General features: G+C 44.7%; 111 protein-coding genes (1 of these 111 running past the window's edge). 53 read left to right on the top strand and 58 right to left on the bottom strand.

Annotated elements, in window-relative coordinates:
- Window positions 1-284: 284 nt before the first annotated feature.
- From AAAA78_RS16580 to AAAA78_RS16555, 6 genes are read left to right on the top strand one after another with little or no spacing between them, the layout of a single operon-like run.
- On the top strand, window positions 285-1,118 hold the full coding sequence (locus AAAA78_RS16580; RefSeq protein WP_340593218.1) for a hypothetical protein: 834 nt from the start codon (window positions 285-287) through the stop codon (window positions 1,116-1,118).
- A 37-nt stretch (window positions 1,119-1,155) separates the two neighbouring features.
- Entirely contained in the window at window positions 1,156-1,671 is a 516-nt protein-coding gene (locus tag AAAA78_RS16575; protein ID WP_340593217.1) for a hypothetical protein, read from the top strand.
- Window positions 1,668-3,287 (top strand): spermidine synthase, encoded by a 1,620-nt coding sequence (locus AAAA78_RS16570; protein WP_340593216.1) that lies wholly within the window; start codon window positions 1,668-1,670, stop codon window positions 3,285-3,287. Before AAAA78_RS16575 ends, AAAA78_RS16570 begins: the two co-directional genes overlap by 4 nt.
- Window positions 3,281-4,117: a hypothetical protein gene (locus tag AAAA78_RS16565; RefSeq protein WP_340593214.1), complete on the top strand. Its 837-nt coding sequence runs from the start codon at window positions 3,281-3,283 to the stop codon at window positions 4,115-4,117. The genes AAAA78_RS16570 and AAAA78_RS16565 overlap by 7 nt, the downstream gene beginning before the upstream one ends.
- On the top strand, window positions 4,114-5,193 hold the full coding sequence (locus AAAA78_RS16560; protein WP_340593213.1) for a hypothetical protein: 1,080 nt from the start codon (window positions 4,114-4,116) through the stop codon (window positions 5,191-5,193). The genes AAAA78_RS16565 and AAAA78_RS16560 overlap by 4 nt, the downstream gene beginning before the upstream one ends.
- Window positions 5,190-6,173, top strand: coding sequence for a hypothetical protein (locus AAAA78_RS16555; RefSeq protein ID WP_340593212.1), 984 nt, complete (start codon window positions 5,190-5,192; stop codon window positions 6,171-6,173). Before AAAA78_RS16560 ends, AAAA78_RS16555 begins: the two co-directional genes overlap by 4 nt.
- Here the strand turns inward: AAAA78_RS16555 and AAAA78_RS16550 are convergent.
- Window positions 6,149-6,649 carry a GAF domain-containing protein gene (locus AAAA78_RS16550; protein ID WP_340593211.1) on the bottom strand — a complete coding sequence of 167 codons (501 nt, stop codon included), beginning with the start codon at window positions 6,647-6,649 and terminating at the stop codon, window positions 6,149-6,151. The two genes, AAAA78_RS16555 and AAAA78_RS16550, sit on opposite strands and share 25 nt — an antisense overlap.
- Before the next feature lie 23 nt (window positions 6,650-6,672).
- Complete coding sequence (lexA, locus tag AAAA78_RS16545) at window positions 6,673-7,395, bottom strand: transcriptional repressor LexA (protein ID WP_340593210.1); 723 nt, start codon at window positions 7,393-7,395, stop codon at window positions 6,673-6,675.
- A gap of 150 nt (window positions 7,396-7,545) precedes the next feature.
- Between lexA and AAAA78_RS16540 the strand changes: the two genes are divergently transcribed.
- Window positions 7,546-7,908, top strand: a complete 363-nt coding sequence (locus AAAA78_RS16540) for a nuclear transport factor 2 family protein (RefSeq protein WP_340593209.1) — start codon at window positions 7,546-7,548, stop codon at window positions 7,906-7,908.
- An 18-nt stretch (window positions 7,909-7,926) separates the two neighbouring features.
- On the opposite strand, the gene AAAA78_RS16535 is transcribed toward AAAA78_RS16540, so the two are convergent.
- On the bottom strand, window positions 7,927-8,274 hold the full coding sequence (locus AAAA78_RS16535; RefSeq protein WP_340593208.1) for a hypothetical protein: 348 nt from the start codon (window positions 8,272-8,274) through the stop codon (window positions 7,927-7,929).
- Between the two features lie 111 nt (window positions 8,275-8,385).
- A complete protein-coding gene (locus tag AAAA78_RS16530) occupies window positions 8,386-8,610 on the bottom strand; it encodes a hypothetical protein (protein WP_295900675.1) in 225 nt (74 codons plus the stop codon).
- A gap of 177 nt (window positions 8,611-8,787) precedes the next feature.
- Between AAAA78_RS16530 and AAAA78_RS16525 the strand changes: the two genes are divergently transcribed.
- Window positions 8,788-9,666 carry a M14 family zinc carboxypeptidase gene (locus AAAA78_RS16525; RefSeq protein WP_340593206.1) on the top strand — a complete coding sequence of 293 codons (879 nt, stop codon included), beginning with the start codon at window positions 8,788-8,790 and terminating at the stop codon, window positions 9,664-9,666.
- A 326-nt stretch (window positions 9,667-9,992) separates the two neighbouring features.
- Here the strand turns inward: AAAA78_RS16525 and AAAA78_RS16520 are convergent, their stop codons facing one another.
- From AAAA78_RS16520 to AAAA78_RS16505, 4 genes are all read right to left on the bottom strand, one after another.
- The gene (locus tag AAAA78_RS16520; RefSeq protein ID WP_340593205.1) at window positions 9,993-11,318 is read right to left on the bottom strand and encodes a hypothetical protein; all 1,326 of its coding nucleotides are present in this window, start codon (window positions 11,316-11,318) and stop codon (window positions 9,993-9,995) included.
- Window positions 11,319-11,476: 158 nt separating this feature from the next.
- Window positions 11,477-12,316 (bottom strand): substrate-binding periplasmic protein, encoded by an 840-nt coding sequence (locus tag AAAA78_RS16515; RefSeq protein WP_340593204.1) that lies wholly within the window; start codon window positions 12,314-12,316, stop codon window positions 11,477-11,479.
- A 31-nt stretch (window positions 12,317-12,347) separates the two neighbouring features.
- Window positions 12,348-13,304 (bottom strand): aldo/keto reductase family protein, encoded by a 957-nt coding sequence (locus tag AAAA78_RS16510; RefSeq protein WP_295900664.1) that lies wholly within the window; start codon window positions 13,302-13,304, stop codon window positions 12,348-12,350.
- Window positions 13,305-13,336: 32 nt separating this feature from the next.
- Window positions 13,337-13,738, bottom strand: a complete 402-nt coding sequence (locus AAAA78_RS16505; RefSeq protein WP_340593203.1) for a hypothetical protein — start codon at window positions 13,736-13,738, stop codon at window positions 13,337-13,339.
- Between the two features lie 147 nt (window positions 13,739-13,885).
- Here AAAA78_RS16505 and ung point away from each other — a divergent pair, with 147 nt between their 5' ends.
- The gene (ung, locus tag AAAA78_RS16500) at window positions 13,886-14,575 is read left to right on the top strand and encodes a uracil-DNA glycosylase (protein WP_340593202.1); all 690 of its coding nucleotides are present in this window, start codon (window positions 13,886-13,888) and stop codon (window positions 14,573-14,575) included.
- On the opposite strand, the gene AAAA78_RS16495 is transcribed toward ung, so the two are convergent.
- Window positions 14,565-15,434: a LysR family transcriptional regulator gene (locus AAAA78_RS16495; protein WP_340593201.1), complete on the bottom strand. Its 870-nt coding sequence runs from the start codon at window positions 15,432-15,434 to the stop codon at window positions 14,565-14,567. The two genes, ung and AAAA78_RS16495, sit on opposite strands and share 11 nt — an antisense overlap.
- Window positions 15,435-15,536: 102 nt before the next feature.
- Here AAAA78_RS16495 and AAAA78_RS16490 point away from each other — a divergent pair, with 102 nt between their 5' ends.
- A complete protein-coding gene (locus AAAA78_RS16490; RefSeq protein WP_340593200.1) occupies window positions 15,537-16,679 on the top strand; it encodes an MFS transporter in 1,143 nt (380 codons plus the stop codon).
- Here the strand turns inward: AAAA78_RS16490 and AAAA78_RS16485 are convergent.
- A complete protein-coding gene (locus AAAA78_RS16485) occupies window positions 16,652-17,512 on the bottom strand; it encodes a LysR family transcriptional regulator (RefSeq protein ID WP_340593199.1) in 861 nt (286 codons plus the stop codon). The genes AAAA78_RS16490 and AAAA78_RS16485 overlap by 28 nt on opposite strands.
- Before the next feature lie 87 nt (window positions 17,513-17,599).
- Between AAAA78_RS16485 and AAAA78_RS16480 the strand changes: the two genes are divergently transcribed.
- The 10 genes from AAAA78_RS16480 to AAAA78_RS16435 all read left to right on the top strand — a co-directional run bounded on the left by AAAA78_RS16480 (window position 17,600) and on the right by AAAA78_RS16435 (window position 26,421).
- A complete protein-coding gene (locus tag AAAA78_RS16480) occupies window positions 17,600-17,905 on the top strand; it encodes a hypothetical protein (RefSeq protein ID WP_340593197.1) in 306 nt (101 codons plus the stop codon).
- Window positions 17,906-18,007: 102 nt separating this feature from the next.
- A complete protein-coding gene (locus AAAA78_RS16475) occupies window positions 18,008-18,325 on the top strand; it encodes a hypothetical protein (protein ID WP_340593196.1) in 318 nt (105 codons plus the stop codon).
- 38 nt (window positions 18,326-18,363) lie between these two features.
- Entirely contained in the window at window positions 18,364-18,780 is a 417-nt protein-coding gene (locus AAAA78_RS16470; protein WP_340593195.1) for a hypothetical protein, read from the top strand.
- A complete protein-coding gene (locus tag AAAA78_RS16465) occupies window positions 18,780-19,832 on the top strand; it encodes a 3-dehydroquinate synthase family protein (protein ID WP_340593194.1) in 1,053 nt (350 codons plus the stop codon). The genes AAAA78_RS16470 and AAAA78_RS16465 overlap by 1 nt, the downstream gene beginning before the upstream one ends.
- Entirely contained in the window at window positions 19,825-21,000 is a 1,176-nt protein-coding gene (locus tag AAAA78_RS16460; protein ID WP_340593192.1) for a 3-phosphoshikimate 1-carboxyvinyltransferase, read from the top strand. Before AAAA78_RS16465 ends, AAAA78_RS16460 begins: the two co-directional genes overlap by 8 nt.
- Window positions 20,997-22,823, top strand: a complete 1,827-nt coding sequence (locus AAAA78_RS16455) for a shikimate kinase (protein ID WP_340593191.1) — start codon at window positions 20,997-20,999, stop codon at window positions 22,821-22,823. Before AAAA78_RS16460 ends, AAAA78_RS16455 begins: the two co-directional genes overlap by 4 nt.
- Window positions 22,820-23,845 carry a chorismate synthase gene (gene aroC / locus AAAA78_RS16450; RefSeq protein WP_340593190.1) on the top strand — a complete coding sequence of 342 codons (1,026 nt, stop codon included), beginning with the start codon at window positions 22,820-22,822 and terminating at the stop codon, window positions 23,843-23,845. The genes AAAA78_RS16455 and aroC overlap by 4 nt, the downstream gene beginning before the upstream one ends.
- An 11-nt stretch (window positions 23,846-23,856) precedes the next feature.
- On the top strand, window positions 23,857-24,762 hold the full coding sequence (locus AAAA78_RS16445) for a 1,4-dihydroxy-2-naphthoyl-CoA synthase (RefSeq protein WP_295905219.1): 906 nt from the start codon (window positions 23,857-23,859) through the stop codon (window positions 24,760-24,762).
- Between the two features lie 122 nt (window positions 24,763-24,884).
- Window positions 24,885-26,099: a phospholipase D-like domain-containing protein gene (locus AAAA78_RS16440; RefSeq protein ID WP_340593189.1), complete on the top strand. Its 1,215-nt coding sequence runs from the start codon at window positions 24,885-24,887 to the stop codon at window positions 26,097-26,099.
- 121 nt (window positions 26,100-26,220) lie between these two features.
- On the top strand, window positions 26,221-26,421 hold the full coding sequence (locus AAAA78_RS16435) for a hypothetical protein (protein ID WP_340593188.1): 201 nt from the start codon (window positions 26,221-26,223) through the stop codon (window positions 26,419-26,421).
- A gap of 2 nt (window positions 26,422-26,423) precedes the next feature.
- Here AAAA78_RS16435 and ubiE read toward each other — a convergent pair whose 3' ends face one another.
- Window positions 26,424-27,137: a bifunctional demethylmenaquinone methyltransferase/2-methoxy-6-polyprenyl-1,4-benzoquinol methylase UbiE gene (gene ubiE, locus AAAA78_RS16430; protein ID WP_340593187.1), complete on the bottom strand. Its 714-nt coding sequence runs from the start codon at window positions 27,135-27,137 to the stop codon at window positions 26,424-26,426.
- Window positions 27,127-27,960 carry a 3-deoxy-7-phosphoheptulonate synthase gene (gene aroF, locus AAAA78_RS16425; RefSeq protein ID WP_295905227.1) on the bottom strand — a complete coding sequence of 278 codons (834 nt, stop codon included), beginning with the start codon at window positions 27,958-27,960 and terminating at the stop codon, window positions 27,127-27,129. Before aroF ends, ubiE begins: the two co-directional genes overlap by 11 nt.
- A gap of 78 nt (window positions 27,961-28,038) precedes the next feature.
- Here aroF and AAAA78_RS16420 point away from each other — a divergent pair, with 78 nt between their 5' ends.
- From AAAA78_RS16420 to AAAA78_RS16410, 3 genes are read left to right on the top strand one after another with little or no spacing between them, the layout of a single operon-like run.
- Window positions 28,039-29,061, top strand: coding sequence for a chorismate-binding protein (locus tag AAAA78_RS16420; protein WP_340593185.1), 1,023 nt, complete (start codon window positions 28,039-28,041; stop codon window positions 29,059-29,061).
- Window positions 29,058-30,629 (top strand): 2-succinyl-5-enolpyruvyl-6-hydroxy-3-cyclohexene-1-carboxylic-acid synthase, encoded by a 1,572-nt coding sequence (menD, locus tag AAAA78_RS16415; protein ID WP_340593184.1) that lies wholly within the window; start codon window positions 29,058-29,060, stop codon window positions 30,627-30,629. The genes AAAA78_RS16420 and menD overlap by 4 nt, the downstream gene beginning before the upstream one ends.
- On the top strand, window positions 30,617-31,384 hold the full coding sequence (locus AAAA78_RS16410) for an alpha/beta fold hydrolase (protein WP_340593183.1): 768 nt from the start codon (window positions 30,617-30,619) through the stop codon (window positions 31,382-31,384). Before menD ends, AAAA78_RS16410 begins: the two co-directional genes overlap by 13 nt.
- Here the strand turns inward: AAAA78_RS16410 and AAAA78_RS16405 are convergent.
- From AAAA78_RS16405 to AAAA78_RS16390, 4 genes are all read right to left on the bottom strand, one after another.
- Window positions 31,364-32,206: a S1 family peptidase gene (locus tag AAAA78_RS16405; RefSeq protein ID WP_340593181.1), complete on the bottom strand. Its 843-nt coding sequence runs from the start codon at window positions 32,204-32,206 to the stop codon at window positions 31,364-31,366. The genes AAAA78_RS16410 and AAAA78_RS16405 overlap by 21 nt on opposite strands.
- 97 nt (window positions 32,207-32,303) lie before the next feature.
- Window positions 32,304-33,134: a S1 family peptidase gene (locus AAAA78_RS16400; protein WP_340593180.1), complete on the bottom strand. Its 831-nt coding sequence runs from the start codon at window positions 33,132-33,134 to the stop codon at window positions 32,304-32,306.
- Between the two features lie 134 nt (window positions 33,135-33,268).
- Complete coding sequence (pip, locus tag AAAA78_RS16395) at window positions 33,269-34,216, bottom strand: prolyl aminopeptidase (RefSeq protein ID WP_340593179.1); 948 nt, start codon at window positions 34,214-34,216, stop codon at window positions 33,269-33,271.
- A gap of 85 nt (window positions 34,217-34,301) precedes the next feature.
- Window positions 34,302-35,141 carry a YihY/virulence factor BrkB family protein gene (locus AAAA78_RS16390; protein ID WP_340593178.1) on the bottom strand — a complete coding sequence of 280 codons (840 nt, stop codon included), beginning with the start codon at window positions 35,139-35,141 and terminating at the stop codon, window positions 34,302-34,304.
- A 151-nt stretch (window positions 35,142-35,292) separates the two neighbouring features.
- Between AAAA78_RS16390 and AAAA78_RS16385 the strand changes: the two genes are divergently transcribed.
- Window positions 35,293-36,912 carry a response regulator gene (locus tag AAAA78_RS16385; RefSeq protein ID WP_340593177.1) on the top strand — a complete coding sequence of 540 codons (1,620 nt, stop codon included), beginning with the start codon at window positions 35,293-35,295 and terminating at the stop codon, window positions 36,910-36,912.
- Between the two features lie 35 nt (window positions 36,913-36,947).
- Here the strand turns inward: AAAA78_RS16385 and hmgA are convergent, their stop codons facing one another.
- The 5 genes from hmgA to AAAA78_RS16360 all read right to left on the bottom strand — a co-directional run bounded on the left by hmgA (window position 36,948) and on the right by AAAA78_RS16360 (window position 41,864).
- The gene (hmgA, locus tag AAAA78_RS16380; RefSeq protein WP_340593176.1) at window positions 36,948-38,228 is read right to left on the bottom strand and encodes a homogentisate 1,2-dioxygenase; all 1,281 of its coding nucleotides are present in this window, start codon (window positions 38,226-38,228) and stop codon (window positions 36,948-36,950) included.
- A gap of 6 nt (window positions 38,229-38,234) precedes the next feature.
- Window positions 38,235-38,645 (bottom strand): CoA-binding protein, encoded by a 411-nt coding sequence (locus tag AAAA78_RS16375; RefSeq protein ID WP_340593175.1) that lies wholly within the window; start codon window positions 38,643-38,645, stop codon window positions 38,235-38,237.
- A gap of 22 nt (window positions 38,646-38,667) precedes the next feature.
- Window positions 38,668-39,624 (bottom strand): hypothetical protein, encoded by a 957-nt coding sequence (locus tag AAAA78_RS16370; RefSeq protein ID WP_340593173.1) that lies wholly within the window; start codon window positions 39,622-39,624, stop codon window positions 38,668-38,670.
- Between the two features lie 159 nt (window positions 39,625-39,783).
- Window positions 39,784-41,574, bottom strand: a complete 1,791-nt coding sequence (locus AAAA78_RS16365; protein WP_340593172.1) for an OmpA family protein — start codon at window positions 41,572-41,574, stop codon at window positions 39,784-39,786.
- Window positions 41,574-41,864 (bottom strand): GlsB/YeaQ/YmgE family stress response membrane protein, encoded by a 291-nt coding sequence (locus AAAA78_RS16360; protein WP_340593171.1) that lies wholly within the window; start codon window positions 41,862-41,864, stop codon window positions 41,574-41,576. Before AAAA78_RS16360 ends, AAAA78_RS16365 begins: the two co-directional genes overlap by 1 nt.
- Before the next feature lie 107 nt (window positions 41,865-41,971).
- Between AAAA78_RS16360 and AAAA78_RS16355 the strand changes: the two genes are divergently transcribed.
- Both AAAA78_RS16355 and AAAA78_RS16350 read left to right on the top strand, forming a co-directional pair.
- Window positions 41,972-42,622, top strand: a complete 651-nt coding sequence (locus AAAA78_RS16355) for a hypothetical protein (RefSeq protein WP_340593170.1) — start codon at window positions 41,972-41,974, stop codon at window positions 42,620-42,622.
- 21 nt (window positions 42,623-42,643) lie between these two features.
- Complete coding sequence (locus AAAA78_RS16350; RefSeq protein ID WP_340593169.1) at window positions 42,644-43,090, top strand: LEA type 2 family protein; 447 nt, start codon at window positions 42,644-42,646, stop codon at window positions 43,088-43,090.
- Here AAAA78_RS16350 and AAAA78_RS16345 read toward each other — a convergent pair.
- Window positions 43,087-43,668: a DUF6624 domain-containing protein gene (locus AAAA78_RS16345; RefSeq protein ID WP_340593168.1), complete on the bottom strand. Its 582-nt coding sequence runs from the start codon at window positions 43,666-43,668 to the stop codon at window positions 43,087-43,089. The genes AAAA78_RS16350 and AAAA78_RS16345 overlap by 4 nt on opposite strands.
- Window positions 43,665-44,690 (bottom strand): adenosine deaminase, encoded by a 1,026-nt coding sequence (gene add / locus AAAA78_RS16340; protein ID WP_340593166.1) that lies wholly within the window; start codon window positions 44,688-44,690, stop codon window positions 43,665-43,667. Before add ends, AAAA78_RS16345 begins: the two co-directional genes overlap by 4 nt.
- Before the next feature lie 65 nt (window positions 44,691-44,755).
- Here add and AAAA78_RS16335 point away from each other — a divergent pair, with 65 nt between their 5' ends.
- On the top strand, window positions 44,756-46,789 hold the full coding sequence (locus AAAA78_RS16335; protein ID WP_340593165.1) for a transketolase C-terminal domain-containing protein: 2,034 nt from the start codon (window positions 44,756-44,758) through the stop codon (window positions 46,787-46,789).
- Window positions 46,790-46,832: 43 nt separating this feature from the next.
- On the opposite strand, the gene AAAA78_RS16330 is transcribed toward AAAA78_RS16335, so the two are convergent.
- Window positions 46,833-47,471 carry a helix-turn-helix transcriptional regulator gene (locus AAAA78_RS16330; RefSeq protein ID WP_340593164.1) on the bottom strand — a complete coding sequence of 213 codons (639 nt, stop codon included), beginning with the start codon at window positions 47,469-47,471 and terminating at the stop codon, window positions 46,833-46,835.
- 98 nt (window positions 47,472-47,569) lie between these two features.
- Here AAAA78_RS16330 and AAAA78_RS16325 point away from each other — a divergent pair, with 98 nt between their 5' ends.
- Window positions 47,570-48,100 carry a hypothetical protein gene (locus tag AAAA78_RS16325; protein ID WP_340593163.1) on the top strand — a complete coding sequence of 177 codons (531 nt, stop codon included), beginning with the start codon at window positions 47,570-47,572 and terminating at the stop codon, window positions 48,098-48,100.
- Window positions 48,101-48,164: 64 nt separating this feature from the next.
- Here AAAA78_RS16325 and AAAA78_RS16320 read toward each other — a convergent pair whose 3' ends face one another.
- Window positions 48,165-48,653, bottom strand: coding sequence for a chemotaxis protein CheW (locus tag AAAA78_RS16320; RefSeq protein ID WP_295901077.1), 489 nt, complete (start codon window positions 48,651-48,653; stop codon window positions 48,165-48,167).
- Window positions 48,654-48,898: 245 nt separating this feature from the next.
- On the opposite strand from AAAA78_RS16320, the gene AAAA78_RS16315 reads away from it, so the two are divergent.
- From AAAA78_RS16315 to AAAA78_RS16285, 7 genes are all read left to right on the top strand, one after another.
- Window positions 48,899-50,929 (top strand): chemotaxis protein CheA, encoded by a 2,031-nt coding sequence (locus AAAA78_RS16315; protein WP_340593161.1) that lies wholly within the window; start codon window positions 48,899-48,901, stop codon window positions 50,927-50,929.
- Complete coding sequence (locus tag AAAA78_RS16310; protein ID WP_340593160.1) at window positions 50,926-51,795, top strand: CheR family methyltransferase; 870 nt, start codon at window positions 50,926-50,928, stop codon at window positions 51,793-51,795. The genes AAAA78_RS16315 and AAAA78_RS16310 overlap by 4 nt, the downstream gene beginning before the upstream one ends.
- A 12-nt stretch (window positions 51,796-51,807) precedes the next feature.
- A complete protein-coding gene (locus tag AAAA78_RS16305; RefSeq protein WP_340593159.1) occupies window positions 51,808-52,869 on the top strand; it encodes a protein-glutamate methylesterase/protein-glutamine glutaminase in 1,062 nt (353 codons plus the stop codon).
- 81 nt (window positions 52,870-52,950) lie between these two features.
- Window positions 52,951-53,169, top strand: a complete 219-nt coding sequence (locus tag AAAA78_RS16300) for an AbrB/MazE/SpoVT family DNA-binding domain-containing protein (protein ID WP_340593158.1) — start codon at window positions 52,951-52,953, stop codon at window positions 53,167-53,169.
- Window positions 53,169-53,531, top strand: a complete 363-nt coding sequence (locus AAAA78_RS16295) for a type II toxin-antitoxin system VapC family toxin (protein WP_340593157.1) — start codon at window positions 53,169-53,171, stop codon at window positions 53,529-53,531. The genes AAAA78_RS16300 and AAAA78_RS16295 overlap by 1 nt, the downstream gene beginning before the upstream one ends.
- A gap of 135 nt (window positions 53,532-53,666) precedes the next feature.
- Entirely contained in the window at window positions 53,667-55,337 is a 1,671-nt protein-coding gene (locus tag AAAA78_RS16290; RefSeq protein WP_340593155.1) for a PQQ-dependent sugar dehydrogenase, read from the top strand.
- 43 nt (window positions 55,338-55,380) lie between these two features.
- On the top strand, window positions 55,381-57,504 hold the full coding sequence (locus AAAA78_RS16285) for a prolyl oligopeptidase family serine peptidase (protein ID WP_340593154.1): 2,124 nt from the start codon (window positions 55,381-55,383) through the stop codon (window positions 57,502-57,504).
- Here the strand turns inward: AAAA78_RS16285 and AAAA78_RS16280 are convergent.
- Together AAAA78_RS16280 and AAAA78_RS16275 are read right to left on the bottom strand one after the other, a co-directional pair.
- A complete protein-coding gene (locus AAAA78_RS16280) occupies window positions 57,494-58,249 on the bottom strand; it encodes a cyclic nucleotide-binding domain-containing protein (protein WP_340593153.1) in 756 nt (251 codons plus the stop codon). The genes AAAA78_RS16285 and AAAA78_RS16280 overlap by 11 nt on opposite strands.
- Window positions 58,250-58,411: 162 nt before the next feature.
- Window positions 58,412-59,611, bottom strand: a complete 1,200-nt coding sequence (locus AAAA78_RS16275) for a CCA tRNA nucleotidyltransferase (protein ID WP_340593152.1) — start codon at window positions 59,609-59,611, stop codon at window positions 58,412-58,414.
- Window positions 59,612-59,686: 75 nt separating this feature from the next.
- Between AAAA78_RS16275 and AAAA78_RS16270 the strand changes: the two genes are divergently transcribed.
- From AAAA78_RS16270 to AAAA78_RS16260, 3 genes are all read left to right on the top strand, one after another.
- Window positions 59,687-60,502 (top strand): alpha/beta fold hydrolase, encoded by an 816-nt coding sequence (locus AAAA78_RS16270; protein ID WP_340593150.1) that lies wholly within the window; start codon window positions 59,687-59,689, stop codon window positions 60,500-60,502.
- Between the two features lie 65 nt (window positions 60,503-60,567).
- The gene (locus tag AAAA78_RS16265; protein ID WP_340593149.1) at window positions 60,568-62,181 is read left to right on the top strand and encodes a DEAD/DEAH box helicase; all 1,614 of its coding nucleotides are present in this window, start codon (window positions 60,568-60,570) and stop codon (window positions 62,179-62,181) included.
- A gap of 96 nt (window positions 62,182-62,277) precedes the next feature.
- Window positions 62,278-62,814: a superoxide dismutase family protein gene (locus AAAA78_RS16260; RefSeq protein ID WP_340593148.1), complete on the top strand. Its 537-nt coding sequence runs from the start codon at window positions 62,278-62,280 to the stop codon at window positions 62,812-62,814.
- A 29-nt stretch (window positions 62,815-62,843) separates the two neighbouring features.
- Here AAAA78_RS16260 and AAAA78_RS16255 read toward each other — a convergent pair whose 3' ends face one another.
- The 4 genes from AAAA78_RS16255 to AAAA78_RS16240 all read right to left on the bottom strand — a co-directional run bounded on the left by AAAA78_RS16255 (window position 62,844) and on the right by AAAA78_RS16240 (window position 67,486).
- A complete protein-coding gene (locus tag AAAA78_RS16255; RefSeq protein ID WP_340593146.1) occupies window positions 62,844-63,503 on the bottom strand; it encodes an ankyrin repeat domain-containing protein in 660 nt (219 codons plus the stop codon).
- A gap of 10 nt (window positions 63,504-63,513) precedes the next feature.
- The gene (locus AAAA78_RS16250) at window positions 63,514-64,899 is read right to left on the bottom strand and encodes a hypothetical protein (RefSeq protein ID WP_340593144.1); all 1,386 of its coding nucleotides are present in this window, start codon (window positions 64,897-64,899) and stop codon (window positions 63,514-63,516) included.
- Window positions 64,900-65,027: 128 nt separating this feature from the next.
- On the bottom strand, window positions 65,028-66,239 hold the full coding sequence (locus AAAA78_RS16245; RefSeq protein WP_340593143.1) for a hypothetical protein: 1,212 nt from the start codon (window positions 66,237-66,239) through the stop codon (window positions 65,028-65,030).
- Window positions 66,236-67,486, bottom strand: coding sequence for a hypothetical protein (locus AAAA78_RS16240; RefSeq protein WP_340593141.1), 1,251 nt, complete (start codon window positions 67,484-67,486; stop codon window positions 66,236-66,238). The genes AAAA78_RS16245 and AAAA78_RS16240 overlap by 4 nt, the downstream gene beginning before the upstream one ends.
- A gap of 178 nt (window positions 67,487-67,664) precedes the next feature.
- Here AAAA78_RS16240 and AAAA78_RS16235 point away from each other — a divergent pair, with 178 nt between their 5' ends.
- Both AAAA78_RS16235 and AAAA78_RS16230 read left to right on the top strand, forming a co-directional pair.
- Window positions 67,665-69,392, top strand: a complete 1,728-nt coding sequence (locus AAAA78_RS16235; protein WP_340593139.1) for a cytochrome c biogenesis protein DipZ — start codon at window positions 67,665-67,667, stop codon at window positions 69,390-69,392.
- A gap of 43 nt (window positions 69,393-69,435) precedes the next feature.
- On the top strand, window positions 69,436-69,624 hold the full coding sequence (locus AAAA78_RS16230; RefSeq protein ID WP_340593138.1) for an LrgB family protein: 189 nt from the start codon (window positions 69,436-69,438) through the stop codon (window positions 69,622-69,624).
- Here AAAA78_RS16230 and hemH read toward each other — a convergent pair.
- From hemH to AAAA78_RS16185, 9 genes are read right to left on the bottom strand one after another with little or no spacing between them, the layout of a single operon-like run.
- Entirely contained in the window at window positions 69,587-70,621 is a 1,035-nt protein-coding gene (hemH, locus tag AAAA78_RS16225; protein ID WP_340593136.1) for a ferrochelatase, read from the bottom strand. The genes AAAA78_RS16230 and hemH overlap by 38 nt on opposite strands.
- Window positions 70,614-71,825, bottom strand: coding sequence for a protoporphyrinogen/coproporphyrinogen oxidase (locus AAAA78_RS16220; RefSeq protein WP_340593135.1), 1,212 nt, complete (start codon window positions 71,823-71,825; stop codon window positions 70,614-70,616). Before AAAA78_RS16220 ends, hemH begins: the two co-directional genes overlap by 8 nt.
- Window positions 71,822-73,171, bottom strand: a complete 1,350-nt coding sequence (gene hemN / locus AAAA78_RS16215) for an oxygen-independent coproporphyrinogen III oxidase (protein WP_340593134.1) — start codon at window positions 73,169-73,171, stop codon at window positions 71,822-71,824. Before hemN ends, AAAA78_RS16220 begins: the two co-directional genes overlap by 4 nt.
- Window positions 73,168-74,187 (bottom strand): uroporphyrinogen decarboxylase family protein, encoded by a 1,020-nt coding sequence (locus AAAA78_RS16210; protein WP_340593133.1) that lies wholly within the window; start codon window positions 74,185-74,187, stop codon window positions 73,168-73,170. The genes hemN and AAAA78_RS16210 overlap by 4 nt, the downstream gene beginning before the upstream one ends.
- Window positions 74,184-74,858: a response regulator transcription factor gene (locus AAAA78_RS16205; protein WP_295903838.1), complete on the bottom strand. Its 675-nt coding sequence runs from the start codon at window positions 74,856-74,858 to the stop codon at window positions 74,184-74,186. The genes AAAA78_RS16210 and AAAA78_RS16205 overlap by 4 nt, the downstream gene beginning before the upstream one ends.
- On the bottom strand, window positions 74,855-75,733 hold the full coding sequence (locus AAAA78_RS16200) for a sensor histidine kinase (RefSeq protein ID WP_340593131.1): 879 nt from the start codon (window positions 75,731-75,733) through the stop codon (window positions 74,855-74,857). The genes AAAA78_RS16205 and AAAA78_RS16200 overlap by 4 nt, the downstream gene beginning before the upstream one ends.
- 2 nt (window positions 75,734-75,735) lie before the next feature.
- Window positions 75,736-77,016, bottom strand: coding sequence for a glutamate-1-semialdehyde 2,1-aminomutase (gene hemL, locus AAAA78_RS16195; protein WP_340593130.1), 1,281 nt, complete (start codon window positions 77,014-77,016; stop codon window positions 75,736-75,738).
- On the bottom strand, window positions 77,004-78,506 hold the full coding sequence (gene hemC / locus AAAA78_RS16190; protein WP_340593129.1) for a hydroxymethylbilane synthase: 1,503 nt from the start codon (window positions 78,504-78,506) through the stop codon (window positions 77,004-77,006). Before hemC ends, hemL begins: the two co-directional genes overlap by 13 nt.
- Window positions 78,497-79,396 (bottom strand): hypothetical protein, encoded by a 900-nt coding sequence (locus AAAA78_RS16185; protein WP_340593127.1) that lies wholly within the window; start codon window positions 79,394-79,396, stop codon window positions 78,497-78,499. Before AAAA78_RS16185 ends, hemC begins: the two co-directional genes overlap by 10 nt.
- A 102-nt stretch (window positions 79,397-79,498) precedes the next feature.
- Between AAAA78_RS16185 and hemB the strand changes: the two genes are divergently transcribed.
- Together hemB and AAAA78_RS16175 are read left to right on the top strand one after the other, a co-directional pair.
- On the top strand, window positions 79,499-80,482 hold the full coding sequence (gene hemB, locus AAAA78_RS16180; RefSeq protein WP_340593125.1) for a porphobilinogen synthase: 984 nt from the start codon (window positions 79,499-79,501) through the stop codon (window positions 80,480-80,482).
- 82 nt (window positions 80,483-80,564) lie between these two features.
- A complete protein-coding gene (locus AAAA78_RS16175) occupies window positions 80,565-81,758 on the top strand; it encodes an exo-beta-N-acetylmuramidase NamZ family protein (RefSeq protein ID WP_340593123.1) in 1,194 nt (397 codons plus the stop codon).
- A 15-nt stretch (window positions 81,759-81,773) separates the two neighbouring features.
- Here AAAA78_RS16175 and AAAA78_RS16170 read toward each other — a convergent pair whose 3' ends face one another.
- Genes AAAA78_RS16170 through AAAA78_RS16160 form a run of 3 tightly spaced genes read right to left on the bottom strand, consistent with a single transcriptional unit; the run spans window position 81,774 to window position 84,351 of the window.
- Window positions 81,774-82,352, bottom strand: a complete 579-nt coding sequence (locus AAAA78_RS16170; protein ID WP_340593122.1) for a hypothetical protein — start codon at window positions 82,350-82,352, stop codon at window positions 81,774-81,776.
- The gene (locus AAAA78_RS16165) at window positions 82,349-83,371 is read right to left on the bottom strand and encodes a TolB family protein (protein ID WP_340593121.1); all 1,023 of its coding nucleotides are present in this window, start codon (window positions 83,369-83,371) and stop codon (window positions 82,349-82,351) included. Before AAAA78_RS16165 ends, AAAA78_RS16170 begins: the two co-directional genes overlap by 4 nt.
- Window positions 83,368-84,351, bottom strand: a complete 984-nt coding sequence (locus AAAA78_RS16160; RefSeq protein ID WP_340593120.1) for an A/G-specific adenine glycosylase — start codon at window positions 84,349-84,351, stop codon at window positions 83,368-83,370. The genes AAAA78_RS16165 and AAAA78_RS16160 overlap by 4 nt, the downstream gene beginning before the upstream one ends.
- 38 nt (window positions 84,352-84,389) lie before the next feature.
- On the opposite strand from AAAA78_RS16160, the gene speB reads away from it, so the two are divergent.
- Window positions 84,390-85,322: an agmatinase gene (gene speB / locus AAAA78_RS16155; RefSeq protein ID WP_340593119.1), complete on the top strand. Its 933-nt coding sequence runs from the start codon at window positions 84,390-84,392 to the stop codon at window positions 85,320-85,322.
- 27 nt (window positions 85,323-85,349) lie between these two features.
- On the opposite strand, the gene AAAA78_RS16150 is transcribed toward speB, so the two are convergent.
- The 3 genes from AAAA78_RS16150 to AAAA78_RS16140 all read right to left on the bottom strand — a co-directional run bounded on the left by AAAA78_RS16150 (window position 85,350) and on the right by AAAA78_RS16140 (window position 86,480).
- On the bottom strand, window positions 85,350-85,658 hold the full coding sequence (locus tag AAAA78_RS16150; RefSeq protein ID WP_340593117.1) for a hypothetical protein: 309 nt from the start codon (window positions 85,656-85,658) through the stop codon (window positions 85,350-85,352).
- A complete protein-coding gene (locus AAAA78_RS16145) occupies window positions 85,594-85,887 on the bottom strand; it encodes a hypothetical protein (RefSeq protein ID WP_340593116.1) in 294 nt (97 codons plus the stop codon). Before AAAA78_RS16145 ends, AAAA78_RS16150 begins: the two co-directional genes overlap by 65 nt.
- A 92-nt stretch (window positions 85,888-85,979) precedes the next feature.
- The gene (locus tag AAAA78_RS16140; RefSeq protein ID WP_340593115.1) at window positions 85,980-86,480 is read right to left on the bottom strand and encodes a hypothetical protein; all 501 of its coding nucleotides are present in this window, start codon (window positions 86,478-86,480) and stop codon (window positions 85,980-85,982) included.
- A 236-nt stretch (window positions 86,481-86,716) separates the two neighbouring features.
- On the opposite strand from AAAA78_RS16140, the gene AAAA78_RS16135 reads away from it, so the two are divergent.
- Together AAAA78_RS16135 and AAAA78_RS16130 are read left to right on the top strand one after the other, a co-directional pair.
- Entirely contained in the window at window positions 86,717-87,076 is a 360-nt protein-coding gene (locus AAAA78_RS16135; RefSeq protein WP_340593114.1) for a BON domain-containing protein, read from the top strand.
- A gap of 104 nt (window positions 87,077-87,180) precedes the next feature.
- The gene (locus tag AAAA78_RS16130) at window positions 87,181-87,510 is read left to right on the top strand and encodes a hypothetical protein (RefSeq protein ID WP_340593113.1); all 330 of its coding nucleotides are present in this window, start codon (window positions 87,181-87,183) and stop codon (window positions 87,508-87,510) included.
- A gap of 38 nt (window positions 87,511-87,548) precedes the next feature.
- Here the strand turns inward: AAAA78_RS16130 and AAAA78_RS16125 are convergent, their stop codons facing one another.
- The 4 genes from AAAA78_RS16125 to AAAA78_RS16110 all read right to left on the bottom strand — a co-directional run bounded on the left by AAAA78_RS16125 (window position 87,549) and on the right by AAAA78_RS16110 (window position 92,277).
- Entirely contained in the window at window positions 87,549-88,952 is a 1,404-nt protein-coding gene (locus AAAA78_RS16125; protein WP_340593112.1) for a sigma-54-dependent transcriptional regulator, read from the bottom strand.
- A gap of 102 nt (window positions 88,953-89,054) precedes the next feature.
- Window positions 89,055-90,911 (bottom strand): PAS domain-containing sensor histidine kinase, encoded by a 1,857-nt coding sequence (locus AAAA78_RS16120; protein WP_340593111.1) that lies wholly within the window; start codon window positions 90,909-90,911, stop codon window positions 89,055-89,057.
- Entirely contained in the window at window positions 90,899-91,582 is a 684-nt protein-coding gene (locus AAAA78_RS16115; RefSeq protein ID WP_340593110.1) for an HAD hydrolase-like protein, read from the bottom strand. The genes AAAA78_RS16120 and AAAA78_RS16115 overlap by 13 nt, the downstream gene beginning before the upstream one ends.
- Entirely contained in the window at window positions 91,582-92,277 is a 696-nt protein-coding gene (locus AAAA78_RS16110) for a M14 family murein peptide amidase A (RefSeq protein WP_340593109.1), read from the bottom strand. Before AAAA78_RS16110 ends, AAAA78_RS16115 begins: the two co-directional genes overlap by 1 nt.
- Before the next feature lie 57 nt (window positions 92,278-92,334).
- On the opposite strand from AAAA78_RS16110, the gene glmU reads away from it, so the two are divergent.
- The 4 genes from glmU to AAAA78_RS16090 all read left to right on the top strand — a co-directional run bounded on the left by glmU (window position 92,335) and on the right by AAAA78_RS16090 (window position 98,355).
- Entirely contained in the window at window positions 92,335-93,729 is a 1,395-nt protein-coding gene (gene glmU, locus AAAA78_RS16105; protein WP_340593108.1) for a bifunctional UDP-N-acetylglucosamine diphosphorylase/glucosamine-1-phosphate N-acetyltransferase GlmU, read from the top strand.
- A 7-nt stretch (window positions 93,730-93,736) separates the two neighbouring features.
- Window positions 93,737-95,623 carry a glutamine--fructose-6-phosphate transaminase (isomerizing) gene (gene glmS / locus AAAA78_RS16100; protein ID WP_340593107.1) on the top strand — a complete coding sequence of 629 codons (1,887 nt, stop codon included), beginning with the start codon at window positions 93,737-93,739 and terminating at the stop codon, window positions 95,621-95,623.
- Complete coding sequence (dbpA, locus tag AAAA78_RS16095; protein ID WP_340593106.1) at window positions 95,616-97,004, top strand: ATP-dependent RNA helicase DbpA; 1,389 nt, start codon at window positions 95,616-95,618, stop codon at window positions 97,002-97,004. Before glmS ends, dbpA begins: the two co-directional genes overlap by 8 nt.
- Window positions 97,005-97,089: 85 nt before the next feature.
- Window positions 97,090-98,355: an APC family permease gene (locus AAAA78_RS16090; RefSeq protein WP_340593105.1), complete on the top strand. Its 1,266-nt coding sequence runs from the start codon at window positions 97,090-97,092 to the stop codon at window positions 98,353-98,355.
- Here AAAA78_RS16090 and mltF read toward each other — a convergent pair.
- The gene (gene mltF, locus AAAA78_RS16085) at window positions 98,336-99,715 is read right to left on the bottom strand and encodes a membrane-bound lytic murein transglycosylase MltF (protein WP_340593104.1); all 1,380 of its coding nucleotides are present in this window, start codon (window positions 99,713-99,715) and stop codon (window positions 98,336-98,338) included. The two genes, AAAA78_RS16090 and mltF, sit on opposite strands and share 20 nt — an antisense overlap.
- A gap of 268 nt (window positions 99,716-99,983) precedes the next feature.
- Between mltF and AAAA78_RS16080 the strand changes: the two genes are divergently transcribed.
- The 3 genes from AAAA78_RS16080 (at window position 99,984) to AAAA78_RS16070 (ending at window position 103,299) form a co-directional block, all read left to right on the top strand.
- Window positions 99,984-101,618: a hypothetical protein gene (locus AAAA78_RS16080; protein WP_340593102.1), complete on the top strand. Its 1,635-nt coding sequence runs from the start codon at window positions 99,984-99,986 to the stop codon at window positions 101,616-101,618.
- A 74-nt stretch (window positions 101,619-101,692) separates the two neighbouring features.
- Entirely contained in the window at window positions 101,693-102,307 is a 615-nt protein-coding gene (locus tag AAAA78_RS16075; protein ID WP_340593101.1) for a thymidine kinase, read from the top strand.
- A gap of 188 nt (window positions 102,308-102,495) precedes the next feature.
- A complete protein-coding gene (locus tag AAAA78_RS16070; protein WP_340593100.1) occupies window positions 102,496-103,299 on the top strand; it encodes a S1 family peptidase in 804 nt (267 codons plus the stop codon).
- A 28-nt stretch (window positions 103,300-103,327) separates the two neighbouring features.
- Here the strand turns inward: AAAA78_RS16070 and trmFO are convergent, their stop codons facing one another.
- Window positions 103,328-104,650, bottom strand: coding sequence for a methylenetetrahydrofolate--tRNA-(uracil(54)-C(5))-methyltransferase (FADH(2)-oxidizing) TrmFO (gene trmFO / locus AAAA78_RS16065; RefSeq protein ID WP_340593099.1), 1,323 nt, complete (start codon window positions 104,648-104,650; stop codon window positions 103,328-103,330).
- Window positions 104,651-104,672: 22 nt separating this feature from the next.
- Here trmFO and AAAA78_RS16060 point away from each other — a divergent pair, with 22 nt between their 5' ends.
- Entirely contained in the window at window positions 104,673-105,068 is a 396-nt protein-coding gene (locus AAAA78_RS16060) for a DUF721 domain-containing protein (protein ID WP_340593097.1), read from the top strand.
- Window positions 105,069-105,085: 17 nt separating this feature from the next.
- Here AAAA78_RS16060 and AAAA78_RS16055 read toward each other — a convergent pair whose 3' ends face one another.
- From AAAA78_RS16055 to AAAA78_RS16030, 6 genes are all read right to left on the bottom strand, one after another.
- Window positions 105,086-107,653 carry a hypothetical protein gene (locus tag AAAA78_RS16055; RefSeq protein ID WP_340593096.1) on the bottom strand — a complete coding sequence of 856 codons (2,568 nt, stop codon included), beginning with the start codon at window positions 107,651-107,653 and terminating at the stop codon, window positions 105,086-105,088.
- A 12-nt stretch (window positions 107,654-107,665) separates the two neighbouring features.
- On the bottom strand, window positions 107,666-108,883 hold the full coding sequence (locus AAAA78_RS16050; RefSeq protein WP_340593095.1) for a hypothetical protein: 1,218 nt from the start codon (window positions 108,881-108,883) through the stop codon (window positions 107,666-107,668).
- Window positions 108,884-109,003: 120 nt separating this feature from the next.
- On the bottom strand, window positions 109,004-109,837 hold the full coding sequence (locus AAAA78_RS16045; RefSeq protein ID WP_340593093.1) for a S1 family peptidase: 834 nt from the start codon (window positions 109,835-109,837) through the stop codon (window positions 109,004-109,006).
- A gap of 40 nt (window positions 109,838-109,877) precedes the next feature.
- Entirely contained in the window at window positions 109,878-110,039 is a 162-nt protein-coding gene (locus tag AAAA78_RS16040) for a hypothetical protein (protein WP_340593092.1), read from the bottom strand.
- A gap of 126 nt (window positions 110,040-110,165) precedes the next feature.
- Window positions 110,166-112,376 carry a fibrinogen-like YCDxxxxGGGW domain-containing protein gene (locus AAAA78_RS16035; protein WP_340593091.1) on the bottom strand — a complete coding sequence of 737 codons (2,211 nt, stop codon included), beginning with the start codon at window positions 112,374-112,376 and terminating at the stop codon, window positions 110,166-110,168.
- A gap of 91 nt (window positions 112,377-112,467) precedes the next feature.
- A protein-coding gene (locus tag AAAA78_RS16030) for an MlaD family protein (protein WP_340593090.1) crosses the window boundary here: on the bottom strand, window positions 112,468-112,531 show its 3' portion. The gene runs 749 nt beyond the window's last position; the window shows 64 of its 813 coding nt (coding positions 750-813); its start codon lies beyond the right edge, outside the window; it ends in the stop codon at window positions 112,468-112,470.

The raw sequence follows: 112,531 nt of genomic DNA, 5'->3' as shown, positions 1-112,531 counted from the left end.
CGAGCGACCGATATTTTCATCTACGTACTATCATTTCAGCACATGTTTGGTAAAATTAAAACGACATGAAACAAAAAACCTTTTTGTACGTTCTGTTGGGTTTAATAATCTTAGCGGGAATCGCTAGCTTCAAGAAGCATTCAATCTCATTTTCTCATTCTCAAAATGAGCGGAAAGAATCTGCATTCGATTTTCGCCGAGGAACACCTAGCGAACATAGCGACTCTTCATTCGAGAGTTCCTCCTCATGGTCTCCCTCCTCAACCTCATCTTCACGTTCACAAATGAGTTTCTTTGAAGCAGCTTATGCCCGTGTCGCAGATTTTCTTGGTTTTGAAAATGCATCGAAATCTTCTTCTCTTTCGTCGAGCTCTTCGTCTGCTGCTGATATTTCTGGAGGGGGAAGTGGACGCGGCGGTGCGGGCGGCGGTGGCGGAGGAGGAGCTGGTGCCGGCGGTGGCTCCGACGAGGGCGGAAAAAAATCTGGAAACAAAGGCGGCGGCGGTGGAGGAAGTTCTGCTTCAAAACCTAGTGGTGGCTCTGGCGGTGACACTCAAAAAGGTGATGACGATGAAGACGATGATGAGGACGATCCCTCTTCAATGCCTGGCAATCAGCCACTTCCGGATCCTATTCAAGTCGCGTCTGAACAAGCAAAAAATAATTTTACTTCAGAATCGCATCTTGCGGTTCCGTATCCCAACGATTTGAATTATCGTCCGTTGGACATTGAAGATGGTGTTGCTGCCATTCATGGGTACAACACACAAACACAAGTGAATCTCAGTTTAATGGCCAAAGCAGGAACCTACGGGCCCACAGAACTGCAAGGATTTTTGGAGGAGTATGGTTCCGCCATACCTGGATTTAAATCAGCTATTATAGATAATATTTCTGAGAGTTCGGCAGACCGTCCGCCCGCGCAGTCAGGAAGCGGGTTAAAGCCTCCTTATCTTTGGTCGATGCAACTGGGAAGCAATACTTTGACAGTGGCGCTTGTTCAAAGAGAGGATGGCCAAGGAACTTACCTTGCTGTTCTTTCTGGGCCGACTTCTTACATTGATAACAACGAAGACAAGTATGATGCCATCTACAACCAGATTAAAGCGAATCCTTAATTTTAATTATCTTGAACGACAGCTATTTTCTTTTTTGTTGGCATTCGTCGGTGTTGTCTATGAGCTCAGTTTTGCGCAAATGCTTTCGGCGACATTGGGTAATACAGCTCTTCGCTATGCCACGACGATCGGACTTTTCACCCTCACTCTCGGCGTGTCTTCTTTATTGTATGATCGTTGGAAGATCGCTCTTTCATATTTGCAAATCTCTCTTGTTGCCGTCGGAGTTGTAGGACCGTGGTGGATCATGGCGACAGATCCAAAGAATTTTCCGGAGTCTTTTTATTTTGCGGCTGAAATTTTAAGTTATCTTCCTATTATTGCCGCGGGATTGATCTCAGGTTTTGAGTTGCCTTATCTCATGGACAATGTGCCGTCCAACCGTAAATCTTTTATTCTCGCTTGGGATTATTTCGGAATGTTTATAGGGACTTTGATTTTTCCTTTAGTCCTTTTGCCAATGTGGGGTGTGGCAAACAGTCTTTATTTTTGCGCGATCTTAAACGCCATTGCGTTCTTCTATATATTTGCAAAGCCGGAGGTTAAGACGTGATCATCTACCTCCTTTCCTTTCTTCTTTCTTTTTGCAGTATCAGCTATCAATTTGTAATTGCTCGCGTGCTTATGCAGTTTTCCAATGATGAAATTTTAAGTCAGTCCATCACGTTGGGATTTTATTTAGTCGCGATGGGATTGGGATCTCAAGCGGCGGGGTTTTTAAAAAAGAAAAGTGAACGCCATACACTGTTTATGTTGGAAATGGCATTGGCATTGGTAGGACTTTTCCTCGTGCCTCTTCTTTATTTGTCTTACACATTTTTATCTGTGTTTTTGTATCACTATCTGCCTTTTTGGACGGGGTGGGGACAAGGGGCGGAAAAAGTTTTTCTTTTACAGGGCTGCACTTTGCTTGTCGGTTTTTTAACGGGCATGGAGTTGCCTTTGCTTATCAAGCTGCACGAAAAGAATACCGGTAAGAGTTCCTTCAATCGCATTTTAGGAATCAATTATCTGGGTGCTTTGGTCGGATCATTTGCCGTCTCGCTTTATCTTATTCCCCTTTTGGATTTAGCGCGAAGTTCAGTCCTAGTTGCTATTTTAAATTTTATCGCGACTGTTATTATCGCATTCGGAGCACGAAAAGCTCTCTGGCGATGGGGAGCCACGGTTGTGGCCTCAGCCCTGTTCTTTATAAGCGCTGCGCAGACATTGAAGTACACGGATGTTATTGAGCAGGCTTATATCAAAAGCTTTTATTCAGAAACTCGGGTGCCAGAAATTTCCGTGAGAGCTGTGAAAAACTTTTTTCTCTACATGGATGACTTTGCTGATGTCGACCGTTACGTCACCCCTTATCAGATTATAGATACGGTTCCTGATAAGTTTATGAAGTCTGGTGAGGATATAGGTGACTTCTCTCTTTATTTGAACATGCAACCGCAATTTAGTCGTCTTACGCAGCGAACTTATCACGAGTCTATGGTTGAAGGGGCTATTAATCTTTCTAACACTCATCCTAAAGAGGTGCTTGTTCTTGGTGCCGGTGATGGTCTGCTGGTCGCGGAATTATTAAAACATACCGACATCGAAAAAATCATTCTTGTCGAGTTAGATCCTTTTATGATTCGTCTGGCAAAAGAGCATAAGGATATCAAAGAACTCAATCGTGGATCTCTTTACGACCCGCGCGTGGAAGTAATTATTGGTGACGCCTTTAATTACATTCGTAGAACGAAAAAAGTCTTTGATGGCGTGTTCGTTGATTTTCCATTTCCGGTCAGCTATGAGTTGGGCAAACTTTTTAGCGTTGAATTTTATTCGGCCTTAAGTGCCGTGATTTCTCCTCAAGGTTTTTTTGTGGCTGATGTTCCGATTTGGCGAGGGATAAATGCCGCTGACCAAAGACCTCGTCCTGCTCCTCAAGATATTGTGCTGAGCTCTTTGCGCGCAGCGGGTTTTAATAACGCTGTAGTTTATGGGCCTATTGAAGCTTTTATGTTTGTTTCAAAGAAGTCTCAAAAGCCCGTGTTTAATTACGATTCATTGTCGCCGTGGTTATCAAATGCGACGCTGTTAAATTTGACGATCTTAACTTCTGTTACAGACAAAGCAGATGTTTCAGAGAAGAACGTGAACAGTATTTACCGTCCGAGGAGGTTCCGATGGTAAAATGTCTTCAGCGTCTTCTTATCGCATTTTGTCTATTGCTAAGCTCTCAGGTTGTGGCAGTGCCAATCTCTATGTACATGGACCCATCGACACCGGGCTATTACAAGCTTGTGCTCAGTCGCCTTTTGCAATGGTACGAACAAAAAACGGGGGCACCGATTGTCGAAAAGCTTTCACCTGAAGAACGCAAGTACGTCCAGTACTGTCTTGAGCATATGTCCGATTGGGGTTATCAAGTGTCGCCAAACTCCTCCTGGAATTATTTTCGTCTGACGGCATCTTCTGATAATGGCAAACTAAAAACCCGCCGACTTGCGATCGGTCCCACGGCTTGGAACAGTGAGGCCGAAAAAATGGCGGAAGCTATTTTTCGTAAAAGAAATATTCATCTCTTAAAAGGAAAAAAAGCATCTGATCTTTTGTGGCTGGAATGGAATCTCGATGAAAATGTCTTTGCAGTTTATTATAAAGAATCTCTTTCTGACATAAGGACATCTATTCCTCATCCTGAGCTTTATGAGGAAAAAGCTTTGCGTGGAGTTTTCTATCGCAACAATAAACAAACGGCTGAAAAGTTTTTTGTCTCTTACAAGAAGAATCCTGAAGAGCTGAAACATGAAGTGATCTTTTCTTCTCGGGTCATGCAAACAGTAGATGTTATTGCCGACGGCAAAAGGGAAGCGCGAATTTTAGAGCTTCGATCTTTTGATGATCGCTTTATGAAAGGACCCATTGCCGCTTTGGCTGACGCCATTTTAGGCGAGTTTAATATGCCAGCGGACTCAATGCTCTATCGGTCCTCCGAAGACATGGAGCTGTATTATCCATGAATAAACAACGGCTGCACCTTATTGATATTGTGAGATTGCTGTCGTTCATCCCGATTGTGCAGTATCACGCCATCAGCCAGGTCTACACGGATACTTATGCGGAGCCTTACAACGTAAGCCTTCATAAGGGCACCTTGTTTGATTTCATAGTTGAAATCTGCAAGCCGCTTTCGTTTTCAGGATTTAGTATCGTCATTTTGTCGTTCTTTCTTTTTGGTCGGCAAAATCTTTCGACAGAAAAAACGCGTCGACTGGGGCTTTTAATTGGCGTTGGAACGCTCTTTCTGCTCTTCACTGGTCTTGGAGGTTTTTTCTCCGGAATTTTTTGGGAGTGGGACATCTACGAATTTTTGCTTGTCTCGGTTGCTTCCGTTCTGGTGTTGCAGCGCTATCCGAAAGCTTTAAAAGCTCTCGGCATTTTCGGATTTTTTTTGACGTGGATTTCGTTTTTTCATTTAGCAGAAAATGAAAGCATTCCCCTTGTGATTCGTTCGATCCTTTTTGGAGTGTGCGATAACGAAGGGCGAGGCGGTTGGGCTTTGCTTCCTTGGATAGGCCTCACGTGGTTCTGCTTTTATCTTGGATCTTTATCGAAGTCGTCCCTGCAGCCCGAATTGAAGAAAGGTTTTTTGAAAAATGAAATCTTCTTTTGGTCGCCGACTTTAATTGGAAGTCTTTTTTGTTGGGGCGCTTTTTATTCTGTTCCTCTGAATCAAAATTTTTATTGTTTCGTCTTTAGGCAAGAACCCATCGTGTGGTGGTCTCACCTGATTTGGATTTTCTTCTTAATGCGGGTCTCTTTAATAGATGCACTTAACGACAGACTTCACAGTTTTTCTTTCGTGCGCTGGATAAGCGGTCTAAAACTTTCCACGCACTTTGGCCTTTGTTATTTGATTCAGCTCTTGTATTTATTTGTCGGATCGTATTTTTCTGACGATTTTACCGATCATCCTGTCATTTACACTGTGTTTACTTTGTCCATTCTACCAGTGACTGAAGGGGGGACACGCTTTTTCTTAAAAGCAGTTTCCGTCTTACGTCGTCAGCGGGAACTCAAAGGTGAAACAGCATGACGTGGATTTTGGGAACTTTCCGCAAGGATTTTTTGTGGCTTTATTTTCCGGGATTGGCGGCGCTGGTTTTAAGTTTCTTCGTCATTATGCCCTCTCCATCAACGGCATTTTGGATTTACACTTTCGTCGCTTTGCAGTTTTTTGATTCAGGACATGTCTACACGACTCTGTGGCGGACGTATTTAAATCCTGAAGAGCGCCGTCGTCGTCGTGCCTATATCTTTGCGCCCGTCTTTTTCTTTTTGCTATTTTGGGCTTGGGCCTACTTTCAGATGCCGGGCCTTGCGGCTTGTATAATTTATGCCACCATCTTTCACAATGTACGGCAGTTTTTTGGTATTCATAAATGGTATCAGCGTCTCAATGGAAATCACGTAAAGTGGGCGGATTATTTTTTGTACTTTAATTGTTTTATGCCGTTTGTAATCGCGCACTTTCGCACAGGGCCCGTATGGAATTATGATTATTCCGAGCAAGACATTTTCCGTTTCCCGAATGAAGTTATCTATAAAACTTTTTTGATTTTCTACTTTGTCGGCATCACATCCTGGTTGGTTTACGAAATTTTGTTATTTGCAAAACGCCGTGAAGGAAATCGTTTTCTATCTATAGCTTTTCCCACAGTTCTTTACGGTGTGTGTTTTATATGCGGCAGAACGGCTGCAGAGATTGTTTTTCCGCTCGTGATTGCGCACGGAGTATCTTATTTCGGACTGATGTCGCTAGCCCTTTCTAAGACGCAAAAACGTTTTAGCAATTTACAAATAGGAACAGCCGTCGTTTTGCTAACGGCGTTGGGGTTTGGGGCTATCGAAGGTGTATTTGAAGAGTATTATCTGGATTTATCAAATGCGACGCTGGCACCTTTGATTGCGCTCTATCTCACGCCTCTTTTTTGTCATTACTACTTTGATGCTTTTCTATGGAAGAAGACACATCCGGAGAGTATCAAGATTTACGCAAACGTCTCGGGCCATTGAGTTCCCTGAAGGACGATATCCACAATCTTTTCCAGACCTGTTTTATCGGCTTCGTCAAAACGATTTAAAATCGGTGCATCGATATCTAAGACGCCTAGCAATTTTCCGTTATGAATCAGTGGAATCACAATCTCTGAACGGGAAGCGCTGTCGCACGCAATGTGTCCTGGGAATTGATCAACATCAGGTACAAGCTGGGTTTGCAAAGTTTTTGCTGCCGTTCCGCAGACACCTTTACCTAAGGCAATGCGTGTGCACGCAGGAAGTCCTTGAAAAGAACTTAAAAGAAGTTCGTTCTTATGCAAAAGATAAAAACCCACCCAGTTGATGTCAGGAAGATGTTGATTGAGCAGTGCTGAAATATTCGCAAGATTCACAAACCATTCTTTTTCAAGAATGCCAGCAGCTTCCGAATGAAGTTCTTTGTAGAATTTAGATTTATCTTTATAGCTGATTCGCGCATGTGTCGTTTGCATGCGCTTAGAGGTATCACAAAATCTTAGAACTTGCGAATAAGTCCCACAACAATTCCACGAATGGAAACTTCTTCAGGAGAATACCACATGGATTTCATTGTTGAATTGGATGGGCGAAGCTCCACCATTTTTTCGTTAGAGCCACTGTCCGGACGTGCGCGCAAATATAAACGTTTTACCGTGGCTTCGTTATCAACGGTGGCCACAATAATATCGCCATTGCTTGCGGATTCTTGTTTTTGCACAAGAATAATATCTTCATCAAAAATGCCATCTTCAATCATGGAGTCCCCTTGCACTTTAAGTGCAAAAGACTTGGAAGGATTTCGAACCATGGAAGGAGGGACATCCACGAACTCATCGTGTTTTAAAGCCTCAATAGGTTGACCCGCCGCCACTTTCCCAAGAAGGGGAAGGGACAGGATCTCGTCACGAGCCTGGAGGAGCTGAGAGCGAGGAGACCCTGTCTTCGTCGAGACTGATTTTGATTGGAGCTGCTCTTGGATTGTTGAAGCCGAGTGCAACACCTGGATCGCTCTTTTCTGGCCCAAAGGATTTTCAATATATCCTTTGTTAGTTAACTGCTTCAGATAATTCTGAACCGAATTAAACGAAGCCAGACCGAAGTGATCCTTAATTTCTTGATATGACGGAGAAACTCCTGAACTTAAGATATGGTTCTCGATAAATTCGAGGACCGATTTTTCTTTAGGTGTCAGTGGTGGGAGGGGCTGTTTCTTTGTCATAACTTACATATGAACTTACAGTGTAAATAATATGTAAGTCAATAGCCTTTTTTAAAATATTTTAGCAGGTCCAGGTTCTCCGCTGTGGGAAGTCATACTGACATCCATTTTCCGAGCTTCGATAATCCTCTCATCTAAAAAGGAGGTCCCATGTCTACAACGGAAGTTGCAAAAAAGTTGGTTGAATTCTGTCGCCAAGGCAAAAACCTGGATGCTTTAGAAAAACTCTATTCAAAAGATATTCAGAGTATTGAGGCCGTCGATATGCCCGAGGCTCCTCGCGAAATCAAAGGCATCGAAGGCGTCCGCAAAAAAAATCAATGGTGGCTTGAGAATATGGAATACCACGGCGGCTCCGTCTCTGAACCTATGGTGCACGGGGATCGCTTTACGGTTCATTACAATTACGACGTCACACACAAGAAAACCGGCAAACGCTCTAAGATGGAAGAGATCGGTCTTTACACGGTTAAAGACGACAAGATCGTGAAGGAAGAGTTTTTCTACCAATAAAAAACTCTTCCTATAAAATTAAAGAACCTGGCTTACACAACGATCTAAAGAATCCTGAGTATAAGGCGACAAAGAGACAACAGTCTTTCCTGTCGCCTTGTCTACGTTCTCCGTATACAAATCTGCCACATCACTAATACGCTCGATCATGCAACCGGCACGGCGCTGGTGCGACCCTACTTCCATTTTGACTAAGCACATGCGATTGCGCAAAGAGCAGCGGACATTCTCTACATGCACTTGCGCGGGATTGATTTGGTTCATGGCTTCAACAAGAAGAGTTTCTTCTTGGGAAGAGATAAATGCATGAGCCGGAGAGCTTACCAAAGCTAGGATGGATGTAAGAGAAAGAATAAATGATTTCATAGAAGCCTCCTTGTTTCGAACTAACGCTTCGTTAAGTCAGTTCTAGCAAGGGACCCTATGATAAGTAAAAGGCATAGAAAGAATTCAGATATTCACAAGATGAATATCTAATTATTCCGCTTTAGCACATTCTTTTTTGTTCTCAGGGCAAGCGGGCTTTTCAACCTCTGCAACAACAGGCTTTGCCTCCGAGGCGATCTGTCTTGATACGACCGGACGTGGTGTTGTATTTTTCGCATAACTTACCGGGGTCATCGAGCAATTCTGATAAAACAGTATCACGATGGGATTTATCACTAGCATCGCTACGAAACTAAAACTACCACGGTTCATCATACATCCTCCCACTGAGTCCTATTGGTCACACCCTTTACATTACGGACGAAAGGCATTAAGACTTTAGTCAGTTTGTAAGGATTCTCAGCTTGGGGCAGAGAAAATGCAGGAATCGCTCTTTTCTCATCTTGAGAGTTGCAAAAGACCTGGGATAATAGGGATGTGAAGACGGGGTATATGAAAACATTAATATTAAGTCTGATGTTTTTGTCAGTCGTATCGGCGCGAGCCGATTTTTCTAATGTTCCACAAGACTGCTTGAACGATCTAAAAAAGTTTCCGGGTGTTTGGGATGACAAAATGCTCAAACAAGCTTGTGAAAAAGTAAAAGTCGATTCCATCTGTGTCAGTGCAGAGGGACGGCCTATTTATCACTACGATAAAATCTCTGCGACTCCAGGTGCGAAAAAAGTTTTGGTATTCAGCTTGATCCATGGAGATGAAACTCCAGCGGGAACTGTGGGGCGTTATTGGATGGAGCGTCTTGAGGGCATTGATCCACGCAACTCATGGCGCGTGATTCCGGTTTTAAATCCTGACGGTGTGAAATACAAAACTCGCACGAATGCGAACAAGATTGATATCAATCGCAACTTCCCAACAAAAGATTGGACGACAGGAGCGATTGAAAACTGGAAGCGCACAACAAAATCGAATCCACGTCGTTTCCCTGGTGCGGAAGCGGCGAGTGAACCTGAAACAAAATGCGCTCTTCACCATTTAGAAGATTTCCAACCGGATTTCGTAGTTTCAGTGCATACGCCTTTAAAGGTTTTGGATTTCGACGGACCGAAAGTGTCTCCGCCACCAAAATTTGATTATCTTCCATGGAAATCTTTGGGAAATTATCCGGGCAGCTTGGGACGCTACATGTGGCTTGAAAGAAAAACACCCGTGTTGACAATGGAGCTTAAAGAAAATCTTCCGCCGAATTTACAGCCGTTTGAAAAGTTGCAAGACATCATCGGTTCACTTGTGAAGTTGGAGACTGGAAAAGAGAAGGCGGCAACCGCTTCTTCTCCCACGAACTTTCTTCCTGTCGCATTAGAACATTAATCTAAAAATGGAAACGGGGCTCAATCATTCGATCAAGTCCCGTCTCGGACGACTCTCATAGAATCTAAACATTGCGAATCTAAGACTTCTCTTAAGCATCGCTTTCTATCTTCCTGAGAGCTCGTTTCTATCTTTCCGCTTTTTCTGAATCTCTTGTTTCTCTCTACGAACTCAGTATAACCCAAACTTCAAAAAAGAAACCACTGGGTGCCAAAAGGCATCAACATTTATATGAGAAAACTCTGTCTCAAATACCTTCTCTATAAAGGCATAAATTCAGCGTTTTCTCCCGGTCTTTGGTAAATACATTTGTCATTTGTCGCTGCTTATTTTCTATAAGCTTTGTGCAAACCAAAGCGATACGTGAACGTCAGATTGAATAAATTTGAGGTTAGAGGATAAGCGCCAGAAAGTTTTGTTCCTGGTGCGCTCTTTAATTCAACGTTTCCATATTCAAAACCGACATCCAAATTATCAACGCCCCAAAAGTTGCGGCAGCTCGTTCCCGCAGTCCAACCTTTCACGCCACGAACGTTGTCGTAAGTGAATTCTCCATCGGGATCTTGGCTGTTATTTTCAAAAATATGTTTGTTCAAATAAAAGTCCCAAGAGCAAAGACGTGACTCCAACCCACGATATGCAACTTCAACACCGTGAGCACTTGATTCCACTTGAGGGCCGTGGCGTCCGTCACCGTTGCCGGCTTTGTTGCGATTAAAGTCAGAACGGAAGACGCGAACTTCGGCTTGTCCATATTTGGAAGTGAACATGTAACCCAAATAAGTCGTAAGATCGTCTTGGGATCTTTTTTGGCCTGCATAGCTGCCCGTGTCTCCGTGACTTCCAGTCACGCCGATATAAAGATCGTGATTCTTTAAGTACGGCGATGATTTTTCAAAAACCTTGCGAAGTGCATTGGTGATTCGAAGTTCCATCGTACCTGCATAAGAAGGATATGAGTTGGCACGCGAGTCCGCAGGATCAATATTGGATTCGCCTTTAAGGCCATCACCATCAATCACACTGAAAGAGGCCAGGATCACGCGATCTAATTCTTCTTTCAATTGATAGTTCATTTGAATCCCTTTGTCGTAACGAACCATGATGCCGTAAGGGGCTGTCATATAGTAACGACTTGGTTTTCCTTTCAAAGGATCCAAGCCACTTGCCGGAAAACTTCCTGCAAGAACGGTGACGTCCTGAGAATTTGTGACAGCGATGTTGGCACCGATGTTAGCTAAGATCCACGGACGATCGACAAATCCATCCGCACGCAGTCGATTGGAGTTGTGATAATTCTGTTCATTCTTTTCGTTGTAGTTCAACACTTCATCGCGAGGAATGGCGCTGACAGAAATAAAGATTTCTCGAAAATGAGGATTGTCGTAAGCCTTTGTGACTTTGACATCTCCTTCAACGACAGTGTCTCCCACTGAGCTTTCATTGCCACCGCCTTTGCGAATGCCATTACTTAAAATAGCGGCCACGTGTGCAGAGGCTGAAGCATCAATACAAACGCCGTCCGAATAGATGCCATTGCGCGCATAGCAGCCGTAGGCATCTTGGTTGTTGAGATCCCAAGTTGTTGTGCTGGTGGCGTACGCGGCAGGGATAGAGGCGCATAAAATTAAAAATGCCGAAAGGGCTTTCATAATATCTCCTTGTGTGATGCGCAAGGCTAACAACTGTGAATTAACATAAACAGTTAAATAACAGACATAAAAGATATGCAATGACGAGGCCCACGGAACATGAATTTCAAAAAAGATAGAAAATGAATACTAACTATTTTAAGAGTGAGCGGCGTTTTTTATTTTTCCGCGAACAACGGATCGGTGACGAAAGATGTCTCCTCAGAGACAAGGGGAGGCGTGTATTTTTTAGGGTCTTTGAGGAAAGGATCTTGAACGCCATACTGAATTTTGAGTTTGTGAAAGAACGAACGCTCTTTTTTTAGAAACTCATCGAACTCTTCGAGCACCTTGGAATATTTGATTGTCGAGAAATAATAAGAGGAGTTGATGAAAGGTAATTTGTCGGCAAGAACAAGCATCTCATCGGACTTTACGTGGGTTTTCAAATAATAGGCGGCGACCAGAGGATTGAGATAAGCTCCTTGGACTCTTTTGTTGAGTACCATTTTTAGGAGTGCTACGACGTCACTGTGTTCGTACATTTTAATTTTCTTTTCTTTGACCAAATCTTTGTACTGAATAGGGTCAAAGCCTTTGATAATGCCAATGGATTTTAACTGAGCTAAAGAAATTTTTTTATTTTCGGGACGGACAACGATACCGTCGACATAAGTGACCACCGGTGAGCTGAAAAGAACTCCTTTTTTGCGTTGGTGTTCCGCATCCCAGTATTCATTATTGGGATACATAAAGTCGACTGTGGCATCTTCCAAAAAAACCTTAAACATGCGGGGAATAGAAACTGCTTTATATTCAAAGGTGTATCCCTTGGCTTTTGCAAAGGCGGTAAGGACAGCTTCGCCGAATCCGGCAAAGCGCCCTTTCACAAAGCCCGTGTGGGGAAGGTAATCGTATTCCCCGACGCCGATTACAAAATAATTTTCGCCGCGTTTGAGTTCCAAAGGAGTAGCTAGCGAAAAATTCGCAAATCCAAACAAAAACAACAAAACAGACAAAAAGCAATTCTTGATCAGCAAGCGGCTCTTCCTAATAAGCGAAAAGTTTTTTAAGTTCTTTATCAACCTCAGGCGTGATGTTCACCTTAATAGCGCCGAGATTTTCCTGCAATTGTTCAATGCTCGTGGCTCCAAGAATCACACTTGTCAGATTTTCTTGGGCCGCCAACCAAGCCAAAGCCAATTGTCCTCGCGTGCACTCTAAAGCATCGGCGATCTTTTTCATGTCGCGCACTCTTTGTACATTTTTGTCGGTATAAAAAGTGTCCTTCAACCAATCAATGCGGGAAAGACGCCCTTCGCTGACTCCCTCGTCATATTTTCCTGTCAACATTCCCGAAGCTAGCGGGGACCATGTCACAAGGCCCATGCCGTGTTCCTTCGCTTTAGGTCTAACATCTTTTTCAAATTTTTCACGAGCAAGAAGACTGTATTGAGGTTGTTCGATTTGCGGCTTGTAGTAGCCGCCCTTTTCACAGACGTCCATCGCTTCTTGAATTTGTTCTCCTGTCCATTCACTCGTGCCCCAGTACAGAATTTTTCCATGATGAATGAGGTCATCCATAATACGCACAGTTTCTTCAACAGGAGTTTCAGGGTCGTAGCGGTGGCAAAAATAAATATCTAAATAATCAGTGCCAATGCGCTGAAGACTTTTGTTTACGGATTCAAGAATATGTTTGCGAGAAAGGCCTTTGTCGTTGATGTCATCGCTCATGGGCCAAAAGACTTTGGACGACACAACCAGTTCGTGACGAGGAAAATCTTTGAGCGCGGCTCCCATGATTCTTTCGGATTCACCTTTGGCGTAAATGTCGGCGATATCGAAGAAATTAATTCCTGTTTCATAGGCCAGACGTAAAATGCTTCGCACAGATGTGAAGTCCTTCACAGTACCGCCGAAGGTCGTCCAACCTCCTAAAGAAAACGAGCTGAGTTTAAGTCCGCAGCGACCGGCGCTGCGGTAAGGCATATTTGGATTGAACATGAGGGCCTCCTTCAGGAAGAAGACCCATTATCTTAATGAAGAACTGGATGTTGCAAGTAATGATTGATCTCAATGATCCGATCTTGTTGGCTGATAACAGAATCCTGAATTGCAACAAGCTTCGTCAGAAGATTATCTTTCGCTGCTTTGATGGCCTCGAAGATGTCTTGGTGGACTCCCTCAGCTTCCACAGTCGTCCCACTTTCGTTCAGGACTATGGCTATGCGGTAGAGTTTTTTGAGACCTTCCCTTGTAAACTCCTTGCCATCTGTTTCATACTGAAGCGCAAGTTTCTTGGGGTCTCTTGCCACGACAGCCACGACAGTTTGTGGGGTAACAAAGGGTTCAAACTCGGAGATCTGCTGGTATATAAAAGACTTAACTTCCGGGTTTTGTTCAATAAGTTGTATGGTGGGATTTAGAAGAGTCGTCATAGGCGGCCTCCTTTTCCTCTAGTCTTATTGTAACAATGGGGTCTAAATTTGTCTGGTCAAGTTAGGGAAGAAGCAAAAAATAATTTGAAAACGAATAGGATTGCATTAGAATCCGTTCCCTGGACCTATGTCGTGTGTCAGGATGAGATGGAAACAAAACCCGAAGTAAAGTTAGATTTATCTTGGAAAGAGCGTCTTGAAAATGAGTTCGAAAGCGAACGCATGAAGAAGTTGCGCGCCTTTCTTGTGCAAGAATACAAGGCGGGAAAAACCATTTATCCTCGCGGCGAAGAATATTTCGCAGCGATGAATCTTACGCCTTTTGATAAAGTCAAAGTCGTGATTGTGGGACAAGATCCTTATCACGGTCCGGGGCAAGCTCATGGGCTTTGTTTCTCTGTGCGCGATGGAGTTCGTTTTCCTCCGTCTTTGCAAAATATTTTTAAAGAATTACAAGCCGACGTTGGCGCGCAAATTCCCAAAAGCGGTTCATTAACCAAGTGGGCAGAACAAGGTGTTTTGCTTTTGAATGCTGTTTTGACCGTAGAAGATGGTAAAGCAGCCGCCCATCAAGGCAAAGGATGGGAAGAATTCACGGATAAAATCATCCATGTTCTCAACGAGCAAAAAGAGAATCTGGTTTTTGTCCTGTGGGGCTCTTACGCACAAAAGAAAGCTTCGTTTGTAGATCGCAAAAAACATTTTGTGATCGAAGCTGTTCATCCGTCACCTTTGTCAGCTCACCGCGGGTTCTTCGGAACAAAACCTTTTTCCAAGGCCAATGCGTATCTGCGCTCTAAGGGAATTTCTGAGATCAATTGGGATCTCACGAAATAATCTCCATAAACGACTTCAAAGCGGGCGAAAGAAATGTATCCTTACGACGGATAAAATAAGTGGGCACAATCGCCGCTGATTTTTTTAATCCGTAGACTGCGATATTGTGCGACCAACGAGCTTTCCAAGTTTTTTCTTCGCTAAAAGCCTTTGGCAAAAGAGTGATCCCTAATCCCGCGCCGACACAAGCTAAGATGCCGTCAAAAGATCCCATCTCCATGACTTTCACTTGTGTGATGTTGTGTTCAGTCAGAATTTTTTCTAAACGGCGGCGGTAAGAACAGCCCGTGCAAAAGACATATACTTTGGCTTTTTGATTTCTCAAAAATGAAAACGGATCTTTGGCTGTTTTCGGTATATAGAAAACCATTTCTTCTTCAAAGACTGGAAAGGACGCTAAAAGCGGATCGTCGACATTGCCAGAAACAAACGCACCTTCCAGATTTCTTGCGAGAACGTTTTCAATGAGAAACTCTGTCGTTCCCGTGACCAATGACAAGTCTACGTCGTGATGTTTTTTTCCATAATCTGAAAGAATATTGGAAAGGCGAAGAGCCGCTGTCGTTTCTGGGGAGCCAATGCGCAAAGCTCCTTGAGGAGTGTCTGTCTGTGCGACGATTTCCTTGGCCTCGGCTAAGAGATCGTGGATCTTTTCTGCATAGGGTATAAGGCGTTCTCCAGCGGAGGTCAGGCGCACGCCTTTCTTGTCGCGATAGAAAAGAGGAACGCCAAGCTCTTCTTCCAGAATGCGGATGCGAGCGGTGATGTTGGACTGAACGGTATTAAGGACCTGGGCGGCTTTAGTCATGCCTCCCTCGTGGGCAACAACCTTAAAGACTTGAAGATCTGAAGCGTTCATAAAATCCTTTCATCATTAAAAATGATTAAGACCATATTTATAAATCATTTTACCAGATCAAAAAGAAGGTCCACAATAGGAAAATCTTTTGGAGGTTCTTTTATGAACAAGTGGAAGTGGCAGTTCTGGCTTGTCTTTGCAGCTGCGTTTTCAGTTTTCTTCGCTATTGCAGTTTTAATTCCGGTTCTTCCGCTGTTCATTCATGAAAAGCTTCGTTTGGGAGATGTCGCTGTCGGCGTTATTATGGGCTTGCAACCGACGGGAGCCGTGGGATCGCGACTTCTTGTGGGACGAGCGACGTCTAAATTTGGAATCTGGCGAACGCTGGCATTTGGAACAAGTCTTTGTGCTTTAGGCAGTCTTCTTTTTCTTCTTCCGGCTTCGGATGTGGTCTTTGGTGTCGCTCGTTTTCTGCAAGGCTTCGGCGAAGGTTTTACTTTTACCGCGGGAACGACCTGGGTGATTGCGACAGCACCTAAAGAGCAAAAAGGAAAACTGGTCAGCCTCTTCGGACTTTCTTTATGGTTGGGTGCAACGATAGGTCCTATGGTCGGCGGATTTATTAACAGTGTTCAGGGATTTTTAGCGGTGGTGGCTGCCGCCATTCTTCCGCCATCCATCTTCGGAGTTGTTGCATTCTTCCAGGAAAGCATTCCTCTTGGTTCTTCTGAAGATAAATCAGTGGAATGGATTCCTAAAGAATCTTTGGCTCCCGGATATACTTTGGCATTAGCTTCCACGGGCTTCGTCGCGGTTTCTACATTCGGTGCCTTGTATTTCTCTTCACGCTCTTGGAATTATGGCGCCTGGATGGTTGTGGCTTACGGTTTGGGATTTGTTCTGATGCGAGTTTTCGGAGGACATTGGATTGATCGCTACAGTAGTTCGCGTGTGGCTGCAAGTTCCGCGTCGTTAGCGGCATTAGGAATGCTCTGTGTGGTTGTGTCTCCATTTTGGCTCTTGACGGTGTTTGGATCTTTATTGGGAGGACTTGGTTTGGCGCTCATGTATCCTGCGCTAGCGATTGAATCTGTGCGCGGTGTGGAACCTGCTCGCCAAGGCAATGTACTTGGTTGGTACACGGCTTTCTGGGATCTCTCACTTTTAGGAAGTAATTTCCTTTTTGGTTGGCTCGCAGCTCAAAAAGGTTATCCGTCCGTATTTCTGGTAAGCTGTTTGGCTTCTGTTCTTTGCGTTGTTTTTGTTGCGACACGTTCTCAAACTAGAGTGCTTAAAAGCTTTTGATAAAAAACTTTTCCTTGGCGGGAGAGCTGCTGCTCTCCTTTGTGGATGAGGTAAGTTTTGTATTTTATTTTCTGACCGAGTTCCGCAAGGTGAGCGACCTCTTTGATATTTTGATGTTGTGATAATACCAAATCTGGAACGAAGCCCACGCCCAGACCTTGCTGAACCATACCAATAATGGCTTCCCAGCTTTCCACTTCCACCGCAATTTCAGGAAGCTTTGAAAATTTCTTTTTATAAATTTTCTTTAATTCCTCAACGCCGGGACTCTCGCGTGTTGCCATAAATGGAGCTTTGTCTGAATATTTCTGGCTGCTCGATTGAACACAGCAAAAAGCGCCTTCCTGAATAAGTTTTTTTTCGACACCGCGAACGTTTCCGTCATCAATCACAATGCCTAATTCGGCTCGGCCCTTTTTCACTTCATTTAGAATAAAAGCGACATCACCAATTTGAATGACAGGCTTAAGAAGGGGATGAGAGTCCTTTGCTTTCTTAATCACAGAAGGTAAAACAAATTGTGCAATGGTGGCTGAAGTTGCCAAAGTAACGTCGCCACTGATTTCATTCGCCGTACTTCGAAGGTGTTCTTTAAGTTCCGTGACCTGTAAAAACAGGCTTTCAGCTTTTGAAAGCAGAGCCTCTCCTTCTTGAGTCAGCTTAAAACGGTTTTTTTGATGAATAAGAAGATCGCAACCTAAGGCCTCCTCTAACTTACGAATCCCCTGGCTCACTGCAGATTGAGTCACGTGATTTTCTTTTGCGGAGGCAGCAAGGCTGCCGAGTTTTGCCGCTGAAACGAAGTAGCGAAGGTGAATCAGATTTAAATCCATAATTAATAATACTTACTTTTAAAGTTAAAATAATGAATTTTACTAATTTATCGAGGTGCATTATTTTGCGCGCCACAAGGAGACGGTATGAAATTTTTGTTGTTGGCATTTTTAATGGCGTTTTCAGTGCAAACATGGGCTTCAATCAACCCAGTTTGCGAAGTGAATGGAAGCAAAGTCGAGCTTTTACCGGTGGTCCATCCAAACGCTGATCTTGCAAGTTATGTATTTGATGAAGATGTAGAGAATTTTCACGTAAGAATTGTGATGGTGGAGTTTTCTTATTTTACGAGCATTAAAGCGGGAAGCTATAGCTTTACGCAAAATAATGAAGGTCCATTTTTCTTCACAATTGCACTTCCGCAAGGAAAACTAGAAATTCAGTGCCATTAGAATGATCTCACTTTGAACCGTTGAGGGTATGGACGAAGGTCGGGCTCTAGCTGAGCCTGGCGTCGCCGATAAGAATATATCTCAACCTTAAAGGAGTGAATCATGAAGTGGATTCTTGTAGCAGCAGTGACTTTGGCAGCCACCATGGGAATGAACTCAGCGGAGGCCCATTCAAAGGCCCGCAAACCAGCCAGCGCTGAACAACAGCGTACATCCGTGAATGATGTGGTTAAAAAATTGCGTGAAGACGACGAGGGGCTTGTGGTTCTTTTTGTGAAAACCTCAGGATCCTATTATTTGCGACGAGATGTGGCAGAGTTTGACGCCTATAAAAAGAAACTTGAAGAAAGTTTGAATGGTAAAAAGCCCGTGAGCGTCACGGTAGAGGCGACTCAGCTCAATATTCTTGAAGTAAAATAAGCCTCTTTGTAAACTGGTCTCCGTCAAAGGAGACCAGTATGAAATTCCTAGTTATTTCCCTTCTTGCTCTTTCATTTTCGTCTGTTTCACTAGCAACGACAAAAGAAGACGTTCAGCAAAAAACAACAGAAGCGGCTTCTGCGGCAGCTGATTATACTAAAGAGCAAAAAGAACAATTCCAAAAGGACATGGAAAACAAGTTGGCGGATTTGAAGAAAGAAATTTCTGAAATGAAGGCCAAGGCTTCAGAGAAAAGTGGCGAAGCTAAAAAAGAAATGAAAGCGCAAATCGCCGTTCTTGAAAAAAAGCAAGACGAGATGAAAAAAGATCTTTCTAAACTTAAAAAAAGCTCTGGCAAGGCTTGGTCCGAAATGAAATCTGGCATGAGTAAAGCTTGGGATTCGTTGTCAGAGTCTTACGAAAAAGCCAAAGCTGAATTCAAAGAATCTAAATAATGAAAAAAAGCTCTTTGCTCTTTTCTAACGAGCTTCCGCGAGTTTCTGAATTAGGTGAAGAACTTCTGTTGATTTACGACGAAGTTCTTCCCAAAAAATCACCTGCATTTAAAAAATGGATGAAGCAGTTTTCTTTGTCTTACGGTGTTCGCGCCGGAGAAGAATTGAAAGCTGTTGAAAAATTCCCGGCACACATTTTCAAAATCGTTCAGCTTTGCGAAAACACCTCCAGCCGTCGTTTGACCCTTGTGGTTGCTGGCGGAGGAAGTGTTGGGGATTTTGGTGGATTTGTTGCCAGCATTCTTAAGCGCGGCGTGAAGCTTGTGCAAATGCCTAGCACGTGGCTTTCAGCGATTGATTCTGCTCACGGCGGGAAAACGGCATTAAATGTCGGATCGGCTAAAAATCAAATTGGCACTTTCTATCCTGCGGATAAAATCGTATTGGTCCGTTCGCTTCTTATTGCGCAACCTGAAGCTCGTGCATTTGAAGGTTTCGGGGAGCTTTTGAAAATTTCCTGGATTGCCGGTGGCAAACTTTGGGCGGATCTTTCTAAAGAATATGAAATTACGTCAGCGACGGTTTGGAAATACTTGGCGGCATCCATAGATGCTAAAAACAAAGTCGTTTCTAAAGATCCTGAAGAAAAATCCGGTCATCGTCATATACTGAATCTGGGACATACGATGGGGCATGTCTTAGAGGCGTATTACAAACTTCCTCACGGTGTTGCTATAAATTACGGTTTGGACTTTGCGCTTCGATGGAGTGTAGAAAATAAAATCATGACCGTGAGCGAGTATGAAAAAATTCAGCGCTCACCGGTGGTGGGATATCTGCTTTCTCCGTTGCGTGACGAGCTTCTGCAAACAAAAGCTTCGCTTTTAAAAGATTTTAGAAAATTACTTCTTAGCGACAAGAAGAAAACAAGGTCTGAAACTTTGCGTTTTGTTTTTTTGAAAAAACCCGGTCACTGCGTGATTCGCGAAGTCACGGTCGATGAAGTGTTAATGGAAGTCTGCCGTCAAAAAGAGGAAGAGCTCAATGGCTAAGCTGCACTTTCAAGGTGAGATACCTGGATCGAAATCCGTTTTCAATCGCGCCTTGATTGTGCAAAGTTATTTTCCGTCTTTAAAGCTTCAGGGGTTTTCGGAATGTGATGACGTTCGTCATATGCGCGAAGGCTTAAAACACCTAAGTGATCAAAGTGTTATTGACTGTGGCGAGGGTGGGACGACATTTCGTTTTATGGCATTACGCGCGTCCCGTAATCAAGGTATGCACAACTTAGGGGCTACACGCCGTCTTTTGCAAAGACCGCAAAAAGGTTTGGTTCATCTTTTAAGTCAGCTTGGTGTTGAAGCCGAACTTTGTGAAGACACAATGACTGTAAAAGGAAAGGGCTGGAAAAAACCTTCTGCGCCTCTACGTGTGGATATGGCGGAATCCAGTCAGTATGCTTCGGCTTTAGTATTAAATTCCTGGAATTTGGATTTCGATTTGGAATTTGAATTAGTAGGCGGAAAAAATTCGGAATCTTATTTCTTGCTGACCTTAGAAATGGTGAAGTCTTTAGGAATGCAAATTCAGAAGACTTCGCAAGGTTATATTATTCCAGCTGGGCAGAAGATTCACAAAACGTCGTGGACGGTCGAAGCCGATGTCAGCTCGATGTTTACAATGGCCTCAGCGGGCGCTCTTGCGGGTGAAGTCGTGATCACCAACTTTTCAGAGAAAAGCACACAACCCGATATCGTGTTTTTAGATGTCTTTAAAAAAATGCATGTGAACTTTTCTGTGCAGGGTTCGACACTAACTGTGAAAGAAACGACGTCACTGGAACCTCTGGATTTCAATCTTTCTCAGTCACCAGATCTTTTCCCAGTTCTGGCTGTGCTATGCAGTTGGGCTCAAGGGACTTCAAAACTTTATGGCGCACCTCACTTAGTGAGTAAAGAATCCAATCGTATTGCCCGGGTTTCAGATCTTTTGAGTTTAGTGGGCGTAAGGCATGAGTCTTTGCCAGACGGCATGATTATCCACGGGAATACTCAGCAAAAGCCTGTGCAGGGTGTGAAGTTCAATCCCGATAAGGATCACCGTATGGTGATGGCGGCCGCTTTAATGAAATTAAAAGGCCACGATATCACCATTGAAGAACCTCAAGTTATCAATAAAAGTTTTCCTGAATTTTGGGACATGATAGGAATCAAACCATGATTACGGCTGTTGTTGGACATCGCGGAACGGGAAAAACGGAGTTGATGAAGCGTTTGATGCTTTACACTCGGGATTCGTCCGTGGACTTTATCGATCTGGATATTGAGATCGAAAAAAAGATCGGTAAATCCATTCGTGAATTATTTCTTGAGCACGGCGAAACCTATTTTCGAGAAATGGAAAGACAGCTTTTCTTAGAAATTCTGCAACGACCGAATCAAAATGCTTATTTGGTTCTTGGAGCCGGGTTCGATCTTTCCGTGATTCCAGAAACGGTCCGTGTGCTTTGGGTGAAAAGAAAAACAGATCTAGACGGAAGAATTTTTCTGAATCGGCCACGTTTAGAGCCCGATCTTTCACCGCTTGAAGAATTTCATAAGCGAGCAGAAGTGCGTGAGCAAAGATATCATGAGCGCGCCGACGAAGTTTATTTGATGCCTGAAGGTATGTTTGAAAATCGCCATCATGCCATGGCGATGGAAAAAATGGTTCTGACACACACGCTTGAAGACGTGGGTGGGGGATTCACGATTCTACCGGATTTTTTTGCAAGCGAAAAAAGATGGTCCCTTTTTAGAGCCCGTTATGCGAGCCGTGGGCTGGATTTTTTTGAATTGCGTGATGATCTTCTTTCGACAGAGCAAATTCAGCGTGCGCTTCAAGATTTGCCCAACGATAAATTTATTTATTCCTTCAGGAAGAACCAAGATTGGAATTCTTTTTGGAGTGATTCCGCAAATGTTGAAATAGTAAAAAAATCCACTTGGATCGATTGGCCGTGGGAACTGGGAACACCTGAAGATATTCTTCATCAGGTTCCTAAGGACAAACTGATTCTGTCATTGCACGACCGTACTCATTTTAATGGGTGGGGGCGTTTCGAAGACAACGTCGCGCATATGAAGTATGCCCCTGAAGTATCTAACTTTCAGGAGTTATCGCAAGGTGAAGAGTGGCAGAAAGCCTTTTCGACAAAACGCAGTTTTTTGCCACGTTCTTCTTCTGGTCGTTGGGAATGGTATCGCCGTTTTAAGAAAGGTCAGCAGCTTATTAATTTTTGGAAGGAAGACACCGGCAGTGCTGGAGATCAACCGTCTTTGTGGGCCTGGCTTATGACGCCTCAAAAATCGCAGAAATTTGCTGCTGTCCTTGGCGATCCCGTGGCGCACAGCTTTACTCCTATGGAGCATTCTGATTTCTTTCATAAAAAAAATCTTCCTGTCTTTGCTATTTCTATCCACAGAGATGAATGGAACGAAGCTTTGCCAATACTAAGAAAGCTCGGACTTTCATACGCAGCAGTGACATCTCCACATAAAGAAAATGCTGCGAAGCTCGTGCCGTCTTTAGAGCTAAAAGCACTCAACACGCTTTATTGGAATGAAAACGAAAAAATGTGGATGGGAACTTCTACGGACGATCAAGGTTTTGCCGAACTCATTGAAGGTGTTGGAATGATCGCGCCGCTGCAAAAAGAAATATTTGTTTGGGGTGGCGGCGGTGTTTTAGAAATGATCCAAAAAGCTTTACCTCACGCAAGTTATTTTTCCTCGCGCACAGGAAAACCTCGTGTTGGAAATGAAGATGCTGCAGATCTACAACCCAAGATTTTGATCTGGGCTGCTCCTCGTTCGTCAGAGACATTGATACCGCCAGCATCATGGAATCCAGCGATGGTATTCGATTTAAATTATAAAGAGGACTCTCTGGGGCGCGAGTACGCACAAAAGTGCGGAGCCAATTATCAGTCAGGACTTGTGATGTTCACAGGTCAAGCACAAGGCCAAAGAATTTTCTGGAAAAACTGTGAGGAGGCGCTATGAGCGCAAATCAAATCGGTTCCCGTTTTGTGATAACAAGTTTTGGTGAAAGTCATGGAACGGCTTTAGGAGTCGTGATTGACGGATGTCCTGCGGGTGTGAAGTTTGATGAGGCTCTTTTAAAAAAAGAGTTGGAGCGTCGCCGTCCTGGTCATCATGGTTCGGGACAAATTGTTTCAAGCCGCCAAGAGACAGATACGCCGGAAATTTTAAGCGGCGTTTTTGAAGGGCAAACTTTAGGAACTCCGATTGCCATGATCGTGCGCAATCAAGATGCACGCTCGCAAGATTATAAAGATATTAAAACAAGTCCTCGCGCAGGTCATGCCGATGACATGTGGAAAAATAAATTCGGTCACAGTGATCATCGTGGCGGTGGACGCTCTTCCGGTCGCGAAACCGTATCGCGTGTGATGGCCGGTTCCGTAGCACAAATGATGATGAAGCATGTAAGTGCACCAACAAAGGTCCTTGGTTATGCTTCACAAATTGGTCCTTTCACGTTGTCTCAAGAAGAGCGTGAACAAGTCACATCTAAAAACATTGATTCTTTCCAGGCGCGCTTTCCTTCAACACGCGATCATGAAGTTGATGCTTTGCTAAAGAAGGCGCAAGAGCAGGGAGACAGCTATGGTGGCGTCGCTGAAATTCTGATTCAGAATCCGCCCGGTTATTTAGGACAACCTGTATTTCATAAATTGAAATCTGATTTGGCGCAGGCCTTCTTAAGCGTAGGTGCCACGAATGGATTTGAGTTGGGTTTAGGTTTTGATGCGGTTGCAGTAAAGGGTACGGACTTCCACCAAGGCTCACAAACTGCCTATGGCGGTATTCGCGGTGGAATTTCAACGGGTGAAAGCATTTTATTGCGAGTTTCTTTTAAACCGACAAGTTCCATCTTAGATGTCGCTAAAAAAGGTCGTCATGACCCTTGTATTGTCACCAGAGCTATACCAGTTCTGGAATCTATGACATGGCTGGTGTTGGCAGATCACTACTTATGGTCTAAAACGGACCGTATCTAAAGAGGTATAAAATGGTTTCGGATATTTTTAATCCAGAGTGGTGGACAGAAGTTCAAATTCCTGGCGTGAAGTTTCAGGATATTACTTATCATCGTGCGAAAGATCAGGGAACTGTTCGTATTGCTTTTAATCGTCCTGAGGTTCGCAATGCTTTTCGTCCACAAACGGTGGATGAACTTTATACGGCTTTAGAACATGCGCGTATCACGGCAGACGTCGGTGTTGTTTTGATCACAGGCAATGGTCCTTCTCCTAAAGATGGTGGATGGGCTTTCTGTTCTGGCGGTGATCAACGTATTCGTGGAAAAGACGGATACAAATACGAAGATAAAGAAGCTGTTGGAAAAATGGATTTGGCTCGTTTGGGTCGTTTGCATATTTTGGAAGTTCAGCGCTTGATTCGTTTTATGCCTAAGATTGTGGTTGCCGTAGTTCCTGGTTGGGCTGTCGGTGGCGGTCACTCACTTCATGTGGTTTGTGATTTGACCCTTGCAAGTAAAGAGCACGCGGTCTTTAAACAAACAGATCCAGACGTCGCAAGTTTTGATAGCGGTTACGGTTCAGCTTACTTGGCCCGCATGGTTGGGCAAAAGCGTGCGCGTGAGATTTTCTTCTTAGGTCGCAATTACTCTGCTCAAGAGGCTTTTGAAATGGGCATGGTCAATGCTGTGATCCCTCACAAAGATCTTGAGAAAGTGGCGTTGGAGTGGGCTTACGAAATGAATTCAAAATCACCAACAGCGATGCGCATGTTGAAGTATGGATTCAATCTTTGCGACGACGGTTTGGTGGGTCAGCAATTGTTCGCCGGGGAAGCGACTCGCTTGGCTTACGGAACGGAAGAAGCTGTCGAAGGCAGAAATTCTTTCGTAGAAAAACGTCCTAAAGATTTCTCTAAGTTCCCTTGGCACTACTAAGTCTTTTAAAATGGGTTTGGGTTCGCCAAACCCATTATTCCTTATAAGAATAATAATCTCTTTACCATGCAGATGACATAAGATCCGAATGTCGGCTAGAAGTTCCTCGTCGAGGAGACTTTATGAAAACGATTCTTTTCTTTTGTTCCGTGTTTTTTGCGCTAAATTCCTATGCCAAAGTGGAAGTCCTTTTTCATCCACACGATCCAACTTTGGAAAAGATCGCTACTTGGATTGAAGAGGCACAAAGCACCGTTGATATTGCCATGTACAATATGGAAACTACATCGGCGTCCCCAGTGATTAAAGCTCTCCAATCGCCTTCAGTGCAGAAACGTATTCAAGAAGGAAGTCTTCAAATCCGTTTGATCTTTGAAGGGTACGCGACGCCAGAAGAAAATGAAAAGAAGATGGCAGCTCTAGAAAGCCTTGGCATTGACGTTCGTTATTTAGGAAAATCTGTAAAGGTTCATCACAAGTTTGCCGTTATCGACGCAGGTCTAAGCAATCACAAAGTGATTACTGGGAGTGCGAACTGGTCTCTGTCTTCTTACCGTAACTACAATGAAAACATCCTGTTCTTTACTCAAGAAAATGAAATCACAAGCCGCTATCTGCAAGAGTTCAATCGTCTATGGATGAACTCCAAAGAATTTGGTCAGCACTCAGATAATAACGAAACAAGTGAAGTGAGCTTCTTTGACCAGGGCGATGTGGAAGTGTTCTTTAATTCACCTCGCACATTGGATAAAAAATCAAACGAGCCATCGCGTCTTACCGATCAAGTGGTCCGTCTTATTAACGAAGCTCGAAGCGAAATCAAAATCGCAACAACGCGCGTGCGCTTAAAACCAGTGCTTGAGGCCCTGCAAGCGGCGGCCAACCGTGGTGTGAAAATCTATCTTGTGATTAGCCAAGACGACTTCATGGACATTGGAAAAAGAGCGCAATACCTGTTAAGCAATCGCAACCTGCAATTGCGAGTGAAGTTCTACAATTTGGAGGTTTCGGAATACATGGCCTTCCAAATGCACAATAAATTTATGATCGTCGATAATGCCAAAGTTCTTTCAGGATCTTTCAATTGGTCCGAGAGCAGTGAAAAGAGCCATATCGAAAATCTGGTAGAACTCAGTGGTCAGGCCGCAGATGATGTTCTTCCGTCTTACAACAAAGAGTTTAATGATCTTTGGAATATGAATCGCGAAAGCTTAAAGCCTCTCAGCGATTACTTGAAAACTTCCAGCAAAGTCTCCTGCGCAATCAAGCCGATGGCTCTGAGTGTTTCCGAAATTCGTCAGGTTTTGAAGCTCGTAAAAAATTGTTCTCAGGACTAAAGCTAAGATCCCTATTGCGAGAATTTAAAGAATAGGGATCTTTATCCATAACTCTTTGTGAGTTGTCTCACTTCAGTTAAAACCGCTTCCTGTGCGGACTTTACAGAGAGAAGATAGAGCCATGAAAAAGCTCTCTCTCTTCGTTCTTTTGGTTGTTATGATTGGATTGGCATTCTGGGGATGTCCGACCAAGAAGTACATTCCTGATCCGCATCCGCCTCAACCTCAAGTCTCCAACTACGAAGAACTTCTTAGCTTAGAAGGAAATGCTCCACCCGTCGGAGTTCGCGTCGAATTTCGTCGCATGTTAGCGATGCAATGATTTTACTTAACGATGCCTTTATAGATGTAAGCGATGCCGCCCGTAAGAGACACATACTCACAGTGAGAGTAAGCACCACTTTCTTTCATAAGGCCCAAGAACTCGTCACGGCAAGGGAAAGCCGCTGAAGACTTTTGCAAGTATTCGTAAGCTTCTTTTTGACCTGTTACGAGACCACCGATTTTAGGCAAGATATTCTGAGAATAGAAATTGTAAAGCGCACCAAAAACAGGAACGTTCACTTGTCCGAACTCAAGTACCATCACAGTACCACCTGATTTCGTCACACGTCCCATTTCGCGCAAAGCCTTCACCGGGTCACCGACGTTGCGAATACCAAAAGAGATACTGCAAACATCAAAACCTTTATCAGCGTATTGAAGTTGCGTGACATCGGCTTGTTCAAACTTGATCTCAAGACCGCGTTCTTTGGCTTTGCCAGGAGCAGGGATGAGCATTTCTGCGCAGAAGTCTGTTCCAACCACTTCGCCTGTTGTGCCTACAGTTTTTTTAAATTCAATCGCAAGATCGCCCGTGCCTGTCGCGCAATCCAAAACTTTATCGCCGGTTTTGGCGCCACTGTACTTAACTAACTTTTTTCTCCACAAGTGGTGAATGCCCATCGACAAAACGTTGTTCCCTTTGTCGTAATTCGCAGCCACTTTTGAAAACATCGAGCGGATGATTTCCGGATTTGGAGAATGTTTAGTTTGCATGAGGAGCCACCTTATGAAGAGGTCTGTCGATCGCCGTAAGAATCTTATCAAGCTTCGTCATCATGTTTTTAAAATCATCCAAAGTCAGAGCTTGCATGCCGTCAGAAAGGGCTTCTGCCGGGCGAGGATGAACTTCCACGATGATGCCGTCAGCTCCCACAGCCGCAGCAGCGTAAGCCAAATCAGGAACTAAGGCGCGAATGCCCACAGCGTGAGAAGGATCTACGATAACAGGTAAGTGAGAATTCTTTTTCGCAAACGCCACGGCATTAAGATCCAAAGTGTTGCGAGTCGAAGTTTCAAAAGTACGAATACCACGCTCACACAAAATCACGTTCGGATTTCCACCGACAGTCACGTACTCCGCCGCTTTAATCCATTCCGTGATCAAGGCTGCAAAACCGCGTTTTAACAACACAGGTTTTCTTTGCATGCCCAACTCTTTAAGCAAAGCATAGTTATGCATATTGCGAGAACCGACTTGGAAGCATTCAACGATGTCGTAAACCTCTTCGATTTGACGAGCGTCTGTCACTTCAGAAACAAGTTTCATGTTGGTCTCTTTGCAGACCGCTTTGATGAAGTCGAAAGAATTTTTACCCAAGCCTTGGAAGTCTTTTGAAGAAGTGCGCATCTTCCAAATACCGCCACGAAGAATGTGCGCGCCGGAAGCCTTCACACCTTTCGCTGTTTCCATGAACTGCTCGTAACTTTCGATAGAGCAAGGCCCAGCCATGACTGTGAAGTTAGATCCGCCGATATCATATCCACCGATATTGACGATTTGGGTTGAGGGAGTTGTTTGCATAGTTGGCATTTCCATAATACGACTTCTTAAATGGAACGGCAGAATAGCATAACGCTCTCGGGCATTACAAACTTTTTGGAGGCAGGGGCCCTCTTGCGCCATAGGGATCAATGGATTCTTATTGAGGGGCCTTTTCACCCTGTTTCCGACGCAAATCGTGACGAAATTACAGTGTTTTTCCCTGATTTCTACGATTTGGGCTCTTCTCCAGCACTCGCCGGAGCCAAAATCCATCGCCTTTCTACAGAGGAGCTGCGTAAGAATTGTGAGGCCTTCTTAGGTCAGAAACCTGCTGCGGCCCCCGTAGGAAAAGCACCTTGGAACGAACCTTTGAAAGAGCATTTCGCAACAGCCTTACATCGCACGCAAGATCTCATCAAAGAAGGTAGAATAAAAAAAACCGTTCCGGCGGTCTTTGCTCGCTCTGAGCAAACAGTGACTCCGCAAGAGCGCGCGCAGATGATTTTGACTCTTTTGGAAACGCCGAAAACTTTGTACGTCTATGGTTTATGGCAAAATGGCGAAGGCGTTTTAGGAGCCACTCCAGAACTTCTTTTTGATTATGCAAAAGGACATCTGCGAACGATGGCTTTGGCCGGCACATGTCCCAAGAGTGAATCCACACGTCGTGAATCTTTGCTTCGCGATGAAAAAGAAATGCAAGAGCACCTCTACGTTTTAGAAGACTTGATGTCGGTGCTGCACCCGTGGGGTGATGTGAAGACCGAAGGTCCGAAAATTGTGGAGCTCCCGACGCTGTACCATTTAAAAACCGATGTTGAAATTCAATGCAAAACAAAGCCTGAGTTTTTCTCATTGATTCAGCAAATGCATCCCACTCCTGCGCTGGGAGTAGCACCTCGTTCGGCAGGGTACAAATGGATGAAAGAGTTCCCCGGACAAGAGGGGCGCGGCGGTTTTGGCGGTCCCTTTGCCTTTATCGGTAAAGAGGAGGCTGTGTGTCTTGTCGCCATTCGAAATTTGCAGTGGAATAAGACGTCTTCTATGATTGGTTCCGGCTGCGGCGTTGTCGCTGCCAGTGAATTGGAGCGTGAGTGGAGAGAGCTTTATCAAAAACGCCTGTCCGTAAGAAAGATTTTGGGGCTTGATGTATGACAAATATGGAGTTAGCGGGAAAAGTCATTCAAGAGTTGGTGTACACCGGAGTGCGCGAGTTTGTTCTTTGCGCTGGTGCACGCAACAGTCCGCTAGTGTATATCCTTGAAGAGAACAAAGACCTCAAAGTGTATTCCTTCTTTGAAGAGCGTTCGGCGGCATTTTTTGCTTTAGGCCGTATCGCAAGCACACGTCGTCCGGTTGCGATCATCACCACATCGGGAACAGCCGTCGCAGAGCTTTTGCCTGCGGCTGTTGAAGGAACTTATTCTTCATTGCCACTGATTATGGTGACAGCAGATCGTCCGAAACACTATCGCGGCACAGGGGCTCCGCAGACGATTGAACAAGTGGGAATCTTTTCTTACTACAACGAAGTTGCTCTGGATATTGATGCAGAAAATTCTCACGTGTCTTTCAAATCTCTTTCTTGGAAAAAACCAATCCATGTGAATGTGTGTTTTGAAGAGCCGCTCATCGACGGTCCCGTTCCTAAGATTGATTTCCCAGGTCACTCCGAAAGAACAAAACTTCCAGGGCAGTTGCCACTCGGAACTTTGAAAGAGATGGAAAACTTCCTGAACTCTCACAAACCTCTGGTGATGGTGGGCATTTTGCCAGAGAAAGCTTACGGCACCGTGCTTGATTTCTTGAAGCAATACAAAGCTCCGGTTTACTGCGAAGGCATTTCAAGTCTGCGCGGTCATCCCGACATCAAAGACATTGAAATTCGCTCTGGCGAGCAGATGATTCATCGAGTTTTAAAATCGCAACTCTGTGACTCTATCTTGCGTATCGGTGGAGTTCCCACGACGCGCGTGTGGCGTGATCTTGAAGACAAGTACAAAGATATTCCGGTGTTCTCTGTGAGCTTTAATCACTACACAGGACTCAGTCGCCCTGTGCAGCACGTGAACTCTTTGGATTTGTTAAGCCAGGTGGAGTTTTCAAATCCTCAGCGTGAAAATATTAAATTGAACATCGAAGACAGCAGTCGCGCGGAAACCGTGCGCGGTCTTTTGATGAAATATCCTGATTCAGAACAAGGTATGATCTACGCACTTTCGCAAAAGATGAAAGGCGGCTCGATCTACCTTGGAAATTCACTCCCGATTCGTGAATGGGATTCGTGCTCTTCGCACGATGCTATTCCTTTGCGTGTTGCCGCCAATCGCGGAGCCAACGGCATTGATGGACAGCTTTCGACGTTCTTGGGATGGGCCCATCCTGAGGCAGAAAACTGGTGCCTTGTTGGGGATTTAACAGCGCTGTATGATTTATCGTCACTTTGGGCAACTTCTCAGCTCGATGCGCGTAAACTTCGTATTGTCGTCATCAACAACGGAGGAGGCCAAATCTTCTCTCGTATGTTCAAAAAAGAGATATTCGTAAACAAACACCAGATTTCTTTCGAATCGTGGGCAAAGATGTGGAATTGGTCTTACCAAAAGTGGCATAATATTCCTGTGAATACACAATTGGACGATCATCAAATCATCGAGCTCATCCCTAATTGGGAACAAACTCAAGAATTCTGGAAGGAGTACGAATCTCTGTGGAAAGAGTGAACCTCTTTTTCCTTCACGGATTTTTAGGAAGACCTTCGGATTGGGCGGTGGTGAAAGCACATCTCCCGCAGCACGATGGTCTTCGTATTTTTACTCCTGATTATTTCAAAGATGCCGCTTTAGGACCACAACACACGTTTGAAGAGTGGGCCGGCAATTTCATAAAACTTGTTGAAGCCCACGGTTGCGCAGGAGAACGCAACATCCTTATCGGATACTCTCTTGGCGGGCGCTTGGCTTTGCACGCTCTCGAAAAAAGGCCGGCGCTTTGGTATAAGACAATTCTAGTTTCCACAAATCCTGGCTTTAACGATCCTCACGAAAGTTTTGATCCGATCTCTGAAGAGCGCCGTCAACGTTGGATGAATGATTCCTACTGGGCCGAAGAGTTTTTAAAAGCTCCGTGGGAAACGGTTTTACGCAATTGGAATGCGCAGCCTATTTTTGGTGGAGGAGAAACGGAACCTTTGCGTATTGAAAAAGAATATTCTCGTGAGACTTTGAGTCTTGCCTTAACCCAATGGTCTTTGGCGCAACAAAAAAACATGCGTTCGGTGATTCAAAAGAATATTCAAAAAGTGATTTGGATGGTCGGGGAGCGCGACGAAAAATTTATGGAGATGTCTCGTCGTTTGCAGGAAGAGGTACAGGGGCTTCGTTTAGAAACCGTACCAGCCTCTTCCCATCGTGTTCTTTTTGATAGCCCCAAAGATTTGGGCGAAAGAATCCGTCAACTAATTCAGCAGCTTCTTTAAGCCGTCATCAATCCATGTGCGATATTGTTTAACATTCATGTAGATGGATTTTTCTGCGCAGACATCTTTGTTGTCGATGTACTGTTTCTTTTCGTCTTCGCGAATTTCGTCAGGAACGGTCCATGAAATCGCGGAAGCAATTCCCACAACGTAGTCTTTGCCTTGATAGCGCATCAAAGCCGGTCCGCCAGAGTCACCGCTGCAAATACCTTGTCCCGATTTTTGGTCCACGTAGAATTGGCTTTCGTTGGCACTCATGCTGTCGATTTTAAGATCGACGTTGCGAAGAAAGCCGGAGCCTTGCGTGTCGGTACTTGGAACTTTTTTGCCAGAAACACGGCCGTAGCCTGCGGCTGTGAAGGTATAACCAGCCTTTAAAGGAAAGCTGCTGTCGGGAAGAAGTAAAGTTTGATAACCGTCCGGAGCATTGCCCTTAATCAGAATCAAAGCGAGATCATTGCGATCGGCAGAATTGGATTTTTTGTATTTATCATGCACCCATGTTTTTGCAGCATAGCGCATGACATAGTCGCCAGACAGAGGCTTTAGGCCGAATGCCAAGGTAAGACCTTTGTAGTCGGCTCCCACGCAGTGAGCGGCCGTCAGGATCACGTCTTTTTTGATAAGAAGACCTGTGCAGTAGGTTTTTGTTGGATTGTCATAGATAAGCACAACGTATTTTGAAATCACATTGTCTTTCGTGGTGTCCTTTCCACCTACGATAGCGTCTGAATCCACCAGCGTGTCTATCGCGGATTGAGATCCTCCGCACGCCGTCAAAGCTAAAACGATTAATGAGCTGACGTACAACTTCGTTTTCATATTTCCCCAATTGAGCGTCCATTCAATAACAAAAGGGCTGCTATTTTCCTAGCAGCCCTTTGCAGTTTGAAAAAACTTTTTGGTTTCTTATCCGAGATTAATTTTGAATCTGAGGACTTACCAACGAAGTGGAAAGTTTGTTGGCCATTCTGTTCAACCATGTCTTGTAGTACAAAGCACTTGTGTAAGCAGAGTACTTCGTGCAGTCATTGGCAAGGTCGTCAACTCCGCGGCTTGTAACACCCCAAAGGTAGTATTTACCTTTGATTTCGATGTACGCCGGACCGCCAGAGTCACCGTGGCAAGCGCCTGTGCCTTCAGTTTGGTTCAACTTGATTTCAGAAGTGCTGAACTGAGGATCTTCGATCTTAACAGTCGTCATGCGCAAAGTTCCCGCGCCGTCTCCCGTCACACCGTTTGTGATTCCGTATCCAGCAAGAACGACAGAAGCACCTTTTTTAAGAAGTTTTTTATTACTATTGCTAAGGAAAGTCGCTGGTTTGTAACCGGCAGGAACTGTTCCTGTGAAATGGATCAAAGCGATGTCGCCAGTATCCTTCTTTTCGTTTTGACGAGATTCCCAGTATTGAGAAATTTCGATTTTATCAACTTGGCGACGCTCTGATTTAGGTCCCAAAGCCGTATCGAACATGACGTACATAGCGTCTTCGAATTGCCCGATACAGTGAGCTGCCGTGAGAACTAAGTTGTTTGGAAGAAGAGAACCTGTGCAAAGTTGGCCTTCGTAAGAGTCATAAACAGCCACGATACTTTCTAGAATTTTATCACCGGCTTTAACTTCTGTGCCGCCAATGATTCCGTCGCCTGTCGCCTGAACTTCGCCTGATGAATTGTTAGCTTGAGGTGCGCAGGCTGTAAGAGCCAGACTTGAAACGATCCCCGCCAAAAGCAATTTATTCAGTTTCACTTAATCCCCCCGGATTCACACCACAACCCTCTGTGATGCGTGAAAGCTAATAAACCCAATTTGGAACCACTTTACAAGTTGATAATATTTATGGCTTCCATAAGGGACCGCGAGATCCCTTATGGATGAAATTCTTACAGATGTTTGAAGCTCTCTGTAGCTTCAATAAGAGCTGAGCGTGTTCCAGGCTCCATAGCTGCATGGCCCGAGTCAGGAACGATTGTAAATTTTGCTTCAGGCCACGCCTTGTGAAGTTCCCACGCAGAGCGCGCCGGGCACACAACATCGTAACGACCTTGCACGATAGCGCCGGGAATGTGGCGGATCTTCGCAACGTTTTCCAAAAGCCAATTGTTGGTTTTAAAGAAAGCGTTGTTCGTGAAGTAGTGGCACTCAATGCGCGCAAAGCTCAAAGCATATTCGGGATCATCAAATTCATCGATGGCTTTAGGGTCCACAATCAAACGAGAAGTCGCCGCTTCCCACTTGCTCCACGCTTTAGCTGCCTGCAAGCGCACGTCTGAATTTTCGTGAGTCAGGCGTTTGTAGTAAGCGGCCACCATATCGTGGCGTTCGTTTTCTGGAATCGGTTTGAGATATTCGTCCCATACGTCAGGGAAAATTTGTGAAGCGCCTTCTTGATAGAACCATTGAATTTCAGAAGGACGGCACAAGAAAATTCCACGCAAGATAAGCGCTTTGGTGCGTTCCGGATGAGTGATCGCGTAAGACAGAGCCAAAGTAGAGCCCCAGCTGCCGCCGAAGACCACCCATTTGTCGATCTTAAGCATTTCGCGAATGGTTTCGATATCTTTCACCAAATCCCACGTCGTATTTTCGCGAAGTTCAGCGTTCGGAGTAGATTGTCCAGAACCGCGTTGATCAAAAAGAACAATGCGATAAGTTTTTGGATCAAAAAAACGACGATAATCAGGATGAACTCCACCACCTGGTCCGCCGTGCAAGAACACCACTGGTTTTCCCTGCGGATTTCCACACTCTTCCCAGTATAAAGTGTGAATATCTGAAACTTTCAGCATGCCTTTATTGAAGGGTTCAATCTCTGGAAAAAGCTCAAGCATGGAATACTCCTCATGGTTGAAGTGATGTCCCAGAATTTCTCTTAGCTTGGTGGCTTTGTCAAAGTGTGGAGCGGCTTATAAAGATCTAATGGGTTTTATTAATTTCATTGGCGATTTCAGCACTGATGAAAATGATGATCGAAGAGTAATACACCCACATCAGAAGAACGATGAAAGAGCCAGCCGCTCCATACAAAGAGGCTAAAGCACTTTGGCCCAAATAAAGGCCGATCAATGTTTTTCCAATAGAAAATAAAAACGCCGTGATCAGTCCAGCCGTGATGGCAACGACGGCGGGGATCGGTCGTTGAGGAATGAAAAAGTAAATCGCGCCAAAGAGAATGCTAAAAATAATCAGCGAAACTAAAAGGTTGATAGATTGCACGACGACAGCGGCCAGCCCATGAAGGGTCATGGAAATAAATGAAGAAACAACCAGTGACACCAAGGAAATAAAAACGAAAGCCAGCACCATTCCCATACTGAAGATTCGCCGCTTTACAAAGTCCATCGACGATTGAAGAAATCCCGGTTCACCTTCGGCAGGAGCCATGTCGACTTCGAAGATGGTATTGAGAGAGCGGCGCAATTGACTGAAGATCGCTCCTGCTGAAAAAAGCAAAGTGATAACCCCGATGATGCCGGCAAATCCGCGAGCCTCGGGCGTTTTATCCGCACTCAGCGCAATGGTTTTGATCGCTTGACTGGCTTGAGCACCGACTAAGCCTTCTACCTGGTGAATCAATTCATTCTTAAAATCAGCTCCTAAAAAAGAAACAAAGGTGATCAAAAGAATCATCAACGGAGCCAGTGAAAGTGCGGTGTAATAAGAAAGGGACGCTGAGAGATCCCAAATTTTATCTCTGTCGAGCTTATCTAGGAACTCATTACTAAGAATGCTTCGAAGGGAGGCCGAGAGTTTCATGGGTTTAAAGTAGCATAAACTGCGGATAGGCCCTAGTTGCCATTGAACACAAAGGATCCGGGTTTATTTTTCTTTGGTAATTCACAATCCCTGTGTTATGCAGTCCCCAACAGCACGTCAGCGGATATAATTTCATGGGTAGGGGAAATGCATGGAAAAAACCAAGCTGCTGGTTGTGGACGATCACATCGAAAATATTCTGTTCCTGTCGCACTTGATTTCAAATGCCGATGTCGAAATTATCACTGCCAGAAACGGTGAGCAGGCGTTGGCACATTTGATGGATCATGAATTCGGTTTGGCTTTGTTAGATGTGCAAATGCCGGGAATGAGCGGCTTTGAATTAGCCCGCCTTATCCGTGCTGCTAAAAAAACAAAACATCTTCCCATGATCTTAATGACCTCTGAGCAGCGCGAGCGTTCCATGCTTTTTGAAGGCTATGAAACCGGAGCTGTGGATTTTCTTTTTAAACCTCTAGATCCTCACATCGTTCGCAGCAAAGTGCGCACGTTTGTTTTGTTGGATCAACAACGTCGCTTAGCTCAAGCCCATGTGCAAGAAGTAGAAACGCTCAAACGAAAAGCTGAAGAGGCAAATACGGCCAAAAGCCATTTTCTTGCGAATATTTCCCATGAGATTCGAACTCCGCTGGGAGCTGTTCTGGGATTCGCTGACATTCTTTATCAAGACAAAGTTAACGAAGACGAGCGTAAAGTTTTTTTGGATGCGATTCGCAGAAACGGGGAACTTTTATCGCGTTTGATCGATGATCTTTTGGATCTTTCGAAAATCGAAGCGCAGCGCCTGGATTTTGAAAGAAAAGAAGTTTCTATTAAAGATGTGCTAACCGACGTTCAATCGGTTCTGGGCTTTCGTGCCAGTGAGAAAGGGATCGCTTTAAAGACATCAATACCCGAAGAAGATCTGATGATGATGGGTGATCCATTGCGCATCAAACAGATCTTGCTGAACGTGATTGGTAACGCCGTGAAATTCACTGATAAAGGGGAAGTCCGCGTTCAGGTGAAAGATCAGGAATGCAAATCTCCCGCAGAGGCAGGAAGACTTCGTAAGATCATTTTTACCGTTGAGGATACGGGACTTGGATTAACTCACGCCGAGGTCCAAAGACTGTTTCAGCCATTCAGTCAGGCCGATGTCTCAACAGCACGACGTTTTGGCGGAACAGGTTTGGGCCTTGTGATTTCAAGGCAGCTTGCGCGTTTGATGGGTGGAGATTTACAGCTTGTTTCTTCGCAAGTCGGTGTCGGTTCTGTTTTTGAAATTTCTTTGTTGTTAGAATTAAGTCCTTATGTGCAGCAGACTCTTTCAACGGTGAGCGGGAAAGATTCTTCTGCACAGGCATCTTCCATTGCAGGGAAAACAATTTTAATCGTTGATGACGTGAGCGACAATCGTCTGTTGATTGACCGATATTTGCGCTCGCAAAATATCACGCTTTTGCAAGCGGGAAGCGGGCAGGAAGCTTTGGACCTTTTGCAAACTTCACAGCCGGATTTAATTCTTATGGATATTCAAATGCCGGTGATGGATGGCTACGAAGCTGTTCACCGCATTCGTATGCGTGACTTTAAAGCGCCGATCATTGCGCTGACGGCTCATGCAATGAGTGAAGAGACGAGAAAATGTTTGAGTGCGGGATTCGATGGCGTTTTAACAAAACCAACTCGTCGAAATGAATTGATCCGTATTTTGCATGAATGGTTGACATCGCAGAATCAAAGCTATGATGTGACTTCGACCTTGTAAAAACAAAAAAGCCTGGTTTCTTACCAGGCTTTTTACTATTTAAAATTCTTTTTAAAACTTTGCCAGTAGTCTTGATAATCCTCTTGGATAAATCCTTTTTGCAAAGCAAAGTCTGTCACCATGTACGGCACACGTGATTCAAACATGAATGCCATGGTATTTTGGATTTTGTTTGGCTGCAAATCTGCTTTGCTCGCTTTTTCAAATGTTTCGGCATCGGGTCCGTGAGCCGAGAAGAAGTTGTGAAGACTTCCTCCACCTGGCATAAATCCACCGGCTGTCTTTGCATCGTATTCGCCGTAGATAAGGCCCATGTACTCGCTCATGATATTGCGATGGAAATATGGAGGACGGAATGTGTGTTCAGCGACCATCCAACGAGGGGGGAAGATCACAAAGTCCACGTTCGCCGTTCCTGGTGTGTCGCTAGCTGAAGTCAGAACCGTAAAGATAGAAGGATCTGGATGGTCGAAGCTCACGGTGTTGATTGTGTTGAATTTGCGAAGATCGTACTTGAATGGGCAGTAGTTCCCATGCCAAGCGACGACGTCTAGTGGAGCGTGATTCATTTCAGCACTCCAAAGTTCGCCGTTGAATTTTCCAATAAGTTCGAAAGCGCCTTCTTTATCTTCGAAGGCTGCGACCGGAGTTAGGAAGTGGCGACGATGAGCTAAGCCATTGGCACCAATCGGTCCAAGTTCTGGAAGGTGAAACGGATGACCGAAGTTTTCGCCGATGTATCCTGTGCAGCGAGGGCTGTTCAAAGGATTGACTTGGAATTTCATTCCGCGCGGAACAAGAACGATTTCTCCGGGTTCGGCTTCGATGAAGCCCAATTCTGTTTTCACTTGCAGAGAACCCGTTTGTGGAACGATCACAAAATCGCCATCGGCATTCATCATGTAACGGTTTTCCATTCCTTTGTTGAAGGAATAAAGATGAACGTGGATGCCTTTTTGTTCGTGGCTAGAGCCATTGCCGCAAACAGTGCGAATACCCTCAAGGAAATGCCCGTTGGTTTCAGGAAGAGCATTCCAGCGCATTTGATTAGGATTTGTGTGTTGCGGTTTAAAGAATGTTTTTTGTGTCAGCTCTTTCAAAGGCTTGAAAGCTTTGTGCATGACGGACGGACGCAGGCGATAAAGCCACGTGTACAAATTCTGCGCGCGGGGAGCTGTGAAAGCTGAACCGCTGAGCTGCTCTGGATAAAGGCCCAAAGGCGCCTTTTGTGGAGAGTTTTGGTCTTGAGGAAGCGCACCGGGGCGCGCTTCAGATGAAAAATGATTTCCAAAGCCAGAGAGATATTTGTTTTCCATAGGTAGCTAATACCATTTTTTGTGTTCGATGATCAAGCAGCGATTGGAAACGACCTTGATTCCTGCGTCTTCAGCGCGTTTCTCCGCCTCGGGGTTGGAGATTCCTAATTGCAGCCAAAGAACTTCAACCCCACCGGCTTCTAAAACTTCATCGACGACTTCGGGAATACGTTCGGAACTGCGAAACACATCCACGAATTTTCGGTATTCAGCGGGAACTTCTTTTAAAGTTTTATAGATTTGAAAACCGCCCACATCGTGGGCTTTTGGATAAGTTCCCACCATTTGCCAGCCGTGGTCACGCATGTAGACGGGAACATAGTGGCTGGCTTTTGTGGGATCGCCACTGAGGCCATAGACGGTGAATTTTTTGTATTTTTCTAGAAGGCTCTTAATTTCATTGTCTTTGACATTCATAGTGGCTCCTTCTTGAATCAAATCAATCTTGTGGAGGAATGGCAATAACTCCTGAACGATATTTCTCACTGCGAGTCCAACGCGGCGATCCTCCGGAAGCCAGAGGATTGAATTCTCCCACTTCCAGATTATCGATCGCATCAAGGCGTCGCATGCTGTGGGCTTCAATCACTTTTGAGAAGGCTCCCGGAAAAACGTGATAACCAGCGTGTGCCGTGCCGACGAAGAAAGGCACTTTCTTAAAACTTTCCGGAAGAACTTTATCAAAGCCCACCAAAGTAGATTTATCATCAACGCGAACGGTGTAGTACATGTCTCTTCTCATGACGGCGTCATAGCGCATTTGGTGCATGCCCCAAGCGGGATGATAAATGAATTGTCCAAAATCATTGCGCACGCCTGAATCCCAATTAACTGGTTTGCCAGCCATGATCAACGGATCTTCGGCATCCCATCGTGCATTGAGGTCAGGACGAGGATTCCAGTAAAGAACTTTCCATCCTAATTTTTGCAAATGCTGAATTAGGACAACGCCAGAGGTGCCATTGGCGATGGTGTTTCTGTCGATGCGTTCCCACAGATTTTTAAGCACAGGATTTTGAGTCGCTTCAAAGCCTTCTTTAAGACATTTGCGAGTCAGTCCTATGCAGCTAATGCCCTCAAGTTGATTGATGATTTCTGCAGGAGCACCAGCGCGACGAATGACTTCCAAGCGTTCTTCGCGGGTGTCAATCGCAGGATTGCGGTCGCCGTAGTATTTAGAAATTCCATATTTATTAAAAAAAGCGACGTGTGTGTCCCAAGTTCTTTTCAAGCACTGACTTGCTACCGTAGATACGATGTTTTTGTTTTGAAGATAAGTTTGGAGTTCTAATTTGCTTACAACCAGATCAGACGGTTTGTTTTGCGCAAAAGTAGTTGCTGATAAAGTTAAACCGATGAACAAGAACGACACGTTTTTTAGAAGAGAAACAGACATCGTAAACCTCGCTTGGAAAAAGCCATTTCTAGTCGAAGGCTTGTTTGATTTCCACTGATTTAGCGAGGGAAGACGGGCTTTGCAAATTTTTCTGATTTGATTCTAAGCAGGCGTTCTCTGCGCTGACAGAGAACGCTCCGTCAGCGCGCGAGGGAAGGTTTACTGATTGTAATAGAGTTTCAATTCCACGCGACGATTCGTAAGGCGGCCTTGTTCTGTTTCGTTGCTGGCAATGGGTTGAGTTTCTCCGTAACCCACGGCTTCAACTTGATCTTCGCTCAGATTGAACTTGCGACGAAGAATTTGCGCGACCGTTTCTGCGCGGTTTTGGCTGAGCTCTTGATTGTATTCGTCAGAACCAATGCTGTCTGTATGACCGACAACGATGATTTTTTTAATTTTGACCTGAGACATGCTTGAAAGATTTTTATCCAACTCTCTTTGAGAAGCTTTCGTCAGGTTGCTTGTATTGAAAATGAAGTTTAAGTTTTTAAGCAGAAGCGCTTTTGCTGGTTTTGGAATTGCCACGACATGCACAAGTGCTTTGGCTTTTTGTCCTTGTTCGTCTTTAACAATAACTTCCACGTCACCGGGATGTGTCGGTGCCATGTACTTCAAAGTGCGGCTGGAGATACTTCCAAAAAACTCAGGGCTTAAATCCGCTGTGTAGGGAGCAGTTCCACCTTTGGCTTTGATGTGAGCAACACCACCTGTATAGACCGTGATTTCAGATGGATTGATTTCTAGTGATTCTGCTGAAATGCTTGGGGAGGCATTGCTTTCGCGAACACGCACAGGAACTGTGACAACAGCACCTTCGGCATCTTTAACGATGATTTCATCGTCACCGATTTGATCGTAAGCTACGTATTCCATCGTCGTTTCGTCAAAATAACCTAGACCTTGAGAGAGTTCATACTGATAAGGAGCGACGCCGCCACTGACAGTGATTTTTTGCTTTTCATTTTGGGCGAGGTTGAGTTCGTAAGGAAGAACTGACAAGGTCGAGGTTTTTGCAACCGCCGTCGTTGTTGTCGTTTCTTTTGAACTGAAGCCAAAGAAATGATTGATACCGAGATACACACGATAATCCGGAGCCAGACCTTTCGGCATGACTTCGGCAGTTGCTCCAAAATGTCCCCAAAGATTTCTCGCCAGACGGTATTTTCCACCCAGAAGAACTTCGAGGGAACTAATGTACTTTTGATCAGGATGATCATCTTTTTTAAGACCGTAGGAACTAAAAAGCTCAGCATGGAAACGCCATTTTTTTGTAAGCCCCGTAACATAACCTGCAGAGGCGATCAGCTGATCACTCACTGGCAAGAAATAATCTGTAGCAGCAGGATCTCCGGGAGTTCTCTTTCTATAACCTAAGTTAAATCCATAACCGCTGTCGCGATCTCTTTTGTCGTAAATGAATTCAATATTCCAAATAGGAGCCGGAGAGTTTCCGATGTAAGGATTGTCGACGGAAGTAGTGAGATCCGCAGAACCAGCGACAGCGAAGCCGCCAGTTTTTTCTTGGGAGATATTGTATTTAAATCCCAATCGGTGCCCATTGATTCCCTCAGAGATAAAGTTCTGCTGGCTTTGGCCCGAGTCGGGCTCTTGACTGAAATATCCTGGCATTGAGTAAGTGAGTTCTAAATTGCGAGTCACGCCCCAAGCGAAAATCAAGTCGAACGTAAAAGCCTTATCCTTGTAATCGACAAAGTTTTTTTGCACGAGATTGTCATAAACACTCAGTTCGTTTCGCACGTAAGCGGCGAAGAAACCGATATTGAAATAATTTTTTTCCAAAGTTTGGGACGAATGAATGTTCTGAAATACCAGAGAATCTGGATTGGGTGCAAAGGTCTGCATGTTTCCCAAAACATTCGCCTGCGCTGGTGAAGTTATGGTGAGGGCGGCAAGAAAACAAATTAAAAACGCTCTAAAAATTTTCATTAAGACCTCGTGACCACACGGTTGATAAGAACAAGAATAACAGCTCCGGCAATGCCGATTAGAATTCCCTGCCAGCTAAAAGCAGTGTAGGTAGGCCAGTGAAACATACGAGGCGCCAGGAAGTTGCCCAGAAAAGATCCAGCTAGACCCAATAAGATCGTGCGAATCCAGCCCATGGCTTCACTGCCTGGAATGACCAACTTTGCGGCGACGCCCACTCCAAGTCCAAGAACGGTCCAAAGAACCATTTGATTAAAAAGGGGATGATGCAAAATGGAGTTGATATTCATAGTTGTGCCTCTCTTGTTTAGGTTAACGTGATTCATTTTGACTGAGTAGTAATTCTGCAATTCTCTCGACCTTGGCAGGTTGGCTTTTCTTAAGATAAGATGCAGATATGAAGTCTTTTTCTCGTTTTAAATATCTGCTTGTCGGTCTTGTTATTGGCGTCGTGGCTTTCGGCCTTTTTAACGCCTATCGCGGGAAAGAGGCGACCACCGTTGAAGATCTTTTTACGGAAAATATCGAACATCGTTTTTATTCGTATGCGACTCAAATCGTCGGGAAACAACGTTTGCAGGTGGCAAAACTTCAAGAGGTCGAAGCCTTTGAAAGAACGTCAAAACTGAAAGCTTTTTGGGTGGATCTTCCGGATGTGGTCGTAAAAGCCACGGTTCCAGTAGAATATAGTTTTTTCGTTGATATGAATCGAGGCTGGAAGTTTCAGTTGATGAATAACGAAATTCTTGTGGATGTGCCAGGACTCAGCAATAGCACTCCGGCCGTGGATATTGGCAAACTTCGTTTTGAGGTGGTGAAAGGCAGTCTTTTTCGTAGTGAAAAGGACTCTCTTGAAAAAATTCAGAAAGAGTTGATGGGTCTGCTTGTAGAAAAATCCATTGAGCATCGTAAAACTGTGCGTGAACAAGCGCGAACATCCATTGAGCAATTCATCAAAGGCTGGCTTTCCCAAGTGACGGGAGGAATTCCTTCTGAAAAAATCAAAATTCGTTTCGCAGATGAACCGAAAGCGGATAATTTGCAATAGTCAGTTGCAGTGAAGGAACCTATGAACAAGATCTCTTATTTTTTCGTGATAGTAATTCTAACGATGGCAACGGCTTGTTCGTCTTTCACAAAAGGCCTTTTAAAGGACCCGGAAGTTTCCGTTGTGGGACTTGATGTGTCCAATGTCACGGCCCAAGACGCCTTGGTGCATGTGAAACTCAATGTGAAAAATCCAAATCCTGTTCCGTTACGCGTGGGAAAAATAACTTACGCTTTGACGTTGTCAGGGAAAGACGTGACCGAAGGTGAATTTAAAGAGGGCGTTGATGTTCCCTCACAAGGTGAGAATACGGTCGTCGTCCCACTGAGATTTAAATACAACACCGTGGGCACTTTGGTTGACGGTCTTTTAAAAGGGACTTTGAGTAAAGAATACGAACTTAAAGGCTCTGCTCAGATGGGGCTTTTCTCTATTCCGTTTAATAAAAAAGGCGAACTGGAATTTTAAGTCGTTCGCCATCCTGTTTTCTTAGTCCATTCAAGAAATTCTTGCTGGCGCTTTGCCGGGTCCGGTGGATGATATTCGACATTCATAGGCGTGATGATCATACTTTCTAGAGGAGAAAGTCCGACTTCGGCGCGACGTTTGTTAAGACCGTCTGGATCTTCAACATCCGTGATTCTAAGAATTCCATTTTCATCCCAATCAGAATTTGTCCCGTAAACTTGTTTGAGTCCTTCATAAAAACGAATGCGATCCACCAGACAAGCCACATACAGTGCGGGAACTTCTTTTTTCTTCGCAAGATCCGTCAACACTTGTTCTTGAGCACGCATAAACTCCGGCCAACTGATGGCGTGTAATACAATTCTGAGTGCAGCGACACAGGCCTCTTCACCGACTTGGGCGATTGTTGGAAAACCTTTGTTTTCTTCGATGAGTTCTTTGAGGCGCTGAGCATTTCGCAAATGCACTTTTTCCATTTGTGGATTGTATCCTTGAAAAAGTTCTCCCGTGCTCGCAAGTGCTTCGCGAACGGCTTCGTCTTCACGCATCAAGTGGAGGAGTTCTTCTTTCAGTTTCATCCGAAAAAATCCGTCATAAATCTATTTTTTTCTACATCAGGAAAGAAGCTGGCGTCAAAAGCGACTTGATTGCAGCGATGAAAATCTTCTTTTGTAAAACCATGCACGCGGTGAAGAACTTCATAGTCGTCACTGAGTGTGGTTGCAAAAACTCCGGGATCGTCAGAGTTGATGGTGACAAGAACTCCTGCATTCATCAGTTGACGAATCGGATGGTCCTCATAAGTTTTAAAACTCTGGGTCAGGTAATTGCTGATCGGGCACACCTCTAAAGGAATACGGCGACTTTGTACAAAGTTGATCACTTTAGGATCATGTACAATTTGAATTCCGTGACCGATCCGTTCAGCGCCCAGAATTTCAATACTGTCTTGCACCCATTGTGCTGAGAGCGGCCCGGGTGCTTCGCCAGAGTGAACTGTAATACGCAAACCTGCTTTTTTCGCCTTTTGAAAAAGTGGCGCAAAAACTTTTGGATCGAAACCCTCTTCGTTATCGGCAAGATCCAATGCGATAAAACTATCTTTGTGGGCGATCGCAAAATCCACGACCTTCTCTGCCTCGGCGAAAGGTTTCACTCTTTGCACGATGCAGATCAGACCAATGAGCATGTGGTATTTTTTGCGGGCCATCTCAATGCCCTTGTGTAAAGATTTGTGGATTTTTTCGAAAGTCAGATTTTTATGACCTTCGGCAATGAACGTCGGGGCGTAACGAAGTTCGAGCAGACGAATGCCATCATTGTACGCGTCCTCACAGGCTTCAAATGCGATACGCGTGAGGATTTCTTCGCTTGCCAGGACTTTTTGAGCATTGAGAAATTTATTAAGAACAGAACTCAAATCCTTCATCGGGCTTGTAATTAAAAACTGTTCTTTCTGCGCTTGCGAGGTCGAGGCTAGGGGAATTCCGACTTGAGGGGCCAGTTCTACAAGCGTACTCCAACGCACCGAGCAGTCCAGGTGGCGATGTAATTCCACTTTCAGGATATCGCGAATGTTATGAGAGTAGAGTTTTTCCATTTAACGCTCCCGGTAAGCTTTTGTTCCCTTTACCCACTTCGTCTTCCAGAGTAAAACTTTATCCTATGACAGAACCCATCCAAATCAAAACAAAACTCGCGGGGAACCCTTCACAGGAACCCCAATTTAAAACTTTCGTTAAAAGCAAAGACGGACGTCAGATTCCAGTTGTGGACCCTCGTTCGACTCGTGCTCTTGTTTCTTTGATGGACATGAATGCGGTCCTTGGCGGAGCAGCGTCTCACTACGGTGGACCAGCGGCTTTGGCTGAGTTGATGTCAGCTTTGCATGGTCACGTTTTTGATGTTGCGGCTCGTGAAAAAAAGCAATGGTATGATTTGTTTCACTTAGTGAACGACGCTGGTCACTGCGAAAATGGTTTGTATGCTTTAAAAGCGAACTACCACATGGCAGGCTTGACGTTAGAGAGTCTTAAAAAATTCCGTTCTATTGAAAGCGGTCTAACAGGTCACGGTGAAGTTCACTGTTTCCCAGAAGGCGTTTTTATTTCTAATGGTCCTTTGGGTTCGGCCTTCCCGCAGACTCAAGGTCTTGCGATGGGAGAAGCGATTTCGGGTCGCAATCGTATCACTGTGACGACGATTTCTGATGGAGCCTGCATGGAAGGCGAGGCGAAAGAATCTTTCGCAGCGATTCCGGGTCTTGCACAAACTGGCAAGATGGGTCCTTATGTTTTGATCATCAGTGATAACAATACAAAACTTTCAGGTCGTATTGATGCGGAGTCTTTCTCAATGACTCCAACATTCAACTCTTTGAAAGATTTGGGTTGGAATGTGATCACGTTGGCTGAAGGCAACGACTTGCAAAAATGTTACGACACGATTGTGACAGCTATTGAGCAAGCCAAAGCTGATCCGAAGAAACCCGTTGTGATTCATGCAAAAACAATCAAGGGTATTGGCACAAAGAAAACAGCCGAGTCTGCTTCAGGTGGTCACGGTTTTCCTCTGAAAAGCCCTTCTGAATTGCCTGCGTTCTTAAGTGAAATTTACGGCGGTGAAACTTTGCCAGCCGTTTACAACACATGGATTGATGAACTTAATAAATGGGAAGCCGAGATTAAAGCGAAAGCTGTGAAAGACACGGGCGAAAAAATTCAAACGGGTGTTTCTGCGGCGATGGTGCGCGCTCGTAAAGCGGGTCTTCCTGTTTTGAGTGTGACTTCGGATCTTCCAGGTTCGACAGGTGTTGCTGGATTCCGCAAAGAATTCCCGCAAGATTCTTTTGATGTGGGTATTGCCGAAAGCAACATGGTTTCAACGGCAGCCGGTCTTTCTAAATTGGGATACATTCCTGTTGTAGATACTTTCGCTCAATTTGGTGTAACAAAAGGGGCGTTACCTTTGACGATGGGTGCTTTGTCTGAAGCTCCGATCATCGCCATCTTTTCGCACACAGGTTTCCAAGATGCTGCGGACGGAGCGTCTCACCAAGCGTTGAGTTACATGGCGATGGTGTCTTCGATTCCTCACGTGGATGTTTATTCTTTGTCGTGCAGTGAAGAAGCCGATGCTTTGGTTTACGCGGTGATTGAGAATTTTGCGAAGGCTCGTAAAGAGGGGCAAGTTCCAAATTCAGCGGTGTTCTTCTTGGGTCGTGAAAACTTTCCTAAGTCTTACGTGACTCCAAGTTCTTATGATTTGAAAAAAGCGCAGATCTTGGTGGATACAGCGAAAGACAAGACAAAATCTGTGACGATTGCAACAACAGGCTCTTTAGTTCCACAAGCCTTGCAAGCTGCAAAAAATTTGGAAACAAAAGGTGTGGGTGCGATTGTTGTGAACTGTGCGTGTGTGAATCACGTGGATCTTGCAACGATGAAGAGTGCTCTTGAAAAAACTCAAGGTCGCCTTGTGACTGTGGAAGATCATCAGTTAGTCGGTGGTTTTGGTCAGATGTTGACTCATGCACTTTTGCAGGCGGATACGACAATCTCTGTGAAGAGCTTGGGCGTTCACGCTGAGTTCGGCCAAAGCGCTTACACAGCTTTGGATCTTTATCGCAAACACAAAGTGGATGCTTCGGCGATTGTTGAAACTGTCGGCACGTTCTTTCAAAAAAGCGGCGCTTGGTAATATTGAAAATTGAAATCAGATTTCAAAGAACCCATGAAGAAATTCATGGGTTTTTTCTTATGCAGAATCGGCAGACAGAGCCACCTCGGGCTATACAGCTTTCCAGTTTAACGTTCAGTCCTCCTGAAGATTTTTCGATAAATTTCGTATCGAACTTGCAAAGTTCCGGATGGGCTTTAGCAACGGTGTGATAGACACAGTTTGTGGCTTCAATGACAGCACCTTTGCGAAGATCACGTTGTTTAAGGGTGGCGCGGTAACCGAGTTCGTTGAGAGCTTTCGCAATTTCACTTAAAAGTTCCGCTGTGGAATTGGCTTTTTCAAAACGGGGTTTCATGGATTCGGCGACACGAACAGCAAGTCGTTCCATCATTTTCGCGACGGAAGCAGCTCCCACATCTTCAGCAAGAAATTCTAAAATAATATTTGAAAGCCACGAGTACTGTCGGGGAAAAGCTTCGTGTCCTTCCTGCGAAAGAAGGTAATAGCGGCGAGGTCGTCCCACAGAGCCTTTGACATCTCGATAAGACAAAAATCCCAAACCATCCACTTTGATAAGATGTTCTTTGGCGGCTGTTTTTGTAATCTCCAAATGGTCCGCAATCTCATCCAAAGTGGCCCCATCCGGTTGAGTCAAAAGGTATTCTAAAATCTTCTTTTGATTGGTGTGCAGGCTTTGCATAGGGCCTCCGTATCCATTTAAACAATTTAAACAGTATTTACCATTTTTATTCCAAGGCTCATTATGAAGCCAGAAAGAATTTTATAAAAGGAGTAATTATGGAAAACACTGCAAAGCCTTTAACGGCTGTTTCGTCTCGAGACTCCGGAATGTCTCGCTCTTTGATTGCTGGTATTGTGACTGGACAAGTCGCGGGACTTATCATGGCAGTCGTGGTGATGATCGTTTTTGTCGTCTTCTTGGGAAAAAGTCCTCTTTATCCAGTGCAAGTGATTGGTTCGGTCCTGTTTGGTGAGTCCGCTCTGCAGGGGTTTCACTTTGGAGCATTGCTGGCGGGGCTTTTGTTGCATCAATTGGGGCCGTCGCTTCTTTGGGGTGTCCTTTACGGAGTTGTGGCTAGTAAACTTCAGCCTCACTCCAAGGGCGCGGCTTTGATGTTGGGTCTTGGGATAAGCGTGGTTTCGATGGCAGGACCTTATATCTTAATTCCGCTTGTGATGAATCTCATGCAAGGTGTGGATTACTGGAACCGCGAAGTTCCTATGTTCTGGGATTGGGCCGCACACGTTGTATTTGGAGCTTCATTCGCTCTTTATCCAATGATTGAAAAGAAATTGCAGAAGAACTAGAGGAACAAAAATAAAACCCCATGAATTTCGTCATGGGGTTTTATTTTTATAATTTAAGAAGATATTAAGCAGCTTTCGCTTCTTCCTGGTGAGAGAACTGAGCCATGTGGCCCATTTGTTCTGCGGAGAATGCAGAAACGATATCAACCAAGATCACAACTTTATTGTCGACTTTACCCATACCGCGAACGAAAGACATAGCGTGTTCGTTACCTAGTACTGGAGAAGGCTCGATTTGTGATTCTTGAAGATCTACAACTTCTTTCACTGAGTCTACGATCATACCTACTTGACCGATTTCAGTGTCGATCACGATGATGCATGTGTCGCGAGTTGTATCTTGTGGTTGCATACCGAATTTAATGCGAAGATTTACAACCGGAATAATTTTACCGCGCAAATTCATCACACCTTTAACATAATCAGGAGTACGCGGAACTGGAGTGATTTCACCGAACTGGTTGATCTCACGGACAGTCTCAATAGCAACTCCGTATTGTTCGGACATCAATTGGAACGTCAAATACTGACCTGGTTTTGCTTTATCGCTCATTGTAATCGCCTTTCAAAGTCGAAGATAAAATCTTACCCAAGACTCTTCGAGAAAAATTTAAGGGGACTTAAGAGAATTTCTCGACTCTTTCAAAAAATAATAAATTAGGATTACGGAGATCTCGGACTGAGACACTTAAAGACCAAGGTCCTGTTTCATCTCATTCTGGACCAATGATGTAAATAGTTAGCCCACCTATCATCCGATAATTTCTTGTGATTTTTTAATACTAATGGAGCACGCACATGAGCGGTGATAACGCCTTTTTTGAAGAACTGCAGATGGATTTCCTCAACGAGTCTGCGTTCATGCTGGAGCAGTATGAGGAATATATGATGAGACTGGAAAACAGTGAAGATCCTGCGAAGGATCTGACTGATATTTTCCGCGTAGCTCACTCTGTAAAAGGGGGTGCAGCGGCCGTCGGTCTCACAGATCTTTCGAAATTCGCCCATGTGATGGAAGACCTTTTGGATCTTTTACGCTCGCGCCCTGAGCTTGTGAACTCCAATGCGATTTCACTTTTGCTTCAATCCGGTGATGAACTTAAAAACCGTGTCTCTTCTTTGCAGCAAGGTAAAAATCTTCCTTGGGATACTACGGCATTAAGAGAACAACTTGTCGCTTTGACGGAAGAGCTTTCAGGAAAGCCATCTTCTCATAAAAAAGAAGCAGCTCCTGCACCTGCCGAAGAAATCAAAGAACAAGTACCTGATGATTTCTTTGCGGCAGCTTCTGCATCAGCGCCCGTGGCTGAAGCGACGGACGATGTCACAAATCATGACTTGCTTGCAGAACTTTTGGCGCAACTATCTCCTGAAGATCAAGCTGAGTTCTATGCAAAGGAAGAACAAGAGAAAAAAGCGGCGGCAGCACAGGCACCAGCTCCAACACCTGTTGCGGCACAACCGACTCCTGAAAAGCCTGCTTTGAAAGTGGTCGCTGAAAATCCAAAACCGGCTCCAGCAAAAGCAGCGTCGGCTGAACCTGCAGCCTCTTCAAACGGCAATGGTGGTTCTGGAAAAGCTCCGGCAAAACAAACAAGCGCTATCAAAGTTGATACGGGCCGTGTGGATTCCGTATTGGACGCCGTCGGCGAGCTTGTGGTTTTAAAGAATCAATTAGTTCATGATGAAACAGTTCGCAGTGGTGTGAATCTTCGTTTGGAAGCCATCGTTGATCAGTTAGATAAAGCTGTTCGTGAACTTTACGAAAAAACACTTAGCATTCGTATGACGCCGCTGAAATCCATGTTCATCAAAATTCAACGTATCGTTCGTGACGTGTCGTTGAGTTTGGATAAACCTGTGGATTTGCAACTTATCGGTGAAGAGACAGAGGTTGAAAGAACCGTCTTTGAATTATTAGGTGATCCTCTCGTGCACTTGGTTCGTAACTCCATGGATCATGGGGTTGAGAAAAAAGAAACACGCCTAGAAAGAGGCAAGCCTGTTACAGCAAAAGTGGTCGTTTCCGCAAAACAATCCGGTGGTAACGTTATCATTGAAATCTGTGACGATGGTGGCGGTATCAATCGCGAAAAAGTTTTAGCAAAAGCTATTGAAAGAGGATTTGTGCCAACAGGTGTTGATCCAGCATCAATTCCCGATGAACAAGTTTTCCAATATATTTTCCAACCGGGTTTCTCGACGGCGGATAAGATCTCGGATCTTTCAGGCCGTGGTGTAGGTTTGGACGTTGTGAAATCGAATTTGGATAAGATCAACGGGAAGATCAATATTTTCTCTAAAGCAGGTCAGGGAACAACCTTCCGTTTGACGATTCCTCTTAGCACGGCGATTACCGACGGTATCATCGTGGCTTTGGATGGGGCTCGTTATATTTTACCAATTCATTCCATTCGTGAAATCGTGCGTGTTCTACCAAAAGACTACACGCATATTTCCGGAGCAGGAAAAGTGGCGAGCATTCGTGGACTGCTCTTGCCGGTCATTGATGTTTCAAAAACTTTGGGATCCATCAATTGGACACTCAACAAAAAAGACCAGCAGCTCATGGCAAAACGCGAGAACTCTTTGAGTGCTCGTCGTGAAGAGACCATGCTTGTGATTATTGAATCCATGACTGGCCAAATGGCATTCCCTGTGGATGACGTTTTGGGGCAGGCACAAGTGGTGGTTAAACCAATTACAACAGGACAAAATATTCCTGAAGTTGCGGGTGCCGCGATTCTTGGTGATGGTCGTACAGTTCTTATTCTTGAACCAGGAGCTTTAGTGAGCAATGTCACTAAGGGTAGGGAGATGGCAGCATGACGGCTGTAAAAAAGAATGAGCTTGTAGGTTCTCTTTACGATTTTGAAGAGATTAAGCTCAGCGATAAGATGTTTACAAAATTTGCGGAACGCATGTATGAACTTGCTGGTGTGGATCTACCACTGACTCCCAAGAACCATGCTTTGATTCGCAATCGCATTGTGAAGTTGTTAAGACGACATTCTTTGAAATCGTACGAAGAGTATTGGACGATGATCGATAAAGGCAGTCCAGAAATGGTGTCAGAGTTTATTTCGGCGCTGACGACGAACATGACGTCGTTTTATCGCGAGTCGAATCATTTTGATTTCCTCGGCAGTGTTCTCCCTGATTTGTGCCGCAAATTTGGCAATGACATCCGCCTTTGGTGTGCGGCAGCCAGCACAGGTCAAGAGCCTTACACGATTGCGATGACGGCCAATGAAGCTGTGGGTGACAACTCCACTAGCAAAGTACGTATTCTGGCGACCGACATTGATTTGCAAGTTCTAAAAAAAGCTTCTTCGGGAACTTATGAAGAGCGTGAGATGCAAGGTTTGCCTCCAGCGCAACGTCACAAGTACTTTGAAAAAATCAAAGCGCAGGGTGATGAGTTTTGGAGAGCCAAGGATCAGATTCACAGCATGATCCGCTTTGCGCCATTCAATCTGATGAATCCGAAGTATGAATTTCAGCATAAGTTCCATGTGATCTTCTGCAGAAATGTTTTAATTTATTTTGATGAAGCAACAACGAAGAAAGTGATCGACAATTTGGTGACTTGTTTGGCTCCGGGAGGATACCTCATCTTGGGCCACTCTGAATCTGGAAACGTCAAGCACCAACAACTTAAACCGCTTTCAAGAGCTGTTTACCAAAAGCTCTAATAGAGGCGCCTTATGGCTCAGAAAATTCGTGTCCTGATTGTTGATGACTCTGCAGTGATCAGAAAACTTCTCGAGAAGATTTTTAGCTCCGCATCGGATATGGAAGTTGTAGGAACAGCTTCAGATCCTTACATCGCCAGAGACAAACTGGTGACGCTCAAACCTGATGTTATGACTCTGGATGTGGAAATGCCTCGCATGGATGGCATTAGTTTTCTTGAAAAAGTCATGCAGCATTTTCCCACTCGAACGATTATTTTTTCAAGCTTGGCAAAAACAGGTTCCGAAACTTATTTGCGTGCTCTTGAGGCTGGTGCCATTGAGATCATGGAAAAACCTTCCATCGACGTCTCGCAAAGTTTGGAATCGCTTTCACAAACGATTTTAGAAAAAGTCAGAGCCGTCGCCAAAGCGCGTATCAACCCTATTAAAAAAGTGATTCCTGCATCGGGACCCGTAAAAAAAATAAGCCCGACTTCACTTGCAAGAACCACGCATCAATTGATCGCCGTGGCCTCTTCAACAGGTGGAACCGAAGCTTTGAAAGTTTTTTTAAGTGGTATGCCTGCGGATATTCCGGGAACTTTGATCGTTCAGCATATGCCGCCGGGATTTACAAAATCTTTTGCAGAAAACCTGAATAACCTTTTCCCTTTTGAAGTAAAAGAAGCTCAAGAGGGAGATCAAGTTGTTCCTGGGCGCGTATTGATTGCTCCAGGAAACTATCACATGGAAATCACGCGCAGTGGTGCCTTTTACTACGTAAAACTTCATCAAGGACCCGCTTTGCACAGTGTGCGTCCGGCGGCAGACTACTTGATGAAATCTGTTGCGAAGTACGTGGGTAAAAATGCCTTGGGTGTTGTTTTGACCGGAATGGGTAAGGACGGCGCTGAAGGTTTGTTGGAGATGAAAAATGCAGGAGCTTACACGGTCGCACAGAATGAAGAAACATGCGTAGTCTACGGAATGCCTGCGGCTGCGGTGGCATTAGGTGCTGCTGACAAGATTCTTCCTCTGGATAAGATTGCCGGAGATCTTTTAGGCCAAATCCAAACTCGTAACGCCGCTTAAAATCAATTAGGAGCCCTGTTGGACTGCAGGGCCATCGTTCAACGATATTGACATCGATAAGTATTCTGTTATACTCAATGCATGTCTGTAAAAGTTTCGTCCAAATATCAAGTAGTTATTCCTGAAGAGGTTAGAGAGGCCCTCAATATTCAACCGGGCCTTGAGGTCGACGTTATTGCCAAAGGCGGAATCGCATACATAGTGCCGGTGAAACAGTTGTCCGTTTTGCGAGACACAGTTAAAAAATATGGCAAAGTGAACACCAAAGATCTTCGTGATAAAAAGGACAGAAAGATCTAATGGTTGTAGATAGCTCTGTATGGATAGAAATTGTTTGTGACGGCCCTCTTCGCAAAAAATGCGAAGAGGCTTTAAAAAATACAGATCCTATTGTTCCGACTCTCGTGATCTATGAAATTTATAGAAAATTAAAAAAACAAACGAGCGAAGAAACTTCGTTAGAAGTCGTCAGTGCACTCAGTAAGTACAAGTCTATGGAAATCAACAGAGATATTGCTCTATTGGCCGGAGACTTATCCCTGGAGTTTGATCTTGGAATGGCGGACTCTATGGTGTTAGCTTGTGCTCGTTTTAGCCATGCTCAGCTATTGACGCTTGATAATGATTTTGCGTCAGTGGCTGGAGTGAAGGTGATTAGATAGACCACATGAATAACAAATAGTGGCTCTATTGTCGTTAATCTCATTTTGAATTAAGCCAGGGTAAAATAATTCGAACAGAGGCGCACGAATCTTGCTGAGTTCTTAGAAGGATCTTCCTTCGAAAGGACTCACGTCATGAAGGCAAAATGGCATGTCTCAAAATGGATCACTCTTTTTTCCGTATTAGCGGGCTCTTTAGCTCACGCTGAAGTTTTTGAAAAATCGGGTTATCGCGTCGATGCCACGGTTCTTTGCGACGGTTTGCCGCAAGTGCAGGTGGGAACGCCTGAAGGAATCTGTGTTGGTATTTTGGCTGGAAAACAAGACGGTCTTAAAATGCCTCGTTACGCCGTTCAATCCAAAGAAGGTGTGATTTACGTGAGTGAAATGGGTGGCTGGGCTTATGCAAAAGGCACCATTTATGCCGTGTATCGCGGGAAAGATTCCCAAGGTGTTGAAAAAACTGCGATCGTTAATTTATTTCCAACAAAAAAACTGACCATGCCTAATGGACTTGTTATGGATCCGGAAGGACGTCTTTACGTTGGAACTCCGACGGGAGTCGTGCGTTTTTCTCCACGCGATGCAAAGACAGGACATTTTAATATTGATGTGACTCCTGAAGTCGTCGTCAATGATTTTGCAAAGTCTATTTTCCGTAAAGATGAATATGTCAGTGCTTCTGAATACAATGCCATGGCGACGAAATTCAAAAACAAACATCCCTTGTTGCAAATGGCGGTGAATAGCACGTTCACGGAAATGTACATCAATGTAGGTGCTCCCTCGGATGATTGTGGTTCCGGAATCAAAACCGTAGATGAAAATGGAAAGTGCATTCAGTCGGAAAGTCCTTTAGCGAGCGCCGCTGTGTGGAAAGTGAACCTTAGCAATGACCCGCAAAGAAAAGTCACGAAGGTAGCACCTTTTGCCCGCGGTCTTCGTAATTCTATGGCACTTGCGGTTCACCCGGTTTCGGGTGTGGTGATTCAAGGTGAAAACGGAATTGATCTTCCGAATGAAGATCTTCCGTATGAAGAGTTAAATATTTTAGAAGAAGGCCGTCATTATGGCTGGCCTTATTGTCATTCGCGCGGCGAAGTGGCTCCTAATTTCCAGGGAAAAGTGACGCCTGAGATGTGCGCAAAACAATTTGCTCTTCCGAAGGTATTTATGCCCGCGCACACAGCACCTCTGGGTCTTTTGTATTATCGAAACGAACTATTGCCATCTTTAAAAGGAAAACTTTTGGTCGCGTGGCACGGTTATCAAAAATACGGACAGCGCATCGTCGCTTACCCTGTCGACGAAAGAGGTGTCCCGACAGACACTCAATACCAGGAAATCGTCTTTGGTTGGAAAGCGCAAGAAGGCGTTCGTCCACGTGGTGCGCCGACGGGGCTTACGGCCTTAAATGACGGTTCTATTTTAGTTCTCGATGATAAGAACGGCGCGATCCTAAGAATTTCCCAAGGTAAGAAAGCGGAAGTTCGTCCTGAAGATCTTGTCGTTGGCGACTTCTCTGAAAAAACATTGAAGGCCTTTGAACCGTTGGTGCCTTTGGTGAAAAAGAACTGCGCAATGTGCCACACGCAATTTCAAAAAGATACTGGCAAAGAAATGTTGGGAGAAATGCGTGGCACGATGCTGAATTTATCAAGTCCTTCTGAAAGCTCTTTCTGGGTGAAACTGAAAACTCGTCAGATGCCACCAGAAATGATGCGTTCATCATTAGGATTTCATGATCAGGAATATGATCAAGTGTTATCGCAAGTCGAGGCCTTTATTAAATCCTTGAACCCTTAAGAGTCTTCCCTAAGAATAGACTCCTGCTAACAGGAGTCTATCTATGAAATTTCCAAAGTGGTTCCTTCTAATGCCTCTGATGCTGGGGGCTTGCAAATCAAAACCTCTGCAAAACAATGCGACTTCAGAAGTCGAAGATCCTTATTTGTGGCTTGAAGAAGTCGAAGGACCGAAGGCTTTGCAATTTGCAAAAGATGAAAACAAAAAAACCTTGGACCATTTCAAAAAAGATCCTCTGTTTAAATCTTTGGAAAAAGACATCCGTAAGATTGTTTTAGCGAAGGACCGTGTTCCAGATGTGAAGCTTAGAAATGGAGAGCTTTATAATTTCTGGCAAGATGAAAAGCATGTTCGTGGAGTTTGGCGTAAAGCAACGGTGGCTAGTTACAAAACAGGAAGTCCTAAATGGGATGTTATCCTGGATCTCGATGCTCTTGCGAAAAAAGAAAACGAGAACTGGGTGTGGAAAGGTTCTTCGGAACTTCCTCCTAAATATGAAAGAACTTTCATTCACCTTTCTCGCGGCGGTAAAGATGCCACGGTGATTCGTGAATTCAATTTGAAAACCAAAGAGTTTGTTAAAGATGGATTCGTTGTTCCTGAAGCAAAAAATCTTCTGACGTGGAAGGATGAAAATACAGTTTTCGTAGGCACTGATTATGGTCCGGGCTCAATGACGGATTCTGGTTATGCCCGTATCGTGAAGGTTTGGAAGCGTGGCACGCCGTTATCGGCAGCTCAGGTGGTTAACGAAGGGCAAAAGACAGATATGTCTGTCTATAGTTGGGTGGAGTTCACGCCGGAGAAAAACTATACATTCCATACACGTCGTTTGTCTTTCTATGAAGGTATTGATTGGTACGAAGATGCTTCAGGTAAGAAGACACAAATTCCGATGCCACAAGATGCGCAATTTAACGGCGTCTTTAAAGATCACCTGCTCTACATTCTGCGCTCCGACCTAAAACAATTTAAAAAAGGCAGTCTTGTTGCGATGCCTTTTGATAAAATCTTTGATGGCGAAAAAGCGCAGGATTCTTTACAGCTAGTTTTTGCTCCGACGGAGAAAAAGTTTTTACAGTGGGCAAGTTCGACAAAAAGCTATCTGATGCTATCAACGACCGACAACGTTTTAGCAAAAATTGTGAAGGTCACTTATCAAGGGCCCAACAAGTGGATTCAACAGGAAGTGTCTTTAGGTCAAAATGGCATGGCGGTGGTGGCATCGACAGAGGATACATCTGATAATTACTTGGCTGTGTACACTGATTTCCTTACACCCTCATCAAACTTTTTAGGAAACGCAGAAGACTCTAAAAACGAATTTACATTATTAAAAAAATCTCCGGAAAGATTCAATGCTCACGGTATGCATACGGAGCGCTTTGAAGCGACAAGCAAAGACGGTACAAAAATTCCCTACTTCGTAGTGTCTAAAGAGTCGCTTAAAAAAGACGGTAAAAATCCAACACTGCTGTACGGCTACGGTGGATTTGAAATCCCAATGCAGCCTTCCTACAATGGTGTCTTAGGAAAAGTGTGGTTGGAAAAAGGCGGCGTCTATGTGCTTTCCAACTTGCGTGGTGGCGGTGAGTTTGGGCCGGCTTGGCATCAAGCTGTGCAAAAGGAAAATCGTTATAAAGTTTTTGAAGACAATATCGCGATTGCAGAAGACTTGATTGCTCGTAAGATCACATCACCTCAACACTTGGGAATTCGCGGCGGATCTAACGGAGGCCTTTTAACAGGAGCGACGTTTGTTCTAAGACCGGATTTGTTCAACGCTGTTCTTTGCCAAGTGCCTCTTCTTGATATGCTTCGCTATCACAAGCTTCTCGCAGGTGCGAGCTGGATGGATGAGTATGGAAATCCTGAAGACCCAAAAATGCGCGAGGCGATTTTAAAATATTCGCCTTATCAAAAGGTTGATGCAAAGACTAAATATCCTGAAGCGTTCTTTATGACGAGCACAAAAGACGACCGTGTTCACCCAGGTCACGCACGTAAGATGGTGGCCAAGATGAGAGCGCAGGGACATCCACTTTTCTACTATGAAAATACAGAAGGCGGTCATGCAAGGACCGCCAACTTAGAACAAAGTATTTTATGGAATACTTTGGAGTTCACTTATCTGTGGGAAAAACTGGGTAACAAGTCTAACCAGTAAGAGCTTTGTTTGCTTTCTTAAGTCTTTGTGAAAGTGTTTTCACAAGGGCTTTGGCCCACGAAGGGCGGGCAAAGATCACATTGTCCAAATTCTTATTAGGAATCGCGATCAATTCCACTTCCGTGATCGCTTCCACTGTGGCAGAGCGCGGGTCGTGATTAAAGTGACCCATTTCACCGACGAATTCTCCGGCCATGATTTCACCAAGCATCACTTTGTCGCCATCGTGACCTAAACAGTAGGCTCTCAAACTTCCTTTTTTAACAATGTAAGCAAGCTCCGTGCTGTCGCCTTCTTTGAAAAGCACTTCACCGGCCTGCAGTTGTTTTAGTTGATATTGCGGTTGATCGTCGTTCTTTTTCGGAGAAACGACTTTAGAAATGCAGTCGACCAGAGCTTGTTCGCGATCAGGCTCGGTAAGAAACTGAACTCGGCCTGAAGCAACCTCGGAAGAAAACATATCGTGATCAGCGATGTAAGACATGATGATGATCGCAATGTCTTTATTGTTTTTTTCTTTTAAAATTTTAGCGACGATATCAAAGCCAGAACCTTTAGGAAGATATTCATCGACAAGCACGGCCTTTGGATGAACGTTGTCGAGTTTGTATTTGGCTTCAAACCATTCCGCTCCATGAAAGACGGAACTGTTTTCAAAATTTCTTGTGAGAATATCGGTGCAGCGCTGGATGCGCGTCTTATCACCACTGATAATCAAAAACGTATTCTTTTTGTCTTGCCCCATCGCTAACCTTCCCTGGAGTCTTCGTGTTGCTGGCTTTAGGCCACTTTGAGACGACTCCTTAATGGTTACACAATTTGATTATCTTATGACAATCAGTACGGAACAAGTTCCGAGCCTCAGATCGAAGCTCGATGTACTATAATGAGAATATGAAACGTAAGATTAGTGTTGAGGTTCCTCAGTGGTCTTCATTGGAAGGCCACCTCGGTATTTTTCGATTTGTTGCATCCAGTACGCTAGCTGTGCGCCGGAAAGAGAGTAATCCATTTTCGCCAGTTTCAAAGCCAGGCCAAACGATTCATTGTGAATGAATGCCATTTGACGACGCTCTCCTTTGCGAGAGTAGTTTTCGATTCTGTGCAGACCTTGCATGATGTGCAAAGCTTTAAAGAAGATCGTGATCTCTTGTTTGAAAATACCCATCTCTTCGCGCATGAAATACGCAAGCTTCGGATCATTCGCAAGTTCATCGTGATTCCAAGGCTCTTCACCGTATTGCGCTTTCATGAATGCCAGCATAAAGCCCGCAAAAAGCTCGATCGGATTGGCTTTATCGATTTGTGCGGAATTGATTCTTGCAAGATGGATTTCGAAAGTCTCCATTTTTGCAGGATCTACGAACACGGATTGCAAGCCAGGAAGAATTTGCTCCATGATGTGCAAATCAAAAAGCTCCATGAAGGCGCGGTGAGGTTCGTTTAAACGTAAGAACTTCAACCACTCTTCGCGACGGCGGGGAAGTACGGATTTTTTAAGCTCCACACTGCATTCGGCAATCGCCGCGCGCATCGAAGACTCAATAGAAAAATGCAACTTATGCGACAAACGAATCGCGCGCAAAATGCGAATTGGATCTTCGATAAAGCGTTCCTTCGGATCGCCGATCATGCGCAAAACACGATCTTGAATGTCTTGAAGACCTCCGCAGTGATCCAGCAATTTGTGTTGAACGGGATCGTAAAAAATTGCATTGGCCGTGAAGTCGCGGCGTTGTGCATCTTCTTCGACAGTGCCGAAGTAGTTGTCTCCCTCGACGGTGTCATCTCCCATGGCTGTTAATTCTTCAGGAGTGACGTTGCGGCGGAACGTAGCGACTTCAAATTGCTGATCGCCGCGTTTGACAAGAACCAGCTTAAAGCGACGTCCGATCACGTAGGCATTGGGAACTTTTTTGCGAACTTGATTAGGAAGAGCGTTGGTGGCGATGTCAAAGTCTTTGGGATGAATGCCAACAAGCAAGTCGCGAACACAGCCGCCCACAAGGTAGGTTTCAAACCCGGAGTCTTGCAGACTTCGGACAATTCTTAATGCGTAGGAGTCGATCCAGTCCTCATGGAGCTGGGGCTTTTGCTGAGATGTCATCGAGGCTGAATCTACATCCCTTCGCATCAAAATTCAAACGTTGTTGAGACCTTTTCTCGGGGGTATAAAAAGGTCATGTCTTATTTAGCGAATTTTTACCATCATTTTTATGGCCCTGAAGATGGACGGAAGTGGATTTTCGTGCACGGTTTGATGGGTTATGGGCAAAACTGGCGTCGAATCATCTCTGGCCTTGAGGCCACGGAACATTGCTTGGCCTACGATCAACGCGGGCACGGCCGTTCTTTTCAGCCTTCGGAGGGTTACTCTCCCGAAGATTACGCCAATGATCTTAAAAAAATTGTCGATGAGCTTGGTTGGGACAAATTCATTCTTGTCGGTCACTCCATGGGCGGTCGCAACGTATTGAACTTCGCCTCTCGTTTTCCGCAATACCTCAGTCATCTTGTCATTGAGGACATCGGACCCGAAGGCAATCCGCAAGCTCATGAGTATTACGAATATTTATTGAATTTGGTGCCGAGTCCCTTTGCCACTCGTGAAGAGGCTAAGCGCTATTTCTTTGAAGATTTTGTAAAGACCGCAAAGACGCGTGAGAACGTACAGGTTATGGCGAACTATTTTTACTCCAATATGGAGGAAAAACCGAATGGAACCGTGGACTGGCGTTTTTCTAAACAAGCCATTATTGACTCGGTTCGTTTAGGGAGACAAGGGGACCGTTGGGCCGAGGTGGGGAGCCTTAAGGTTCCGACTTTATTGGTTCGAGGCGGAAACTCCAAGGAACTTAGCCGAGAAAATTACGAAAAAATGCTGGCGCACAATTCTATGATTAAGGGCGTCGAAATCCCAAATGCCGGTCATTGGGTGCACTCAGATCAACCTCAGGCTTTCATCGAGGCTTTGAAGATGTTTGTGGGCGGCTTTTAAGCACCTGCTTTGACTTTTCGCTTCCCGGTGATTACTTTGGGAGCTTCAGACTGGAGTACAGAAAGTTGAAATTCTCAGAGTTGAATTTAGAGCCTAGTTTGTTGTCTGCGATCCAAAAATTGAATTACGAGGATTGCACACCGATTCAGGAACAAGCCATGCCGCACATCCTTGAAGGAAAAGATGTCGCAGGACTTGCACAAACAGGTACAGGAAAAACCGCCGCTTTTGTTATTCCTCTTATGGAGCGCATCCTTCGCGCTCGTCCGGCACCAGGTGACGCGACTGAGGAACAAAAAGCACTTTACGAAAAACGCGCCTTCAAAGATTGGAAACCGCAAAATTTTATTTTGATTTTGGTTCCGACCCGCGAGTTGGCAGAACAAGTTCAAGAGAACATCACAAAATTCAGCGTCGATTCAGGTCTTCGCGGTTTTGCGATCTACGGTGGAACGGGTTACGACAAACAAAAAGAGGCGCTTAAAAATGGCGTTGAATTTATCGTCGCAACACCAGGCCGTTTGATTGATCTTTACAAAGAACACTTGGTGGACTTGAAACAAGTTCGCGCCATTGTGTTCGATGAAGCCGATCGCATGTTCGACATGGGCTTTAAAGACGACATGAAGTACATCTTGCAAAGAGTGCCTCGTGAACGTCAGTTCTTGGTCTTTAGCGCCACATTGAACTTTGATGTTTTGAACACGGCTTATCAGTTCGGATCAGAGCCGGTTGAAATCAACATCAGCCGCGATCAAGCCAAAGCTGAAAACGTGAAAGACCAAATCTTCCACGTCGGCAGTGATGAAAAGCCTCAACAGCTGTTGTCTTTGTTGAAGGTGCATAATCCAAAACAAGCGATCATCTTCACGAACTTCAAGTTGAGTGTTGAAAAGATCGCAAGATTCTTGGTTGATAACGGCATTCCTGCGATGGCGATCTCAAGCTTGTTGACTCAAGCGCAACGCAATCGTGTGATTGAGCAGTTCAAGGCTGAAAACAACATGAACATCTTGGTAGCAACAGACGTGGCAGCACGCGGTTTGGATATCAAAGGTGTCGACATGGTGATCAACTATGAACTTCCAAACGACAGTGAGTCGTATGTTCACCGTATCGGTCGTACAGGCCGCGCGGGCACTACGGGTCAGGCGTTCTCTTTGGTGGGTGACAAAGACATCGAAGCTTTGGCGCGCATTGAAGATTATTTGAAACACAAAATCGAAGTTGGCTATTTGGAAAATGATCAGTTGGTGAAAGAATTCAAATCAATGTCTCATCATCACGAAGGTCATTATCCAAAATCTTTGGACCGTGCCCGTGCTCCTCGTGAGCGTCAAGGTGGCGGCGGCGGAGAACGTCGCAGTGGAGGCGGACCAAGAGGTGACCGTCGTGGTGGCGAACAACGTCGTCATGAAAAAGGTCCTCGTGATCAACAAAGATCTGCTCAAGGTGCTCGTCCTGGTGGACCACGTCCAGAGCATAAAAAACACGAAGGCGGAAAGCGTCCTGATCAACATCAGCAAAGACGTCATGAAGGTGGCAAGCGCCACGATCAAAAACGCCATGAACACCGTAAGGGGCCACACCCACAACATGCTAAGAAGCATGCTCCGGTGGTCGCACAAAAATCACTGGGACAAAAGATCTCAGGATTCTTCAAACGTCTTTTCTCATAAGACGGATTTTAAAAAGGGACCGCAAGGTCCCTTTCTTATTTTTAATTATCTCCCGATTTCCTCGTGTGTTCCAATGACGTCATGGGGAGGGTTTACGTGAGAAAAATTTCTTTACTCTGCTTTGTCTTCATCAGTTCCGGTTCGATCGCGTGGGCAGCGCAAAAAGTGATTGAACCTGTCGCGGTCATCATCAACAACGCAAAAGGTGAACAAGTCGGAGATCTCAATCTCACCCAAGAAACCGACGGTGTTAAAGTCACGATCAATCTAACGAAGCTGCCTCCAGGAACGTACGGAGTTCATTTTCATGAAAAGGGTGTTTGCAAAGGTCCCGATTTCAAATCAGCCGGTGAGCATTTCAATCCCAGCCAAAAACAAAAGCACGGCCATGTCAAAGGCGGACCTCACGCAGGTGATTTGAAAAATATTGAAGTCAAAGGAGATGGTCAGGGGCATTCGGAAGAAATCAATACTATGGTGACTTTGAAAGAAGGCCCGAATTCTTTGCTTAAAAGAGGCGGCACGACCATCATCATTCACGAACGCCCCGACGATTACGAAAGCCAGCCTTCAGGAGCCTCCGGCAAACGCATCGCCTGTGGTGAAATCAAAACACCGGATCGCACGAAATAAAAAAGGAAAAAGGTACCTGGTACCTTTTTCTACTTTTTTGAGAGAAGTTTGATAGCTGCTTCATTTTGAGCTTTGTTAGCAATTTCTAAAGCTGTTTTTCCATCGTCGTTTTTTGCTTTTAGGTCTGCACCAGCATCTATTAATAGTTTAATTGTCTTTGCACTACCGTGACGTGCGGCTTCGAGTAAAGGTGTTTTTCCATTCTTATTAGCTATATTAATGAGAGAGGGTTGTTTTTTAAGAAGCAATTGCATTAGCTCACCGTTATTTACGGATGTCGCAAGAATAAGAGCCGTGTCATTCCATTGATTTAAATTTGCAAGCTCAGCTCCATTGCTGATTAAAATTTTTGCGGCCTCGGTCTGGTCGTTGTCTATTGCGTAATACAACGCTGTTTTTTGTTCACTATCTTTGGTATTAAGATTTGCCTTTTTATCAATTAGAAAATTCAAGACATCAGTGTGACCATTGCTCGCCGCTGCCATAAGCATCGTTTGGCCATTTTCATTGGTTTGGTTGATATCGATTTTTTTACTAAGCAATTTCTTTAACGATTTTAAGTTTCCTTCAAATGCTTGGGTGTATGCTTGTGAAAACTGGTTTGAAACTTCAACTTTCGCCCCGCCAGCAAAACTTACAGAGCTAAAAGTGAATAATACTGCTGCGATAAAAATGTCTAGCTTCATCATATTGTTCTGCCTAGTTCAACTTAGTTGATAAATTAGTACTCTCTTCAACAAGAGTCGCCGCAGCGTCTGTTGGGTTCATCGGACCAATTTGAGTATAGTCGAATTTTTTTAGTTTTTGTCTATCTGCCAAGATAGAAACTAAATCACGGATATATTTGCGTGGAGATCCTAAGTTTTCATAGGCCTCAGGCTCCGTCAAAGCCGCAAAATATAGGGGTCCATCAGCCGTTGATAACATTCCGCCAAATGTAATTGCTTTTTCGGCCGAACCAGTTTTCGCCGTTAGAGTATTATCATATTTTGAATCGCTATACAGTGACTTAAATGTCGAGAAATCTTCGTCGGGTCCACCAACGGCCATAACATCCGCCAGTTGAAAGTTTTTTGAACCTTTGTATGCCTTCAACATGTGGTCTAAATCTTGGATCACACGAACGATACTCCCGCATGTGACTTCATTGTATACTTTTTGTTCGTTGGCCTGACCTTTGTTTAGAAGAACAGGATATCCTGAGCCATTTAAGACCGTTAAGTTAGATGAATCAAAGCCGAGGCGATTTTTAATAAATGCGCTGTATGCAGTTGCACCGCCTAACTTTTCAAAAAGAATATTAGGTGGAATATTTGATGAATACGCATTGTATTCTCTCATCATCATGTAGAGAGGACGTGATTTAAATGAATAAGTCTTTACGGGTACAGTTTGCGCATACTTTTTATATTCGGCAGCACGTGCCGGTTTAATTGTTTTAACTGAGATAGGACCGAAGTTTCGAATAAAGTATGTCAGTGCTTTTTGAGTCGTCAATGGCCCATAGAACATTTCTGGGTCTCTACCTCTAAATCCAGAAATCTTTCTGTGATCGAAAATAAAATTATTCGTTGTATAAAAAGGAATTACAAATTTTTCGTCATAAGAGAGTTGCGAAATAGTGGTGCAGTTCTGCTTGGCAAGAATAGGTTTAAGTTGATTAAAGACAGTGGTAAGCATTTCTTTGCCCATGAAAATATCTTGATCGCCGGAGATATGTACATAACAGGATTTGCTAGCAGCATCGGCTGGTGTAACATTAATCTTTGTCTTGAATCGGTATTCAGGTCCTAAAGTTGCAACCGCCCAGTGAGTAACAAGAATTTTTGAGAGAGAAGCTACTCGGAACTTCGTGTTCACGTCTGCTGCTGTAACATTTGTTGGAACATTGCGAACTTCGCTGTCTTTTTCTGTGTCGCGAATTTCTTGCTGTGTCGGATTGAACTCCTTAACTTGAGCAGACTGCTTGTCCTGGAGGTAGCACATAGCATTCATTTTATATGTAGCAGCCATTGCCGAACTAGCTACAAGTGATGAAAAGCTGATGCTTGCGACGATACTCTTTACAAGGAAACTGTTAGCCATCTACGTGCTCCTTTTTAACAGTTTGTAACGTTTTCAAAATCTGTGCTCTGTGGAAACCCATTCAGTTTCATCTCAAATGTCTCAATATTTGACACTGACACATTTTGAGACTGTACGTTGTCAGGTCATCAATCGACGACATCGTCATCCATTTCTTGGAAACCTATCTGCCATGGTTTTTCTACTGTGCCTTGAATGTAAGTTCCACGTTCGTTCGGATCTTCGATGTCGTAGTAAACTTTTTTTCCATGCAGGAAGTAGCTTACTTTTTCATAAAAATCATCTTGTGAATTGACAACTTGGCGACGGAAAAATGAATAAGTTGTCACGATGGAACCATTTTTTGTATGAATAAGCTCGTAGTCGGGAAGCAAAATATTGTTATTCTTAAAAAAGGCATAAGTTTTCATTTCTTCTTCTAGGTAACAACCTTCGAAGTCGGGTCCGAATGGAGGCTCACAAAAATCGGAGCTGCTTTTTTTTGTGAGATAACGATTCTCTTCGTCGAAGGCAATCCTGAATAACAGGTTTGGAGAAACCCAAAAACCAGAGTTGTCTATATTCCATAAAAGACTTGTAAGAGACGGATGTCGAGTTATATAGGAAAGTAGGGAACCGTCGGAAAAAAAACGTTGGAACTGTCTTGTAAGTTCCACGTGATAGATTTCTTCTATCTCGGACTTCTTTAAACTTGATTTACAATCTATTTTGGAAAGAAACTTTTCGATTTGAGCGAAATCCTTATGTCCGTTTTGCATGTATAGAAGTATGGATTGAGCCTCCATAAATTCACAGTTTATTGGAGTCTTTTGATAAGCGGCTACGGCGCTTACGAAATCATTTTTTTCAATTAATGCAGTTACATTAGATAATATCGTCAAATACTTTTCGAAAAGGAGTGTCTGGGAAGCGTTCATTGTCTCGCTATTTTCTTTGACCCGTTCAGTTAAATTCAGTGATGTATAAATTTTTTGGATCTGTGTTAAGTAGACTACTGAGTTAAAAATTTCCTGTTGATCACCTAAATTCGTAGGATCTACGTTAGAGCTAACGAGCAGCTCTACAAACTCTTTTCTATCAATTTGCAAAGCCAATCCCATAGGAGTTGAGCCTTCCTTCGGGAAAATGAAATCCTGGGGCTGCGCTGAATCGAGAACTGCTTTGAGTTTATTGAGATTATTAATTTTTATTGCGGTCAGGATGTTTTTTTGAGTTTCGGAAAGAGTTTTCTTCGACTCTTGAGATGTCCGCATCAAAGGTGCAGGCGACTTATCTTTGGAAAATGAACATCCGGCTAGGTTGAATAGTATCACAAGAAGGAGAATAGATATCAATTTCATAGGCCGTCCCCCTCAGAATCTTCGGGAGAATTTTTACTCTCAGTTTGACTCTTTTCATTTAAAGATTTGCATACCTCTTTTTTTATTTTAGCAGCCTCTTCTGTTAACGGTTCCTCGGACAAATTAGTCCAAATACTACTATATAAAATATCATCGTAGTGCTGAGCCTTGAAAAGAAGCCCGTAAGCATAAGTCATATTGTTAGCATTTTCATGAAATGAGCTACAATACTCGGGATCACCTTCACATGAATTGGCTTTTTCATTCTCAGACAATTCGTCTGGAAATACATACCTAAATGAATAAGTAGCGTCTCCCCTGTCTACATGTTTTTTTATCAAAGAAATCCATTTTAAAAATAACTCTTCATTATCAAAGCAGGATTTTTTTATCATTAAAAGTAACATAGGGTCGATTTTAACTAATGCGGGACCCGGTATTCTATTGTTATTGGCAAGATTTATAGATAAGGCTTTTGCGGGCCCAAGAGAGCTAATAAATTCAAAAAATTCTGACGACGAAAAGTTACTTCTAAACTGGTCTAAAATTTCATTCGCAAGCCACTCAGACAACTTTTCCGATGAAAATTTATTACTGAGACTGGAGCACTCAGTCTCTTTCAGTACGGTTTTGATCATCTCTTCATTGTGAATAGATTTTAAAACTTCATAGTAGTAACCAGGGTTCCCTTTTTCCGGGTGAGAATATTTTAGATTCATGAGAAAATTGATAAAATTCTGGCAACCAATAAACCCGAGTCTATTACTGGTAACCGAGTTTTTGAACTTGGTGTTCTCCTCTTCGGAAGAATAGTTGCGCAAGATTCCAATAAATCGATCTCTTTGAGCATCTCCGATAATTTTATTTAGTTCGTCGGAGTATGAAAGTTTATTGTAAGTGGTTTCAGTCATGATGAATGGACTGTGCCCCTGAATAAGCAAATAATTAAGAATATTCTTTTTATCGAATTTGATGGCTGTATCAAGCAGTGAGCCATCCGTTGTTTTGATGTCATTGATTTTCGCAAACCTTATTTCTGAAAGCTCTTTAAGCGCTTTTTCTTCGTTTTCTTGAGAAATAATTTCTTCAAGAGTAAGTTTCTTCTTAGTTACTTCTTTCTCTTGAATAAGGATCAGTGGACGTTGATTTTTCTCCGGATCCTTTTTGAACGAACAAGCCCCTACAGCTACGATCAGAGCCGTAAGAATCAATTGTCTCAAAATGAGAAATGCCTGAGATAGGTTCATCAAGTACGTAAATATGCAAGGTATGCCGCTAGTTAGGCTGCAAAAGAAGGCAAGGTTGGTGTCTACAGAAATGACAGCTTACCAAATCCGTCATTAGGCAATGCTGTGGTTTTTAACAACTTTTCGGGGATAATTGAAAGTTGTAGTCTTAGAACAGACTCGTGCAGAGGAGACGATCATGTGGCTCTTAGTGCTGTCGTATATTGGGGGAGTTCTAACGATTTTAAGTCCCTGCATTCTTCCGGTGATTCCGTTTGTTTTTGCGAAAGCAGATCAACCTTTTCGAAAAAGTGGATTGCCTCTTCTGTTGGGAATGGCTCTGACTTTTGCGGTCTTCTCAAGTTTGGCGGTTCTTGGCGGAGCATGGATTGTTCAAGCCAACAATTGGGGACGGTGGATTGCCATTGTTCTTCTCACAGTCTTTGGTTTGTCACTGATCTTTCCACAGTTTTTCGATAGGTTCTTTGAACCGTTCACACGGTGGGGTTCAAAACTCAGCGAGAGCTCAAAATCCCAAGCAAGTTTTTCCAAATCTCTCTTGTTAGGAGTTGCGACAGGTCTTCTGTGGGCTCCTTGTGCAGGACCCATCTTAGGATTGATTTTAACCGGAGCGGCTTCTCGAGGAAGTACGCAAAGTGCCATTTGGTTTCTTTTAGCTTATGCCTTAGGAGCCGCCACATCGCTGATGCTGGCACTTGTCGCTGGTGGAAAGTTTTTAGGAACATTGAAAAAATCTTTGAAAGCAGAGCGGGAAATAAAAATCGCGCTAGGTATCGCGGTACTCCTTGGAGTTTTAACGATTACTTTTGGTCTTGATCGCACAGTTCTTACTAGGATTTCCAAAGTTCAAACGGAAGACATCGAAAACAAGCTCATTCAAATTTTCCGCGGTGAAAATTCGCAACGTAGCGAGACGACGAAATCAGATTTAGAAACCATGAATGCGCTTCCAATCAGTTTGGCAGGAGCTACGCAATGGCTTAATTCTCCGGCTCTTTCCTTTGAAGCTTTAAAAGGCAAAGTCGTGCTTGTGGATTTCTGGACTTATTCATGTATCAACTGCCTACGGGCTCTACCCTATGTAAAAGCTTGGGCAGAGAAATACAAAGATCAAGGTCTTGTGGTTATTGGCGTGCACACTCCCGAATTTGCTTTCGAGAAAGATCCTGACAACGTTGCAAAAGCCGTAAGAGAACTTGAAATTAAATATCCTGTGGCAATGGACAACGACTATCGTATATGGAATTCATTTGATAACCATTACTGGCCAGCTCACTATTTCCTGGATCGACAGGGCCGTCTTCGTCATCATCACTTTGGTGAAGGACAATATGAAGAATCCGAAATGGTCATCCAAGATCTTCTTAAGGAGGGCGGGCCCCTTGCCGTATCTTCGGATGTCGTGAAGGTCGAAGCGAAGGGGGCGCAAGCGGCTCCGCAAATGAATGACGTAAAATCTCCAGAGACTTACATTGGTTATGCTCGTGCAGAAAACCTACGTTTAACACCGATATTAAAGCCGGACCGCGAAGAGAATTATGTCGCCGTCAAAAATCTGGAGCTCAACGAGTGGACGTTATCTGGTCGTTGGAGTATTTCCAATGAAAGTGCCACATTGACAAAAGCGGGTGGAAAAATAATTTACCGTTTTCACGCGCGCGATTTGCATTTGGTTTTAGGTCCCCATAAAGCGGGTTCCTCGGTTCGTTTTCGTGTTACTATTGATGGGCAGGCGCCTGGTGCAGATCACGGAATGGATGCAGATGAAAAAGGTCAGGGTGTCGTCAAAGAGAATCGTTTGTATCAACTGATTCGCCAGAAAGAGGTAGGCGACATTCGTGATCACACTTTCGAAATTGAATTCTTGGATCCTGATGTGGAAGCTTTTGCATTTACGTTCGGATAAGTGTTAGTCTTTGCCATCATGATTTTGGCGCTTCTCATTTGTAATGAAACTTGTAAAAGTAAAAGATCCGCTTGTTAAAGGATTCTCCATGGGACTTGCAGCTCACGGCCTTGGAACTTTCCGTGCATTTCAAATCAATGAAATGGCTGGAGCCTTCGCGGGGCTTGCCATGGCGCTCAATGGCTTGATGACGGCTATCTTGATTCCGCTGTTACTATTTTTAATTCCCTAATCAAGCCAGCGAACTTCGATGTCCATTCTTTATCATCATTCAAACACGGAATCAGGCGATACTCCTGACCACCGTGTTCTTTAAACGTTTCTTGACCGCCAATTCCAATTTCTTCCAAGGTTTCGATACAATCAGCGACAAACGAAGGGCAAATCACTGCCACTTTTTTCTTTCCTGTTTGCGCAAGGATTTCTAAAGAGTGGTCCGTTGCTGGCTTTAACCATTCACCACGACCTAATCGGGATTGGAAAGAAACGCTCCAGTGACTGTCAAGAAGTCCTAAAGATTCTGCGATCTGTGTTGCGGATTCAAAACATTGAGCGCGATAACAATTCTTCGCGCAGGCATTTTCCTCAAAACAGCAATCTTCGCTGCGTAAACACCCGGGCACTTTGCGGATGTGACTTTCAGGAAGTCCGTGGAAAGAGAAAAGATAATGATCCGGTTTTTCGTCGCCCAATGTTTCTTGAATGATGCGCACAGTGGGATCAATAAATGCTTTTTCATCGAAGAACGGAGGCAGGCTTTCTGTGGGAATATCAATTCCTAAACGGCCTGCGAGACGATCCACTTCTTTTAAAGAAGATTCTGTCGTAGCTTCTGCATATTGAGGAAAAAGAGGAGCCAGGATAATTGTTTCAACTCCAGACTCTTCAAATTCACGCAAAGCTTTTTCAATTCCAGGTTCCGCATAGCGCATGCCGACTTTTACGAGATAATCACTGCCAAGATCCTTTTGAAGTCGGTTGGCAAATTTCTGGGTGTAGACGGTAAGAGGAGAACCTTCGCCTTGAAGCCAAACTTTTTTGTAGTTTTCTGCGGAAAAAGGAGCGCGGCGAGGAACAATCAAAAGGTGAACCAAAGGCCAACGAAAAACGAATGGCAAATTAATCACGTCTTTATCCATCAAAAACGTATTAAGGTATTTTTTTACGTCTTTGATTTCGTAGGACTTAGGACTTCCAATATTTAAAAGCAAGACACCTTTTTTAGCCATGTTGATTCGCAATCTCCTCTGCGAGCATGTCACTGCGCTCAAGTATTTTACTTAAGCCAATGCCTCCAAGATAATTTCCGTGCAAGTACAAATCTTTTGGAGCTTCACGGTTTAATTCTCTCAAAGTTTCTTCTAGCTGTAGATCGTAATAAGGCAAAGCATTTTTCCAACGGTTGATGCGATAATCAAGAAGGCTTTCCTTTTGACCGAGGATACGATGACGTTCCTCCGCGATCAGTTTCAAAATTTCTGAATCAGAAAGATCAAGAAGCGCCTCTTCTGTCACGCCACCTAAAATCCATGTCTCGTTATACGTTTTATCACGGCCTTTAAAAATATAAGAGTTCATAAGAACTCCCAAGGATTTTAAGCCATATCCACGAGGAATCAAACAGCCAAAACCTTGATAAGAAGTCTGAGGTTTGCTGAAGAACAATGTGGCACTCATCAAAGATGACATACGAATGCGCTTTAAAAGTTCTGATATAACAGGATGCGAAGCTTTTAAAAGATTTGCCGCCGCCTGAGCTGAAGTAGCGACAACAATAGGTCCAGGGAGAGTTTTTGGATCTACGACAGAATTTAAATGGATATTGACGTGAAGTTCTTGGAGTTTTATCGACAGATGATCCACTAGATCTTGCATGCCGTACGGTCCTGTCAGAAGACCTTTGTATTTGTCTTTTTTCTTTTTTGAAAAGATAGGACCTAAAATTAAACCCGCGCTAAGGCCTGAAATTTCATTGCCGTAAATTCCCTGCATGGCGGGACCTAGAATATATTGAGTAGCGTGAGGCCCGATATTGCGCACTCCCCATGTCTGTAAAGTTTCATTCTCACGGGGTTTTAAGTTCTTTTTTCCGCCCAGAGCCTTGGGGAGAAGACGGCCCAAAAATCCCAGAGTTTCGACAAAACTCAGTGGCCAAGCGCGAGGAGTCTCGCGAAAAAGAAATCTTTTTTTCGAAGTTTGCAAAGGAGTGACCGGCGTTATGCCTAGTTCATTGAAAAGGCCCACTGCTTTTTCTGTGCAAATCAAAGCATTGGCGGCACGCTCTGCGATGCCGTAATCGGTGACGTCCGTACCTAAAAGCCCTCCCACGCGTGAAGAGCTTTCATAGAGATCGACTTCAAAACCTTTTTGCGCAAGCCTGAGAGCTACGGTGAGCCCGGCAAAGCCAGCGCCAATCACGCTGACTTTTTTCATATAGATTGTGAGAAGATTTTTGTCTGAGGTTGTTTGGACTTTAAGCGCTCATCAAAAAACACACAGGCATTTCGTAAGAAAGGGCGACCTGCTTCTTTCACAACCAATTTGTGTTCACGGACCTCAACCAAGGAGTCTTTGATCATTTCTGCTAAAAACTCTTCAGATTGTTTCTCTTGAGTCTCGTCAGTGAATTCTACTTCGAACTCGGTCATCAATTTTAAAATTTGATCACGACGAACTTGATCTTCTGCCGTTAAAACGTGTCCACGCAGTGTTGGAAGACGACCTTCATTGAGGGCAGCTTCATACAAAGGCAACACTTTTTCATTTTGATGAAAGCTATAAGGAGTTTCAGAAATGGAAGAAACACCCAAACCCAAAAGAACATCGGTGCGTTGATCCGTGTAGCCCATAAAATTACGATGCAAACGCTTTTCATTCATGGCTACACACAAGTTGTCTGTTGGCAGAGCAAAGTGATCCATACCGACCTCAACATATCCCGCCTCAAGCAAAACGCCGCGAGCGATCTCATAAAGCTCTCGCTTCTCAGCTGACTTCGGAAGATCTTCATCTTTAAAAAGTCTTTGTGCCGGTTTAATCCAAGGAACCAAAGCAAAACTGTAAAGGGCAATGCGGTCCGGGCGAAGTTGCACGGTGGCTTTTGCTGTTTCACGGATTGATTCAGGAGTTTGTTTTGCAAGGCCATAGATCAAATCGAAGTTTACCGAAGTATAGCCCATATCACGCGCGGCCTTTGTGAGGTTCGCAGTGATATCAAAAGGCTGAATGCGGTTCACAAGTCTTTGCACTTCAGGGTTGAAATCTTGAACGCCCATGCTCACACGCGTGAAGCCCAGCTCACGAAGAGCCTTTAATTGTTGTGGATTCGTACGGCGAGGATCGACTTCGATAGAACCTTCAAAATCATTAAGGTCGACTTTAACACGCGACATGATAGGACGAAGGAGTTGCACTAGAGACTCCGCTGATAAGAACGTTGGAGTTCCTCCGCCGAGGTGAATGTGCTTTAACGGTTTTTGCAAAAGTTCAGGCACTTGCTCAATATAAAGCTGCCATTCTTTTAGAATCAAATCGACATAGGGAGTTTCCCTTTTGTGATCTTTAGTGATGATGTTGTTGCAGCCACAGAATGTGCAAAGTGATTCACAGAACGGAATGTGCAAATAAAGCGACCAGCCACCTGGCTTTTCTTGAAGAGTCGCTCTGAGATGCTGAACCCATTGATCACTTGTCGGGTTTACTTCCCAATAAGGAACCGTTGGATAAGATGTATAACGGGGAGCGGGAACATCATATTTTGCTAAAAGATCTTTCATCATGCGAGCTCCTTACGGACAGTCTCCACGAAAAGTTTCACATTCTTTTCTGGAGTTTTAGGCAGAACGCCGTGACCCAAACCACAAACCCAACCCGCTCTTTCTTGAAGACTCAGAGCCTTCATCGGAGCAAGAAACGTTTGCAAAGCTTTTTTGAAATCACTGTCATCCATAAATAACAAACTTTGATCGAAGTTTCCTTGAACGAAACCTTTGTTTTGAACCTTGAAAGAGTCCGGCATCCAGCAACGGTGGTCAAACCCCTGCCCCGCCCAAGGAAGTTCCGTGAAGGCTTTATTAAAGAACACAGGCTGAGTGCCTTTAGAGTAGTAACCGATTTTACCCGGATAATCTTGAGCAATACGTGCAAGAACAGGTTGAATCCACTCTTGGAAGAATAGTGGAGAGACTTCTCCCGCAGCCGTATCAAAAACCATAACCGTTTCTGCGCCACCTTCGAATTGCAGACGGATGTTTTCTTTAAGAAGCGGATACATCTTCTCTAGGAATTTAGGGAATAGATGAATCAAAGTTTTTGACTGAATCAAAGAGCCCGCGTGCGAGCCTTCAACCGCATAAACGAACAAAGTCCAAGGACCGCCGACAAAACCGATCAAACTTTTGTTTGAAGGTAAAACGGCACGAGTCGCTTTCATCGCTTCTTTTTGAAAACCCATGAACTCAACAGCTTTATCAACAGGTCCTAATGTGTTGATTGTTTCAGGATTTAACTTAAATCCCAATTGAGGACCGTGATCTGTATAATCCAACCCCATGCCCAAAGCTTCCAGCGGAAAAAGGATGTCGCTGAACAAAATAGAAACGTCGAAGTCAAATTCAGCCACGGGTCCCAGCGCCACTTGCGCCGCGAGTTCCGGCTTTTTGCAAAGATCCATAAATGAATGCTGAGAGCGCAAGCCTTGATAGTGTTTATGATAGCGGCCTGCTTGACGCATAAACCAGATCGGCGGAACAGCTTGAGGGGTTCTTTGTTGAGCGTTTTTAAACAATGTATTCATGAATTCTCCTCTGTGGACCACTGGTAGCCGACGCCGCGAACGGAGCGAATGTGTTTTTCTCCGTCATCACCAAGAAGCTGGCGTAGGCGCACAATAATATTATCAATCGTTCTATGGCTTGGATTTTTATCAACACCCCAGATCTCATTCATGATTTCATCACGACTTAAAACGCGAGGGGATTTTTCAATTAGAAGTTGCAGGATCTTCATATCCGTCACGGGAGGATATTCGATCTGCCCTGATTTTTTTTGCACGGACATATTCGTGAAGCTGACTGTGCAATTTTCAAGTTCAATTTCACGAGCCGGTGCATGGGCATCTAAGACGTGTTTCACACGAATTAAAAGCTCTTTTAAATGAAACGGCTTAGGAATGTACTCTTCGGCACCCAATTCGAATCCCTGCAAGCGAGACTCTGCATCGGCTTGCGCCGTGAGAAATAAAAATAAAACGGGAGAGATTTGTTTAATCTTCGCGGCAAGCTCAAAGCCTGTTCCGTCAGGAAGACCCACATCAAGAATAATCAAATCAAAGTCCTTGGATTTTGAAAACAAAGTCCAGGCTTCAGCCAAGGTCTTTCCCCAAGCGACGTCATATTCTTTTTTGAGTCTCTCTGTCAGGGTTTCGCCAAGGGACGTATCATCTTCGACAAGAAGGATTTTTCTCATTTCAAATGACCCTCCAACTCAACAAGGGATCTAAATCCTTCGTTGTCTTTGGATTCAAAAATAACGTCGCCATTCATTTTTTGCAGAAGACGTCGGGTGATCAACAAACCAATGCCATTGCTGCGAGAGTCCTGAGATTTAAGAATCTCTAAACCCAGTTTTTCTAGAGGACCTTTAAAACCTAAGCCGTCGTCTTGAATTTGCAGTTCAATGCGGCCGCCACCCAAGTCGCGCACTTTAATACGGACGGTGGTGGCTTTTCCGTGAATCACGGCATTTTGAAGGAGATTTTTTAGAACACTCAAAAGAGCCCTGCGATCACCATAGATCACAGCGTTCTTTTCAAGTTCTAAAGTTAATTCAGAAAATTCAATACGAAGGCTTGACAGCAAATCGCTTAACGAGATTTCTTCTTTTAAAAGTTCGCCAGCCTCAAGGTTTGCCAAGAGCAAAGAGTTTTCGAGCTGAAGATCCAAGCGTTGGATGTCGTGAATCAAACGCTTCATCACGGGGTTTGTATTTCCATGCAGGTCTTCTTCTAAAACTTCGGCTTGCAAGCGAAGACGAGCGATGGACGTTTTAATATCATGACTGAATGTCGAAAAGAAAAAACGCAGACGTTGATGGCGCTTTTGATCGCGATAAGTAAAGATCACGAGCGCAATTCCGCCAATCAAAATTGCTCCGAGCAAGATCGATCCTTCCCAAGCAAACATGCGATGGGATTTTTGCAATTGCTCCAGGCTCGATTCTTCTGTGGGATTCAGACGCAAAAGGAAGAACACCCACCACCAAGCCACAAGTGAAAACGTAAAGGCGAACCAAACGATCGCCAATGCTGTTTTCACATGAGGTTTGAGGAAGGACTTCGTCATTCTTACTCCGCAGACTCAATAATAGTGTGCGCGGCTTGTTCTAAAAGTTCATCCGTGTGAGCCATAGAGACAAAACCTACTTCGTAAGCATTCGGTGCTAGGTAAACGCCCTTATCCAAGGCTTTTAAGAAAAGACCTTTGAATGTCGCGCCCTGATTTCCAGGAATTTGGTCAATCGAACGAATCGGAGATTTTGTTGGACCATGAATCCAGAACAAAGACGCTACGGCACTGACTTCCAAAGGCACACCTTTTTTCGCAAAGCCCGCACGCAAAGTCTCAGCAAACTTTTGAGTTCTTTTCTCAAGAACATTCCAGCCATCTAGGCGCTGCATTTTCTTAAGAGTTGTCAGGCCCGCACGCATACCGATGGGATTCGCACTCAAAGTACCGGCTTGGTAAACGTCTCCACTCGGAGCCACCATGTTCATCAATTCCGCTTTACCGCCGTAGCATCCTACAGGAAAACCGCCACCGATGATTTTTCCGTAAGTCACTAGATCCGGGCGAATTCCCGTTTTTTCCACCATGCCTTGAAGGCCCACGCGGAAACCCGAGATCACTTCATCGAAAATTAGCAAGCTGCCATTTTTTTCGCAAAGTTCAGCAACACGTTTTAAGAATTCAGGACGTTGAACCAAAAGACCATAGTTTGCAGGAAGTGGTTCAATGATCACAGCCGCAATGTCTTTTCCTTGAACTTGGAATACTTCTTCAAGGCGAGCTTCATCATCTAGTGGAGTCACAACAGTATGAGCTGCAACTTCTGCAGGAATTCCCGCACTTGAAGACGCTGCCGTTCCAGCAAGACCGCTTCCGGCCTTAACTAAAAGATTATCAACGTGACCGTGATAACAGCCTTCAAATTTCAAAATTTTTGTACGACCTGTTGCTGCGCGAGCGACACGCAAAGCGCTCATTACGGCTTCTGTTCCAGAAGATACGAAACGCAATTTTTCCATGAACGGCAAAGTCGATGTGATCCACTCTGCAAGTTCCAAAGAGTAAATTTCTGTCGCACCGAAAGTCCAAGCTGTGTCGACCATGCGATGAACTTCTTCTTTCACTTCCGGATCAAGGTGTCCCAGAATCAATGGTCCAAAGCTTTGGCAGAAGTCGATATATTTTTTATCTTCAACAGAAGTCAAAAATGCGCCTTCGGCTTTTTTAAAGAAAACTGGAGCGCGATCAAGTCCTTTGAAAGAACGAACAGGGGAGTGAACTCCACCGGGAGCTACTTTCAAGGCGCGTTGGAATAATTCTTCAGAAGTTATTTTTTGCATTGCTGTCTCCAGTCATCTTGATCCAAGAAAATTCTTACTCGTGAAGGATCAAAAGCATTTTTCTTTTCCAGATAAGCGCGAATTACTTTGTGAGTATTTCCCGGCCCGCTGGCGTGGTGTTTATTTATAATTTCAGGAGCTTCTTGTACAGCTTGCAGGAATTGACTGCCGCTGCTCCAGAAGAAGCTTTCTTTGCCCGTGAAAGAACCTAAGTTCCCTGTGGATTTCAAAGAGTAAGTCGCAATCAAAGGCAAAGTTTCTACGTTAGATTCATAACCTTCTTCGTGCGAAAGTTTAGCCCATTGCAATTTTGCTCCCGCAAGAATTTCAATACGAGCCTCTTCTTGCTCTCCCAAGCTCTCTGCAGATCCATGGACCCATATACCTTTTTGAGCGAGGTTTTTCCACGTTTTAAGCCCTGCGGTCCAAACAAATCCAGGAGATTTCAAGCTCTCAGGCCAAGCTTCACTGCGGGCTACGTACAAGGCATTGATTTTTGAGTCCAAAGGCGCAACATTCAGTGGCACACGTTGGGCTTTCACGTCCCCAGACCACATTTCATTTTCAGAAAATTGGGGAGGATTTGCCGTCAACGAGCGGGTATCAAGAACTTTGCCTTGATCAGTAAGACCTTTAAGCAAAGTGATCTCGCCATAAGGACGATCCAAAACTGCGACACCGATTTTTTGATGGCAGCCACCGCCGAAACTTGAAAGAATTTCGCGCTCTTTGATAGCGCAACGGAAAGTGCTTTCATCATGAATCGTTTTTAAGATGTCATGCAAATCTTTGCGAGTGGACAAAATTTCAACTGCCAAGGCGCCTTGAGCCGCTGCATTGGGATTAATACTCAAAGGCAAAACAGCCCACGTGAGGTTTTGTAAGTAAGAACGCAGAAGTCCTTGAACTTCTTTGAATTCATCTTGAGTTGCCGTGAGCAAACGGTCCAAAGCCGCTTTTGCCACGATCAAACCATCGATGTTCGGATCTTCCAAAAGTTTACGCACGCGTGTTGGAATATTTCCGCGCACACTTTCAAACTTCACCGACTCTAAAGAAAAAGGCAGGTGGCTTTTAAAGAAATCCGTCAGATTGTATTCGCGACGCGGAGAAGAGCTGTAAACTCGAAGCGCGCGAGAATTTTTAATTTGTTCGAAATGAGATTTCTTAAGAAGCAAAAGATCGCGTTGATCGGCACGAGGTAAAGTCGCTGCGATCATGGTGTCGTCTTTATGCTCTGTTGGTAGATCTTTCCATGAGTGTACAACCATGTCAGTTTCGCCACGGATCAGTTCACCATAAAAGTCTTCGGTGAAAACACCTTTTTCAGGGATTTTCCAAAGAGGGTCGGTCAGGTTTTTATCACCCAAAGATTCCTTGAAGCGGTATTCAATTTCCAAACCAGGATGTTTTTTTTTAAGTGCGTCTCCGACCATAAAAGCCTGAAGGCGCGCCAGATCGCTCTTACGAGCGGAGATTTTTAAGCGCATATATCGTCCCAACCAAGAGGACGAAGCTCCGTTCTTTGCGTAAAGGCCACGGCTTTTTCTAAAAGATCGGCTTTCAAAGCTTCGATCTTTACCTGCGTATCCTTTTTTGTTTCTTCAATTTCTGCAAAGAACTGATGAAGGCCCATAACTTTGACGTGAGAGAATTGTTTTGCAGCCAAAACCGGCAATTCATTTTCTTCTCCGCGAAGGTCGAAGATGATCAAAGGACGAGTGTCTTGTTTGTTCACCAATTCCACAATGCGGGCGTCAGTTAACGGAGCGGCAATCACCATCGCCTCGCCATGAACATAAGATTCATTGTAAGTCGTAACAGCTAGATTATTGTACTTCTCTGCAAAGCTTTGCATTTTTGCAGGATTACGGCAGATCACTTGCATTGATTTTTTATGAGCAAGCCAAGGAAGAATTTCTTGCGCCAATTGTCCTGAACCACACAGAGTTACAGTTTCAAGATCTTTGCTGTATTTGCGTAAAAGACTGCCATAACTTTGCGAGCCTAAACCCACCAAATGTTCGGAACGAGTCTTTTTCACTTCAGCCATGATGAAGTTCAACCATTTTTGGTGGTCACCAAAAAGTATGTCTTGAAGTTGTTTGCGAGATTCGACGAAATTTCTAAATTGACCGAACACTTCCGTTTCACCCACGATCGGCGAGTGAAGTCCGCATAAGATTTCCAAAAGAAGACTCAATGCTTTTTCACCGCGAAGTATTTGATCGTCGGCCTCCAAAAAATCCGTATATGTATTGAGCTCCACTTCAGTGCAAAAAAGAATCTTGCGCAAACATGTTTGCCAGATCGCTGCATCTTGAAGAGACTCCGAGAAGTTTCTATTGGATTTTCTGTGAACGAGAAGTATATCTTCCATGTAGAGATAGGTTTATCACTAAACTTTCAATAAAGTGTCACGGAAATGTCATTCGACCCTGTAAAAGATGTGCCCCAAAAGTAGGCAGAGGGTGGAGGTAATATGAAGCTCACTCAAAGACCGAGACGTAATCGTAAAACAGAAGCTTTGCGCCAAATGGTGGCAGAGACCGATTTAAGGGTTTCTCAGCTCGTTTTACCTCTGTTCCTTTGTGAAGGAAAGAGCGAACGCCAAGCCATCAACTCTATGCCAGGCATCTTCCGCATGAGTCCTGACATTTTATTACAGGAAGTGCAAAAAGCTGTGGACCTTGGTGTAAAAACGTTCGATCTGTTTCCGGCACTTTCTGAAACACTCAAAGATCCGTATGGAAAAGAGTCACTGAATCCTAACGGTCTTTTGCCAACGACTCTCAAAATGATCCGCGATAAATTTCCTGATGTAACATTGATTTCCGATGTCGCTTTGGATCCTTATTCCTCTGATGGTCACGACGGCGTTGTGAAAAACGGCAAAATTCTTAATGACGAAACAGTCGAAATTTTAGCGAAGATGTCTGTGGTTCATGCAAAAGCAGGCGCTGATATCGTATCACCGTCTGACATGATGGATGGCCGTGTGGGTGCGATTCGTGATGCGCTTGATAGCGAAGGTTTTACGGACACGGGCATTCTTTCTTATTCTGCAAAATATGCTTCTAGCTTTTACGGTCCATTCCGTGAAGCCTTGGATTCAGCCCCAAAATTCGGTGATAAAAAAACTTATCAAATGGATTTCCGCAATGCCCGCGAAGCTCTTCGCGAGGTGGAACTCGATGAACTCGAGGGTGCTGATATGGTGATGGTGAAACCAGCGTTGAGCTATCTTGATATTATCAGCCTTGTGAAGTCTCACACGCATTTGCCAGTTGCTGCTTACAATGTGAGCGGTGAGTATGGCCTGATCAAAGCCGGAGCCAAAGCTGGAATCATCGACGAAACACGTGCGATGGTTGAAACTTTGTACTCGATCCGCAGAGCGGGTGCCGATATCATTTTCACATACTTCGCTTTGCCAATGGCAGAATGGCTTCGTAAGAATACTTAAGAGCCCCCTGGACTTTTGGGTGTGTTTTGCGTTGCTCTGCCCATCGGGTGTGTTTACAATTTTCTGATAACAAGGAAATTGTATGAAGCTCGGTGTAGAAGTTTTGCTTTCCAATCCCAAAATGCTCAAGTCTCTCAAAGGGAAAAGAGTCGGACTTGTTTGCCATCCCGCGAGTGTTGACGAGAATCTTCAACACAGCTTGGACCTTCTTTCGAAGAAAATAAAACTTTCTTGCGCATTCGGTCCTCAGCATGGGGTGCGTGGGGATAAGCAAGACAACATGATCGAGAGCCCGGACTTCGTTGATCCTGTTCTTAAGATTCCAATTTTTAGTCTCTATGGTGAGGTTCGTCGTCCAACGGCCGAAATGATGGAGCATTTTGATGTGCTCCTTTTTGATCTTCAAGATTTGGGCTGCCGTATTTACACCTTCATCACGACTTTGCTTTATGTGATGGAAGAATGTGCGAAGCTTGGAAAAAGCGTGATCGTCTTGGATCGTCCGAATCCAGCGGGTCGTCCGATTGAAGGTTTTAAAATGCTTCCCGGCTGGGAATCCTTTGTGGGCGCGGCTCCGATTCCTATGCGCCACGGTCTGACTGTCGGCGAACTCGCACTTTATTTTAAAGACTTCTACACGATGAATCTGGATTTGCAGGTTGTGAAGATGAAGGGCTATTCACCGGAGAAAGGCCCTGGCTTCGGCTGGGATACAAAGCGTCCCTGGGTGAACCCGTCTCCGAATGCAGCATCACTCAATATGGCAAGAGCGTATTCAGGCACGGTTTTGATTGAAGGTACAACATTGTCTGAAGCACGCGGGACAACAAGAGCTTTAGAAATGATCGGAGCTTCCGATATCGATTTTGCTGAAGTTCTTTTGCGCATGAAAAAGAAAGCTCCGCAATGGCACAAAGGTGTGACTTTGCGTGAGTGTTACTTTGAACCGACTTTCCACAAACACGTCGGTAAACTTTGTCACGGATTCCAATTTCACACGGATGCAAAAAGTTATAAGCACGATCAGTTTAAGCCATTTCGTTTAACAGCATTGATGCTCAAAGTGATCCGTGAAATGCATCCCAAGTATCCGATCTATCGCGATTTTGCTTATGAGTACGTGCGTGACCGTTTGGCTTTTGACGTGATCAACGGCGGCCCTGCATTGAAAGACTGGATTGAAAATCCGAAAGCCACACCGAAAGATTTGGATGCGGCTTTAGCTAAAGGCGAAAAATCTTGGGCGAAAGAACGTAAGAAATATCTTTTGTATTAATTAAGAAAACGCCAGCTACTGTTTTGTCGGAGCTGGCGTTGTTTTTTGCTCTGGAACTTCTAAAGTATTCCAAGAGAAAGACTTCATAATCTGATTGCAGTTCTGCAAAGCCTTATTGAAATTCGCTTTATCATCCAAACAAGTCATGATGGCCACGCGGTCTTCATTTTTTAAAATCACTTGGCGGATTTGTTTGTTCTTAGAGCGTGAAAGCATATCGACAACTAACGCCGGACTTCCGTTCAAAGTAAAATTCTTGGCAGAAATCACCTCAAAGCCATAGTTCGGGTAATCGCGCATCCACTTGCGAGTGTAAAGATCCAGGGACGCGGTCTTTGCCACTTTATCCGTGCGAATGCTCAAGCTTCCATCTTTGGGATTGTCTTTGGAAGAAAAGCGAACGGTATCAAGAAGGCTTTGTTCAGAACCAGGAACCGGAACCCAGTTCGTGCCTTCCGTTTTTAAAGTGAATCCTTTGTGTAGGAAATAAAGACCTTTTTCGGGAGCCGTGAGCGCCGAAGAACTGGTGGCCGGATAAGGGGCCGCCAGACTGATTAAAGGTAAACTTAAAAGGATTCCTAAAAAGCTTTTCACTCTTTAAGAGTAGCTTGAGCCGGGGTCTCCAGGCAAGGGCCTAAATCGGTCGGCAAATTCACTATGTAAATTTGTTTCTTATCCTGAAATAAACGTACAAAGGCTAGACGTTCCGTAGATTCATTTGTGACCACAGGGGAAAACAAAGAGTCATTGCCCTTAAAAACGACCTGAGTGCATTGCTTCTCGGTATCATAAACTTCAATCTGGTACTGCTTTTCGCCCTTGCGGAGAATACTATAAAAAAGCCTTTGCGGCGCACGGGGAGCGAAGAAAAGATCGCGGTAAACCCCTTCACCCTTTTTTAAAACAAAAGGAATTTTCCCTTTAAGTTTAAAGAGGACAAGGCTTTGCTCCTCAGTTTTTAAATCTTTCTCAACCCAGGCAATTTGCGTGCGATCAGGCGTCATGGTTGGAAAACGTTTTTCTTTTTCTTTTGCTGCCGAAATCAAACTAACGGGAAGGTGTTTGAGGTCAATGCGATAAATTCCTAAAAGATCTCCGCGACGAGATGTCAAAAGAATAAACGGCTTTGTCGGGTGAGTAATAAACAATGGCTCGCCATCGTATCCCGGCTGTTGCGTGATACGAAGGATGTCGTTGCCGTACAGATCACTCATGTAAAGATCCGACGGGGGATAATCTTTATTGAAACTTTTATTGAGCAAAGGACTTTCTTTGATTTCGTCCGTGGTCGATGCATAAAGAATTTCTGCATCACTCATATAGATCGCATCAAATGCATCGCCATCAGAGAACGTCACGCGACGCTCTTTGTTTTTAAGCAGATCCATTTCATAAATCTGCGCACCTTTGTGAGTGGCACGACTGCGGCTCGTATAAAGAAGTCTTAAGCCGTCGTCAGAAAAACGGGGATGATCGTTGTCACCTAAAAATGTGATTTGCTTAGAACCTTTGGCAAGAAGATAGTCGGGAGTCAGAACGTCTTTTGTGATACTAAGGTGAGTGCATCCCACACATAACAACAACGCCGCAACTACCGTACTCATCCACTTCATATTTCAACCTTGTGCAATACCTTTTGAAGCAACGAAGAAGGATTGACCTTCTTAAGCTCCTTCAAATCCACCCATTCAATATTTTTTCCAGCTACTGATTTTCGCTGAGAGATCTGAATAAAGATATCATGATGTGTGATGTTGTGTTTGGCATCATAGGCTTTGGGCTTGTTTTTTTCCATCGCGATTTCGCCAGGAAAAATCATCTGCCCTTTCAAAAAGGGCGCGTAGTCATTCTTAACAAGAGCGACTTTACGGTCTTTGATCGCGACAAGGGGCTTCCAGACCCAGACTTCGCTTTCTTTGCGCGGTTTTTTCAATGGCAATTTTTCTACCAAATTCTTTTCGCGCGAAACACATGTCGCAGCCCAAGGACACAACATGCAAGTCACCTTTTGTGGAGTACAAACCGTTGCTCCAAGCTCCATCAACCCTTGATTGACAACATCCGATTGCCCCAAGGCTGCCAAGTCATCAGAGATCGTTTGCAGTTGCTCTCGGCCTTTGTTGTTCCACCATTCTAATTTCAATCCGTAACGGCGGGACAGCACGCGGATCACGTTGCCATCTAAAACGCCGACCTTTTCACCGAAGGCAATGCTGGCAACTGCGCGAGATGTGTAAGGACCAAATCCAGGAAGCTCTAAAAGTTCGGCGGCTGTTTGTGGAAATCCATTTTCTGCCAAGGCCTTAGCTGCTTTATGCAGATTGCGCGCGCGAGAGTAATAACCAAGACCGGCCCAAGCTTCTAAAACTTCGCTCTCTGGAGCTTTTGCCAAATCTTGGACTGTCGGAAACTTCTTAAGAAATTTTTCGAAATAAGGAATGACCGCAACGACTGTGGTTTGTTGCAGCATTACTTCGGAAAGCCAAATACGATAAGGGTCCTTGCTTTCACGCCATGGCAAAGCGCGGTTGTTCTTTTTGTACCATTGCGTAAGTTGTTTGTGGTCGAGTTTGTAGTCGTATTTTACAGTCATTCGCGGTAATGTAGTCTTCAGATAATTGAGGAGTCAATATGGAATACAAACCACTCAGCGGACGCGAATTTCCCCGATTTTCTGCGATTAAAACTTTCTTCAGATTGCCTTACGTTGCAATAGACGCAGACTACGAGGTCGGCATTTTCGGAATCCCTTACGATGGAGGAGTTTCCTATCGTCCCGGAGGGCGTTTTGCTCCAGCCAAAGTGCGCGACGTTTCAAGTCTAGGTCGTGGTTTTCATATGACTCGCATGGAAAACTTCTTTGAAAAACTCAAAGTAGCCGACATCGGCGACTGCCCGACAGTGCCAATCGATCAACGCCAAACTTACGAACGCATCGAAAAGTTTGTGGGTGAGGTTTTAAGTCACAATAAAAGATTCCTCGCCGTCGGTGGCGACCACTCAACGACATTGCCAGTGCTTCGCGCCCTTCGCAAAAAATATGGAAAGCCTTTAGCCTTCGTTCATTTCGATGCGCACTTGGATACATATCCAGCGGCTTGGGGGCAAGAATACCATCACGGCGCGTTTGCCCGTCATGCGGTGGAAGAGGGTTTGGTTGATCCAAAGAAAATGGTGCAAATCGGAATTCGCGGTCCTTTAGCTGGCGGAGACGATTTGGATTTCGTGAACAAACACGGCATTCGTGTGATCACGGTCGACGAGATTCGCAATCAGCCGATCACAGAGTTTTTAAAAACGCTTCCAAAGTTTGACGATACACCAACATACATCAGCTATGACATCGACAACTTAGATCCAAGCTGTGCTCCAGGCACTGGAACTCCAGTTCCCGGCGGCCTTACAACTTATGAAGTGCAAAGAATTTTCCGCGCCTTTCAAATTCCAAACTTAGTGGGTGGAGACGTCGTAGAAATTTCCCCACCATTCGATCACGCTGACATCACGGCACTTGCTGGTATGGATGCGCTCTTTGAAATGCTTCACTTATTCAAGAAAAAATAAAAAAAGGAGAGAGCAATCTCTCCTTTTTTATGCGGCAATTTTACTAAGAAGCGCGCTTAAGGTAGAAAGACGAGGGTCAAACTTCTCGTTTTCCATCAAATCATAAAGAGTCCTACGGCCTAATCCCGTCTTTTTTGCTAGTTCTGTTTTTGGTAGAGCTCGCAAATGGGAGATCAAGACATCTCTAAAAGTTTCGATGTCATTCTGGATAAGAGCATCAACCAAAACTTCAGCCACAAGTTTTTTATTAAGAAGAAGTCTTTCATTAGGATTAAACTTCTTCAATGTATTTGGCGAGGAGCTTTTGGGCTTTTTTAATGTCTTTGCTTTGGCCATTTTTATTTCCTCCTAAAAGAACGAGAATATTGTTTTGCTTTAAAGAAGTATAAACTCTGATTCCTGATGTCCATTTTAGTTCAATTAAGTTATCGAAGCGATTTACGAATCCCCAATGTCCCTCGATTTGAAGCCGTTCTAATCGGGAGGTGATGATCAATTGAGTTTTGGGATCCAATTTCTCAAACCAGCTTTGAAATTCTGGTGTTAGGAGGAGTTGATAACTCATAAACTCTTCCTTGGTTTTTGATTGTGCGGTATTCCGCACAAATAGTCAAGCTGACTTATTTCGTAAGGTGATTGCATATAAAATCCAATAACTTAGTTTCTTTCACCGTGGGAAATTACGAGGATTTGCGAAGTCTTTTTGTTGATGGCGATAAAGCTGATGGCGTCCACACTTGGATACCAATAGGTGTGGGGATCAACCCAAAAATCGCGAAGACCGTCTTTAAGTCTTAAAAGTTCCCACTGATTCTTGGCTTTTGTGCGAAGGAGAATCTCAATATCGCGGGGATTTTGGTAGCGATAGATCTGTGCATCCATCGAAGTCATCAACATGGTCATAAGCTCGGACCAATTGGAAGTGCGCAGGTTGTAGTCATTCGTGTCAATGAGCTCATCGAAGTCCGCTTGCAAAGCGTCTGGGGAACTTTGATAGAACTCAAACTTGAGACACGCAAACTCGGGATACTGTTCTTCAATGTGAAGACACTCGTTGCGCAGACTTCCTAGTGAAGAGGGAAAGTTAAAAGGTTTTAACTTAGCAAAACTAAATTGCGAAAAACCAAGAACCACCAAAAAAATAAAAACATTTTTCATAGAAAACTCCATGAGGAATGTCCAAATGCAAGCGTCTCGCCTAAGTGATGTCCTTTAAAACGAAACTTCAGCGAAGCTCATGTCCGAACTCTGGTAGTGTGACTTTCTCGAAAGAGAGCGGGCTTTTCGACAAGTGCTATGGAGCACAGTTTTTATGAATTTCCGTGACTGGTCTTCCCGCAAAAGAGCAAGGGTCTATGATAGAGGCATGACGACATCAGAAACTGGGGGAATTTATGAAAAGACAACTTGTAACAACTCTCATTTTTGTTTTTGTTGGGAGCTTTGCGCACGCCATGGGAGACTCTCCAAAACCTCAAACCACGACCGTGAGACCTACGTACAAAAACTATCATCGCCAACCCGCAACGACCTACCACTCCGATCGAGACTTGCAAGCGACGGCCCGTCGAAGTTTGGACCGAGACACTGGTTTTTCTGACGAAGCCAGAAACGTTAATATCCGTGTAAGAGGTGGTCGCGCTTCTATTCAAGGATTTGTACAATCTCCGGAAGAAAGTGACGCCTTGAAAAGAAAAGTGATGGCCATTGATGGTGTTCATCGTGTCGATGATAAAACTTCGGTCAGAGAATGAGTTTCATGATCGCGAGGCGAGCCCGAATATGACATAGGCTGAATCATTGAGTGACAACAAATCAAACTAAGAATGAGATAAGTCTATTTAAAATCGGAGGACTTATGAGATTATTCTTGGGCTTGTTGGCGACGCTATCTGTTTCATCGGCATTTGCTTACCGCGATGGCGTGTACAGTTGTATAACGGCTCCCGGAGTTCCAAATAGAATTATCAAAATCGATACGAAATCATTTTCTGGAGGCGTTGAACTGCCGTATGTCGAGATCACTCGATTCTTCCGCCAGAATCCCAATGATCCCAACTCTCCATTCGAAGGAACAACCGTCAAAGGTTTCGCCTCTGTATCTGAGATGAAGGGGCGCGAAATTCTGATGGTCGCGGCACTGCGTTTAGATTTTGTGAATGATGAACTTCAGAACTGCAAAAAATAGAAACAAAAAACCCGCTCTTGAAAGCGGGTTTTGTTTTTTTATGTTGGAGTAATTTCGTTTGGAGGAGTGAGACCTTTCTTTTTGATCTTCTCCACCAGTGTTGTGCGGTTGAGTCTTAACAATGCCGCTGCTTGGTTGCGATTCCATCCGGTTTTTTCCAAAGCCTTCAAGATCAACGCATTTTCGTAAGCATCAACAGCCGAGTTAAAGTCCATCCCGTTATCCGGAATTTCAAGACCGCCGACCTCCGAAGAAGTCATTTTGCCCGATTTGTATTTTATCGGAAGATCTGAAATATCAATGTGACCTTGGCCTTTAAGAATCGTCATGCGCTCGACCAAGTTTTCAAGTTCACGGATATTTCCAGGCCATGGATAATTCACCAAAGATTCCAAGGCATCCGGAGTGATTCCACTCAAACCGCGACCTTTGGTTTTATTAAACACATCCATAAAGTGTGTAAGTAACAAAGGAATATCTGATTTACGCTCGCGAAGAGCCGGAACCGCCAACGGAATGACGTTCAAACGATAGAATAAGTCTTCGCGGAAGTTGCCGTTTTCAACAGCCTCTTCCAAGTTGATGTTTGTCGCTGCAATCACGCGCACATTCACAGACACAGTTTTTGTCGAACCTACCGGTTCAAAACTACGCTCTTGCAAAGCACGAAGAAGTTTAACTTGTAAAGAAGGTTCAAGGTCACCGATCTCATCAAGGAAGATCGTTCCGCCATCGGCCATTTCAAAACGACCTACGCGATTGGCAATGGCTCCAGTGAAAGCACCTTTCATGTGACCGAAAAGTTCACTCTCAAGAAGTTCCGAAGGAATCGCACCGCAGTTGATCGGAATAAAAGGACCCGTTGCACGAGGAGAATTGTAGTGAATCGCGCGAGCGATCAATTCTTTTCCAGTTCCTGATTCACCTGTGACAAGGACAGTGGAGTCGGAATCCGCCACGCGTTCAATCAAACGCAAAACGCCTTGGATTTGATCGCTATTTCCGATGATTTGGTCGAACTTATATTTTTTATTTAATTCTGAGCGAAGCTGCTGGTTTTCTTGTTGCAACTTCTTATGAGTCAGAGCTTTTTCAATCAAGCTCATCAACTCTTCAAGATTAAAAGGCTTAGTAACAAAGTGGAAAGCGCCTTTTTGAGTCGCACGAATTGCAGATTCAATTGTCGCGTGACCTGTCAGAATAATCACTTCTGTTGCCGGGCTCATGCCTTTTAAATAAGTCATGAACTCAATACCGTCACCATCAGGAAGGTTGAGATCAACAATAGCTAAGTCAATATGAGTGTCGCCTTGGCACAAGACCTTTGCTTCTTCGATCTTGTTGGCAGTGATAACGTTTAGTCCTTTTCTATCGAGCACTCTAAACAGAGCGGTGCGGAGTGATGACTCGTCATCTAATATAAGAACTCTTTGGCTGCGCATGAACCGTCCTTCCATGGTGGGTTCTTTGGGGAAAATGTTCCCTTAAATTAGGATAGTGTGATTTTGACGGTACTGTCAAAAAATCCGCGCCTGGTAAGGCTTTCAGGACCTTAAAACTGGACGGGAGAAGGAAATTTTTGCCAGATTTTCCTGGCCTGGACCTGCTGAAAATTCGAGGTCGGCCTCGTGATCGCGAAGGATCTGTGAAGCCACAGAAACACCTAAGCCTATAGGAAGACTTGGATTTTTTTCTGGAGTTCCATTGTCTTTGATTAAAATCTGGGCAAGGTCTAGGGCGGCAGAAATTTCGATGTCGAGAATTCCTCGAAATCCTTTCTCATGGCGACTTCTATCAGTGACACGGTCGATAGAACTTTGCAGAACGTTCTTCAAACCTTGCGCCAACAAATTTAAATGCCCACGAACTGCAATGTCTTCACCAGGAAAGTGCAATTTCACTTCAATGCCTTGAGACTTCGTTTGCAGTTCAACAATTTTCAGTGCACGCAAGCACGCTTCTTTCAAACTCACATCGCCTTCTTGATCGGCGTTGGGATTGCGAGTGAAGCCCAAAAGATTTTGCACGATCTCTTTGCAGCGTTGTACACCGGCTTCCATCTCCACAATGTCAGGATAAAGAGGATTGTCAGGGCTCATATCCATTTTAATTAACTGAGTGAATGAAAGAATACCGCCCAAAGGATTATTCAACTCGTGCGCGATACTGGAACCAATCGTTCCAAGTTCCGCCATCTTCGCAGATTCAAGAATCTGTCTTTCCATTTTTAACTGCTGAGTGATGTCGTGATACAGATTCACGAAAACCGGAGGCTTATCAGAATCAAGCAAAAGACTTTGGCTAAAGACATCAAAACTTCGTGGTGTAGAGCTGCGCGATTGCACGCGGAAATTACTTCCGCGCTGGCAACCCGGACAAGGTTCGTCGCGATTGAAAAGAACTTTATAACATTTGCGAGACGTCTGTTCTTTTTCCTGTTCACGCAGACGTTCATCCAAAGCTTTGTTCGATTGAATGATATCGTAATTTGTATCAATCAAAACGACAGGGTCCGACATGGAGTTGAACGTGGCTTCCCATTGTTCTTTTAAAGATTCAGACTCTTTTAATTTCTGAATACGATCCAAAGCCAAAGCCACAGCTTCCGCCACACGAGTCAGAAAATCACTTTCTTCGCGAGTGAACGGATGATCGGGAGCGCGTAAGAAAAAGATCGAGCCCACTTTTTCGTGATGTCTAAAAAGAGGGACCTGCAATTGAGTAAAATTCAACTGCGCCTGCACCTGGCGTGCGAACAATTCATCTTGCGGATGATAAAACAAACGAATCCACGAAGTTTGCACGGTTGCCGCCATGGAGTCATTGAGCAACTGTTCAATCTCTCCCACGGAGCTTGCTTGGTGGACTGCCATCAAGGCGCGCTTAAAGCCTTCAATACGAGAGTTCGTTAAAAACAATTTACGACGAGCTTCCGTTAAAAACTTCGTTCTTTTTTGCACACGTTCTTCAAGTTCAATTTGCAAACGCTTTAGTTGCGCTGTCTGCTCTCGAATAAGAAGAGCCAAGTTTTCATCTTGCTTGCGCTGATTGGCTTCTTCGAGAGCCGAAAACAAATGCGTTTCTAAATCCGCATCGTTAAAGCTTGTCATCATTCGCGAAAAATTAAACTCTTCGTGAAGATATGCCATTTGATGGGCGGAAAAATCTTCCGGCACAACGGCGATAAACTGAATACCGGGCGAAGAGCGTTTGATTTCTTCATAAAATTCCGGAAATCTTTTTCCTAAGATCAAAGTCACAGACAAAGCGACAACATCATACGTGGAGTCCTGCATCCAGTGCCACGCCTGCTGAAGGTCGGTGGCGATGTGAGCACCGAGTTCTTGCAGCCTTGGATCCCAAGGGCCAATTAAAAGAAAACTGGCTTTTAAAGTCCGCATGTCGGGATCAAGTCCTTGTGATGAGTGATTGTGAAATCAGGATGGTCTTCGGGAAACTGGGGAATTTCTCCAACGTGTTCACCGTAAGCAAAGTAACAGGTGTCCGCTCCCGCGCGTTTGCCGTCACGAATCTCGCTTGAAAGACGGTTGCCGATACTGAGCAATTCGTGAGGTTGATGTCCTTCCAGGCGCAGAATATCTAAGAACGCGGAATTTTTTTTCTCTCCGACAAAACCATTTAAAATATAAATCTTTTTAAAATGGCTTTCGATGCCCAGAGCTTTGATTTTTTTAACTTGGGATTCATAAGAACCCATCGTCACTAAAAACAAATTATAGCGCGATTTTAAAGTCTCAAGATTTTCCAATGAATAGGGAAGCATCGGCAAATGAGCCGGCACAAAAGGATTATAAAACTCTTGAAGGGCATCGTGAATGGCTTTGCCCTCTTGATTTGTTCCATAACGAGCGGCGATCTGCGTGAAGATTTCAGTGTGAGATAAATTCGCAGCTAATTCGTGGCGCATTTGCAGGCACTCATCCAAACTGCATTGCAGGCCCGCTGCAATCATCGCTTCGCACGCTCGGCGCGACGCCATAGGGACTAACAATCCCGATGTGTCGAGCAGCGTGTCGTCTAAATCAAAAGCGATGGATCTGTACTTCGTCATCAAGAATTCTTTCCTGTGAGCAGCATCTCAAGGCCCGTTTTAAAATGCGGCCATACCAAATTCAAATCGATGTGCTCCTGCTCTTCAATACATATTACGGGGATTTGGTGTTCGATCCATCCGAACTGTCCCAAACTTCCCGGGGTGGGATAGCCGATGTCTTCCCGGCATTCGTATCCGGTTCCGGTAGCCAAAGTTTCAGCCGCCTTTTTTCCAGGAAGACCGGTGTAAACAACGCAAGGCTCCCACGAATGAAAGTGTACTATGAGCTGTGGCTTTTCGTCCTCAATGAGTTTCACCAAAGCCTGAACTTCCTTCTCACTTCCAGGCGAAGGGCCAGGGTAGTATCGAGGAGCTTTGGCGTCGGGGCTCCAATCGCGGCAAGGAAAGTTGCGGTTGAGATCCACACCGTTGCCGTTGATTCTTTGATTTTGAGAGTAACCGTCAGGATTGATACAGGGAATGAGAAGCCAAGGACGGATTTTTTCAGAATTCCGAGTTTCCTCTGCTTTGAGCCATGTGAGAAGTTCTTGCGCTAAGCGCACACCCTCGGGTTCATCGCCGTGAACTCCGCCGATAAAGAGAATCGGGCGTTCTGAAAAGTCACTCAAACTGTGTGATTTTTTATACAGCTCAATCGGTGTCCCTTTCGCGGTAAGGGCCCAAGAAGTTTGGTGAAAAATTTTTCCTTGCATGACATAATTAAGCCTGTTTTTTTCAGAGAAGAAAAGCTTTTAAAAGGAAGTTCGCACATGTCAGAAAAAGCATCTGAGAAGTTAACGGTGATCGCGCTCGCGGCAGGAAAAGGGACTCGCATGAAGTCACCTCTTCCCAAAGTCCTTCATCCCGTAGCCGGTCGCCCTATGATTGAAAAAGTGATTCAAGCTTCTAAACAAGCTGGTGCCGCCGAAGTTCGCGTGATCGTCGGTCACGGTCAGAACTTGGTACGCCAAGTGGTCGAACCTATGAACGTCGCTTGTTACGTTCAAGATGAACAACTAGGAACAGCACACGCGGTTCGTTGCGCAAAGCCTGAAACTATCGAAGGTGATGTTGTTATCATGAACGGAGACCATCCGCTCATTGAAGCTTCGGACATCAAAGACTTCGTGCGAATCTTCCGCGATGAAAAATGTGATCTTGCGGTTGTCACAGCTGTTGTGAAAGCTCCCGGTGAATTCGGCCGTATCGTTCGGCACAAAGGTGAATTGATGGCCATTGTCGAAGCGAAGGACGCTTCCGTTGACACATTGAAAATTGACGAGATCAATACGGGCATTTACATCGTGAAAGCGTCCGTACTTGCGGAATACCTTCCCCAAATCAAAAACAACAATTCCAAAAAAGAATTCTACATCACGGATTTGATCTCTCTTTGCATTCAGGACAAATGCCGCGTGCAAGCGATCAAGTCGACACCGAAAGTGGCGGTCGGCGTGAACAATCAGGTGGAGTTGGCAAAAGCGACTCGTTTGATTTTCAAACGCAAGGCTTTGCGTTTGATGGAAGAAGGCGTTTTGATGATCGATCCTCGCACAACGTATGTGGAAGAATCCGTGGAAATCGGCGCTGGGACAGTGATCTATCCGAATGTGTTCATTCGCGGTCGTTCTAAAATCGGTTCTTTCAGCGTGATTGAATCTAATTGTTTTATTTCCGATTCAGAAATCGCGGACAGCGTGCAAGTGCGCGGGGGAAGCTATTTGGAAAACTCAAAACTTCACAACCGCGTTTCTGTGGGACCTTACGCTCGTTTGCGTCCTGAAACAGAAATCATGGAAGAAGCTCACGTCGGAAACTTCGTCGAGATGAAAAAAGTGAAGTTTGGCAAAAAATCAAAAGCAGGACATTTAACATACTTGGGCGATGCTGAAGTGGGTGAAGAGGTCAACGTGGGTTGCGGCACGATTACATGCAACTACGCTGCGGATAGAAAGAAATATAAAACGAAGATCGGTAACCGTGTTTTTGTGGGAAGTGACACACAATTCGTAGCTCCCATTGAAATTGGCGATGATGCTATTATCGGTTCAGGTTCAACGATCACTAAAAACGTACCAGCAAAAGCTTTGGCCGTGGCTCGTGGAAAGCAGTTTGTAAAAGAAAACTACGCTCCTAAAGCCGTTGAGTCAGAGACAAAAGAGTAGGTGAAGCATGTGCGGAATCGTCGGCTATTTAGGCCCTCAAAACCCTAAAGATATTATTATCAATGGTCTTAAAAAACTTGAGTATCGCGGCTATGACAGCGCCGGTGTTGCGATTTTGGATCAAGGCAAAACCAAGCGCGTGCGTGCTCAAGGGAAATTAAAAGCTCTTGAAGACAAACTGACGAGCGAAAAATTCGATGGCCATATTGGTATTGGTCACACTCGTTGGGCGACTCATGGAAAGCCTTCTGAAAGAAACGCCCATCCTCACCAAGTGCGCGGAATCAATCTTGTGCACAACGGGATTATCGAAAACTATCTTGAGATCCGCGAAGAACTTTTGGCTCAAGGGGCAGAAATCACGTCAGACACAGACTCTGAACTTGTGGCGCATTTGATCGCCAACGAGATTGAAACGACGAAAGATCTTTTCAAAGCCGTTGAAGGTGTTTTGCAAAAAATCCGTGGCGCATTCTCTATTCTTGTGATGTGGGAACAGGAGCCAGATCGTTTGGTGGCCTTCAAAGACGGCCCACCTCTTGTTGTGGGTCTTGGTGCTAAAGAAGTGTTTGTGGCAAGTGACGTTCAAGCCTTGATCCAGTACACAAAACAATTCGTGTATCTTGAAGATCGCGAAATCGCGAATATCAAAGGTGCCGACGTGCAATTCTTCTCTGCCAATGGTTTCCCGATTCAAAAAAAGATCGTGGAACTGAACTGGAATCCAGAGATGGTGGAAAAGCAGGGCTACGCTCATTACATGCTTAAAGAAATTTATGAGCAACCGCGCGCTGTCGCAGCGGCGATTGAACCGCACGTCAATCCTGAAAACTTCTCTGTCGCTTTGAAAAACATCGGCTTTGGCGGTCAACCTGTTCAGAAATTAGAAGAGCTTGATGTCAAGGCGGACTGGGCAAAAACTCAGGAAGTATTTAAGAACATCGACCGCGTTTTCATCATTGCGTGCGGCACAAGTAATTATGCCGGTATGGTCGGAAAATATCTGATCGAGCAACTTGCAAAAGTCCCTGTCGAAGTGGATATCGCGAGTGAATTCCGTTATCGCAATCCTGTGATTCCACCAAAATCTTTGGTTGTCACAATTTCTCAAAGTGGTGAAACGGCGGACACTTTGGCGGCGATTCGCATGGCCAAAGAATTGGGTGCGACAACTTTGAGTATCTGCAACGTCAGAAACTCGACTATTGATCGCGAAGCTCACGGTCACTTGTACATGAACTCCGGTCCAGAGATCGGCGTGGCTTCGACAAAAGCTTTCACTAGCACGATGGCTGTTCTTCATTGTTTGTCGATTGCGATTGCGCGCACTCGCGGTACAATGAATGAAGCGACAGAAAAAGAATTGGTTAAAGCGATCCTCGCTGTTCCAAGTCAGATGGAAGGCGTTTTGGCTTATGACAAATATTTTGAAGAGGCCGCTTCAGGATTAAAACTTTTCCGCGGCTTCCTTTACATGGGCCGTGGCACAAGCTTCCCAATTGCGATGGAAGGGGCTTTAAAACTCAAAGAACTGGCTTACATGCACGCCGAAGGGTATGCGGCAGGAGAAATGAAGCACGGTCCTTTGGCGTTGATTGACGAGCGCATGGCGATCGTGATGGTGGCTCCAACAGATCACCTTTACGAAAAGACCATCAGCAATTTGGAAGAAGCCCGTGCTCGCGGTGGAAAAGTGATTTCCATCGGAACAGGCGAGAACGAAAAATTGCGCGCGATCAGTGAGTACTACCTTGCGATTCCAAAAGCGCATTGGACAGTGAACTCAATTCTGACAGTGATTCCGCTTCAGCTGATGTCATATCATCTGGCGTGCAGCTTGGGATACGATGTAGATCAACCGCGCAATCTCGCAAAGTCAGTGACAGTTGAATAAAAGTTTTAGTTCTCTTAATTTAACTGCCGGTCTTTTGCGCGTGATTGAAGAGATGGGTTTCACTGAGATGACACCCATTCAAGCGGCGAGTATTCCGCTTCTTCTTCAAGGCAAAGACGTCATTGGGCAATCTCACACAGGCAGCGGCAAGACCGCTGCCTTTATCATTCCTATTTTACAGAAAATTCAGATTGAGCTGCGCCAACCTCAAGCGTTGATCCTTTGTCCAACCCGAGAGCTATGCGACCAAGTTTTAAAAGAATGTCGTAAGTTTTCAAAAGCTTTCCCGGGACTGCAAACCGTGGCGCTGATCGGCGGACAGCCTTATCCACCGCAAACGCAAGCGTTGAATAACGGCGTGCACGTGGTTGTTGGAACTCCAGGGCGTACTTTGGAGCATCTAAGAAAAAATCATTTTCAAGCTGCTAGGCTAACCACTTTAGTTTTAGATGAAGCCGACCGTATGTTGGAGGAGGGCTTTGCTGGCGAAATGACAGCCATCATTGACGAGCTTCCAGCAAAAAAACAAACCATTTTCTTTTCTGCGACATTTCCAGAGTCCATCGAGGCACTCAGTCGCAAATATCAGAAAAATGCAGAGCGAGTCACCATCGATAAGGATGTCCAGGCCTCTCCGCAAATTAAACAGTATCTTTATGAAGCAGAGACCTCTCGAAAGATCGACACGCTTCTTCGGGTTTTGCAGCGCCATCCATCTGCCTGCACTCTTGTTTTTTGCCGCATGAAATCCACAGTCGATGAAATCGGTCAAAAGCTTGAAAGCATGAAGGTGAGCAGCGAGGTTTTGCATGGAGATCTGACACAACCAGAACGTGATCGTGCGACAGCTCTTTTTCGTAATGGCAGCAGACGGATTTTAGTGGCCACGGATGTGGCAGCTCGCGGCCTGGATATCGAAATGCTAGAGCTAGTGATCAACGTTGACCTTCCGGTCAGTCCCGAAGTTTACATACACCGTATCGGTCGCACGGGTCGAGCCGGTCGTCTGGGCACGGCGGTGACCATCGCAACCTCTCTTGAAGCTCTTAAAATTATGGAGATTGAACAAGCCACGGGCGTTAAAATGATTCGTCAGAGTTTAGGTTTTGAAAATCAGCATGGTTTGGGACCCGAGTTTCAAAAAACGACAGCCAAGACAATTCAGATCTCTGGAGGAAAAATCGATAAGCTCAGACCCGGTGATATCTTGGGAGCGCTGACAGCAGAACCCGGTGCTGTTCCTGCAACGGAAATCGGGAAAATTGAAATTCACGAACGCTTTAGTTTAGTGGCGATCAAGATGTCTGCCGCCGAAAAGGCCTTGCAGAAATTGCAGACAACAAAAATCAAAGGGAAGAAGTTTAAGAGCTACTTTGCTTAAGACAGCGTTATCCTGCAGCGTTGAATAATGAAAAAACAAAAAATTCCCTGATGAAGAGGGCTTTTTGGTTTGCTAAGATATTTACATGCCCATGAAAAAGGCGCTCAGTCTTCCCCATCTTATTTTTTACGGAATCGGTATGATTCTGGGCGCCGGTATTTATTCTATTATTGGAAAAGCGGCGGGAGTTGCGCAAGAAGGTTTATGGGTAAGTTTTTTGCTCGCGGCCTTGTGTGCCGCATTGACGGCTCTTTCTTACGCAGAGCTGGCGTCTCTTTACCCGCAAACGGGTGGTGAATATATTTATCTAAAAAATATTTTTCCGAGATTGCCTTATCTCGCTGTTCTTTGCGGTTCGATGATGGTCTTTGCAGGGATTTCAACGGCGGCAACCGTAGCTATGGCCTTTGCCGGATATCTGCAACAGTTTATTTCTGTGCCGGCAACTCTCACCACGATGACGATTCTGCTTGTTTTTACTGTTATAAATATCATCGGAATCAAAGAATCCAGTTGGATGAATATTGTCTTCACCTTTATTGAGATTGCCGGACTGATTTTGTTTATTGGGTTGGGGTTTCAATCAGAGAACTTTGGAAAAGTGTTATCGACTCCCACCTTGAATGGCGCTGTTTTTTCAGGAGCAGCTCTTGTTATTTTTGCGTATTTCGGATTTGAGAACATCGTTAATCTTGTTGAAGAAACTCGTGAACCTCGGGAGCTTCCCAAGGGGATATTGATCAGCGTTGCGATCTCGACGGTTCTATATCTGTTGGTGAGTTTAGCGGCGCTGGCCTTAGGATCGCCGCAAGAACTAGCCATGAGTGACGCACCTTTAAGTGACATTGCGGGAAAAACAAATCCGTTTCTTGCCAAGGCTTTAGGGGGAATTGCGATATTCTCGACGGCCAACACGGTTCTTATTTCAATGCTCTCTACCAGTCGCGTGATTTTTAGCATGGCTCGCGAGAAAGATCTGCCGAAATTGTTTGGGAAAATTTCTGTGAAACGGTCGACCCCGTGGATGGCCTCCGTCACCGTTTTTATCTTGGCGTTAACTTTGTTACCGGTCGGAGGGATTGAAGTCGTGGCTAGCGCCTCTTCCTTTGCGACGATGTTAGCGTTTTCGGTCATTAACTTAGCGTTGATTCATCTGCGTTTTGTTGAACCAGAAAAAGAGCGCTTCTTCAAAGTGCCGTTTTCCATAGGTAAATTTCCTGTACTGACGGGACTCGCGGCTTTGGTTTCAATAGCTTTTTTATTCTTCTTTAAAAAAGAAGTTTATTTCTTGGGAGCTTTTGTTTTTGTGGTGACGACGTCGGTGTACTTTTTTAGCCGGCGGAATTCATGAGATTGTAGAAGGACTTCACACGTTCCACAAAATCCACAGTCTCGTAACCGCGCGCGGGACCGTACTCCAGCTCCGCCGCGTATTCAGGATCTGCAAGTAACGGCAACACTTCACGCAAGTGGCGCCAAGAATAAGGATTGCGACCCATTTTCTCTGCAAGCTTCTGAGCATCTTTTAAGTGAGCAAGACCGATATTGTAAGCCGCCAGTGCTAAAGCCAAACGATCTTTGGGATTTAAATTCGCAGGTGTTTTATCCAACAAGTAGCGCAGATATTTTGATCCGCCCCAAATACTTTGCAAAGGATCGGTGCGATCTTCAATGCCCACGTGATCTGCTGTGTCCGTTGTTAATTGCATCAGACCACGAACACCCGTGAAACTGCGCGCATCCGGATTCCAATGCGACTCTTGATAAGCGACGGAAGCTACTAATTGCCAAGGAAGGTGATGCTCTTCAGCGGCTTCTTTAAAAGCGTCTTTATAGATCGGCAACGTCGAACGAATTTTTTTAAAGAACTTCGCGATGTCGCGCTTATTTAATTGCGCAAGATAAGTTTTATAACGATCCAGCACACGCATCACTTCGTCTTCGCGCGAGGCTTGTTGATACCAAGACTGCATCAAGCGCAAAAGATCCTGATTGTCCGGAGTCAAAAGCCAACTCAAAGAGTAAGATTCTGTTAACGCTGCGATTTTCTCAACTTGGGTGTGATAACGAGTGTAGAAATCTCCGCTGAAGTTTTCTGCGATCACGCAATCACTCTTTCCCTGCGGAAGAGTCGCGATCAAATCTTGAGTTTTCGTATTTTCAAGGATCTCCAACTGAACTTGAGGAGAAAGCTGACGAAGACGTTCGGAAAGTCCTAAGTAGTTATCTTTATTAAGGAGAGCGATTTTTTTGCCGTTCAAATCTTTGATATTTTGAACTTGCGATTTCTTGTGACAGTAAAGACTTAAATAAGTTTCTTCAAAGGCCGGGCTTGTTAAAAAGCCTATACTATTATGAGGAGTCCTCAATCGGGCCGCTGCCACGTCGCCTTCACCCTTCGAGAGCGCGCGGACCACCGACTCTTCATCCGGTAAAACCACGTAGCGTATTTTAATATTATAGTGGCGCGAGAAACTTTCCATCAGATCGTGATCGATCCCGAAGGCGTCGCCACGTTTGGGCTTACTATATATAAGAGGACTTTGCGTGGTAAGGACGACGACTTCACCTTTGGACTGAACCTTGGCGAGGCTCTCCTGTTCATCCCAATACATGGCATCGCAGCCATTCATGGCGATGGTGGTGACACCCAACGCTCCGACAAGGAACGCGCGGGTTAATTTCTGTCGAAATCTTAAAATCCTACCCATAACGTTCGGCCTAGCTACCTGATGGTGCGGAGCAGGGGCAAGGATTAAGAGCTTCAGGGACCCTTAAAAATATGAAAAATCGACAGTTCTTGCAGAAAATCGGCACCTCTTTGGAAAAATCTTCAACCCCCATGGGGAGTTACAGGCAGGCGTCACAAACTGAGACAGAACTCACAAATCTGACGCAGACCCTAAAAAAGATCATGTTTAGGAGCAAAGATTCCGAAAAGTAAATAGCAGTTCGTCTATTTTTCAGGGGAATGGTCTTATGAAATCGTGGCTTGCTATTGTCTCGTTAGCCTTTGCTATCGGCCTTTCGTTGGAAGCCCATACCGCTCCGTTTGTCGGGGTGAAGTATTGCGAACCCAGTTTGAACGCCTGCCTGAAAAAGAGTAAAGACAAAACCCAATGCGGTCAGGAGTACGAAACCTGCTTAAAGACCACCGGGGGTGTTCTTGAGCGCAGTGACGGAAGCATGACTCAGCGTTATCACCCCGACAATCCACAGTTTAAAAAATGCCAGGCGCAAGGTTTGATTATTGGAACCAAAGCGTTTGATGCCTGTATGAATGGTGCGGGAACTTCGACGGCTTCGACAAGAACTCGCCCTTCCGCGACTCCGACACCAACGATGACAACGGCGAGCACAACTCCCACCGTGGACGACACGACGCCAACGCCGCAAGAAGATCCCAACACACCAGAGTCTCGCGCGTGCCAAGCGGAGTTTGCAGAAGCGTATCAAAAGTGCGAAGCCGAAAGTCAGATCGCAGTTTCAAACTGTGATAGCGAAAATGATTCTGATCTCACGTCTTTCTCAAATTCGACAAATGATTTAGCAATTCGCTTGGGAGCGACAGCCGCCGCAAGTATCACGCAGTCTTGCACAGAAATGGCGAAAGTCAGTCAGGCCGCGAATGCAACAGTGGCGGCTTATCGATCAAGATGTAAAGCAGCTCAGAATTCTTGTTTTGATAGCTGTGCGAAAGTGAACACGTTCATTTCTGAAAGATCTTCGACGTGCTTCCCGCATTTAACATCGCAACAAGTTTCAGAAGCGATGTCGCAGTATCAAAACAATGTTTCTGGAAATAGAACAAAGTGTGAAGCACTCGATACAAAAATTACTGAGGCAGAAAAAGCGATTAAAGAATACGGTAATGCTCTGACCGTTTCAGCGGGATGTCGTGAAGATACTTACGGTGGTCTTGCTGCCAATGCTCCTGAATTTTGTAAAGCCACTCCGTCTTATCCAGGTTGCAGTCGCGCCAATCCCGTTGATTGCTCTGATCCAACAGCGGCGGCTGAAAATCGTGTGTGCATCTGTCAGAAGGATCCAAACGCTCGCACGTGCACTTTAGCTGAACAAAAAGCCGGAGGAGAATCCATAGCTGCAAGCACAGATCCTTCGGGCCGTGCGGCTTCACAAGCTTCCGGCGGTGGCGGAGACATGTTTGGTACTCCTTCGGTCACGCAAGGAAAACTGAACTCAAGTGGACCGGGAACTGTCGCGGAAGGCCGTCAAGGCGGCGAAGCTCTGGGAGGTTCTGCGGGTGGAAGCGGTGGTGGGGGCTCGGCTTCCGGTCGTGGTGTCGCGAATGCCGGAGATGGCAATGATCACGGTGTTCTTGGTGGCTTCTACGGAGGTGGTGGAGGTGGCAGTTACGGTGCCTACGGAAATGGCTCGGGCTCTAATGCTATGGCCAATGCGAATGGCGCCCAACGCGTGGGTGGAAACTCGGCCTCTTCCCAAGAGTTGCAAAAGTTTTTACCTGGCGGCCAAAATGATCGCCGTTATCCCAACGGAGCTAGCGGACCTGATGGTATTACGGGTCCGCACTCAAACATTTGGCTTAAAATTCAGAATCGTTATCAAAACGAAAGCTCAAACCTCATGCCTTAATGCGTCCCTGATTGACTCTCCCGGTGGTTTGTTTGATCGTGATTTCGATGAAGACAACGAACTGAGGGGTTACCGTGTCTGAGTTTTCTTATGTTCACGCCAGAGGTTGGATCGAAGTGGTTGTAGGTTCCATGTTCAGTGGAAAAACCGAAGAATTGATCCGTCGTTTGCGTCGCGCGGAGTTCGCGCGTCAGCAAATTCAAGTTTTTAAACCGATCATCGATAAACGCTACAACGAAATGGCTGTGACGTCTCACGATCTGACTACGATTGATTCTTTACCGATCAACGATGCAGATGAAATCTGGAATCACCTTAAGCCCGGCACCAAAGTGGTAGGTATCGATGAAGGACAATTCTTCTCGCAAAATCTTGTGAAGGTAGCTCAAGACCTTGCGGACCGTGGTCTTCGCGTGATCATCGCAGGCCTTGATACAGACTGGCAGGGAAAACCTTTCGAACCTATGCCGACATTGATGGCGATTGCAGAAAGCGTGACAAAGCAACACGCCGTTTGTGTTGTTTGTGGAAATACGGCAAGTCGCACTCAACGTACTTCTGGTGGAGACGGCCAAGTTCTGGTCGGAACTCACGATGCTTATGAAGCTCGTTGCCGTCAGCATTTTAAACCTGAAGTGGACATGCCGACACTCGATTGGAAATTGAAACGCGAAGCAGATCTTGCTTAGTCTTTTGATGGAAGTGTTTCTTTGAATGAAAGAAACGCTTCTCCTTCTGAAAATCTTCTTCTAAAACGCAATAATTCTCTCTGATGGTGACGAAGTTTTCGACAGAAACAAAGTCTGTCACTTTCTATCTTTTTCCACCTTTCCCTCTGAAAAACTGTTAAAACTAGGTCACTCTTTAGAGGTGATCTATGGTCAAAAAACTCACGATGGCTTTGATGGCGGCGACGATGATGTCGGCGTGTGCAGGACAAAACTCTTCGGAAATTTTTTCGGAAGATTCGCAAAGCGGTGTTGTGGGCGGTGAAAAGGTGAACATGGTTTCTCCAATTGCGCGCTCGACAGTGGGTCTTCTTGATGAGATGACCGGATCGCTTTGCACGGGCACTTTGATTTCTTCGCAGTTGATTCTAACGGCGGCTCATTGTGTGGTTCCGGGCTCTCACGAGCTTTTGGTGTTTTTCACTCAAGATATGAAAGAGATCAATGCCTATAATTCTCGTTATGCGCTCAAAGCTTTGCAACACGAAGACTTCGACAATAGCAAAAAACAAGACAGAGCTGATATCGCGTTAGTTCGAATCACGGGTGACTTGCCTGCGGGTTATGCTCCGGCTCCTCTGTATGGTGACTTTAAAAATCTTCAAGTGGGTACAGAGGCAGTCGTTGCAGGATACGGTTTAAGCTCCGCATGGCTTGGAAATAAAGCCGGCGTTCTTCGCACCACCAATTTGAATGTCAAAGAGGCTCAGTTTGGAAAAACGGAACTGATGATGGCGCAATCAACTCGCAAGGGTGTTTGCCAAGGCGATTCGGGCGGGCCTGCTTACATTCAGAAAGATGGGAAGTTGTATTTGGCAGCCGTTGCCAGTCGCGGAGACGCATTAGATTTAGTGATTACGGCAAAATGTCCTAACAATTCCATTTACTCTCGCGTGGACGCTTATTTGCCGTGGATTAAAAAGACATCTGAATTTTTGATGTCGATTCGTTAAAGAAAAGCCCGGAAGACCCGGGCTTTTTTTATGCTTGCCAACTTTCAAGCGCTTCTCTGGCTAAACCAATTTGTTTTTTCTTGCGAAGCTCTTTGTCTCTTTCTTTTTCCGCAAGGGGAGGAAGAAGGGCAAAGTTGATATTCGTTGGTTGGAAGTGTTCAGCTCTTGTCGGATCTGTGATCGCTTCAAGCAGGGATCCAAAGGCACTTGCGCGCGGAGGCGGCGAGAACGGACGGTCTTGCAATTTCTGATGTAAGAAGCGAGAGACCATCAAACCCGTGCAAGTAGATTCAAAATATCCTTCCACGCCTGTGATTTGTCCTGCGAAGAACAACCAAGGATCATTTTTGCTTGAAAGATCTTTATTCAATCTCTTGGGAGAATTGATAAAAAGATTTCGGTGAATGCTTCCTAGTTTCAAAAACTCAGCGTTCTCAAGACCCGGGATCATACGGAAGACACGCACTTGTTCACCGTAAGCCATGCGTGTTTGAAAGCCCACCATATTGTAAGCCGTGCCTTCTTTGTTGTCTTGGCGAAGTTGCACGACGGCCCAAGGATAACGGCCCGTGCGAGGATCATCCAAACCAATCGGCTTCATCGGACCAAAACGCAATGTCTGAGGTCCGCGATCCACCATCACTTCAATCGGCATGCAGCCTTCAAAGAAATCCGTCTTTTCGAAATCTTTGGGTTCGATCTTGCGTGCGTTTTTAATTTCTTCGATGAAGCGATTGTATTCTTCTTTGTTCATCGGGCAGTTGTAGTAATCACCCGTGCCCTTGTCATAGCGATCGGCCTTCCACGCAATTTCTGTATTGATAGAATCCGCATCAATGATCGGTGCAATGGCATCAAAGAAATACAAAAACTCGTCGCCAAAGTGTTTGCGCATGCTTTCTGCTAAATCGTCGTGAGTCAAAGGACCTGTTGCGATCACAGCCGGACGAGGAATTTCATCCAAAGATTTAACAACGTCGTTACGAACTTCAATGCGCGGATGATTTTTAACTTTCTCTGTCATGACCGCAGAGAAAACCTCGCGGTCCATACCCAAAGCTTGTCCCGCAGGAACTTGCGCTTCAAAAGCAGCCTTAAGGATATGCGAACCCAGTTTTTGCGCTTCCCACTTAAGCTGTCCTGGAGCTGAATGTTCGCCCAAGCTGCCAAAAGAATTTGAACACACCAACTCTGCAAATTTATTTGTCTTATGCGCTGGGGTCATAGTTTTGTCGCGCATTTCGTAAAGGACGACCTGATAACCCATGTCAGCAAGTTGTAAAGCGCATTCCGAGCCCGCGAGCCCCGCGCCAACGACTGTAATTTTTTGATTTTGAGTGAAATTTGTCATCTTTGTGGTAGACCTTTTCTTAATGGATTCCAATCAGAAACCCAAAGGCAAATTATCTATCGGCTCGGAAGTACTACAGAGTCTTTTCGAAAATGGCAAGTCGCCATTGTCCGAGCAGTTTATGCGCTGGAAATTATGGGCAAAATGGGAAGAGGTTGTGGGTCCTACAATTGCCAAAAACGCCGAACCTGTGGGCTTTCAAAGAGGGACCTTGTACGTTTGGGTGCGCAACTCCACCTGGATGCAGCAAATGAGCTTTATGGGGAACCACATTCGCGACACCATCAATCAGAAATTTGAGAGAAACTTTGTAAAATATATCAAGTTCACCTTGGACCGCCGCGAAGTTCCGAACTCAGATCAAAACAGTTTTCGTGAGATGATCCAAAAAATCGCTCCGGAAGGCGACAACGACTAAGAAGACTTCTCCTTTTTTTATTGTAGGTCTTCTAATGCTTTCAACCAGGGAGTTGAAATCTTCTCAAGTTGAACTTGACTCGGCTTCGGAAGGTGGGGTTTCAACTCCATAAGAGCTAAAAGCGCATTCACCTTTTGAGGGAAGTCGAGCTTTGAACCGTCGCCGTTGATATAAAAACGTTCTTTCGAGTTATAAAGCTCTTTATTCATCGCAAAGTAAATTTCTTGAGCGGACCAAAGATAAGCGTCTAGTTTTGTGATCTCCCAGGCTTTTAGGAGGGCGCGGATTCCGTAAATCTGTTCTTCCACTAAGAACTCCGGATTGTTCGAGCGCTCTTTCTCGTTCAAATAATAATGCGCCTGCAACAAAGACTTTTTCGTCATCAGTTGGTTGGAAATAAAATTAGCCAGTGCCACAACCAGCAGTTTCAAATCACGACGTCCTTCAAGAAGTGCATCCAGAGGAGCCTGCCCTTGCGCATCTTTTTCTAACAAAATGGAAGACTTCGTATTTTCAACACCTTCTGTAGCGTTGAGGAAATCCGCGAGGGCTAACAAAAATCTTGCGACATCTTGAGCCTGAACGACATTCGACTTGCGACCATCCTTAATATCTACGATGCCGGCCATGACCGCCGTTTCAGTGCTTGTTGAGTATTGATCGGCCCACAAGACGTTATTGTTTAAAGTGAGTAAAAAAACCGGTGTCGCCTTTTTCGTGATGTCTTGAAGAAGAACCGCCACGTCACCGATGTTTAAAGCAAAGAGCATGTCTTTTGGGAATAAAGAGCGATTTAGAGCTTCCGATTGAATTTCTTCCGTTAATTCCTGAGCTTTGATTTTTCCAAGGATGTGATCAAAGTTGGTCTCTTTCCAGTCGGCGGTCAGGCGAAGCATGTGGCTAAGGCCCTTGATTTGTTCTGCATAAGCAGCGGCAGAGAAGTTCTTTTCGTAAACCATTTTTTCATCTGCATGAAAGGCATCTTGCATACGAATCTTGTCGGGAATGCGGTAGGAAATCAAAGATGCCGTGAGGTTCATTAAGTCCAAAGGCTTCTTTTCATGTTCAACGGGAGACAGCAACGCCGGAATCAACTTATTTTGATCGTCACGATACCCGCCAATACTGATTAATTTATTCACTTGAGAAAGGGCTGACTGCAAGCTCAACGCTTCCGCCGGGGAGCTATGCTCAAGCAAGAGAGTATTGGCCATCATCGAGGTTCCGGCCGTATTCGCTTTCAGATCGGAGAGAGTGCCTACGCCTTGCAAAGACATTTTATTTTTTGCAGAGATATCTACTTTGACATTGGAAACTTCAAAACCAGAAACTTGGCCTTTAAAGGTTGGCAAAACTTTTTGCCCCCACTTAGCCAGAAGCGTTTTGATATAGTCTGCGTAGTTTTTTTGAACAGAAAGAAGCTCACCAGCTTTGCTGACAAGTCCCGCGTCGATCTTATCGGCAAATGTCTGTGGGATCTGTGCGACAAAAGTTTGTGCAAAGGCTTGGATTTGTTCAATCACGTAACCGCGCGTCTTTTCATTCATCTGCGCTTGCAGTTGATCTAAACCGTATTTTTTAATTTTAGGAAGAATGAAGAGTTTCTTGGCAATGCCCTTAAAGATCCCGCCAGAGCAACCATCGCGGCGAAGGCAGTCTAATTCTTTGGCGTCTTGTTTTGTTAAGAAATCATAGAGGTCATCGTTCACGGGTTTAAAATAAAGCGCCTGCTCCTCCGGAGTTAAAATTCTCCAAATATCGACAAGAACAGTAAGGCCCGTTTGAGGTTCGTCACTAATGGCATCAAGGCCCTGCGCGATCTGACGGCCTTGTTTAAGGCTTTTACTTAATTCAGGCGTTAATTCAACTTCAAATTTTTTAATCGCATTTTCGACGAGGTTTAAAGACTGAGTGAGCGTTTTTGTTTTTTCAAGTTCGGCTAAAAGTACGTGCACGTCCTTAAAAAGAGGTGCTGTCTGTGCGATCAATTCATCATGAACTCCCTTAGAAATCATTTGTGGCAAGTCCATGTTATTTAAATTATCTAGCACAATGCTTGTGAAGATTTCGGCATGATGAAGCACACTCGCAAGGCTTTCGGGCTTTTGAGGCCATAAATAGCTTTTTCCCAAAGCTAAAATACTCTCTCTTAAAACTTTGCGGGATCTTTCAAGTTCCGTTGAAACTTCATTCAAAGTTTTTTGTACTTCTTCCTGCGTTTGTGCTGCGGCAAGAGCCGCAAAAGGACTTTGTGCTAAATCCACATAGTTGGTGGTTTGGGGCTGCTGATAGAAATTTTTAACCCACTGAAGGCCTTTGTTTGTTAAAGCCTCATTGTGTGTGAGTTTCCCAAGAGCTACAAGATTTTCAGCTTGTTGAAAATAAACAGCCGTCGGAACAGAAGCCTGCCAGGAAAGTTGAGCAGGGGAAGAATCAAAAGCTTTTAAACCTGATGTTACATCGGCATCTGCAGAGCGTGGGCCAAACGACGTTGTCGGTGCATCGAAACGACGTTCTTCGACCTTAGGTGCGCAGGCACTTACCAGAACTGTCGTTGATAATAAAATTTTGATGTACCTTTTCACTCTTCAACCCCTCTAGAAGAACATCATCAAATTAAGTTCTTGAACCAATTGTCTTTCCACGTTTATTCCTGCAATGACGTCAGACACTTCCACTGAAACAATCATCGGAATCAAAGCGGTCTTTTTAAAATACGACTTCACAGAACTATAAGACACTTCGGCTTTCACCCGTTGCGCTTTCATATCCGTATTGAGCGCTAAAAGATCATAGCGGGAATTTTTTGAACCGCTAAAGTGATCTTCATCCTTCGTGGCGTATTCGTAACCGCCGCCGAAAGTCCAACTGTCATTAAGTTCATAAAACAAATTTCCACCCAAGGTCGTTGTGTTGCCGAGTTGTCTTTTCACGTCTTCCTTTGAGTTGGCATCAGGAAGTGTGTCATCTTCATTTGTCGGAACACGGGCCGTGATCTGATCGGGGATATTTAGAATATAAGAGAGGTAAGGGACAACTGAAATTCGTGAGGTCAACTGTTTCGAATATGCAATGGTGTTGTTCACATTTGTTCGACCAAAAATATTTAACGCCGCGAGGTCGTCTGGATCATATTGAGGTCCCGTCGGAATACTCAACTGTGCTTGGTAAATAATCGCTTGAGATTTGTCTTCATAAAATTTGTATACGCTTGCGACTTGCACGTCGCCCAAAAAAGATTCACTGCGGTTGGTGAGAGCCTTGTAACCTTTTTGTTGCAAGGTTTGATTCGTGGCTTGTCCTAGATTTGTATTTAACGCTTCATCGAGTTCAGGGCTGAGACCTGAAAACTGCGCGCGATAATATTCGATATTTGAAAATTGCTGAGACAAAGAAATTTTATTTTCATAACTGACGATCGGAAGTCCTACTCCCAGAGTCCATTTTGAAGTCACGCCACGGGCGAAGACCGGCGCGAAATATTTTACTTTCGGCATCGTCTCAACACGCAAAACTCCCAGGTTGAAATTATCTCCTAGGCTGTGCGAGCCAAAACGGTTCAAAGCTTCAATGAGTTTTTTGGCGTCTTGATTGAACTTTGCTAGGTGAGGAGCGTCGAAGATGACAGATTTATAATCTCCGAGATTCATCAGAGTTCCGTTTTCAGTGTACTTCTGATCAATCCCATCAATCATACCGAAACGGAAAGACGGACTGTTAATTCCCTCGGGAAGAACGTTTGTCGACGTCAAGGCGTGGGCGCAAAATGAACCCAACAATCCCAAAATTGTTACGAGAACAGCGGACCGTTTCACCTAAAACCTCTTCAAATCTGTTTCTAACGTCTCCAAAAACGAAATTGAAAGTTATCAGGAAAATGTGAGCTAAATTTGTGCCAGTCATTTTGCACCCAAGCGAGCAAAAACACTGAGTGTTTACTCTAGAGAAAGCTTCTCCATTTCAGGCACGATCCAATCTAAATAATGTTGAATGTTGACGTACTCACCGCGGTAATTACAGATATCGGGAGCGTCTCCGTTAGCGTCGGGGATAAAACGGGTCTTTGAAACCACGCCGACAAGGTAAGTGCTGACACCGATATCCAGCATGGCCGGGCCGCCAGAGTCTCCTTGGCAAACACCTTTACCTGCTGTTTGGTCGACGTAAAAGGTTTGATCATCGAGTTTAAAATTTACAACATTCAAATCCACAGTGCGAAGAGTTCCACCATCGGCAGCAACATCTTTTCTTCCGGATGTGCGACCAAAGCCAGCGGCTTTGATCGTGGTAAGATTCAACGGATTTTCTTTTGTCGGAAGAGCTAAAATTTCCACTTGCTCTGGAAGAGCTAACTCCAAATGCAGAAGAGCAAGATCTGAAGTTTTATCTTTGGCGTAGTCAGGGTGGGGGACGACTTTTATAACTTTAAAATATTCCGTTTTCCCGTCTACGGTTGGAAGTTCGATGCGATTGATATCTGCGACTTCGGAAAGACAATGGGCGGCTGTCAGTACAATTCGCGGAGCAATCGCAGCAGCCGTGCATTGAAACGCTTTCCATGTGATTTCAATGGCATTCTCTGTTGTAACTTCGTGTCTATCATAAAGAACTTTAAAATTGAGAACTTTTTGCGTGATAGGATCGGCATAGGGAACTTCGCGGCCTCCAACGATAGAGTCCGATTTATCTGCCGAAAGAACCATATTTCGGGAATTGGAACCTTCACAAGCGCTTAACAATAAGAGGGCAAGGACAAGCAAATTTCTCATGCGAAGCTTGCCTGCAAAATCGCAACTAAGCCAAGAGCTTTTATCTTGGAAGTGAACTGTCAAAAAGTTTGATAGTGCCCATTCTTGGCGGCTCAAGAACGCCCTTCTTCACCACGTATTGGAAGTCTGCCGCAAAGCAAGTGGCTTGAAGAGTTAATAACAAAGTGATGACGACGACTGTTGTTTGCATGATCTTTTCCATGAATTCAACAGTAAAGAAGCGTTAGAGCTTTCACTACTCACGTTTTTCTCTCTTCAAGACCATGTGCAAGAATCTTACGAAAACAAAATCTGCGGGACTCGGAAAAGGGATTTTGGGCCAGCTTTTTTATCTTAAATAGAAACCAAAGTTACACCAGCCTTTGCCACTATAGCAAAGCTCTGTTGCGATGTAACCGGGAACAATGCCCTCGTTTCCGGAGTTAACAGAGATATTGAATTGATCGGAAGAATTGTAGTTGTCATTTGCAGTTTGTCCCGCACATCCGGCTGTGCGACTTGTGTGGCGAAGGGTTCCCGCACATCGAGTGGAATTGTAGTTCCATTGTCCCAAGCCGTTATCAATGAAGGGTGATCCAGTGTAGGCGGGTGCAATCAGCATCGCGTCTGTGGAATTCACTAAAGAAGAAAAAGATTCGACGTTAATCGAAGCAAGGCCGCCTCCTGAAAACTCGGCATGGCGATGAATATTGGAAGGATTCACAGGCGTCGTGAGGAATGTGGCTGCCATTCCTGTGGCACTTGTGTTTCCGTAATTCCAAGCCACGAGTGTCCATCCTCCTCCATCAACAACCATTTCGCAGAAAACGCGGAAAGGAGGATTTCCAGTTCCAGCACCGTCAGGATCAATCACATAAGTGCCGCTTCCGTAGTTGTAGCCAAGATCGCGATACTCTTTACAGCTTTTTGGAATTGTCGAAGGCATCGAAGCTTCTTTAATCCAAAGTTCTACTTCAGGGACACTCACTCCCGAACCCGCAACAGCGTCTGCAGCGGGATATCCTCCAGGAGTTCCCCAAGGAGCTGTTAAGCCGATCGCATAATAGTAGTTTCCAATATTAACGGAGCCGTCAAGATAGCTCTTGTTGCCGTTCACAGGGCCGTGTGTGCCGTTACCTAACTCAAGACCACCCCAAGCATTGGTGGTGGAAGAAATGTTTATTCCTAAATAATTAGTGACGTTCACATCATCGTTGGGATCGGTGGCTTGCACCCAAATATTTTTTTGTGCCGGAACGCTTGGCCAGTCGATGCGAAAGACATAGCGATCATAAGTTTTGAAATCTTTGATTTTATTCAAAATTGAATATTTGGTTGAGGAAGGAGTTCCCTCATTGAAAGACTGTGCCTCGGTCACAGTGGCAAAATATCCTGCGGAGATGTTGTGACGAAAGATTCTTGTCCAGCCTCCACCATCGTTGGTCATATCACAGTAAACTTGATAAGGGGCATTTCCGCCCGGCCCATCGGAATCAATTTGATAGTATCCGGAGGTGCTAATACCACCGAGATTTTTTAACTCAAGACAACTCGCATAATACGGATACTCGCGCACATACATCCATCCGTTACCGGCGCCATTGCCTGTAGCATCACCCCATTGCTTCAAACTTCCATACCAATAAGCACCGTTGTAATATCCACCGACGCTTGTTTCAGCGCCACCGTAAAGAAAGCCGCTCCAACAAGCTGCAAACCAGAAAGGAGAATTGTTAAAATAGCCAGCGCAATTGTAACTGGCATGCGTGTCGTTGTCCCTATCCATTGTTGTTAGTGCATAACCGTTGTGAAGAGCCATGAGACCTGGAGCTTGGCTCCCTACTGTTTGATTTAAGTTTTTAAGACTTAATGTGTACGACCAAAGTGGATCCAGATTCTGCACACTCATACGCGCTTCTTGCTGAGTGCCAGCGCCATTGTCACTGCTCCATTGATACATGAGTTCCATATAGCGTTTGTTTCGACCAATTTTATTCCAATTGTTCAATCCCAGAAAGTAATTGAAAGCCTCTTTGTTGGAGCTGATCATTGAGCAGTTACCGCTATAGTCGCTCGTGCTGCTATTGGCTGTTGAACAACGAGGCACCGAAGTGACAGTTTGGTCGTAAGTCAAACCCGATGCAGGTTTATTAGTTCCATTGCGCGTGTTCGACCACACCAGCGTCCATCCGCCACCTTGTGTAGTCATATCACAATAAGTTTTAATAGGAGCTGCTCCGCCAGCGCCGTCGGGGTCAATATCATACACGTTATTACCGAGGTAATCGCCGCTGTTAGTTTTGATTTCATAACAGGATTGGCAAGTATCGTATGTCACCGGAGAGGGTTTGTTCGATATGAACGTGGAGTAGGCCGTCGATGTTTTTGTTGGAAGGAAAAAATTCTTTGTACCATTGGAGTTTGAAAACGTCCGACATGTGCCATGACCTTGCACGGAGACCTTTGAGCTCGCACCCAAATGGTAACCTTCAGTCAAAGTGTTAATCGCCCACGAAGGGATACTAAATAAAAGAAAGAAGCCGACGACGTTCCAGGTCATGAATTCTTATCGGCATCTTGTTAAGTCGTCCGAAGAATTTTAAAATAATCTGAGGAATATTTAATGCTGTCTCATCGCGAGACAGCAGATGCTACTGTTCCTCTTTTTCAATCGAGGTGCGCAGAAGATTCTTGATATTGTTTTTACGAGTCGCT

It is taken from the genome of Bdellovibrio sp. BCCA (assembly GCF_037996825.1).
Lineage (GTDB): Bacteria > Bdellovibrionota > Bdellovibrionia > Bdellovibrionales > Bdellovibrionaceae > Bdellovibrio.
This window is presented reverse-complemented; position numbering and strand designations above follow the sequence as displayed.

Bases quoted from the DNA above. Each gene is read 5' to 3' on its own strand.
- AAAA78_RS16580 (WP_340593218.1), top strand. From the start codon at position 285: ATGAGTTTCTTTGAAGCAGCTTATGCCCGTGTCGCAGATTTTCTTGGT.
- AAAA78_RS16565 (WP_340593214.1), top strand. From the start codon at position 3,281: ATGGTAAAATGTCTTCAGCGTCTTCTTATCGCATTTTGTCTATTGCTA.
- AAAA78_RS16560 (WP_340593213.1), top strand. From the start codon at position 4,114: ATGAATAAACAACGGCTGCACCTTATTGATATTGTGAGATTGCTGTCG.
- AAAA78_RS16555 (WP_340593212.1), top strand. From the start codon at position 5,190: ATGACGTGGATTTTGGGAACTTTCCGCAAGGATTTTTTGTGGCTTTAT.
- AAAA78_RS16550 (WP_340593211.1), bottom strand. From the start codon at position 6,649: ATGCAAACGACACATGCGCGAATCAGCTATAAAGATAAATCTAAATTC.
- lexA (WP_340593210.1), bottom strand. From the start codon at position 7,395: ATGACAAAGAAACAGCCCCTCCCACCACTGACACCTAAAGAAAAATCG.
- AAAA78_RS16540 (WP_340593209.1), top strand. From the start codon at position 7,546: ATGTCTACAACGGAAGTTGCAAAAAAGTTGGTTGAATTCTGTCGCCAA.
- AAAA78_RS16535 (WP_340593208.1), bottom strand. From the start codon at position 8,274: ATGAAATCATTTATTCTTTCTCTTACATCCATCCTAGCTTTGGTAAGC.
- AAAA78_RS16530 (WP_295900675.1), bottom strand. From the start codon at position 8,610: ATGATGAACCGTGGTAGTTTTAGTTTCGTAGCGATGCTAGTGATAAAT.
- AAAA78_RS16525 (WP_340593206.1), top strand. From the start codon at position 8,788: ATGAAAACATTAATATTAAGTCTGATGTTTTTGTCAGTCGTATCGGCG.
- AAAA78_RS16520 (WP_340593205.1), bottom strand. From the start codon at position 11,318: ATGAAAGCCCTTTCGGCATTTTTAATTTTATGCGCCTCTATCCCTGCC.
- AAAA78_RS16510 (WP_295900664.1), bottom strand. From the start codon at position 13,304: ATGTTCAATCCAAATATGCCTTACCGCAGCGCCGGTCGCTGCGGACTT.
- AAAA78_RS16505 (WP_340593203.1), bottom strand. From the start codon at position 13,738: ATGACGACTCTTCTAAATCCCACCATACAACTTATTGAACAAAACCCG.
- ung (WP_340593202.1), top strand. From the start codon at position 13,886: ATGGAAACAAAACCCGAAGTAAAGTTAGATTTATCTTGGAAAGAGCGT.
- AAAA78_RS16495 (WP_340593201.1), bottom strand. From the start codon at position 15,434: ATGAACGCTTCAGATCTTCAAGTCTTTAAGGTTGTTGCCCACGAGGGA.
- AAAA78_RS16490 (WP_340593200.1), top strand. From the start codon at position 15,537: ATGAACAAGTGGAAGTGGCAGTTCTGGCTTGTCTTTGCAGCTGCGTTT.
- AAAA78_RS16485 (WP_340593199.1), bottom strand. From the start codon at position 17,512: ATGGATTTAAATCTGATTCACCTTCGCTACTTCGTTTCAGCGGCAAAA.
- AAAA78_RS16480 (WP_340593197.1), top strand. From the start codon at position 17,600: ATGAAATTTTTGTTGTTGGCATTTTTAATGGCGTTTTCAGTGCAAACA.
- AAAA78_RS16475 (WP_340593196.1), top strand. From the start codon at position 18,008: ATGAAGTGGATTCTTGTAGCAGCAGTGACTTTGGCAGCCACCATGGGA.
- AAAA78_RS16470 (WP_340593195.1), top strand. From the start codon at position 18,364: ATGAAATTCCTAGTTATTTCCCTTCTTGCTCTTTCATTTTCGTCTGTT.
- AAAA78_RS16465 (WP_340593194.1), top strand. From the start codon at position 18,780: ATGAAAAAAAGCTCTTTGCTCTTTTCTAACGAGCTTCCGCGAGTTTCT.
- AAAA78_RS16460 (WP_340593192.1), top strand. From the start codon at position 19,825: ATGGCTAAGCTGCACTTTCAAGGTGAGATACCTGGATCGAAATCCGTT.
- AAAA78_RS16455 (WP_340593191.1), top strand. From the start codon at position 20,997: ATGATTACGGCTGTTGTTGGACATCGCGGAACGGGAAAAACGGAGTTG.
- aroC (WP_340593190.1), top strand. From the start codon at position 22,820: ATGAGCGCAAATCAAATCGGTTCCCGTTTTGTGATAACAAGTTTTGGT.
- AAAA78_RS16445 (WP_295905219.1), top strand. From the start codon at position 23,857: ATGGTTTCGGATATTTTTAATCCAGAGTGGTGGACAGAAGTTCAAATT.
- AAAA78_RS16440 (WP_340593189.1), top strand. From the start codon at position 24,885: ATGAAAACGATTCTTTTCTTTTGTTCCGTGTTTTTTGCGCTAAATTCC.
- AAAA78_RS16435 (WP_340593188.1), top strand. From the start codon at position 26,221: ATGAAAAAGCTCTCTCTCTTCGTTCTTTTGGTTGTTATGATTGGATTG.
- ubiE (WP_340593187.1), bottom strand. From the start codon at position 27,137: ATGCAAACTAAACATTCTCCAAATCCGGAAATCATCCGCTCGATGTTT.
- aroF (WP_295905227.1), bottom strand. From the start codon at position 27,960: ATGGAAATGCCAACTATGCAAACAACTCCCTCAACCCAAATCGTCAAT.
- menD (WP_340593184.1), top strand. From the start codon at position 29,058: ATGACAAATATGGAGTTAGCGGGAAAAGTCATTCAAGAGTTGGTGTAC.
- AAAA78_RS16405 (WP_340593181.1), bottom strand. From the start codon at position 32,206: ATGAAAACGAAGTTGTACGTCAGCTCATTAATCGTTTTAGCTTTGACG.
- pip (WP_340593179.1), bottom strand. From the start codon at position 34,216: ATGCTTGAGCTTTTTCCAGAGATTGAACCCTTCAATAAAGGCATGCTG.
- AAAA78_RS16390 (WP_340593178.1), bottom strand. From the start codon at position 35,141: ATGAAACTCTCGGCCTCCCTTCGAAGCATTCTTAGTAATGAGTTCCTA.
- AAAA78_RS16385 (WP_340593177.1), top strand. From the start codon at position 35,293: ATGGAAAAAACCAAGCTGCTGGTTGTGGACGATCACATCGAAAATATT.
- hmgA (WP_340593176.1), bottom strand. From the start codon at position 38,228: ATGGAAAACAAATATCTCTCTGGCTTTGGAAATCATTTTTCATCTGAA.
- AAAA78_RS16375 (WP_340593175.1), bottom strand. From the start codon at position 38,645: ATGAATGTCAAAGACAATGAAATTAAGAGCCTTCTAGAAAAATACAAA.
- AAAA78_RS16370 (WP_340593173.1), bottom strand. From the start codon at position 39,624: ATGTCTGTTTCTCTTCTAAAAAACGTGTCGTTCTTGTTCATCGGTTTA.
- AAAA78_RS16365 (WP_340593172.1), bottom strand. From the start codon at position 41,574: ATGAAAATTTTTAGAGCGTTTTTAATTTGTTTTCTTGCCGCCCTCACC.
- AAAA78_RS16360 (WP_340593171.1), bottom strand. From the start codon at position 41,864: ATGAATATCAACTCCATTTTGCATCATCCCCTTTTTAATCAAATGGTT.
- AAAA78_RS16355 (WP_340593170.1), top strand. From the start codon at position 41,972: ATGAAGTCTTTTTCTCGTTTTAAATATCTGCTTGTCGGTCTTGTTATT.
- AAAA78_RS16350 (WP_340593169.1), top strand. From the start codon at position 42,644: ATGAACAAGATCTCTTATTTTTTCGTGATAGTAATTCTAACGATGGCA.
- AAAA78_RS16345 (WP_340593168.1), bottom strand. From the start codon at position 43,668: ATGAAACTGAAAGAAGAACTCCTCCACTTGATGCGTGAAGACGAAGCC.
- add (WP_340593166.1), bottom strand. From the start codon at position 44,690: ATGGAAAAACTCTACTCTCATAACATTCGCGATATCCTGAAAGTGGAA.
- AAAA78_RS16335 (WP_340593165.1), top strand. From the start codon at position 44,756: ATGACAGAACCCATCCAAATCAAAACAAAACTCGCGGGGAACCCTTCA.
- AAAA78_RS16330 (WP_340593164.1), bottom strand. From the start codon at position 47,471: ATGCAAAGCCTGCACACCAATCAAAAGAAGATTTTAGAATACCTTTTG.
- AAAA78_RS16325 (WP_340593163.1), top strand. From the start codon at position 47,570: ATGGAAAACACTGCAAAGCCTTTAACGGCTGTTTCGTCTCGAGACTCC.
- AAAA78_RS16320 (WP_295901077.1), bottom strand. From the start codon at position 48,653: ATGAGCGATAAAGCAAAACCAGGTCAGTATTTGACGTTCCAATTGATG.
- AAAA78_RS16315 (WP_340593161.1), top strand. From the start codon at position 48,899: ATGAGCGGTGATAACGCCTTTTTTGAAGAACTGCAGATGGATTTCCTC.
- AAAA78_RS16310 (WP_340593160.1), top strand. From the start codon at position 50,926: ATGACGGCTGTAAAAAAGAATGAGCTTGTAGGTTCTCTTTACGATTTT.
- AAAA78_RS16305 (WP_340593159.1), top strand. From the start codon at position 51,808: ATGGCTCAGAAAATTCGTGTCCTGATTGTTGATGACTCTGCAGTGATC.
- AAAA78_RS16300 (WP_340593158.1), top strand. From the start codon at position 52,951: ATGTCTGTAAAAGTTTCGTCCAAATATCAAGTAGTTATTCCTGAAGAG.
- AAAA78_RS16295 (WP_340593157.1), top strand. From the start codon at position 53,169: ATGGTTGTAGATAGCTCTGTATGGATAGAAATTGTTTGTGACGGCCCT.
- AAAA78_RS16290 (WP_340593155.1), top strand. From the start codon at position 53,667: ATGAAGGCAAAATGGCATGTCTCAAAATGGATCACTCTTTTTTCCGTA.
- AAAA78_RS16285 (WP_340593154.1), top strand. From the start codon at position 55,381: ATGAAATTTCCAAAGTGGTTCCTTCTAATGCCTCTGATGCTGGGGGCT.
- AAAA78_RS16280 (WP_340593153.1), bottom strand. From the start codon at position 58,249: ATGGGGCAAGACAAAAAGAATACGTTTTTGATTATCAGTGGTGATAAG.
- AAAA78_RS16275 (WP_340593152.1), bottom strand. From the start codon at position 59,611: ATGACATCTCAGCAAAAGCCCCAGCTCCATGAGGACTGGATCGACTCC.
- AAAA78_RS16270 (WP_340593150.1), top strand. From the start codon at position 59,687: ATGTCTTATTTAGCGAATTTTTACCATCATTTTTATGGCCCTGAAGAT.
- AAAA78_RS16255 (WP_340593146.1), bottom strand. From the start codon at position 63,503: ATGATGAAGCTAGACATTTTTATCGCAGCAGTATTATTCACTTTTAGC.
- AAAA78_RS16250 (WP_340593144.1), bottom strand. From the start codon at position 64,899: ATGGCTAACAGTTTCCTTGTAAAGAGTATCGTCGCAAGCATCAGCTTT.
- AAAA78_RS16245 (WP_340593143.1), bottom strand. From the start codon at position 66,239: ATGAAATTGATATCTATTCTCCTTCTTGTGATACTATTCAACCTAGCC.
- AAAA78_RS16240 (WP_340593141.1), bottom strand. From the start codon at position 67,486: ATGAACCTATCTCAGGCATTTCTCATTTTGAGACAATTGATTCTTACG.
- AAAA78_RS16235 (WP_340593139.1), top strand. From the start codon at position 67,665: ATGTGGCTCTTAGTGCTGTCGTATATTGGGGGAGTTCTAACGATTTTA.
- AAAA78_RS16230 (WP_340593138.1), top strand. From the start codon at position 69,436: ATGAAACTTGTAAAAGTAAAAGATCCGCTTGTTAAAGGATTCTCCATG.
- hemH (WP_340593136.1), bottom strand. From the start codon at position 70,621: ATGGCTAAAAAAGGTGTCTTGCTTTTAAATATTGGAAGTCCTAAGTCC.
- AAAA78_RS16220 (WP_340593135.1), bottom strand. From the start codon at position 71,825: ATGAAAAAAGTCAGCGTGATTGGCGCTGGCTTTGCCGGGCTCACCGTA.
- hemN (WP_340593134.1), bottom strand. From the start codon at position 73,171: ATGATGAAAGATCTTTTAGCAAAATATGATGTTCCCGCTCCCCGTTAT.
- AAAA78_RS16210 (WP_340593133.1), bottom strand. From the start codon at position 74,187: ATGAATACATTGTTTAAAAACGCTCAACAAAGAACCCCTCAAGCTGTT.
- AAAA78_RS16205 (WP_295903838.1), bottom strand. From the start codon at position 74,858: ATGAGAAAAATCCTTCTTGTCGAAGATGATACGTCCCTTGGCGAAACC.
- AAAA78_RS16200 (WP_340593131.1), bottom strand. From the start codon at position 75,733: ATGACGAAGTCCTTCCTCAAACCTCATGTGAAAACAGCATTGGCGATC.
- hemL (WP_340593130.1), bottom strand. From the start codon at position 77,016: ATGCAAAAAATAACTTCTGAAGAATTATTCCAACGCGCCTTGAAAGTA.
- hemC (WP_340593129.1), bottom strand. From the start codon at position 78,506: ATGCGCTTAAAAATCTCCGCTCGTAAGAGCGATCTGGCGCGCCTTCAG.
- AAAA78_RS16185 (WP_340593127.1), bottom strand. From the start codon at position 79,396: ATGGAAGATATACTTCTCGTTCACAGAAAATCCAATAGAAACTTCTCG.
- hemB (WP_340593125.1), top strand. From the start codon at position 79,499: ATGAAGCTCACTCAAAGACCGAGACGTAATCGTAAAACAGAAGCTTTG.
- AAAA78_RS16175 (WP_340593123.1), top strand. From the start codon at position 80,565: ATGAAGCTCGGTGTAGAAGTTTTGCTTTCCAATCCCAAAATGCTCAAG.
- AAAA78_RS16165 (WP_340593121.1), bottom strand. From the start codon at position 83,371: ATGAAGTGGATGAGTACGGTAGTTGCGGCGTTGTTGTTATGTGTGGGA.
- AAAA78_RS16160 (WP_340593120.1), bottom strand. From the start codon at position 84,351: ATGACTGTAAAATACGACTACAAACTCGACCACAAACAACTTACGCAA.
- speB (WP_340593119.1), top strand. From the start codon at position 84,390: ATGGAATACAAACCACTCAGCGGACGCGAATTTCCCCGATTTTCTGCG.
- AAAA78_RS16150 (WP_340593117.1), bottom strand. From the start codon at position 85,658: ATGGCCAAAGCAAAGACATTAAAAAAGCCCAAAAGCTCCTCGCCAAAT.
- AAAA78_RS16145 (WP_340593116.1), bottom strand. From the start codon at position 85,887: ATGAGTTATCAACTCCTCCTAACACCAGAATTTCAAAGCTGGTTTGAG.
- AAAA78_RS16140 (WP_340593115.1), bottom strand. From the start codon at position 86,480: ATGAAAAATGTTTTTATTTTTTTGGTGGTTCTTGGTTTTTCGCAATTT.
- AAAA78_RS16135 (WP_340593114.1), top strand. From the start codon at position 86,717: ATGAAAAGACAACTTGTAACAACTCTCATTTTTGTTTTTGTTGGGAGC.
- AAAA78_RS16130 (WP_340593113.1), top strand. From the start codon at position 87,181: ATGAGATTATTCTTGGGCTTGTTGGCGACGCTATCTGTTTCATCGGCA.
- AAAA78_RS16125 (WP_340593112.1), bottom strand. From the start codon at position 88,952: ATGCGCAGCCAAAGAGTTCTTATATTAGATGACGAGTCATCACTCCGC.
- AAAA78_RS16120 (WP_340593111.1), bottom strand. From the start codon at position 90,911: ATGCGGACTTTAAAAGCCAGTTTTCTTTTAATTGGCCCTTGGGATCCA.
- AAAA78_RS16115 (WP_340593110.1), bottom strand. From the start codon at position 91,582: ATGACGAAGTACAGATCCATCGCTTTTGATTTAGACGACACGCTGCTC.
- AAAA78_RS16110 (WP_340593109.1), bottom strand. From the start codon at position 92,277: ATGCAAGGAAAAATTTTTCACCAAACTTCTTGGGCCCTTACCGCGAAA.
- glmU (WP_340593108.1), top strand. From the start codon at position 92,335: ATGTCAGAAAAAGCATCTGAGAAGTTAACGGTGATCGCGCTCGCGGCA.
- glmS (WP_340593107.1), top strand. From the start codon at position 93,737: ATGTGCGGAATCGTCGGCTATTTAGGCCCTCAAAACCCTAAAGATATT.
- AAAA78_RS16090 (WP_340593105.1), top strand. From the start codon at position 97,090: ATGCCCATGAAAAAGGCGCTCAGTCTTCCCCATCTTATTTTTTACGGA.
- mltF (WP_340593104.1), bottom strand. From the start codon at position 99,715: ATGGGTAGGATTTTAAGATTTCGACAGAAATTAACCCGCGCGTTCCTT.
- AAAA78_RS16080 (WP_340593102.1), top strand. From the start codon at position 99,984: ATGAAATCGTGGCTTGCTATTGTCTCGTTAGCCTTTGCTATCGGCCTT.
- AAAA78_RS16070 (WP_340593100.1), top strand. From the start codon at position 102,496: ATGGTCAAAAAACTCACGATGGCTTTGATGGCGGCGACGATGATGTCG.
- trmFO (WP_340593099.1), bottom strand. From the start codon at position 104,650: ATGACAAATTTCACTCAAAATCAAAAAATTACAGTCGTTGGCGCGGGG.
- AAAA78_RS16060 (WP_340593097.1), top strand. From the start codon at position 104,673: ATGGATTCCAATCAGAAACCCAAAGGCAAATTATCTATCGGCTCGGAA.
- AAAA78_RS16045 (WP_340593093.1), bottom strand. From the start codon at position 109,837: ATGAGAAATTTGCTTGTCCTTGCCCTCTTATTGTTAAGCGCTTGTGAA.
- AAAA78_RS16040 (WP_340593092.1), bottom strand. From the start codon at position 110,039: ATGGAAAAGATCATGCAAACAACAGTCGTCGTCATCACTTTGTTATTA.
- AAAA78_RS16035 (WP_340593091.1), bottom strand. From the start codon at position 112,376: ATGACCTGGAACGTCGTCGGCTTCTTTCTTTTATTTAGTATCCCTTCG.